The sequence below is a fragment of the Chitinophagales bacterium genome (assembly GCA_020636535.1).
In the GTDB taxonomy this organism is placed as follows: domain Bacteria; phylum Bacteroidota; class Bacteroidia; order Chitinophagales; family JADIYW01; genus JADJSS01.
Genome location: JACJXT010000011.1, coordinates 922,743 through 1,038,085 on the forward strand (window position 1 = coordinate 922,743; position 115,343 = coordinate 1,038,085).

General features: G+C 30.0%; 97 protein-coding genes, 1 other RNA gene, 2 pseudogenes and 1 riboswitch (2 of these 101 cut by a window edge). Of the genes and pseudogenes, 52 read left to right on the forward strand and 48 right to left on the reverse strand.

The window, feature by feature from the left end:
* On the forward strand, window positions 1-1,407 hold the 3' end of the coding sequence (locus tag H6553_04310) for a DUF2723 domain-containing protein (protein ID MCB9033039.1). It extends 1,698 nt beyond the left edge of the window; only the last 1,407 of its 3,105 coding nucleotides appear in the window; its start codon lies off the left edge, out of view; its stop codon occupies window positions 1,405-1,407.
* Between the two features lie 374 nt (window positions 1,408-1,781).
* Here H6553_04310 and rsmG read toward each other — a convergent pair whose 3' ends face one another.
* Window positions 1,782-2,402 (reverse strand): 16S rRNA (guanine(527)-N(7))-methyltransferase RsmG, encoded by a 621-nt coding sequence (rsmG, locus tag H6553_04315; protein MCB9033040.1) that lies wholly within the window; start codon window positions 2,400-2,402, stop codon window positions 1,782-1,784.
* Window positions 2,403-2,754: 352 nt separating this feature from the next.
* On the opposite strand from rsmG, the gene H6553_04320 reads away from it, so the two are divergent.
* The 20 genes from H6553_04320 (at window position 2,755) to H6553_04415 (ending at window position 22,562) form a co-directional block, all read left to right on the forward strand.
* On the forward strand, window positions 2,755-4,017 hold the full coding sequence (locus H6553_04320; GenBank protein ID MCB9033041.1) for a c-type cytochrome: 1,263 nt from the start codon (window positions 2,755-2,757) through the stop codon (window positions 4,015-4,017).
* 32 nt (window positions 4,018-4,049) lie between these two features.
* Entirely contained in the window at window positions 4,050-7,088 is a 3,039-nt protein-coding gene (locus H6553_04325; GenBank protein MCB9033042.1) for a TAT-variant-translocated molybdopterin oxidoreductase, read from the forward strand.
* A 21-nt stretch (window positions 7,089-7,109) separates the two neighbouring features.
* Complete coding sequence (nrfD, locus tag H6553_04330) at window positions 7,110-8,552, forward strand: polysulfide reductase NrfD (GenBank protein ID MCB9033043.1); 1,443 nt, start codon at window positions 7,110-7,112, stop codon at window positions 8,550-8,552.
* Between the two features lie 20 nt (window positions 8,553-8,572).
* Window positions 8,573-9,094, forward strand: a complete 522-nt coding sequence (locus H6553_04335) for a DUF3341 domain-containing protein (protein MCB9033044.1) — start codon at window positions 8,573-8,575, stop codon at window positions 9,092-9,094.
* 6 nt (window positions 9,095-9,100) lie between these two features.
* Window positions 9,101-9,718: a cytochrome c gene (locus tag H6553_04340; protein ID MCB9033045.1), complete on the forward strand. Its 618-nt coding sequence runs from the start codon at window positions 9,101-9,103 to the stop codon at window positions 9,716-9,718.
* Between the two features lie 23 nt (window positions 9,719-9,741).
* Window positions 9,742-11,106 (forward strand): hypothetical protein, encoded by a 1,365-nt coding sequence (locus tag H6553_04345; protein MCB9033046.1) that lies wholly within the window; start codon window positions 9,742-9,744, stop codon window positions 11,104-11,106.
* Window positions 11,107-11,121: 15 nt separating this feature from the next.
* The gene (locus H6553_04350; protein ID MCB9033047.1) at window positions 11,122-12,612 is read left to right on the forward strand and encodes an OmpA family protein; all 1,491 of its coding nucleotides are present in this window, start codon (window positions 11,122-11,124) and stop codon (window positions 12,610-12,612) included.
* Between the two features lie 29 nt (window positions 12,613-12,641).
* Window positions 12,642-14,453, forward strand: coding sequence for a cbb3-type cytochrome c oxidase subunit I (locus H6553_04355; protein ID MCB9033048.1), 1,812 nt, complete (start codon window positions 12,642-12,644; stop codon window positions 14,451-14,453).
* Between the two features lie 24 nt (window positions 14,454-14,477).
* Entirely contained in the window at window positions 14,478-15,377 is a 900-nt protein-coding gene (gene cyoE, locus H6553_04360; GenBank protein MCB9033049.1) for a protoheme IX farnesyltransferase, read from the forward strand.
* A gap of 5 nt (window positions 15,378-15,382) precedes the next feature.
* A complete protein-coding gene (locus H6553_04365) occupies window positions 15,383-16,000 on the forward strand; it encodes a cytochrome oxidase subunit III (protein ID MCB9033050.1) in 618 nt (205 codons plus the stop codon).
* 4 nt (window positions 16,001-16,004) lie between these two features.
* The gene (locus tag H6553_04370) at window positions 16,005-16,748 is read left to right on the forward strand and encodes a cytochrome c oxidase subunit 3 (protein MCB9033051.1); all 744 of its coding nucleotides are present in this window, start codon (window positions 16,005-16,007) and stop codon (window positions 16,746-16,748) included.
* A 33-nt stretch (window positions 16,749-16,781) separates the two neighbouring features.
* Window positions 16,782-17,120 (forward strand): cytochrome C oxidase subunit IV family protein, encoded by a 339-nt coding sequence (locus H6553_04375; GenBank protein ID MCB9033052.1) that lies wholly within the window; start codon window positions 16,782-16,784, stop codon window positions 17,118-17,120.
* Window positions 17,121-17,131: 11 nt separating this feature from the next.
* Window positions 17,132-17,854, forward strand: a complete 723-nt coding sequence (locus tag H6553_04380) for an SCO family protein (GenBank protein MCB9033053.1) — start codon at window positions 17,132-17,134, stop codon at window positions 17,852-17,854.
* A gap of 3 nt (window positions 17,855-17,857) precedes the next feature.
* Window positions 17,858-18,397 carry a DUF420 domain-containing protein gene (locus H6553_04385; GenBank protein ID MCB9033054.1) on the forward strand — a complete coding sequence of 180 codons (540 nt, stop codon included), beginning with the start codon at window positions 17,858-17,860 and terminating at the stop codon, window positions 18,395-18,397.
* A gap of 45 nt (window positions 18,398-18,442) precedes the next feature.
* The gene (locus H6553_04390; GenBank protein MCB9033055.1) at window positions 18,443-18,673 is read left to right on the forward strand and encodes a hypothetical protein; all 231 of its coding nucleotides are present in this window, start codon (window positions 18,443-18,445) and stop codon (window positions 18,671-18,673) included.
* Between the two features lie 19 nt (window positions 18,674-18,692).
* Window positions 18,693-19,922 carry a 3-phosphoshikimate 1-carboxyvinyltransferase gene (locus tag H6553_04395; protein ID MCB9033056.1) on the forward strand — a complete coding sequence of 410 codons (1,230 nt, stop codon included), beginning with the start codon at window positions 18,693-18,695 and terminating at the stop codon, window positions 19,920-19,922.
* Window positions 19,923-20,061: 139 nt separating this feature from the next.
* Complete coding sequence (locus H6553_04400) at window positions 20,062-20,673, forward strand: superoxide dismutase (protein ID MCB9033057.1); 612 nt, start codon at window positions 20,062-20,064, stop codon at window positions 20,671-20,673.
* Window positions 20,674-20,792: 119 nt separating this feature from the next.
* Entirely contained in the window at window positions 20,793-21,020 is a 228-nt protein-coding gene (locus H6553_04405) for a UPF0175 family protein (GenBank protein ID MCB9033058.1), read from the forward strand.
* Window positions 21,013-21,471 carry a DUF3368 domain-containing protein gene (locus H6553_04410; protein ID MCB9033059.1) on the forward strand — a complete coding sequence of 153 codons (459 nt, stop codon included), beginning with the start codon at window positions 21,013-21,015 and terminating at the stop codon, window positions 21,469-21,471. Before H6553_04405 ends, H6553_04410 begins: the two co-directional genes overlap by 8 nt.
* Window positions 21,472-21,506: 35 nt before the next feature.
* Entirely contained in the window at window positions 21,507-22,562 is a 1,056-nt protein-coding gene (locus H6553_04415) for a PA0069 family radical SAM protein (protein ID MCB9033060.1), read from the forward strand.
* Window positions 22,563-22,580: 18 nt separating this feature from the next.
* Here H6553_04415 and H6553_04420 read toward each other — a convergent pair whose 3' ends face one another.
* Both H6553_04420 and H6553_04425 read right to left on the reverse strand, forming a co-directional pair.
* Window positions 22,581-23,519, reverse strand: coding sequence for a hypothetical protein (locus H6553_04420; GenBank protein MCB9033061.1), 939 nt, complete (start codon window positions 23,517-23,519; stop codon window positions 22,581-22,583).
* 156 nt (window positions 23,520-23,675) lie between these two features.
* Complete coding sequence (locus tag H6553_04425) at window positions 23,676-24,869, reverse strand: pyridoxal phosphate-dependent aminotransferase (GenBank protein ID MCB9033062.1); 1,194 nt, start codon at window positions 24,867-24,869, stop codon at window positions 23,676-23,678.
* Window positions 24,870-24,947: 78 nt separating this feature from the next.
* Between H6553_04425 and H6553_04430 the strand changes: the two genes are divergently transcribed.
* The gene (locus H6553_04430; GenBank protein ID MCB9033063.1) at window positions 24,948-25,361 is read left to right on the forward strand and encodes a YjbQ family protein; all 414 of its coding nucleotides are present in this window, start codon (window positions 24,948-24,950) and stop codon (window positions 25,359-25,361) included.
* Here the strand turns inward: H6553_04430 and H6553_04435 are convergent.
* Window positions 25,339-25,962 (reverse strand): C40 family peptidase, encoded by a 624-nt coding sequence (locus tag H6553_04435; protein ID MCB9033064.1) that lies wholly within the window; start codon window positions 25,960-25,962, stop codon window positions 25,339-25,341. The genes H6553_04430 and H6553_04435 overlap by 23 nt on opposite strands.
* A 129-nt stretch (window positions 25,963-26,091) precedes the next feature.
* On the opposite strand from H6553_04435, the gene H6553_04440 reads away from it, so the two are divergent.
* On the forward strand, window positions 26,092-27,021 hold the full coding sequence (locus tag H6553_04440; protein ID MCB9033065.1) for a methyltransferase domain-containing protein: 930 nt from the start codon (window positions 26,092-26,094) through the stop codon (window positions 27,019-27,021).
* Here H6553_04440 and H6553_04445 read toward each other — a convergent pair.
* Window positions 27,018-29,219 carry a T9SS type A sorting domain-containing protein gene (locus H6553_04445; GenBank protein ID MCB9033066.1) on the reverse strand — a complete coding sequence of 734 codons (2,202 nt, stop codon included), beginning with the start codon at window positions 29,217-29,219 and terminating at the stop codon, window positions 27,018-27,020. The genes H6553_04440 and H6553_04445 overlap by 4 nt on opposite strands.
* Window positions 29,220-29,341: 122 nt before the next feature.
* On the opposite strand from H6553_04445, the gene H6553_04450 reads away from it, so the two are divergent.
* Window positions 29,342-31,144: an acyl-CoA dehydrogenase family protein gene (locus tag H6553_04450; GenBank protein MCB9033067.1), complete on the forward strand. Its 1,803-nt coding sequence runs from the start codon at window positions 29,342-29,344 to the stop codon at window positions 31,142-31,144.
* A gap of 360 nt (window positions 31,145-31,504) precedes the next feature.
* Here the strand turns inward: H6553_04450 and H6553_04455 are convergent, their stop codons facing one another.
* Window positions 31,505-32,632 (reverse strand): aminotransferase class III-fold pyridoxal phosphate-dependent enzyme, encoded by a 1,128-nt coding sequence (locus H6553_04455; GenBank protein ID MCB9033068.1) that lies wholly within the window; start codon window positions 32,630-32,632, stop codon window positions 31,505-31,507.
* 227 nt (window positions 32,633-32,859) lie between these two features.
* Between H6553_04455 and H6553_04460 the strand changes: the two genes are divergently transcribed.
* Window positions 32,860-33,990 carry an ATP-binding protein gene (locus tag H6553_04460; GenBank protein ID MCB9033069.1) on the forward strand — a complete coding sequence of 377 codons (1,131 nt, stop codon included), beginning with the start codon at window positions 32,860-32,862 and terminating at the stop codon, window positions 33,988-33,990.
* A gap of 3 nt (window positions 33,991-33,993) precedes the next feature.
* On the opposite strand, the gene H6553_04465 is transcribed toward H6553_04460, so the two are convergent.
* From H6553_04465 to H6553_04480, 4 genes are all read right to left on the reverse strand, one after another.
* Complete coding sequence (locus tag H6553_04465) at window positions 33,994-35,844, reverse strand: ABC-F family ATP-binding cassette domain-containing protein (protein ID MCB9033070.1); 1,851 nt, start codon at window positions 35,842-35,844, stop codon at window positions 33,994-33,996.
* A gap of 15 nt (window positions 35,845-35,859) precedes the next feature.
* Entirely contained in the window at window positions 35,860-37,089 is a 1,230-nt protein-coding gene (locus H6553_04470) for a hypothetical protein (protein ID MCB9033071.1), read from the reverse strand.
* A 296-nt stretch (window positions 37,090-37,385) separates the two neighbouring features.
* The gene (locus H6553_04475; GenBank protein MCB9033072.1) at window positions 37,386-37,832 is read right to left on the reverse strand and encodes an FKBP-type peptidyl-prolyl cis-trans isomerase; all 447 of its coding nucleotides are present in this window, start codon (window positions 37,830-37,832) and stop codon (window positions 37,386-37,388) included.
* Between the two features lie 6 nt (window positions 37,833-37,838).
* Window positions 37,839-39,467 (reverse strand): acyl-CoA carboxylase subunit beta, encoded by a 1,629-nt coding sequence (locus tag H6553_04480; GenBank protein ID MCB9033073.1) that lies wholly within the window; start codon window positions 39,465-39,467, stop codon window positions 37,839-37,841.
* Between the two features lie 101 nt (window positions 39,468-39,568).
* On the opposite strand from H6553_04480, the gene ffs reads away from it, so the two are divergent.
* From ffs to trxB, 6 genes are all read left to right on the forward strand, one after another.
* An RNA gene (gene ffs, locus H6553_04485) (signal recognition particle sRNA small type) lies at window positions 39,569-39,667 on the forward strand.
* Window positions 39,668-39,692: 25 nt separating this feature from the next.
* On the forward strand, window positions 39,693-40,019 hold the full coding sequence (gene yajC / locus H6553_04490) for a preprotein translocase subunit YajC (GenBank protein MCB9033074.1): 327 nt from the start codon (window positions 39,693-39,695) through the stop codon (window positions 40,017-40,019).
* 101 nt (window positions 40,020-40,120) lie between these two features.
* A complete protein-coding gene (locus tag H6553_04495) occupies window positions 40,121-40,408 on the forward strand; it encodes a DUF1778 domain-containing protein (GenBank protein ID MCB9033075.1) in 288 nt (95 codons plus the stop codon).
* A gap of 2 nt (window positions 40,409-40,410) precedes the next feature.
* Window positions 40,411-40,905 (forward strand): GNAT family N-acetyltransferase, encoded by a 495-nt coding sequence (locus H6553_04500; protein ID MCB9033076.1) that lies wholly within the window; start codon window positions 40,411-40,413, stop codon window positions 40,903-40,905.
* 34 nt (window positions 40,906-40,939) lie between these two features.
* Complete coding sequence (locus H6553_04505; protein ID MCB9033077.1) at window positions 40,940-41,527, forward strand: dephospho-CoA kinase; 588 nt, start codon at window positions 40,940-40,942, stop codon at window positions 41,525-41,527.
* A gap of 188 nt (window positions 41,528-41,715) precedes the next feature.
* A complete protein-coding gene (gene trxB / locus H6553_04510) occupies window positions 41,716-42,663 on the forward strand; it encodes a thioredoxin-disulfide reductase (protein MCB9033078.1) in 948 nt (315 codons plus the stop codon).
* A 7-nt stretch (window positions 42,664-42,670) separates the two neighbouring features.
* On the opposite strand, the gene H6553_04515 is transcribed toward trxB, so the two are convergent.
* Window positions 42,671-43,531 carry a DUF4476 domain-containing protein gene (locus tag H6553_04515; protein ID MCB9033079.1) on the reverse strand — a complete coding sequence of 287 codons (861 nt, stop codon included), beginning with the start codon at window positions 43,529-43,531 and terminating at the stop codon, window positions 42,671-42,673.
* 157 nt (window positions 43,532-43,688) lie between these two features.
* Window positions 43,689-43,877, forward strand: a riboswitch (cobalamin riboswitch).
* Between the two features lie 23 nt (window positions 43,878-43,900).
* On the opposite strand from H6553_04515, the gene H6553_04520 reads away from it, so the two are divergent.
* Window positions 43,901-45,835 carry a TonB-dependent receptor gene (locus tag H6553_04520; protein MCB9033080.1) on the forward strand — a complete coding sequence of 645 codons (1,935 nt, stop codon included), beginning with the start codon at window positions 43,901-43,903 and terminating at the stop codon, window positions 45,833-45,835.
* The gene (locus H6553_04525) at window positions 45,822-46,901 is read left to right on the forward strand and encodes a hypothetical protein (GenBank protein ID MCB9033081.1); all 1,080 of its coding nucleotides are present in this window, start codon (window positions 45,822-45,824) and stop codon (window positions 46,899-46,901) included. Before H6553_04520 ends, H6553_04525 begins: the two co-directional genes overlap by 14 nt.
* Before the next feature lie 87 nt (window positions 46,902-46,988).
* Here H6553_04525 and H6553_04530 read toward each other — a convergent pair whose 3' ends face one another.
* Window positions 46,989-47,519 carry a putative metal-dependent hydrolase gene (locus H6553_04530; protein ID MCB9033082.1) on the reverse strand — a complete coding sequence of 177 codons (531 nt, stop codon included), beginning with the start codon at window positions 47,517-47,519 and terminating at the stop codon, window positions 46,989-46,991.
* Window positions 47,520-47,755: 236 nt separating this feature from the next.
* Here H6553_04530 and H6553_04535 point away from each other — a divergent pair, with 236 nt between their 5' ends.
* Window positions 47,756-49,993, forward strand: a complete 2,238-nt coding sequence (locus H6553_04535) for an inorganic phosphate transporter (protein MCB9033083.1) — start codon at window positions 47,756-47,758, stop codon at window positions 49,991-49,993.
* Between the two features lie 468 nt (window positions 49,994-50,461).
* Here H6553_04535 and dcm read toward each other — a convergent pair.
* The 3 genes and pseudogenes from dcm to H6553_04550 form a co-directional block, all read right to left on the reverse strand.
* Window positions 50,462-52,541, reverse strand: a pseudogene (gene dcm, locus H6553_04540) (DNA (cytosine-5-)-methyltransferase).
* Window positions 52,531-52,839: a helix-turn-helix transcriptional regulator gene (locus H6553_04545; protein ID MCB9033084.1), complete on the reverse strand. Its 309-nt coding sequence runs from the start codon at window positions 52,837-52,839 to the stop codon at window positions 52,531-52,533. The pseudogene dcm and the gene H6553_04545 overlap by 11 nt, the downstream one beginning before the upstream one ends.
* A 283-nt stretch (window positions 52,840-53,122) precedes the next feature.
* Window positions 53,123-54,055 (reverse strand): bifunctional riboflavin kinase/FAD synthetase, encoded by a 933-nt coding sequence (locus H6553_04550; protein MCB9033085.1) that lies wholly within the window; start codon window positions 54,053-54,055, stop codon window positions 53,123-53,125.
* A gap of 49 nt (window positions 54,056-54,104) precedes the next feature.
* On the opposite strand from H6553_04550, the gene H6553_04555 reads away from it, so the two are divergent.
* The 4 genes from H6553_04555 to H6553_04570 all read left to right on the forward strand — a co-directional run bounded on the left by H6553_04555 (window position 54,105) and on the right by H6553_04570 (window position 57,798).
* Window positions 54,105-55,388: a bifunctional folylpolyglutamate synthase/dihydrofolate synthase gene (locus H6553_04555; protein ID MCB9033086.1), complete on the forward strand. Its 1,284-nt coding sequence runs from the start codon at window positions 54,105-54,107 to the stop codon at window positions 55,386-55,388.
* 65 nt (window positions 55,389-55,453) lie between these two features.
* Window positions 55,454-55,846, forward strand: coding sequence for an SRPBCC domain-containing protein (locus H6553_04560; GenBank protein ID MCB9033087.1), 393 nt, complete (start codon window positions 55,454-55,456; stop codon window positions 55,844-55,846).
* 316 nt (window positions 55,847-56,162) lie between these two features.
* Window positions 56,163-56,669 (forward strand): YiiX family permuted papain-like enzyme, encoded by a 507-nt coding sequence (locus H6553_04565; protein MCB9033088.1) that lies wholly within the window; start codon window positions 56,163-56,165, stop codon window positions 56,667-56,669.
* A 76-nt stretch (window positions 56,670-56,745) separates the two neighbouring features.
* Window positions 56,746-57,798 carry an IS5 family transposase gene (locus H6553_04570; GenBank protein MCB9033089.1) on the forward strand — a complete coding sequence of 351 codons (1,053 nt, stop codon included), beginning with the start codon at window positions 56,746-56,748 and terminating at the stop codon, window positions 57,796-57,798.
* A gap of 318 nt (window positions 57,799-58,116) precedes the next feature.
* Here H6553_04570 and H6553_04575 read toward each other — a convergent pair whose 3' ends face one another.
* From H6553_04575 to H6553_04590, 4 genes are all read right to left on the reverse strand, one after another.
* On the reverse strand, window positions 58,117-59,406 hold the full coding sequence (locus tag H6553_04575; protein MCB9033090.1) for a hypothetical protein: 1,290 nt from the start codon (window positions 59,404-59,406) through the stop codon (window positions 58,117-58,119).
* A 185-nt stretch (window positions 59,407-59,591) separates the two neighbouring features.
* Window positions 59,592-60,371, reverse strand: coding sequence for a hypothetical protein (locus tag H6553_04580; protein ID MCB9033091.1), 780 nt, complete (start codon window positions 60,369-60,371; stop codon window positions 59,592-59,594).
* A gap of 81 nt (window positions 60,372-60,452) precedes the next feature.
* Window positions 60,453-63,956 carry a DNA polymerase III subunit alpha gene (dnaE, locus tag H6553_04585; protein MCB9033092.1) on the reverse strand — a complete coding sequence of 1,168 codons (3,504 nt, stop codon included), beginning with the start codon at window positions 63,954-63,956 and terminating at the stop codon, window positions 60,453-60,455.
* 330 nt (window positions 63,957-64,286) lie between these two features.
* A complete protein-coding gene (locus tag H6553_04590; GenBank protein MCB9033093.1) occupies window positions 64,287-64,661 on the reverse strand; it encodes a hypothetical protein in 375 nt (124 codons plus the stop codon).
* A 205-nt stretch (window positions 64,662-64,866) separates the two neighbouring features.
* On the opposite strand from H6553_04590, the gene tnpA reads away from it, so the two are divergent.
* Window positions 64,867-65,301 (forward strand): IS200/IS605 family transposase, encoded by a 435-nt coding sequence (tnpA, locus tag H6553_04595; protein ID MCB9033094.1) that lies wholly within the window; start codon window positions 64,867-64,869, stop codon window positions 65,299-65,301.
* 174 nt (window positions 65,302-65,475) lie between these two features.
* Here the strand turns inward: tnpA and H6553_04600 are convergent, their stop codons facing one another.
* The 11 genes from H6553_04600 to H6553_04650 form a co-directional block, all read right to left on the reverse strand.
* The gene (locus tag H6553_04600; protein MCB9033095.1) at window positions 65,476-66,027 is read right to left on the reverse strand and encodes a hypothetical protein; all 552 of its coding nucleotides are present in this window, start codon (window positions 66,025-66,027) and stop codon (window positions 65,476-65,478) included.
* A 12-nt stretch (window positions 66,028-66,039) separates the two neighbouring features.
* Window positions 66,040-66,477, reverse strand: a complete 438-nt coding sequence (locus tag H6553_04605) for a putative toxin-antitoxin system toxin component, PIN family (GenBank protein ID MCB9033096.1) — start codon at window positions 66,475-66,477, stop codon at window positions 66,040-66,042.
* Window positions 66,452-66,691 carry a hypothetical protein gene (locus H6553_04610; GenBank protein ID MCB9033097.1) on the reverse strand — a complete coding sequence of 80 codons (240 nt, stop codon included), beginning with the start codon at window positions 66,689-66,691 and terminating at the stop codon, window positions 66,452-66,454. Before H6553_04610 ends, H6553_04605 begins: the two co-directional genes overlap by 26 nt.
* Window positions 66,692-66,761: 70 nt before the next feature.
* On the reverse strand, window positions 66,762-67,148 hold the full coding sequence (locus H6553_04615; protein ID MCB9033098.1) for a YkgJ family cysteine cluster protein: 387 nt from the start codon (window positions 67,146-67,148) through the stop codon (window positions 66,762-66,764).
* Window positions 67,149-67,262: 114 nt separating this feature from the next.
* The gene (locus H6553_04620) at window positions 67,263-67,610 is read right to left on the reverse strand and encodes a translation initiation factor (protein ID MCB9033099.1); all 348 of its coding nucleotides are present in this window, start codon (window positions 67,608-67,610) and stop codon (window positions 67,263-67,265) included.
* Entirely contained in the window at window positions 67,607-68,509 is a 903-nt protein-coding gene (locus H6553_04625) for an NAD(+)/NADH kinase (GenBank protein MCB9033100.1), read from the reverse strand. The genes H6553_04620 and H6553_04625 overlap by 4 nt, the downstream gene beginning before the upstream one ends.
* A gap of 70 nt (window positions 68,510-68,579) precedes the next feature.
* On the reverse strand, window positions 68,580-68,861 hold the full coding sequence (locus tag H6553_04630) for a type II toxin-antitoxin system RelE/ParE family toxin (protein MCB9033101.1): 282 nt from the start codon (window positions 68,859-68,861) through the stop codon (window positions 68,580-68,582).
* Window positions 68,858-69,109, reverse strand: a complete 252-nt coding sequence (locus tag H6553_04635) for a hypothetical protein (GenBank protein ID MCB9033102.1) — start codon at window positions 69,107-69,109, stop codon at window positions 68,858-68,860. The genes H6553_04630 and H6553_04635 overlap by 4 nt, the downstream gene beginning before the upstream one ends.
* 64 nt (window positions 69,110-69,173) lie before the next feature.
* Window positions 69,174-69,941 carry a hypothetical protein gene (locus H6553_04640; GenBank protein MCB9033103.1) on the reverse strand — a complete coding sequence of 256 codons (768 nt, stop codon included), beginning with the start codon at window positions 69,939-69,941 and terminating at the stop codon, window positions 69,174-69,176.
* A 30-nt stretch (window positions 69,942-69,971) separates the two neighbouring features.
* Complete coding sequence (nadC, locus tag H6553_04645; GenBank protein MCB9033104.1) at window positions 69,972-70,826, reverse strand: carboxylating nicotinate-nucleotide diphosphorylase; 855 nt, start codon at window positions 70,824-70,826, stop codon at window positions 69,972-69,974.
* Window positions 70,827-70,890: 64 nt separating this feature from the next.
* The gene (locus H6553_04650) at window positions 70,891-71,247 is read right to left on the reverse strand and encodes a DUF4783 domain-containing protein (GenBank protein ID MCB9033105.1); all 357 of its coding nucleotides are present in this window, start codon (window positions 71,245-71,247) and stop codon (window positions 70,891-70,893) included.
* A gap of 84 nt (window positions 71,248-71,331) precedes the next feature.
* Here H6553_04650 and H6553_04655 point away from each other — a divergent pair, with 84 nt between their 5' ends.
* From H6553_04655 to H6553_04670, 4 genes are all read left to right on the forward strand, one after another.
* Window positions 71,332-72,861, forward strand: a complete 1,530-nt coding sequence (locus H6553_04655) for a 2,3-bisphosphoglycerate-independent phosphoglycerate mutase (GenBank protein MCB9033106.1) — start codon at window positions 71,332-71,334, stop codon at window positions 72,859-72,861.
* The gene (locus tag H6553_04660; protein MCB9033107.1) at window positions 72,858-73,388 is read left to right on the forward strand and encodes a hypothetical protein; all 531 of its coding nucleotides are present in this window, start codon (window positions 72,858-72,860) and stop codon (window positions 73,386-73,388) included. Before H6553_04655 ends, H6553_04660 begins: the two co-directional genes overlap by 4 nt.
* Before the next feature lie 3 nt (window positions 73,389-73,391).
* Entirely contained in the window at window positions 73,392-74,696 is a 1,305-nt protein-coding gene (gene hisS, locus H6553_04665; GenBank protein ID MCB9033108.1) for a histidine--tRNA ligase, read from the forward strand.
* A gap of 92 nt (window positions 74,697-74,788) precedes the next feature.
* Window positions 74,789-75,742, forward strand: a complete 954-nt coding sequence (locus H6553_04670) for a redoxin domain-containing protein (protein ID MCB9033109.1) — start codon at window positions 74,789-74,791, stop codon at window positions 75,740-75,742.
* Window positions 75,743-75,746: 4 nt separating this feature from the next.
* Here the strand turns inward: H6553_04670 and H6553_04675 are convergent, their stop codons facing one another.
* The 4 genes from H6553_04675 to H6553_04690 are packed head-to-tail and all read right to left on the reverse strand — an operon-like array spanning window position 75,747 to window position 83,249.
* Window positions 75,747-78,773, reverse strand: coding sequence for a gliding motility-associated C-terminal domain-containing protein (locus H6553_04675; GenBank protein MCB9033110.1), 3,027 nt, complete (start codon window positions 78,771-78,773; stop codon window positions 75,747-75,749).
* A gap of 32 nt (window positions 78,774-78,805) precedes the next feature.
* The gene (locus H6553_04680; GenBank protein MCB9033111.1) at window positions 78,806-81,076 is read right to left on the reverse strand and encodes a hypothetical protein; all 2,271 of its coding nucleotides are present in this window, start codon (window positions 81,074-81,076) and stop codon (window positions 78,806-78,808) included.
* Window positions 81,063-82,535: a hypothetical protein gene (locus H6553_04685; GenBank protein MCB9033112.1), complete on the reverse strand. Its 1,473-nt coding sequence runs from the start codon at window positions 82,533-82,535 to the stop codon at window positions 81,063-81,065. The genes H6553_04680 and H6553_04685 overlap by 14 nt, the downstream gene beginning before the upstream one ends.
* A gap of 12 nt (window positions 82,536-82,547) precedes the next feature.
* On the reverse strand, window positions 82,548-83,249 hold the full coding sequence (locus H6553_04690) for a ComF family protein (GenBank protein MCB9033113.1): 702 nt from the start codon (window positions 83,247-83,249) through the stop codon (window positions 82,548-82,550).
* 81 nt (window positions 83,250-83,330) lie between these two features.
* Here H6553_04690 and radA point away from each other — a divergent pair, with 81 nt between their 5' ends.
* The gene (gene radA, locus H6553_04695) at window positions 83,331-84,680 is read left to right on the forward strand and encodes a DNA repair protein RadA (protein ID MCB9033114.1); all 1,350 of its coding nucleotides are present in this window, start codon (window positions 83,331-83,333) and stop codon (window positions 84,678-84,680) included.
* Window positions 84,681-84,774: 94 nt separating this feature from the next.
* Here radA and queA read toward each other — a convergent pair whose 3' ends face one another.
* Complete coding sequence (queA, locus tag H6553_04700; GenBank protein MCB9033115.1) at window positions 84,775-85,821, reverse strand: tRNA preQ1(34) S-adenosylmethionine ribosyltransferase-isomerase QueA; 1,047 nt, start codon at window positions 85,819-85,821, stop codon at window positions 84,775-84,777.
* Window positions 85,822-85,923: 102 nt separating this feature from the next.
* On the opposite strand from queA, the gene H6553_04705 reads away from it, so the two are divergent.
* Window positions 85,924-87,183, forward strand: a complete 1,260-nt coding sequence (locus H6553_04705; GenBank protein ID MCB9033116.1) for an ABC transporter permease — start codon at window positions 85,924-85,926, stop codon at window positions 87,181-87,183.
* A 17-nt stretch (window positions 87,184-87,200) separates the two neighbouring features.
* On the opposite strand, the gene H6553_04710 is transcribed toward H6553_04705, so the two are convergent.
* The 10 genes and pseudogenes from H6553_04710 to rnr form a co-directional block, all read right to left on the reverse strand.
* Window positions 87,201-88,589, reverse strand: coding sequence for a T9SS type A sorting domain-containing protein (locus H6553_04710; GenBank protein MCB9033117.1), 1,389 nt, complete (start codon window positions 88,587-88,589; stop codon window positions 87,201-87,203).
* Between the two features lie 121 nt (window positions 88,590-88,710).
* Window positions 88,711-89,901, reverse strand: coding sequence for an RsmB/NOP family class I SAM-dependent RNA methyltransferase (locus H6553_04715; GenBank protein ID MCB9033118.1), 1,191 nt, complete (start codon window positions 89,899-89,901; stop codon window positions 88,711-88,713).
* A 10-nt stretch (window positions 89,902-89,911) separates the two neighbouring features.
* A complete protein-coding gene (locus tag H6553_04720) occupies window positions 89,912-90,613 on the reverse strand; it encodes a hypothetical protein (protein ID MCB9033119.1) in 702 nt (233 codons plus the stop codon).
* 162 nt (window positions 90,614-90,775) lie between these two features.
* Complete coding sequence (locus H6553_04725; GenBank protein ID MCB9033120.1) at window positions 90,776-92,023, reverse strand: spore maturation protein; 1,248 nt, start codon at window positions 92,021-92,023, stop codon at window positions 90,776-90,778.
* A 16-nt stretch (window positions 92,024-92,039) separates the two neighbouring features.
* Window positions 92,040-93,034: pseudogene (locus H6553_04730) on the reverse strand (DUF1016 domain-containing protein).
* 165 nt (window positions 93,035-93,199) lie between these two features.
* The gene (locus H6553_04735; GenBank protein ID MCB9033121.1) at window positions 93,200-94,309 is read right to left on the reverse strand and encodes an acyltransferase; all 1,110 of its coding nucleotides are present in this window, start codon (window positions 94,307-94,309) and stop codon (window positions 93,200-93,202) included.
* 641 nt (window positions 94,310-94,950) lie between these two features.
* On the reverse strand, window positions 94,951-96,561 hold the full coding sequence (locus H6553_04740; protein ID MCB9033122.1) for an IS1634 family transposase: 1,611 nt from the start codon (window positions 96,559-96,561) through the stop codon (window positions 94,951-94,953).
* Window positions 96,562-97,144: 583 nt separating this feature from the next.
* Entirely contained in the window at window positions 97,145-97,579 is a 435-nt protein-coding gene (locus tag H6553_04745) for a PaaI family thioesterase (protein MCB9033123.1), read from the reverse strand.
* A 3-nt stretch (window positions 97,580-97,582) separates the two neighbouring features.
* Window positions 97,583-98,434 (reverse strand): mechanosensitive ion channel, encoded by an 852-nt coding sequence (locus H6553_04750; GenBank protein MCB9033124.1) that lies wholly within the window; start codon window positions 98,432-98,434, stop codon window positions 97,583-97,585.
* A gap of 383 nt (window positions 98,435-98,817) precedes the next feature.
* Entirely contained in the window at window positions 98,818-100,824 is a 2,007-nt protein-coding gene (gene rnr, locus H6553_04755) for a ribonuclease R (GenBank protein MCB9033125.1), read from the reverse strand.
* An 89-nt stretch (window positions 100,825-100,913) separates the two neighbouring features.
* On the opposite strand from rnr, the gene H6553_04760 reads away from it, so the two are divergent.
* The 7 genes from H6553_04760 to H6553_04790 all read left to right on the forward strand — a co-directional run bounded on the left by H6553_04760 (window position 100,914) and on the right by H6553_04790 (window position 112,180).
* Complete coding sequence (locus H6553_04760) at window positions 100,914-104,420, forward strand: DUF4011 domain-containing protein (GenBank protein ID MCB9033126.1); 3,507 nt, start codon at window positions 100,914-100,916, stop codon at window positions 104,418-104,420.
* Between the two features lie 175 nt (window positions 104,421-104,595).
* Window positions 104,596-106,206 carry a GMC family oxidoreductase gene (locus tag H6553_04765; GenBank protein ID MCB9033127.1) on the forward strand — a complete coding sequence of 537 codons (1,611 nt, stop codon included), beginning with the start codon at window positions 104,596-104,598 and terminating at the stop codon, window positions 106,204-106,206.
* A gap of 185 nt (window positions 106,207-106,391) precedes the next feature.
* Window positions 106,392-107,969, forward strand: coding sequence for a GMC family oxidoreductase (locus H6553_04770; GenBank protein ID MCB9033128.1), 1,578 nt, complete (start codon window positions 106,392-106,394; stop codon window positions 107,967-107,969).
* A gap of 561 nt (window positions 107,970-108,530) precedes the next feature.
* A complete protein-coding gene (gene coaD, locus H6553_04775) occupies window positions 108,531-108,998 on the forward strand; it encodes a pantetheine-phosphate adenylyltransferase (GenBank protein ID MCB9033129.1) in 468 nt (155 codons plus the stop codon).
* A 57-nt stretch (window positions 108,999-109,055) separates the two neighbouring features.
* On the forward strand, window positions 109,056-109,523 hold the full coding sequence (locus tag H6553_04780) for a MarR family transcriptional regulator (protein MCB9033130.1): 468 nt from the start codon (window positions 109,056-109,058) through the stop codon (window positions 109,521-109,523).
* A 300-nt stretch (window positions 109,524-109,823) separates the two neighbouring features.
* Window positions 109,824-111,674: a hypothetical protein gene (locus tag H6553_04785; protein MCB9033131.1), complete on the forward strand. Its 1,851-nt coding sequence runs from the start codon at window positions 109,824-109,826 to the stop codon at window positions 111,672-111,674.
* A gap of 86 nt (window positions 111,675-111,760) precedes the next feature.
* The gene (locus H6553_04790; protein ID MCB9033132.1) at window positions 111,761-112,180 is read left to right on the forward strand and encodes a hypothetical protein; all 420 of its coding nucleotides are present in this window, start codon (window positions 111,761-111,763) and stop codon (window positions 112,178-112,180) included.
* A gap of 180 nt (window positions 112,181-112,360) precedes the next feature.
* On the opposite strand, the gene H6553_04795 is transcribed toward H6553_04790, so the two are convergent.
* The 3 genes from H6553_04795 to argG form a co-directional block, all read right to left on the reverse strand.
* On the reverse strand, window positions 112,361-113,344 hold the full coding sequence (locus H6553_04795) for a transposase (protein MCB9033133.1): 984 nt from the start codon (window positions 113,342-113,344) through the stop codon (window positions 112,361-112,363).
* Between the two features lie 194 nt (window positions 113,345-113,538).
* Window positions 113,539-114,501, reverse strand: a complete 963-nt coding sequence (locus H6553_04800; GenBank protein MCB9033134.1) for an N-acetyl-gamma-glutamyl-phosphate reductase — start codon at window positions 114,499-114,501, stop codon at window positions 113,539-113,541.
* Window positions 114,491-115,343 carry the 3' portion of an argininosuccinate synthase gene (argG, locus tag H6553_04805; GenBank protein ID MCB9033135.1) on the reverse strand. 350 nt of this gene lie beyond the right edge of the window, so only the last 853 of its 1,203 coding nucleotides appear in the window; its start codon lies beyond the right edge, outside the window — the gene reads right to left on this strand; its stop codon occupies window positions 114,491-114,493. Before argG ends, H6553_04800 begins: the two co-directional genes overlap by 11 nt.

The window sequence follows — 115,343 nt, forward strand, 5'->3', positions numbered from 1 at the left end:
ATTGTAGAATTCATTAAAAGCAAGGCAAAAGCATTGGCAGTTCCAGCAGCAGTTGCAGTTTCTGTAGTATGTCTTGGAGTTCCTGTTTTAATGGCAAAACAAGGTTGGAACGACCATAATCGACACGATAGATATATGTCGAGAGATTTTGCATATAACTACTTAGTAAGCTGTCCAAAAAATGCTATTCTCTTTACACAAGGCGATAATGATACTTATCCATTGTGGTATGCTCAAGAAATAGAAGGCATTAGAAAAGATGTTAGAATTGTCAATTTAAGTTTATTAGGTGTTGATTGGTATATCGATTGCTTACAAAGAGCAGCGAATGATGCACCACCAGTACCGTTTGTAAAAACATTTACTTCAGATAAATATAGAGGCAATAATAGAGATATGATTCAAGTAAACGAAAATTCAGGTTTTGCAAAACCAGGAGAGTTTTATGAATTGAGTAATATTATGGATTTTGTTTTGAGTGATGATATGAAATACAAAGCTCAAACTAATAGAGGAGATGCAGTTAACTATTTACCTACTACCAATTTTAGATTAACTATTGATAAAAATGCTGTACTTAAAAACAATGTAGTTCCAGAGCAATACAAAGACCAAATTGCAGATGTAATTGATTGGCAGCTAGGTTCTAACAGAATTATTAAGTACGATTTAGCTGTTTTAGCAATGATTGCAGCTCAAGATTGGAGCAGACCTATTTGTTTTGCCAATACCGTAGAAGACAAATATTACCAAGGATTAAATCAATATATGATTCAAGAAGGTGAAATTATAAGATTTATACCTGTTAAGTTTGAAAATAATACTCAAGGATTTACTACTATGAATTCAGACAAGAGTTATGACTTAGTGATGAATCAATATAAATATGGTGGACTAGACCAACACGAAATGTTTGTTGATGAAAACTCTGCAAGAATTATGAATACATTGAAGAGTGTACATTTTGCTGTAGCAGATGATTTAGTTAGAAACGGAAGACAAGCAGATGCTGCTAAAGTATTAGACAAAGTGAAAAAATCATTTCCGTATAATAATGCACCATACTATTCACCACTCAATAGATTCTTTAATGTGTTAACGGTTCAATGGATAGACTTATATTATAGAGCCAATGATAAAGAAGGTGCTAAAGAAATTAAAGACTTATATATCAAAGATTTAAAAGATTGTTTGAGATTCTATAATTTAGATAATGATTATGCAAGAAGATATGTAGAAGCTGGAGATAAGAAAACAGCAGAAGATTTAGTAAAACGAATGGAATATCTAGCAATACAATATAAAGATGAAGACTTTATGAAACAATTGCATGATAACTTCCCACAAATAGTGCAATCAGCATCAATAGATCCACAAGCAGTAGCACCACAGCAAATTTTTAGATAAGAGATACAAATAACAATAAGAAAAGCCAAAGTCTAATAAACTTTGGCTTTTTTGTTTTTCTAGTATACTTAATATTAATAACCTAAGTTCGGTTTAAAAAATACCAAAAATATTATAAGTATTATATCTATATTTTATTAGTTATATATTTTAGTAGCTTAATAAGTGCGTCGCACTTCAACCTTATTAAAAATGATAGAAAACTTATAAAATACAGCGTAGCTGTATCACCTTGCTGGATGCTACGGCGAGTATTTTTAACGCAGAAGTCAGCGAAAAAATGCAAAAGAATAAAACTGTTTTGAATGCTAATTAGTATAATATAGTAAAAAAAACTAATATCTACAATAGAAAATCTTAGCAATCACTCAATCCTACTCACAATAATAAACCAATTGTTTTGTGCTAAAAAATGCTTCTTTAAAATACTCAGAAATAGGAATTAACTCAACACCATTTTTTAAAGCAGCCAACTCTTCACTCAAATCACCACCTTTTAAAGCAATAATACCATTTGGTTTACTGTTGATTTGTCTTTTCAAAAATTTACCATTGCTCCATGTTACTAACGAAGTCATCGGAGCAACAGCTCTACTCACAACAAAATCAAACTGATGACGATACTCTTCACTTCTGCTTTGAACAGCAATAACATTATCTAAATTAATTTCATTTGCAATAGCTTGCACTACTTTAATTTTTTTTCCGATAGAATCAGTCAAATGAAACTCCACTTCAGGAAATAAAATAGCTAACGGAATTCCAGGAAAGCCACCACCAGTGCCAATGTCTAAAACCTTACTACCATTTTCAAACTGAATGAATTTGGCAATAGCCAAACTATGCAATATATGATTAGTGTATAAATGTTCAATATCTTTCCTCGAAATAACATTTATCTGTTCATTCCAAAACGGATATAATTGCATCAAAGCACTAAACTGTTCTTGTTTGGTTTTACTTAAATATGGAAAATACTGTAATAAAGAGTCCAAAATGTTTTTAGCGATAAAAATAATACCATTTCATTAAAATCATAAATTAACTTTTGATTTCAGTAAAGAAAGAAAAACGCTATATCTGCAACAATAAATTGAAGCTATTGTTTAAAAACAACCATATTTAGCACAATCATTCACAAGTTTCCTAAAAAAGTTAAACATAGTTAAGAAATATGTTAAGCATCTATTAAATTCTGCTTTTTTTAACAAATACTTTTTTTAACAAATATTTGTAAATCAATAGATTGTGTGCTATTTAAAATTATTCTAAATAGTAAATTATCAACATTTATAAATAAACAAAAATGGTTAACTATATTTGCAAGCAAGTAAAACCGATTAAATAATGCGTTTAGGTTATATTCTTAGAAATAGTTTATTTTTATTAACTTTTTTTGTTTTTTCATTTAACAACTCTTTATACTCAGCAGTAGATGTACCTACACCAGAAAGTGCTACAGATGCTAAAGCTGTTGAAGGGATGGACTTGTTCAAAGCAAACTGTGCAGCTTGTCATGCTGTAGATAAAAAAGTTATTGGTCCTGCTCTTAACGGAGTTTGGGACAGATGGGAAAGCGAAGAAAGTCTACATGCGTGGATTAAAAACTCACAAGCTTTCTTAGCAACAGGAGATGCTTATGCTAACAACCTATATAATGAGTATAACAAAAGCGTTATGCAATCATTTCCTACCTTAACAGATGAGCAAATTGCTAATATACTAGTATATGTTAAAGGAAAAGCAAATGGTATAGATCCAGGTGCTCCTGCCGCAGATCCAAATGCAGCTACTACAGCTACTCCAAGTAATGGTGGCAATAGCAAATATGTACTAATAGGTATAGTACTATTATTATTAATTTTAGCATTAGCACTTATCAGTATTACCAATAAGTTAGATAAAGTAGTAAATAAAACAGAAGAAACAGATGTTGCTACTACTAAAAAATCAAGAAATAAAAAAATAGTAAAAGCATTACTAGCAATTGCAGTAATTGCTTTCATTTTAAATATTGCAAATGGTGCTATTCACTTAGGAAGATCTCAAGACTATGCACCAGAACAACCAATCAGATTTTCTCATGCATTACATGTTGGACAGAATCAAATAGAATGTCAATATTGTCACTCTGGCGTAGAAAAAAGCCGTCATGCAAGTATTCCAGGAACGCAAGTTTGTATGAACTGTCACAAATCAGTTCAAGAAGGACCTAAATATGGTAAAGAAGAAATTGCAAAAATATATGACTATGCAGGTTGGAATCCAGATGCAATGAAATTTGAAAGAGCACCTAAAAATATTGAGTGGGTTAAAATCCATAATCTACCAGATCATGTTTACTTCAATCACTCACAACATGTGGTGGCTGGTAAAGTAGAGTGTCAAACTTGTCACGGTAAAGTAGAAGAATACGAAGTGATGAAACAATTTGCACCATTATCAATGGGTTGGTGTATCAACTGTCATAGAGAAACAAATGTTCAATTTGCCGATAATAATTATTATTCTGTATTTGAAAAGTATCACGAAGAAATTAAGAAAGGAGAGCGTGAAGGTGTTACTGTAGAAGATATAGGTGGAACAGAATGTCAAAAATGTCATTACTAAAATATTTTGTAAACGATTTAATCTCAAGATAAATGAATAACAAAAAGTATTGGACAAGCTTAGATGAATTAAATGAAACACCTCAGTTTAAAGAGGAAGCATCTAAAGAGTTCAACTTCGAAATACCTTCTGAAGAAGAACAACAAAAAGAGCCAAACAGAAGAGATTTCTTAAAAGCAATGGGTTTTAGTGTTTCTGCAGCAGCTATTGCTTCTGCTTGTAAAACACCTACACATAAAGCCATTCCTTACACTTTCGATTTAAGAGAAGCTGCTGCTGAAGTAGTGCCTGGTGTTGCTGAGTTTTTTGCTTCTTCTTATTTTGATTCTGGCGAATTCTCTAGTATTTTAGTGAAAACAAGAGAAGGTAGACCTATAAAAATTGAAGCTAATCCAAAATCTTCTTTATCTAAAGGAACTAATGCAAGAGCTCAAGCTACTGTTTTGAGTTTATATGATGTAGCACGATTAAAAAATCCAACAAAAAATAATAAAAAAGTTGCTTGGACAAATTTAGACAAAGAGATTACTACTCAGTTAAGCGAAATAGTTGCTGGTGGAGGAAAAGTAGCTTTAGTTACCAATACCAATTTATCTACAATTACTAATAAAGCAATAGATCAATTCAAAGCTAAATATCCAACTACAGATGTTGTAGTGTATGATCCAATTTCAGCTTCAGCTCAAAGAAAAGCTTCTGGTGGTATCATTCCATCTTACAATTTCGATAAAGCTGATGTTATTGTTGGCTTCAATTGCGATTTCTTAGGTACTTGGATGAATCCAGTAGAAAACTCTGCTAAGTATATTGTTAATAGAGTACCAACTAAAGACAATCCAAAAATGTCGCGTCATCATCAGTTTCAGTCAACTATGACGATTACTGGTGCTAGTGCAGATTATAGATATCCTATCAAACCTTCCGAAGAGAAACAAGCATTGGCTAATTTATATGCTGCTCTTGGTGGAAGTGCTTCAACTAAAAAATTATCACATCCAGATGCAGATAAAGGTATTGCTAAAGTAGCTAAAGATTTAAAAGGAGCTCAAGGCAAAGCATTAGTAGTTTCTGGTACTAATGATGTAGAAGTTCAAGGATTAGTAAATGCAATTAACAGTCAATTAGGTAGTTTTGGTACTACAGTTGATACTGTTAATACTTTAAACTTTAAACAAGGTAACGACGAAAGCTTGGCTCAATTAGTAGCTAACTTAGATGCATATCAAGCAATAGTATTAGTAGGAGCTAATCCAGTTTACGATACACCTTATGCTAATAAATTTAAAGATGCTTTGAAAAAAGCTAAATTGTCAGTTTCAACTTCTACTCGTATTGATGAATCTGCTCAATATTGCCAATTCGTAGCACCTAGTTCTCACTTATTAGAGTCTTGGGATGTTGTAGAACCTAAAAAAGGGTTCTATGGTTTTGTTCAACCTACTATTGTAAATATTTTTGATACTAGACAAGAAGCTGCTTCTTTGTTTGCTTGGGCTGGTCAATCACTTAATATAGACCAATTAGTACAAGATGAAATTGCTGCAGTAAGTGGAAAAAGTTATCAAGAGGCATTACAAGATGGTTTTGCCGATAAAACAACTGCTAGTGGTGGAGCTAGTTTACCAAGTACTACAACAGTTACGGCTTCTAGTCCAAAAGGAATGGAAGTATATTTCTATGAGAAAACAGCTATCGGCGATGGTAAATTAGCCAACAATCCTTTGTTGCAAGAAATGCCAGATCCAATTTCTAAAGCTACTTGGGATAACTATGTAACTATTCCGTATAGCTATGCTCAAGAATTAGGTATAGATGTTATGCCAGCAGATAAACATGTGCCAATTGCAGAAGTTACTGTAGGTAAACAAACATATAAATTACCAGTTGTGGTTCAATTTGGTCAAGCACCAAATACTTTAGGTATTGCTTTAGGTTACGGTAGAGAAAAAGCTGGAGCAGCTGCAGAAGGTATAGGGCAAAATGTTTATCCATCAGTTAAATTTGCTAATGGCGCAAATGCTTATAGCACAGATGGAGCTTCACTTAAAATAGTAGGTAAAAACTATAAATTAGCATTAAATCAAACTTATCATACTTTAATGGAAGATGTTTCTTTACCAGGCAAACCTTTAAGATATAGAGGTATGGTAGTAAAAGAAACTATTTTAAAAGACTATGCTAAGAATGAGACTGCTGGAAATGAAGATAGAGCAAAAATTCAACACCATTTAATGACAATGTATCCAACGCCTCAATTTCCAGGTCATCACTGGGGAATGATTGTTGATATGAATGCTTGTATTGGTTGTGGTGCTTGTGTAGTTTCTTGTAATATAGAAAACAATGTGCCAGTTGTAGGTCAAAGACAAGTGTATCGTTCTCAAGAAATGCATTGGTTACGAATTGATAGATATTACAATGGCAATCCAGACAATCCAGATGTATCTTTCCAACCTATGATGTGTCAGCATTGCGATAACGCACCTTGCGAAAATGTGTGTCCAGTAAATGCTACAAACCATAGTTCTGAAGGTATTAACCAAATGGCTTATAACAGATGTATTGGTACAAGATATTGTGCAAATAACTGTCCTTATAAAGTGCGTCGTTTCAACTGGTTAGATTATCAAGGCAATGACTTATTTGGTAAGGTCAACGATGGTACACCAGGTTGGGGAGGCGTAGAAACGGCTTACATGTTCGAAGACTTAACTAGAATGGTGTTAAATCCAGATGTAGTGGTAAGAACAAGAGGGGTTATTGAAAAATGTAGCTTCTGTACACAAAGAATACAAGAAGGTAAATTAACAGCTAAGAAAGAAAATAGAAAATTAGCAGATCAAGAAATTAAATCTGCTTGTCAATCTGCTTGTCCTACAAATGCAATTATTTTTGGAGATATGAACGATAAAGAAAGTGAAGTATCTAAAATAATGGAAACTGGTAGAAATTACTTCATTTTTGAAGAACAACACTTCTTACCACATGTAGGTTATCAAGTAAAAATTAGAAATAAAGATGAAGAACCAGTAAGAGGTTTTATACATCAAGAAGAAGAATTTAAATCTTAATTGTAGAAATATTAATAGAATATGGCTAGTCATTTTGAATCACCATTAAGAGAACCATTAGTACAGGGTAATAAAACCTATAAGGATATTACTACTGATATTGTTCGTCCTACTACAGGAAAACTACAACCTAAATGGTTATTTTGGACAACCATTTCAGCTATTGTAGCTGCTTTCGGTGTTTTTTGTCTCGTATGGGAAGTAGTTTTTGGTATTGGTACTTGGGGTGCTAATAAAACAATTGGTTGGGCTTGGGATATTACCAACTTCGTTTGGTGGATTGGTATCGGTCACGCTGGTACACTTATCTCTGCTATCTTGTTATTATTCCGTCAAAAATGGAGAACTGGTGTAAACAGAGCTGCTGAGGCAATGACTATCTTTGCCGTGGTTTGTGCGGGTTTATTTCCAGTATTTCACATGGGTAGAGTATGGGACGCTTTCTTTATCTTCCCATATCCAAATACAAGAGGACCACTTTGGGTAAACTTTAACTCACCACTTCTTTGGGATGTGTTCGCAATTTCAACTTACTTTACAGTATCTCTATTATTTTGGTATACTGGTTTAGTACCTGATTTTGCTACCATAAGAGACCGTTCTAAATCTAAAGGAAGATGGAAGTTTTATAACCTATTAAGCTTTGGTTGGATTGGTTCTGCTAAACATTGGGAAAGATGGGAATCACTGTCTTTAATATTAGCAGGTTTATCTACGCCATTAGTGCTTTCAGTACACACTATCGTATCTTTCGACTTTGCTACTTCAGTTATACCAGGTTGGCATACCACAATCTTACCACCATATTTCGTTGCTGGTGCTATTTTCTCTGGTTTTGCTATGGTTCTAACATTAATGCTAGTAGCAAGATATATTCTTAATTTAGAAGACTACATTACTTTAGCACATATTGAGTCAATGAACAAAGTACTATTGCTTACAGGTACTATGGTTGGTATTGCCTATTTAACAGAGTTGTTTACAGCTTGGTATTCTAGTAATCAATACGAACAATTCCAATTTGCTACAAGAGCAGTAGGAGGTACTTATGCCTGGGCTTACTGGACGATGATGTTCTGTAACTTGGTATCGCCTCAAATATTTTGGATAAGAAAATTTAGAAGAAATATATATGTAACATTTGTGATGTCTATATTTGTCAATATAGGTATGTGGTTCGAAAGATTTGTGATTATTGTTATTTCATTACATAGAGACTATTTGCCATCAAGTTTCTCTTACTATAGACCAACTTGGGTTGAAGTAGGTATTTATGTAGGTACAATAGGTATTTTCATGACTTTGTTCCTAATGTTCTGTAGATTCTTCCCAACTATTGCAATTGCAGAGGTAAAATCTATCTTAAAAGTTTCTGGAAATCAATACAGAGCTGGTCAGTTGGCAGAAGTTAAAGACATGGAAGTGTATAAAAATGTAGAAGAAAAAGATTTAGTTTATAATTAAATAATTCATGATTCATTAGTATGAGTGATACAAAAAAATATTTAGTAGGCATTTTTAACGACGACGATGTATTGTTACACGCAGTTAAAAATGTAAGAAAAGCTGGTTTCAAAATCACCGATTGCTTTACACCTTTTCCTGTTCATGGTTTAGAACACGAAATGGGTCTAAAAGGTACTAGCTTACATACAGCAGGTTTTTTCTTTGGACTTACAGGTCTAATAGTTTCTTTAGGTATGATTACTTTCATTAATGCCTTTGATTATCCTACTATTTTTGGTGGTAAACCTTATTGGGGATTATTAGCTTATGTGCCTATTTGTTTTGAGCATACAGTACTTTATGCCGCAGTAGGTATGACTGTAGCATTCTATTACTTATGTAATCTTTATCCAGGAAAACAACCTAAAATTGTAGATGAAAGAACTACCGATGATATGTTTGCTATGACATTTGAAATGGATGGTTCTCAAGATACTGATGCTATTGCTGATTTATTGAAAAAAGAAGGAGCTGTAGAAGTTTATCAAAAAGAAATTTAATATACAATGTTTAAATATATTCAAATATCAATATTAACTATATCGCTTTTATCAATTTCTTGTATTAGAAATAATAAAAAGCCAGGAAGATCATATATGCCAGAGATGGTAGAAAGCGTTGCTTATGATGCTGGTTCACCAAATCCAATTTTTAAAGATGGTAAAACCGATCAATTGCCTCCAAAAGGTAGCGTGGCTCAAGGTAAATATATCTATCCATTACCTAACACAGCAGAAGCTTATGAACAAGCAGCTACTCAAATAACCAATCCATTTTCTTTTACAGAAGATGAAATTAAAGGTACAGGAAAACATCTTTATACAGTTAATTGTGCAATTTGTCATGGAGATAAAGGAGACGGTCAAGGTCATCTTGTTGAAATCAATAAGTTTCCACCACCACCATCTTATACTTCAGAAGCATTGCTAACTAAACCACAAGGTCAAAGATATCATTCACTAATATATGGTAAAGGATTAATGGGTTCTTATGCTACACAATTAGACAATAGAGAAAGATGGTTGGTATTAGAATATGTAAATACATTACAAAAATCTGCAAGTGCATCAACTACTAGTAGTGCCGATGAAACAGTAGCAACTACAGAAGAAGCAAGCAATTAATAAAAGATAAAATAGTAAACTAAATGAATACTTATAAATTTGAATCTGGAACTAAGTCTAAAATATTTACTACACTTATAGTTGGTATTATTATATTGGCACTTGGTTTTGGTATTTCTGCTTTGAAATACAAAAAAGCTTCTAATCCAAAAGTAGAACATGTAGAAGAACATGGTGCAACAGAAGGACATGCTGAAGTAGCAGAAAATAGTCATGCTACTCATGATGAAGCACAAGCTGATACACATCATGCAGATAATGCTCATGGCGAACACGAAGCTGCAACAGTATCAAGTCCATTAAAAATATTTTTAGCAAACTTTTATGCTTTATTTTTATACGGATTTTTTGTTTGTGTTGCTGCAATCTTTTTCTTAGCAGCTACTACAATTGCTTGGGGTGGTTGGCAAATTCAAATTCAAAAAATTCCTTTGGCAATGACTAGGTCAATTTATTTGTTCTTAGGATTAATTCTAGCATTTGCAGCTGTATTTGGTCATGATATTTTTGAATGGATGCACAAATACTTGTATGATAAAGCAGATCCAAGATTCGATGAGATATTATTCTTTAAAAGCGATTATTTAAATCCTACAGTGTTTTGGATAGTGTCTGCTATCGTTGGATTACTTTCTTGCATGTTAGCATACAGATGGTGGAAAAACTTAACTGCTCAAGATGAAGCACCTTCATTAGCTTTATTCTCTGATAGTAGAAAAATATCAGCAATTTCTATTGTATTAATAGCATTTGTTATTTCTACATTTGGTACTTGGACATGGTCAATGTCTGTTCAACCACATTGGTACAGTACAATGTTTCCTTGGTATACTATGGCTAGTGCTGCTACAACAATGTTGTCAATCATCTTATTATTAATTTACTTCTTAAAAAGCAAAGGATTATTACCAGGCGTAAATGCTAACCACACACACGATATTGCTAAATTAATGTTTGCATTATCTGTATTTTGGACTTATGTATGGTTCGACCAATATATGTTAATTTGGTACGGAAATATACCAGAAGAAACTTCTTTCTTTATCTTAAGAAGAAAATTAGATAACTACGGAATCTTATTCCATTTAACATTTGTAATCAACTTTATTTTACCTTTCTTTATTTTGATGAAGCGAGATTCAAAAAGAAAAGAAATGACAACTGTTATCATGGCAATAATACTAATTATTGGTCACTGGATGGATTTTTATTTAATGGTTGGTCCTCCAATGGTACCAAAAGGTGGTTTCGGTTTAATTGGTTTAGGTGGATTGTTAATTATAGGTAGTATATTTACATATATCACACTATGGTCACTATCTAAAGTAAAGGATTTGTCTTCATCAACACATCCATATGTAGAAGAAAGTTATAAGCATCATATTTAAAAAATAGATTAGAACATGTCAAGCTTAATTTTAGGAATATTATCGTTAGTTTTACTATTTGTTGTAGTACTTCAAATTAGTAAAGTATCAGACTTAATAAAGGCACTTAAAAATGATAAAGAGGAAGTTAAAAACCACTCAAAAAGTGCACTTTATTTAGCTATTGTTGGTTTAGTGATGCTTATTTATGCAGTAATTTCTACTGTTACAAGTGCCCACAAATTCCTACCAACACCAGCTACAGAACAAGGTATGTGGGTAAACAACTTAATGAATACCACAATAGTTATAACAGGTATCATGTTTTTTGTAACACAGATATTGTTGTTTTACTTTGTATATAAATATCACTATAGAAAAGATAGAAAAGCATTATACTATCCAGATAATCATAAATTAGAATTAGCTTGGACTGTCGTTCCTGCTATTGTTTTAACAGCTTTAATTGGTTTAGGAATTAGCAAATGGTTGAAAGTATTTTCTGATGCTCCAACAGAAGCAGTAGTTATAGAAGTAACAGGTAAACAATTCTCTTGGATTGCAAGATATCCTGGTCAAGATAGAAAATTAGGGATGCGTGACTTTACGCTTGTTACACTAGACAACGAACTAGGTGTTAACTGGAGTGATAAAGATAGTCATGATGACTTTATTGCAGATGAAATAGTATTACCAGTTAATAAACCAGTTTTAGTAAATATTGGTGCATTAGATGTAATTCACTCTTTTTATATTCCAGAATTTAGAATGATGTTGGATGCAGTTCCTGGTATTCCTACAAAATTATGGTTTACACCAACCATTACTACAGAAGAAATGCGTAAAGAAACCAATAATCCAGAGTTCGACTATTGGGTAGCTTGTAATCAATTGTGTGGTAGTGGACACTACAACATGAAAAAGAAAGTAGTAGTAGTTTCTGAAGAAGAATATAAAAAATGGGTTTCAGAACAAGCTTCTTACTACGAAACTGTAGTTAAACCAGCTTTGGACGCTAAAGCTGCAGAGGCACCAGCTACACAAGAAGTTGCAGCTACAGATAATCATGCTAGTACTTACGATTTAACTTTAGAAAATGGTTTTGGATTAAAAGGTGCTTTAAATGGTGGCGTTGAGCAAAAATTAGTAGAATTTATTAAAAGTGATAAACCAGTATCTAAAGATTTGTGGTTCTCTTTTGATAGATTATTATTTGAATCTGGATCTGATAAATTAGTACCTTCATCACAAGAACAATTAAAAAATATTGCTGAAATTTTAAATGCATATCCAAATGTAGAGATAAAGATAGGTGGATATACTGATAACACAGGAGATGCTAAAGAAAATTTGAATTTGTCTTCTGATAGAGCTAAAAGTGTAATGGCAGAATTGGTGAAATTAGGTGTAGATAAGAAAAGATTAAAAGCAGAAGGATATGGTGAAGAACATCCAGTAGCTTCTAATGATACAGCAGAAGGAAGACAGCAGAATAGAAGAATAGATATAAGAGTAACAAAAAAGTAATTTAATTAATAACTAATAAATTAAGAATCATGGCAAGTACAGAAATACTTGAACAACATACGGTAGATCATCATGACGGTCATGATGCACACCATCATACGGCAACCTTTTTAAATACTTATGTTTTTAGTTTAGATCATAAGACTATTGGTAAGCAGTTCTTAATAACAGGTATGATTTGGGCTTTAATTGGTGGCTTCATGTCTATCTTATTTCGTTTACAATTGGCTTGGCCAGATGCTACTTTTCCAATTTTAGAAAAAATATTCAGTCATTGGTATTCAGATGGAGTATTAAATCCTGAATCGTATTATATGTTAATTACAATGCATGGTACTATTATGGTATTCTTTGTATTAACAGCAAGTTTAAGTGGAACATTTGCAAATATCTTAATTCCATTACAAATTGGAGCAAGAGATATGGCGTCTCCATTAATGAATGCTATGTCGTATTGGTTATTTGTTTTGGCTGGTGTAATTATGTTTGTTTCATTATTTGCACCACAAGGAGCAGCATCTGGTGGTTGGACGATATATCCGCCTTTAAGTGCATTGCCACAAGCTTCGCCAGGTTCTGGTACAGGTATGACGCTTTGGTTAATTGCCATGGCTATATTCATCGCATCTACATTAATGGGTGGTTTAAATTATATTTCTACAGTACTAAATATGCGTACTAAAGGTATGACTATGTTTAAAATGCCATTAACTGTTTGGGCTTTATTCTTTACAGCAATTATAGGTCTATTATCTTTCCCAGTGTTATTGTCTGCTGCGGTATTATTAATTTTTGATAGAAGTTTAGGCACAAGCTTTTATTTAAGTGATATTGTTATTGGAGGAAAAGCATTAGCATACTCTGGAGGTAGTCCTATTTTATTCCAACACTTATTTTGGTTCTTAGGTCACCCAGAAGTATATATCATTATTCTTCCAGCAATGGGTATGGTATCAGAAGTATTAGCAGTACATGCTAGAAAACCAATCTTTGGTTATAAAGCAATGGTATTCTCTATCTTAGGTATTACTATCTTAGGATTTTTAGTTTGGGCTCACCATATGTTTGTAACAGGTATGAATCCATTCTTAGGTTCAGTCTTTACTTTCTTTACCTTATTAATAGCCATTCCATCTGCGGTTAAAGTGTTCAACTGGATTACCACGCTTTGGAAAGGAAATATCAAGATTACACCACCATTAGTATTTGCTGTTGGTTTTGTGTCGATGTTTATTTCTGGTGGTTTAACTGGTATTTGGTTAGGTAACTCCATCTTAGATATTCAGTTACACGATACATACTTTGTAGTAGCACACTTTCATATAGTAATGGGTGTAGCAGCATTCTTTGGTATGTTCGCAGGTGTTTATCATTGGTTTCCAAGAATGTTTGGTAGAATGATGAATGATACCATGGCTTATATCCATTTTGGAATTACTTTCTTAGGTTCTTATTTGATATTTTGGCCAATGCACTTCCTAGGTTTATCAGGTATTCCAAGAAGATATTATCATTTTGATGAGTTTGCTTCTTTTACACAGTATGCAACTATGAATAAAGTAATTACTATTGCTACAATATTTGTTTTCTTAGCTCAGATTATATTCTTAGTAAACTTCTTTTATAGCATATTTAAAGGTAAAAAATCAAGTCAAAATCCTTGGGAAGCAAATACTTTAGAATGGGATTCTCCTATTGAAGGTATACATGGAAACTGGCCAGGAGAGTTGCCAACTGTACACCGTTGGCCATACGATTATAGTAAAGAAGAAGATAGAGATTTCATTCCTCAAACAGAACCACTTTCTGAAAAAGAAAAATCAGAGTCGGTTCATCATTAAAATTAATTGAAACGCAAATAAAAAATGCAATCAACAACTAAGACATATAATCAATCATTTTTAGCAACAGTAAGTTTGTTTTTCAAACATATGGCGGCATTAACTAAAATGCGATTGTCTTTGTTGGTAGTATTTTCTGCAGATATTGCCTATCTATTTGCACTAGATACCTTTAGTTGGCAAAAACTAATATTAATATCTATTGCAGGTTATTTAATTACAGGTGCATCTAATGCTATCAATCAGATTTATGAAAAAGAATCTGATAAACTAATGGACAGAACAAAAAGCAGACCATTACCATCTAATCAAATGAGTGTAATTACTGCTACAATTATAGCAGGAGTATTTGGTGTAGGAGGTATTTCTTTATTAGCAATATATTTCAATATTTTTTCTGGATTATTAGGTGCGTTAGCATTAATATCATATGCATTTATTTATACTCCTTTCAAAAAAATAAGTCCAATTGCTGTTTTTATAGGAGCAATTCCAGGAGCAATGCCATTATTGATTGGTTGGACAGCAGCTACTAATTCAATTGGACTAGGTGGTGTATTGTTATTTACCATTCAGTTCTTTTGGCAAATTCCACACTTTTGGGCAATTGCCTGGGTATTAGATGACGATTATAAAAAAGCTGGTTTTAGCTTATTGCCATCTGCTGAAGGAAGAACAAGAGGTGCAGCACTACAAAATATTCCTTATTTAGTAGGCTTAATTATTGTTAGTTGTTTACCTTACTATTTAGGATTAACTGGTGCAATATCATGTATAGTGCTAGTTTTAATTGGTATGTTCTATTTATGGAAAGGTGTTCAATTAGCAACAGACTTAAGTTTAAAAAGTGCTAAACAATTAATGTTTGCATCATTTATATATTTACCAATTGCTTTTATAGCTTTATTAATAGATAAAATATAATGGAAGTGGCAATAAATAAATATCAAGGAAACCAAAAAGCACAACGATTCACAATGTGGTTGTCGTTGGTATCTATGGCTATGATTTTTGCTGGATTAACGAGTGCTTTCTTAGTAAGAAAAGGTGGTGGTGGCAATTGGTCAGGATTTTCCTTGCCTTCTGTATTTACTTTCTCTACATTTATCATTCTGTTTAGTAGTGCTACACTTCAAGTGGCACATATAGCTAATAAAAAAGACAATAAAGTATTAACTGCAATAGGTTTAATTATTACACTTATTTGTGGCATTATTTTTTGTAAACTACAATATGATGGTTGGATGTTATTGGTAAACGAAGGATATTATCCATCACATAACCCAAATCCTGCACCACAATTTTTATTTGTAATAGTAGTGATGCATGTAGCACATATTGTTGCAGGTTTATTTTTCTTAACCATTGCATCGTCAAGAGCATTATGGTTGTTAAGAAGAAAAGACAGTCAAATTACCATGGAAGAAATTGAGTACAAAGAAAATGGTAATTTAATTATTAGAACAGATTTATTAACCTTGTTTTGGCACTTTTTAGGTGTGCTTTGGGTTTATTTGTATATATTTTTAATATTTAATTTAAAATAATAAGATGTCAGAAGTATTAGAAGTTAAAGAGCATGAAATACACACTGTTGATCCTACACCAGATAACGGAGAAGGTGGCGAAAAGTCGATGATGAACATCAGTTATGGTAAAACCATGATGTGGTATTTCTTATTGTCAGATGCATTTACTTTTTCGGCATTCCTAATAGCATATGCTACAATTAGAGCTAGTCATGCTTGGTGGCCAGATCCAAATTTAGTATTTAACGCAATGCCTTTTTTACATGGTGTAAAAGCACCAATGGGTTTTGTTAGTATCATGACATTTATTTTGATTTTGAGTTCTGTTTTTGTTGTAAGAGCAGTACAAGAAGGTCATAGAATGAACAAAAAAGGTGTCGCTATTTGGATGCTTGGTGGTATTGTTGGTGGATTAATGTTCTTAGGTTGTCAAGCTTGGGAATGGACACACTTAATAGAAGAAGGTTTGAGACCATTCTATAATCCTTTTGGACCAGATGCTAATGGAATTACACATTTAGTACACGAAAAAATGGCAGTATCGCCTGGACCAACTTCTTTTGGTGCATTGTTTTTTGGTATTACTGGTTTTCACGGATTCCATGTTTTTACTGGAGTTTGTTTAAATGTTTACGGATTAGTAGGAACATTAAATGGCACTTTCGAGAGAAGAGGTCATTATGAAATGATAGAAAAATTAGGTTTATATTGGCACTTTGTAGATTTAGTTTGGGTGTTTGTATTCCTAGCATTCTATTTAATGTAAAAAAATATTAATTAATTTAGCAATTAAAAGTATATGTCAGCAGAACACTTAACAGAAGAACAATATAATAGTCAAGTAAAAGCAGTTTGGAAAGCAACAGCTTGGTTAACAGTTATTACAGTAGTTGAAGTAGCAGTAGCACTTGGTCTAGGACATGCAGTTCCTAAAATAGTATTAAATATTTTCTTTGCTATGGCTAGTGTGGCTAAAGCATTTTTTATTATTGGAGAATTTATGCACCTTAAATACGAGAAAAGAGCATTTATTATTTCTCTAGGTGTTCCATTAATCTTTTTAGTTTGGGCAATAATTGCATTTACTGTAGATGGTGCTTATTGGCTAGACTTATATACTAAGTACTTTGGTAAATAATTCATATTATAATGAATGATAGAAAAAATGGTTGTACTGTTGCTCTAGTAATAGGCATCTTAGTACCAATTGTTTTTTTTATAATATTTAATCAAATAAATAACAATAGACAACCATTAACAACAGAACAGTGTTTGCCTATTTATGGTCCAAAGAAAGCTATTGAAAATAACGATAGTAAATTTAGAAAAAAGGCAGATACACTTTACCATCACATTCCATACTTTAAATTGCTAGATCAAAATGGAGATACCATTACTCGTTCTATTATGACTAATAAAGTTACGGTAGTAGATTTTTTCTTCACTACATGTCCATCTATTTGTATCGATATGACTAGTAACTTTGTTAAGCTACAAGAAAAATATTTAAAAGATAATGATGTATTGCTATTGTCATATACGGTAGATCCAGAAACAGATACCGTTGGAAAATTAAAATATTATGCTGCAGAAAAAGGTGTAAACAGTAGAATGTGGCATTTGTTAACAGGAAATAAAAAAGAAATTTATGATATTGCTCGTTTTGGTTATTTCGTTACTGCTCAAAAAGCGTATGAAGGAGAACACGATTTCATCCACACAGAAAAATTTATCTTAATAGATAAAGAAGGAAGAATTAGAGGTTATTATGATGGTACTAGTGATGAAGCTTTGGAAAAACTAGAAAAAGACATTCAAAAATTATTGGTTAGTTACATCATTCCAATGAAGCTAAAAAAGGATAAAAAGTAATATATGTCATTACAAAAAATATCTAATAAAAATATTAATATTGTTATTGCAGTTATTTCTATTGTGGTACCTTTACTAGTAGTTGCTTTGTTAAAGGTAACACCACCAGATGTTAAACTCTCTTTCGATTTACATTTTTTTCCAAAGTTCAATGCCATGCTTAATTCTGGTACTACAATTTGTTTGTTATTAGGAGTTATTTTTATCAAATCTAAAAATATAAAAGCACATAGAGCAAGTATGCTAACAGCCATGTTGTTGTCTGCTATTTTCTTAATTAGTTATGTTTTTTATCATACATTAAAAGCAGAAGATACTAAGTTTGGTGGCGAAGGTTTTATTAGATATATATATTATTTTATATTGATAACACATATTTTACTAGCAGCTATAATAATGCCATTGGTATTAAAAACATTTGCTTTTGCATTAACCAATCAAATAGCAAGTCATAAAAAATGGGCAAAAATTACATTTCCATTGTGGTTTTATGTTGCTATAACTGGTGTTTTAGTGTATGTGTTACTAGCACCATATTATTAATATTGAATTAGTACAAAAAAACTATAAATTGTATAACTTTGATTTATGAAATTAAAGCAATTCATTTCTTTTAGCTTAATATTGATTTTTGTACTCATAACATTTGATGTACAAGCACAATGTCCAATGTGTAAAAAAGCAGCAGAAAGTTCTAATTTAGCAAGAAGCTTTAATACAGGAATTCTATATTTGCTATTAGCACCAGTAGTCATTTTGGGTACAGTATTTACAATTTGGTATAAAAAAAGAAAAGATTTTCTTGCAATAGAAGACTAAAACTTTGGATAACGCTACCATACATATTAAAGCACCAAACCACGCAATAAAAGGAAGTATAACGCTCAATGGTTCCAAAAGTATAGCCAATAGAGCTTTAATTATTCAAGCACTTTGTAAAGATGATTTTGTTATTCAAAATTTGTCTAATGCAGATGATACACTAGTATTACAGCAACTTTTAAATAGCAATGATACTATTTTAGATGCTGGTGCTGGTGGTACTACTTTTAGATTTTTGACAGCTTTTTTAGCATTACAAGAAGGTAGAACAGTGGTACTTACTGGTTCAGAAAGAATGCAACAAAGACCTATAAAAATTCTGGTAGATGCACTAAATAGCTTAGGTGCAGATATTTCGTATACTAACAACACAGGATTTCCGCCTTTAAGAATTACAGGAAAAAAACTAAGTGGTGGAAAAATTATACTACCAGCAGATATTAGTAGTCAATATATATCTGCAATATTAATGATTGCACCATTGCTAGAAAATGGATTGACTATGCAATTGGAAGGAGAAATTGTATCTATTCCTTATATAGAAATGACACTTCGTTTGATGAATTATTTTGGCATTACTACTAATTTTGAAGGCAATACAATAAATGTAGAACAAGGAAATTATATAGCAAAAGATTTTTTTGTAGAAGGAGATTGGAGTGCAGCATCTTATTTTTACGCAATTACAAGTTTAGCAGAAGCAGCAGAAATTACATTGCATGGCTTAACCAATCAACAAATACAAGGCGATAGCATTATTGCAAGAATAGGAGAGCAGTTTAATATAAAAACTACATATAATATAGATAATAGTATAACTATTGTTAAAGGAATAGAAAATAATGTAGATTATTTTGAATATGATTTTATTCGATGTCCAGATTTAGCACAAACAGTAATGGCAATGTGTGCAGGAAATTGTATAGATGCTACATTTAAAGGTTTGCAGACTCTAAAAATCAAAGAAACAGATAGAGTTGCTGCTATGAATACAGAATTATTTGATTTAGGTTTTGCTACAATAGAACAACAAGACACCAACGAGTGGACATTAGAAAACTGTACGCCACAAGTCTATAATCAACACGAAATTAATACTTATGAAGACCACAGAATGGCAATGGCATTAGCACCATTAGCATTAAAAATAGGAACATTAACTATTAAAGAGTCAGGCGTAGTATCAAAATCATATCCTAACTTTTGGAATGATTTAAATATACTTGGATTTGAATATAATAGTTAAACAATAGAAGAAATACTATAAAATCTTAATATGCTTTTCTTGTATGATTTAATGGTTTTTAAGTTTCTTAAACAATAAGTTTTCAATTATTGTTGTATGTTTGTAACACTTTATTGTTTAATCATAAAAAATATATAAAATGGCATTTGAATTACCTCAATTACCGTACGCATACGATGCATTAGAACCAAACATCGATGCAAGAACAATGGAAATTCATTATAGTAAACACCATAATGGATATGTAACCAACTTAAATAATGCAGTTGCTGGAACAGAATGGGAAGGCAAAAGCTTAGCAGAATTAATGCAAAATGTATCTAAAGCTGGTGCTGCTATTAGAAATAATGGTGGTGGACACTTTAATCACTCTTTGTTTTGGACTATACTTTCGCCAAACGGTGGTGGTACGCCAACAGGAAAATTAGCAGAAGCAATAGAGGCACAATTTGGCTCTTTTGATGCGTTTAAAGAAGAATTTGCTAAAGCTGCAGCTACACGATTTGGCTCTGGTTGGGCTTGGCTTTGTGTAAAAGCAGATAAATCGTTGTGTGTTTGTTCTTCACCAAATCAAGACAACCCAACTATGGATATTGCAGAATGTCCAGGAACACCAATTTTAGGTTTAGATGTTTGGGAACATGCTTACTATTTGCATTATCAAAACAGAAGACCAGACTATATTACTGCTTTTTGGAATGTAGTGAACTGGGAACAAGTAGCTAAAAATTACGAAGCAGCGATAGCTTAAAAAATATTTTTCAACAAACTAAACGCTTGGTAATTTTTTATCAAGCGTTTTTTTATATGTAAAATTTTAGATCGGATTTTTATTATTATTTTTTATAAATTTGATAGTACAGAAGAACAATGAAAACAATTCAACTTAACATACCAGATAATATTGATTTAAAAGAATATGATTTTTCTATGATTATTGCAACAAAATTATATAAAGATGCTAAATTATCTGCTGGACAAGCTGCTGAAATGGTTGGACTATCTAAAAAAGCATTTATTGAAATACTTGGAAAATATGATGTTTCTGTATTTAGTACATCTGTTGCCGACCTATATACTGATATAACAAATGCATGAGGTAATTATATCAGATGCAAGCATTCTAATTGTTTTTCATAAGATAGATGAGTTAGATTTACTATTAAAAGTGTATGAGAAATTAATTGTAACACCTGAAGTTGTAGAAGAATTTGGAGAACAATTACCAAACTGGATAACTGTACAATCTGTAAAGGATAGAAAGTACTTTAATTTATTAAAGACACAAGTTGATGCTGGTGAAGCGAGTGCTATTGCTTTAGCAACAGAATTTGATGAAGTGTTATTATTGTTAGACGATTTAAAAGCACGCAAATTAGCAATTCAATTAAATCTAAAAATAACAGGAACTTTAGGTATTATTCACAAGGCAAAACAAATGAAAATTATTGATGAGGTTAAACCAATAATTAATAAACTACTTCAAACAAATTTTAGAATTTCAAATAATATTATAGAAGAGATATTGAAAATAAACGATGAACTCTAATTTTTTATCAAGCGTTTTTTTATTTTTAGTATAGAATGTCCAACCAATACATCAAAGGTAGAGGAGCTCAAATTAACCAAACACATAGGTTTGCTAAAAACACCTATGAATACGATACTATTGATAATGATGAAAAGGAAGACAAAAAAATTAAAACCAAATTCATAGAAGTATTTCCAAAAACAATTGTCAACGAAGTAAAAAGTAAAGATGTTCCACTAGAATACTCTATGAATCCATATGCAGGTTGCGAACATGGTTGCAGTTATTGTTACGCAAGAAACACGCATCCATTTTGGGGTTACAATGCAGGCATTGATTTTGAAAGTATCATACTTGTTAAGAAAAATGCAGCTCAATTATTAGAACAAAAACTCAATAGTAAATCATGGCGAGCAACTTCCATCATGCTATCTGGAAATACCGATTGCTATCAACCTATAGAAAGAAAATTAGGCATTACTAGACAAATGCTTGAAGTACTTTTAAAGTATAAAAATCCAGTAGGTATCATCACCAAAAATGAATTGATATTACGAGACATTGACTTGTTAAGTGAGTTAGCACAACTCAGTTTAGTACATACTGTAATTAGCATTACCACTACTGATGAAGTTTTAAGACGAAAACTAGAACCAAGAACTTCTACATATAAAAACAGATTGTATGCAGTAGAGCAGTTGGCAAAAAATAATATTCCAGTAATGGTCAATATTGCACCAATTATTCCAGGATTAAACGATGTAGATATATTAAAAATAGCCAAAGATGTTGCCAATGCAGGAGCATTAAACATTAACCATAATATTTTAAGATTGCCAGAAGAAGTAGAGCCAGTATTTTACGATTGGCTACAAAAAAACTGTCCAGATAGAGTAGATAAAGTTTGGAACAAAGTAAAAGCAGTTCATGGTGGACAAATTGCCGATACTAAATCTGGTAGAAGAATGCGTGGCGAAGGTATTTTTGCAGATTCTATAAAACAACAAATGTTAATTGCTAAGAAACAATATTTTACTAATAGAACAATTCCTAAACTAAGAACCGATTTATTCTTAAACGATTTCAACAGACAACAGTCTTTGTTTTAAATCAAATTCTAGTTAGTATCATAAATCTTTTATACCAATAGCATAAGTATATTGATGTTTACAAACTATGGCTCCAATTTTATTAGCAAGGTTTGCAATTTCTTGAAGCGAAAATTGATTGAGAATAGCTAGTGTTGTTATGGCTAAAACAGCATCGCCAGCACTACAAACATCTGCATTGGCAACTTGATTATTTTGTGGTGTAATTATGCCTTCTCCATTATGAAAAATATAGTTTCCATAACTTCCGAGTGTAAGCAATAAATACTCAAATTGTAATTCTTGTTGAAGTTGTTTTGCTTTTTCGTTTAGATAATTGAAATCGTATTGTATTTGTTCGCCTATAAAATATTCAAATTCTTTTTGATTGGGTTTGAACAGTGTAGTGTTGGTATAACAATGCCAATTATTCAGTTTTGGATCTACAAAAATAGGTATGCTTTTTTGCTGAGCAATTTCTAGTATATGTTGTATCGTATTTGGTTGTAGTACACCTTTATTATAATCTTGTAAAATTATAGCATCTAAATTATTATTTGAAATAAAAGTATATATATTATTATTTGTTTTAGATGTAATATTTTCTGTTAGTATTTTTTGTTCGTCATCAATTCTACAAACAGCTTGTTGTTGATTGAAAATTCTAGTTTTTGTAGTGGTCGTAATACCATTATCTTGAATAAGATATTGTGTATTACAATCTAATAGTTGTTGTAATAATTGCGTAGCATGATTGTCGTTTCCAAGTGCAGCAATTAAACTTACATTACAATTTAATCCAACTAAATTATTTACAACATTGGCAGCTCCACCAGCAAATTGTAATTGTTGTTGTATATGAAAAATAGGAGTATCTGTATATTCTTTTGATTGTTCTACAAAATCACAAATTAAAAATTGGTCGAGCATAATATCTCCAATAACCAATATGTTTTTTGATGATAGTTGATTAATCAAAATAAAAATATATAACTATTAACTTAATTGTCACTTACTTTTGTCTTGATGTAAAAGTAACAAAAAATCAAGACTCAAAATCTGCCTGTTCTGTAAAAAATGAGATTGCTACATTTTTTCGTGCCTCGAAAATTTGCAATGACGCTTTTAATTATACTACACCAATTTAGCTAGTGCTTCTTTGATTCTAGTAAAAGCAGTAGTTAATTGTTCTTCGCTAGCAGCATAAGAAAATCGAACACATTCTGGTGTGCCAAATCCATTACCACTAACTGCTGCAACATGTGCTACATCTAATAAAAATAAAGCTAAATCGTCTGCATCTTTAATCACTTCGCCATTGTATGATTTTCCAAAATAAGCACTCATATCAGGAAAAACATAAAAAGCACCAGCAGGAACATTGCATTTTACATTCGGAATTTCTTTTAGCATATTTAATACTAAATCTCTTCTTTTTTCAAAAGCAACTTTCATTACTTGCGTAGGATTTTGGTCGCCTAATAAAGCTTCTATAGTTGCTCTTTGTGCTAAAGAGTTAGTGCCAGAAGTTGTTTGTCCTTGCAATTTATCACAAGCTTTAGCAATAAATGTTGGTGCAGCAATATAGCCAATTCTCCAACCAGGCATTGCATAACCTTTTGCCATTCCGTTCACTATAACAGTTCTATCTTTCATAGACGGAATTTGTGCTATACTTGCATGTGCTCCATTATAATTAATGTATTCATATATTTCATCAGAAATAATATATACATTAGGATATTTTTCTAATACTTTAGCAAATGCCTCTAGTTCTTCTAGTGTATAAACAGAACCAGTTGGATTTGATGGTGATGAATACACTAAGAATTTTGTCTTTGGTGTTATTGCAGCTTCTAGTTGAGCTGCAGTCATTTTAAAATCACTGTCAACAGTAGTTTCAATATACACTGGTGTAGCATTACACATTTTTACTTGTTCTGGATAAGTTACCCAATATGGTGTAGGAATAACTACTTCGTCACCTTCATCTAAAAATGCAGTAAAAATATTAGCTAAAGATTGTTTTGCTCCTGTAGATACTACAATATTAGCAGGCGTATACTCTAAATTATTGTCTCTTTTTAACTTAGCACAAATAGCTTCTCTCAAATCTAAATATCCAGCAATAGGAGAGTAGCCATCCCAATTATCGTCTAGTGCTTTTTTGGCTGCATCTTTAATGTGTTTTGGTGCAGGAAAATCTGGTTGTCCTAAACTTAAGCTGATAACATCAATGCCTTTTGCTTTTAACTGTCTACTTAATTCTGACATTTTAATTGTAGCAGATTCTGAAATTCTATCTAATGTTTTTGAGTTAGCTAACATATACTATCTTTATACAACAAAATTATTAATTGTATTGTAAAATGGTTTACAATCCATGTTATGTTATAATAAAGTGCAATGATTATTCAAAAAGAAATTATATTACCAAGATATGCTAGAGGTTTTCATTTGATTACACATCATATTATAAATGCTTTAGACGATTTGCCTGAAGTTGGTTTGCTACATGTTTTTATTAAACATACTTCTGCTGGACTGACAATTAATGAAAATGCAGACAGTGATGTTTTACACGATATGAATGCTTGGATGGATAAATATGTGAAAGAAAATGAAGCATTTTATAAACACACTATTGAAGGAAGTGATGATATGCCAGCACATATTAAAAGTAGTTTGGTTGGAAGTTTTTTAATGATACCAATTAGCAATCATCAGTTAAACCTAGGCACTTGGCAAGGTATTTATTTAGGTGAATTTAGAAATAATGGAGGCAATAGAAAATTGGTTATTTCTGTTTATACAAATTAATAGTTTCAATTACATCTGTATCTTTGGTATTTTTCTGTTGAAATTGAGCTGGTTTTGGATTTGCTGGTTCTTTAACATTGGTAATTCTTCCAGCTTTCACATATCTAGCTGCCCAATATTTATCGTTTAAAGAACTAATAGTAACTCCTTGTGATGAAGAAGCATGTGTAAACTTTCCATTTTGAAGATATAAACCAACATGCGAAACACCACTACCTCTTGTGTTGAAGAAAACTAAGTCGCCTTCTTGTAAATCTTCTTTCGCAACAAAATCTGTAATATTGGCTAATTGAGAGGAAGTATAATATGCTTCTTGTTCTGACTGAATTTTAAAAACATAGTGAGAGCAATCTATACCATATTCCGTTTTTCCACCATAACGATAAGGTGTGTTCAGCCATTTAAAAACATCAACATACATATCATAGTTGTCAATAGCAGCAATATCAATGCCTGCATTTTGAAAGAAATTAATAAAAGAAGCACCATCTATATTGTACTTTGTACATATTGAAGTGACATATTCAAATATAGTTTCAGACTTAGCGTTGTTATTTAATAAAAATACACATATAAATAGAGATAATGCTGTTTTTTTCATCGCTTGCAAGATAAGACTAAAATTGTAAACTTGCAAAGAAAATATAACTAATTTTTGTTATTTGTTTTTTTTGATTTGAGTATATTGACTTTAAATATAAAATTTTACTTTTGATGAAGATTTACGATTATGAAAAAATGGATGCTTAAAGCTGCTGCACAAAAGTTTATTTCTTTACTTCCTTTTACACAGCAAACCAATCAGCTACTACAAAAATATGTTACTAAAAGAACTAGTATTACAGATGTTTTTTTTACTGACAAATTAATTCATGTTCAAAAACACTTACAATATTTTTTTAAATACAGTAATTTAAAGAATGAGTTTACTACACTAGAGTTAGGTACAGGAAGATATCCAATAATTCCAATATGCATGTATTTGTCTGGTGCCAATAAAATTTATTCTGTTGATATTAATGATATGACATCGGCAGATAAAATTAAGCAAACTATTATACGCATTAATAAAAGTTATGAAGATGGAGTTTTACAACAATATATTACTGTTGATAAAAGCAGACTTACCAAATTAAATGATTTATTAGTAATAGATAACGAACAACAGTTTAATGATGCATTTCATTCACTTGGGTTTTTGTTTTTGTTAGAAGATATTAATAAAAGTAAAATAGAAATGCATAGTATAGATTTATTGCATTCTAATAATACCTTTGAACATATTGCTCCAAATGATTTAAAGCATATGATGACTACATTTAAATTGTTATTAAAACCTAGTGGATTGATGAGTCATTTTATAGATATGACAGACCATTTCTCGCATTTTGATAAGTCAATTTCGGTATTTAATTATTTGAAGTACTCACCAAAAAAATGGCAGCTAATTGATAATAATATTTTACCTCAAAACCGTTTGCGAATTACTGATTTTAGAAATCTATTTGAACAAAATAATTTTGAAGTCTTAATAGAAGAAAACAACAATGGACCAATTGCCGAGCTACAAGCAATGCATATTGACACTGCTTTTAAACATTATACAGAAAAAGATTTATTAGTCTGTCATTCTTATATGGTCGTTCGTCAAAAAAATTAGTGCTGAATAATAAATTTTTCAATAACATAGTTTTGCTGACTATCTTCTGCCTTTAAAAAATAAGTGCCTTGCTTATAGTCATGTATATCTATAGTAAAGTTAGATTGATTATTATAAAACTGATGAATTACTTTGCCATTAATATCTACTATTTGAAATTTATGTTTGGTAGCAGACTGATTTTCTAATTGCACCGTAATATTATTTTTAGATAAGTTTGGATAGAGTTTTAATTTAAGTGATTTTTTATTAGTTGTTATTTTTGATGGAATACTTTTATTTAGTGCTAAAGTAATTTTTCCAATACTAAAATTAGGAATTGTATAAGTGCTTTCTTGTGATAATGATTGATTATTAATAATATATGACTTATCTAGTGTGTTAGAATTGAGTTCATAGCATGCAGTATTATTGCTTTGCCAACTGTTTGCATTTAAAACATATTCATTTACTACTGTTCCTGTAAAAATAGAATCGTTATTAGTAAACGAAATAGCATTAAAATCTATTAATATAGTGTCGTTAGTTGGATTAGCGAAATGTAGTATAATACTGTCTTTTGTTTCGTTGATAAATCCATCTATATTAATATATTTATTGTTTGTATTTAGAAGCGTTTTCCAGTCGTAATCTAATCTTTTTACTTGATGGTTGAGTGTAGTATTCCATAGTTCAAAAATGTCAGCACCTAAAAACTTTTTATAACTATGTCCATTTCCTCTAGAGGCACTTTGTACCAAAGCAAAAATATAAGAAGAACTTGCTAGGTTATGAATGATCCAAGTATCTATATTAAATAAGTTTTGCTCTTGAATTTCTATTGCATTTAAAAACATTTGTTGTATAAAATAACTATGCATAAAAGTATTATTCATATAAGTATTGCCATTTAAATTCCATTCCGTAACCCAAATTCGTTTGTTGCCAATATCATCAACTAGTTGAGTCATTTGGTAGTTAAATAAGTCTTCAGCAGACTTCTTTAAAAAATCTAAGGAGTAATTATACAATTCATCAAGTGAAACAATCGTTAAGGCAGTATCATAAGTTCCACAAGGAATATATCTACCAGTGTAGTAATGAGGAATCATCGCATCAAAAGTATTGTCGTTTGCTAAAAATCTATTCCATAAATGTGCTTCTCTTTCTGCTCTTCCATAATTATCTCTTATTTGATATGAACTATCAGTACTTACATATAAATAAGCATAATGCGTAGATGCAGGAACGCCAGTCGGAATTTGATAATTGGTTCTTATAAAATCGGCATACATCGAAGTAATAATCCAATGCTTATAAATACCTTCCAAATAATCTCTCATTCGTAAATTTTCAAAACCATTTACTTCAATAGTGTCTGGAATATTATTACAATCAAAACCAAGTAAAGATAAATCATCATCATATAATAAATACTCTGCTTGTGTCTCATTGCCTAATTCAATTCCTTTTATTTTGATATTATTCTGTACTAAGAAATTAATAGAAGCAATATTTTCTAAAAAATAATATCTAAAAGCACTATCATTAGCTAAATAATTTTTGATGTTATTGGTAAAAGTATTTCTTTTTACAGTACTTAAAGTATTAACATAATAATCTAAATCAGTTGGACTAAAATTTACAACTGGTTTATTAATAGTTGCACTGTCAAATAAACTATTAAACATTGCATTGATAAATGGATTGGCTACCATGAGTTGTTTATGAAAAATATGTTTTTGAATATTTAGATGATAATAAACACCTTTCGTTTCTGTTTCATTTTGTTGCATATAATGCATAAACTCTGCAAAATAATACATTAGATTTTTATCAAAAAATTGATCAAAAGGTAGCTGTGCATATACATAACCTCCTTTGGGTTTACACTCAAAATCCATGGTATCTATACCATGTCCATTACCAAGAAAATGATAATAATTGCCTATAGTACCACCAGGAAATCTATAATCTTGAATCTGCAATCCTTTCATTAAATTTAAAAAGTCGACAGTAAAATGCATAGAGTCGACTAATACTAAATTACTATCCACTTTAAATTCTAGCTGGTCATTAATTATAGCTTCAGATGCAGCAGCAAATGTTTTTTGCAAAACAACATTACTATTAGTTAGGTTAAGGTCAATATCATTAGCACTAGTTTGCAATAGCAAAATGAAGAATATTAGAATAAAAGAAATTTGTTTATAGTTCATGAGTTCAAATATAAAATAAACATTTTGAATTAGTTAATCTATTCTTAACTTTTTAAAAACAAAAAATTCAATGCATGCATTGCTTTTTTACTTAAATTAGTACAAAATTAAAATCAAATATTATGGCAAAGCATAAATCAAACTTAGTAGGTGGTTCTTTCTTAGTAAAAGACGAAAATCCTAAAAATGTTTTTATAGCAGAAGAACTTTCTGAAGAACAAAAAATGATACTAGAAATGGTAAAAGATTTCTGTATTCAAGAAGTTCATGGCATGGGAATTGAAAAAGCTGCTCTTTTAGATGCATCTAAAGATATGGATACCATTAAAGGCATTTTTGATAAAGCAGCAGAGTTAGGTTTATGTGGTGTGTCTATTGGAGAAGAATACGGTGGAATGGGATTAGACTTTAATACTGGTTTGGTTTTTACTGAAGCTATTGCTCTTGGATTTTCTTTTGCTACAACAATTGGAGCTCAAACTTCTATTGGTTCTTTGCCAATTGTATGGTATGGTGATGAAGAACAAAAACAAAAATATTTACCTAAAATTGCTAGTGGCGAGTATGCTTGTTCTTATTGTTTAACTGAGCCAACTGCTGGTTCTGATGCAAATAGTGGTAAAACTAATGCTGTTTTAAACGAAGCAGGTACACACTATATTTTAAACGGACAAAAAATGTGGATTACCAATGGTGGTTTTGCTGATATTTTTATTGTATTTGCTAAAATTGATGACGACAAAAAACTATCTGCGTTTATAGTAGAGAAAGATTTTGGTGGTATTGAAATTGGTAAAGAAGAAAAGAAAATGGGTATCAAAGCATCTTCTACAGTGCAAGTATTTTTTAACAATGTTCCAATTCCAAAAGAAAACTTACTAGGAGAGAGAGCTAAAGGATTTAACATGGCATTGAATATTTTAAATAGTGGTAGAATTAAAATTGCTGCTGGTGCTGTTGGTGGAATGAAATTTGGGTTGAAAACAGCAGTAGAATATGCTACACAAAGAGTACAGTTCGATAAACCAATTTCAGATTTTGGTGCTATGAAACAAAAAATTGGTAAAATTGCTTCAGATACTTTTGTACTAGAATCTGCTGTGTATAGAACTGGTGCTAATGTAGATGCTAAACACGATGAGTTATTAGCAGAAGGTGCTACTGCCAACGATGCTAAAATAAATGCAATGCGTGAGTATGCTATTGAGTGTGCTATTTTAAAAGTACAAGGTTCAGAAATGATGTGTACTGCAGCCGATGAAGCTATTCAAATTTTTGGAGGAATGGGTTACTCAATGGAAACTGGTGTTGAGATGGCTTATAGAGATGCAAGAATTACTAAAATTTATGAAGGTACGAACGAAATCAATAGAATGTTATCATTAGCAGAGTTTTACAAAAGAGGTTTCCAAACTAAAGAAATTAATATGAACGATGCAATGAAAACTATTCCAGTTGGTATTGCACAAAATTTCAATCCATTTAACAATGGCTATTTGGCAAGAGAAGAAGAAATTGTAAATAATTTTAAAACATTATTTATGGTAATTACAGGTGCAGCTGGTAGAAAACTAAAAACGAAATTAGTAGACGAACAAGAAATTGTAATGAACTTAGCAGATATCTTAGCAGTAGCTTATTTGTCTGAATCTGGTTTGTTGAGATTGAAGAAGTTAAAAGCAGAAAAAATTGAACCAGATACTTTAGCTACTAAAGAAAAAATGGTACAATTGTATATTTATGATGCAATGGACAAAGCAAGAGTGGCAGCCAATAATGCAATAGATAGTTATGCTAGTGGTGTAGAAAAATTTGCGATGAAGAGATTAGTAAATGGTTTACTAAGTGCTTATGATATCAATCCTAAAGATGTAAGAAGAGCCATTGCAGATGCAGCCATAGAAAAAGTAGATTATCCAGTATAACAAATAGAAAATAACTTTACTTAAGCGGTAAGAGAGAAGAGTCGTAGTTGCACCCAGCTACGGCTCTTTGTTTTTTATAAGATTATTAAAATCATGATTTTTTCCCAGCAGAGTCTCTGGGCGTAGGCAAAAAAGCGTAGCAGGACTCTGCGTAACAAAAGAGACGCTGAGAAAATATTTAAACTTATCGCAGCGTCCTCTACGAGTGACACTGATGGGAAGAGAATAAAGGAGTAAAAATATATTATATTAAATTAATTAATTTTTAAGACAGATTCCTAACCTATTTGTGGTAGATAGGTAAATTTCTTTGTTGTGCTATAAAATCTTCAAGAATGACGCTCATAATGAGCAACAGATTCATGATAATAATTTTGTTAGTGAAAGATATAATGTATCTAAATGTTCTTTTTGTATAGATAAACTTGGTAATAATCTTAATACGGTTGGATTAGAGGCGTTTCCTGTAAATATTTTTTCTTCATATAATAATCTGTTTCTTAAATCTTTTATAGGAAAATTAAACTCTAAACCAATCATTAAACCTTTACCACGAATTTGAACTAAGTTCGGCAAATCTTTAAATTTATTTCTGATGTATATTTCTAAATCTGCTGCGTGTTCAATTAAATTATCTTGTTCTAAAACTTCTAATACTGCCAAGCTCGCAGCACAAGCCAAAGGAGCACCACCAAAAGTAGTACCTAACATACCGTACTGTGCTTTAATTTTTGGCGAAATTAAAATACCTGCAACTGGAAATCCATTGCCCATACCTTTTGCCATAGCAATAATATCAGCTTGTACATTAGCTAATTGATGTGCAAAGAATTTTCCGCTTCTACCAAAACCACATTGAATTTCATCTGCAATAAAAATAGCATTATGTGCATTACAAAGTTGTTGTATTTTTTGTAGGAAACTATTGCTTGGCATTTCAATTCCATTAACACCTTGAATAGGTTCTATAATAACTGCACATATATCATTATGCATAAACTCATTTTCTAGAGCTGTTTCATCATTAAAAGGCAAGTGTACTACAAAACTATCGTCGTTTATTGGTGCTTTAATTTTTGGATTGTCGGTAACTGCAACAGCTGCTGAAGTTCTGCCATGAAAAGCACCTTTAAAAGCAATGACTTTTTTCTTTCCTGTATAAAACGAAGCTAGTTTTAAAGCATTTTCATTGGCTTCTGCACCACTGTTGCATAAAAATAATTCGTACGAAGGATAATTGGACTGTGTAGTAATACGATGAGCCAATTCTTCCTGAATAGTCATATATATAGAATTAGAATAATAAGGCAATTGATGCAACTGTTGTTCTATCCTTTTTACAAAATGTGGATGTGCATGACCGATAGATATTACCGCATGACCGCCGTAAAAATCTAAATATTCGTTGTCTTGATTGTCATAGACAAAAACGCCCATTCCTTTTTCTAAATGAATATTGAACAAAGGATATACTTGAAAGAGATTCATAAATCAAAAATAAGGAATTGAAATAATAGTATTGAAATTTTATATTAAGTGAATGCTATATTTTATAAATAAAATAATATTATTCACAAGGGAAATGGAAATCTCATAGCAACTATTAATTGTAGGAATAAGCTATTAAATTATTTAATTATTAGAATATTTAGCCGTTTAATCGTCTGAAAATTATAATATTTGGCTGTTTTAAATCTTTATATTATATTTGAAGTATGAGAATAGAGCGAATTTTAAAATCTACCATAATTGAATTGTTTAATTCTCGAAAAGCAATTGTATTAATTGGAGCAAGACAGACAGGGAAATCTACACTTGTAAAAGAAATTATAAAAGAAAAAGGGAATTACTTGTTTTTAGATGGAGATGATTTTTTTGTACAACAACAATTAGAACAAGCAAATACAGAATATCTTCGGCGATTAATTGATAAGCATAAAATTGTTTTTATTGATGAGGCACAACGCATAAAAAATATAGGTATTACTGCTAAAATAATAACAGATCAATTTTCTAAAGTACAACTTATTTTAAGTGGTTCTTCGGCATTAGATTTAAATAATGAAATTAACGAACCACTTACGGGTAGAAAATGGGAATTAAATTTATTTACTATTTCATTAGAAGAGTTAGAACAAACAATTGGCTTCTTAAAAATGGAGCAGCAATTAGAAGATAGAATTATTTATGGTATGTATCCTGATATTTTTAATTATCCAGGAAAAGAGAAAATGGTGTTGGATAATCTTATTAACAGTTATCTTTATAAAGATGTATTAGCATTAGGTGGTATTAAAAAACCAGATATTTTACAAAAATTAACTCAAGCATTAGCATTGCAAATTGGAAATGAAGTTTCTTATAATGAGTTAGCACAGTTATTAGGAATTAATAAAGAAACCGTAAGTAATTATATTGAATTATTAGAAAAAGCTTATGTTGTTTTTAGAGTAAATCCATTTAGTAGAAATATTCGTAATGAAATTAAAACAAATAGAAAAATTTATTTCTATGATACTGGTTTGAGAAATGCTTTAATTGCAAATTATAATCCATTAAATTTAAGAATGGATAAAGGCGTTTTATGGGAGAATTTTTTAATATGTGAACGAATTAAATATTTTAAATATAATAATTTATATACAAATACTTATTTTTGGCGTACAACTCAACAACAAGAAATTGATTGGATTGAAGAGAAAGATGGTATTATAACTGCCTATGAGTTTAAATGGCAAAGCAAACAAAAAATAAAGATTCCAGAAAAATTTATAAAGAAGTATAACGCCAAATCTAAAGTAATAGACCGTTCAAATTATTATGAATTTACAAATTCAAAAAATTAAACTTTATGCCAACTCACTTAGTTCTAGCCAACGCCATTCTTTGGTTTCTAGGTCTTCTACTACAGTTTGTAGTTGTACTGATATGGCTTGTATCTCTTCGTGATTGGTAATACCACTACTCAATTTATTGCTAAGATTTTCTTTTTCTGTTTGTAGTATTGGTATCTCTTTTTCTAATTGTTCTAACTCTATTTTTTCTTTATAGGAAAGTTTTTGTTTGGGTTTGTCTTTTGGTTTATCAACTTTGGTAGCTTGTTCTTTTTCTACTTGCTTCTCTTGTTTTAATTCTTGTTTTTTCTGATATTTATAATCTTTATAATTGCCTATAAAATTTTCAATTTTACCATTGCCTTCAAAAACAAAGAGCCAATCGGTAAGTTTGTCTAAGAAATATCTATCGTGCGAAACAATAATTAAACAACCTTTAAATTCTAATAAAAAATCTTCTAATACATTTAAAGTTAAAATATCTAAATCGTTGGTTGGTTCATCTAAAATTAAGAAATTAGGATTTGTCATTAATACAGTTAATAAATACAATCTGCGTTTTTCTCCACCACTTAGTGTAGATACAAATTGATATTGTTGTTCTGGACTAAACAAAAATTTTTCTAGTAGTTGAGAAGCGGTAATGTTTCCATTTTTTGTAGGAATAAAATCGGCAATATCTCTTACTACTTCAATAATTCTTTTGTCAGCTTTTAGTTGAATGCCATCTTGATTGTAGTATCCAAAAACAATAGTATCGCCTACAACTATTTTACCACTATCTATTTTTTCTTGCTCTGTAATAATTTTTAAAAAGGTAGATTTTCCACAGCCATTATTACCAACTATACCAATTCGTTCTCCTTTCTGAAATTTGTAATTAAAATCTTTTAATATTATTTTATTTTGATATGATTTATTAATATTATATAATTCTAAAATTTTTCCACCAATTCTATTCATTTGAATTTGTAAATCAACAGCATCATCTTTATTAATTTTTTTTGAGGCATCGGTAACATTTTCAAAATTATCTACTCTCGATTTTGATTTTGTAGTTCTTGCTTTAGGTTGTTTACGCATCCAATCGAGTTCTTTTTTATACAACTGAAATGCTTTGCGTTGGTTTATTTGTTGATTTTCTTCTCGAATAGCTTTATTTTCTAAATATTTAGAATAGTTACCTTTATGTTTATATAATATTCCATTATCAATTTCTAAAATATCTGTACAAATATTTTCTAAAAAATATCTGTCGTGTGTAATCATTAACAGCGTTTTGTTTTCTGTATTTAGGTAATTTTCTAACCATTCAATCATATCAATATCTAAATGGTTTGTTGGCTCATCTAATATTAAAAAATCTGGCTCTTGCAACAATAAAATTGCTAGTGCTAATCGTTTAATTTGACCACCAGAAAGCATACTAATTTTTGCTTGTAAATCATGAATTAAAAACTTAGACAAAATTTGTTGAATTTGTTGCTCGTAATCCCAAGCATTAATTTCGTCCATTGCTTTCATTGCATTTTCTAAATTTCCATTGCCTTTTAAAGCCAATTCGTACTGCAAGCAAGTTTCCATTTTTGGATGTTTGCTTTGCAAAATAGTATCGTAAACTGTTTGATTTGGATTATAATTTGGTTCTTGTGTTAAAAATCCAACACGAATATCTTTATGAAACAAATAAGTTCCAGATTCTGCTGGTTCTAAACCTTGAATAATTTTGATGATAGAAGATTTTCCTGTACCATTTTTAGCAATCAGTGCAATTTTTTGTCCTTTATTGATGTCAAAGCTAATATCTTTAAAAAGCAACTTTTCGCCATAGTATTTGGTAAGATTTTCTACATTTAGATAATTCATAGTGTACAAAAATAACTATTGATAGAGAATAAAGTATTTAGTTTCGTTTATTTTTTTGTAGTGATTTTTAATATAATCTAATATTAAATATTCTTGTTTATTGTATGTATAAAAACCTTTTGATAATTGTGCTGTTTGATATTTTGCAATAGCAAAGGTATATTGAGTTGTAGCATTTTTTAAAGAAAAAATTATTTTATTTAATATAGTTTGATTAGGAATTTCTGTTTTATTTGACCAATCGGTACGAATAGGAGATAAGTGCGATTGAAAGATTTGACAAGCAGTAAAATCTGGTAGTGCAATTAGATGGTGATATGATTTTTTGAGTTGATGGAGTTCTTGAAGTACATCGTAAGTATTTTTATTGGTATAAATTCCGTTAGCACCTTGTACAATTCCGTTGAGTTTATACTGTAGTTTTGATTTAGGTAAATCTCTATAAATGATATTACTTCTTGTATAAGTAAATGCAGTAATACTTACAAATAAAAGTATAAATAAGTATTGTATTTTTATTTTATTGTTGATAATGATTAAACTATACACTAATAAAGTTCCACCAAATAATGCAATACTATTGTAACCAACAGAAATAGAGACAGTCCAAGATATAGATATAAAAACAATACTTAATATGCGATTCTTTTTGTTGAAGATAATGTCGCCAACAATAAATCCGAATAAATAAAATAAAGCTTGACTATGGTATTTTTCGGTAATTAACAAGAGTGTTGCTACTCCAAAAATAAATATTGTAAGTATATAATTTATAGTATTGTTTTTTAGTTTGAAGAAGATGATATACAGTACAAATCCAAAATATAAATAAGGAGATAAAATATATTTTAGAATTCCGTATTGTAGTAAATCGTGTTGTGTAGAAATTTGTACTACAAAATCTTGTAATGCATGATGATACATTAGGAACAATAAATAACTTAATAATGGCAATATGTTTAGAAAAATGAGTTTGGTTTTTCTATAGTATACAATCCACGATAAAAAGATAAGTACTACAAAACCTTGTTTGCAAATAGCAGAAAAACCTATGCATAAAGCACCAAAAATCCAAAGCCATTTTTTATTGCTCGATAAACAATAAAATCCAATGGTAGCAAAAAACAATCCATCTATAGTATGAAAAATAAGAATTGGATAATAGTGTACATTAAAAATAGATACTATAATTACAAATAAATAAAAATTAAAATCTTTATTTTGATTTAAGTATTGATATATCAATAAAACAGAAAAGTATGCAATGAATATAATCTCAATCCAAAAAATAAATCTTGATATAAGTATAGTATGATCTGATTTTAAAAGTAGTATTGGTAAATGTAAGAATGAGTAGCCAATAGGTCTTAAGCTTGTAAAATCTAGATGTGGAATTTGATGATGCAGTATTCTGTTTCCTAAAGAAAATACTAGTCCATCATCTGTTGGATTAAAACCATAAGGCGAAAATAAGAAATGGCAAATGAAACTTATGCTTAAAATAAATATTATATCGTAAAAACAATATTTTATTTTAGTATTTATAATACATCAATTAAATCTACTTCAAAAATAAGTACACTATTTGCAGGAATACTACCAATACTTTGATTACCATAAGCTAACGCTGATGGAACAAACAATTGAATTTTGCCACCTTCACCAATATATTGTAAACCTTCTTGCCATCCTGCAATAACTCTACTTAGAGGAAAACTTTTATTGTCACCACTATCAAACACTTTTCCATCTAAAAAATAACCTTTATAATTTACTGTAACTTGATTGCTAATTGTAGGATAAGTACTATTGCCTGTTCTTAGAATTTTGTAGTATAAACCAGTACTTGAAATTTGTACAGAATCTATATTATTGGTACTAATATATTCTTCAATTTTTTGTTGATCAATTTCTGCTTGCGATTCTTTTTTACAAGCATTGGATATTAATATTGTACTTAATATTAAAAATAATAATTTTAATTTCATATTTGTTTAAGTTTGAATGATTCCTACATTAAAATTTTCAACTGGAGCATTGTTTGCCATTTCAATTCCTTTAGAAATCCAATTTCTGGTTTCTAGTGGATCAATCACAGCATCGACCCATAATCTTGCAGCAGCATAATATGGTGTAGTAGTACTATCGTATTTCTCCGTAATTTTTTTCAGTAAAGCATTTTTTTCTTCTTCTGAAACTTGTTCGCCTTTGGCTTCTTTACTTGCTACTTGAATTTGTAGTAATGTATTGGCTGCTTGACTTCCACCCATTACTGCCATTTTAGCACTTGGCCAAGCAACAATTAATCTTGGATCATATGCTTTACCACACATAGCATAGTTACCAGCACCATAACTATTACCTACAACAATTGTAAATTTTGGAACAGTAGAATTAGACACAGCACTTACCATTTTAGCACCATCTTTAATAATACCATTGTTTTCACTTCTGCTACCTACCATAAATCCAGTTACATCTTGCAAAAACACTAAAGGAATTTTCTTTTGATTGCAATTCATAATGAATCGTGCTGCTTTATCCGCACTATCAGAATAAATAACACCACCAAACTGCATTTCTCCTTTTTTGCTTTTAACCACTGCTCTTTGATTGGCAACAATACCAACACTCCAACCATCTATTCTCGCATAGCAACAAACAATGGTTTGTCCATAGTTATCTTTATATTCTACAATTTCAGAATTATCTACCATGCGTTTAATGATTTCTCGAGTGTCGTAAGGTTTGGCAGTAGCAAAGGAGTAAATGCCATAAATGTCTTTTTCGTTGAGTTTTGGTTTTTTAGCTTTTACTCTATCAAAACCAGCTTTATCAAAATGACCGTATTTGTCTATTAAATTTTTAATAGTGTCTAAACACTCCTTATCATCTTTCATTTTATAATCGCAAACACCACTTAAAGCTGTCTGATTTTCAGCACCACCCAATGTTTCAGCATCTACAGTTTCGCCAATGGCTGATTTTACTAAATATGGTCCTGCTAAGAAAATACTACCAGTACCATCAACAATTAAACTTTCATCACTCATAATAGGTAAGTACGCACCACCTGCTACACAACTTCCCATAATGGCTGAAATTTGAGGAATTCCCATTGCCGACATCTTGGCATTGTTTCTAAAAATACGACCAAAGTTTTCTTTATCTGGAAAAATTTCATCTTGCATTGGCAAGAAAACACCAGCACTATCTACTAAGTAAATAACGGGCAATCTATTTTCCATAGCAATTTCCTGAGCTCTTAAATTCTTTTTTCCTGCAATAGGAAACCATGCACCAGCTTTAACCGTAGCATCATTAGCAACAATCATACACTGTCTGCCTTTTATATAACCAATGCCACACACTACACCACCACTCGGACATCCACCTTGTTCTTTATACATATCATCGCCAACCAAAGCACCAATTTCTAAAAAATCAGTTTTGGCATCAATTAAATAAGCAATTCGTTCTCTAGCAGTTAGTTTACGCTTACTATGTTCTTTAGCAATTCTTTTTTCGCCACCACCTAAATAAACTTTATTGAGCTTTAGTTTAAGTTCATCAACAGCCAAACGCATTTTGTCTTCGTTTGCATTAAAATCTAAATCTGTCATTTGGTAAAGATAAAATACTTCCTAATAAAAATAGCGTAGCTTGTAATCTAAATTTAATACAAGCACTTTATAAATCAGAATTAATTTATTAATTTTGTGCTGGGCAAGTCTTATACGACCAGCTCCTGATGAATCCCCCAGGGTCGGAAGGCAGCAAGGGTAGTTGGTTGTAGCGGTGCGATGTAAGTAACTTGCCTTTTTTTATTCTTTTAAAATCTATTTCAGATGATAAACTTAGTTATCTTACAAGCAGCAAAAGGTGGAAATGCAGGCATGATAAATCTTTTAATGATTGGTTTGATGTTTGTAGTGTTTTATTTTTTCTTGATAAGACCACAGTCTAAAAAAGCTAAAGAACAAGACAATTTCATTGCAAATTTAAAAGTTGGCGATAAAGTTATTACTATAGCAGGCATTCATGGTAAAATTGTTTCTATAAATGAAGAAGACAAAACATTTACTATACAAGTAGATGGTCCTACAAGACTAAAAATAGAACAATCTGCTATTTCATTAGAAATGAGCAAGAAAGTTGCGAATAGTAACGCATAATAGCATAGCTAGCATCGTTTAAAATTTTGTACGGATTTTTTTCGTACAAATTATTATAATGTACGGATTTTTTGTGTACATTTGTAATAATACTTTTAATTATGAGTACGGTGATTAAACAACAAGCTCGGTTTGATGCAAGACTTTCTAAGGAACAAAAACAGTTTTTTGAAAGAGCTGCTTATTTAGGTGGTTATAGAAGTTTAACAGATTTTGTAATTCTAACTGTTCAAGAAAAAGCAAAGGCAATTGTTCAAGAAAAAGAACAAATATTAGCATCAGAAAAAGATAGTATGGTTTTTTATAATGCAATTACAAAACCCAAAAAGCCATCTAAATCATTAAAAAATGCTTTGGCAGATTATAATGCTTTTGAGAAAAACTCATAAAAATGATAGAACTTTTAGATAAAAAGCACAATCGCAATGCATTTGATTGTGGAAAAGAATTACTAAATAATTATCTAAAAACACAAGCAGGACAAGATATTAAAAGAAAGCTGTCAGTTTGTTTTGTACTAGCTGAAAATAAAACAAATAATATTCAAGGATATTATACACTTTCTAATAATAGCATAGCTTTAAGTAATTTTTCAGAACAAATTCAAAAAAAACTTCCAAAATCATATAAAGCAATTCCAACAACTTTACTTGGAAGGTTAGCCATTGATAAAAAATATCAAGGTAAAGGCATTGGAAAAATACTATTAATTGATGCATTGAAAAGAAGTTATACTGTTTCAAAAGAAATAGGAACTTTTGCTGTTGTTGTTGATCCTATAGATAACGAAGCCGAGCTATTTTATGAAAAATATGATTTTATTAAATTACCTGATAGTGGGAAAATGTTTATAGCAATAAAAACATTACAATCATTATTTGATTAAATAATATATTTATTAATATAAATAATAACAAGCTATGCTAAAAATTGGAATTACTGGTGGAATTGGTAGTGGTAAAACAACAGTATGTCAGATATTTAAAACATTACAGATTCCTATTTTTTTTGCAGACGATGAAGCAAAAAATATAGTGCATCACAATCAACATGTACAAGAACAAATTATAGCATTGCTAGGCGAAGAAGCATTTATTGATGGTATCTATAATAAACCATTTGTTGCATCAAAAGTGTTTAATGATAAATATTTACTACAGCAACTCAATGCCATTATTCATCCAGCAGTTTTTCAAGCTACGGTAGATTTTTTCAATCAACATAAAAAAGAAGCTTATGTATTATACGAAGCTGCCATAATGCTAGAAAGTGGATCATACAGAATGTTAGATAAAATTATTGTAGTAACAGCACCAGAAAATATTAGAATTCAACGAGTGATGCAACGAGATGGTATTAATGAAGACATGATTAAAGCAAGAATTGCCAATCAAATGCCAGAAGCTGAAAAATTAAAATACGCTGATTTTGTTATTAATAATGATGGAAAACAATCGCTTATAGAACAAGTGTTGGCAACTCACCATGCAATATTAAAACTGACTTAGGTATTTATTCTGAACTTGCTTGTCTTTATCTGTCGGCAGACATGATACCGAACAGGTAGATTTCAGAATAAGTTGTGTTAAAGAGGTATTTCTATTGAAGATTCTGACATAAATTCAGAATGAATGTAGATGTACTTTACAATCATATTGGAATAAATGAAAATTTGTAATTATTTTAGCAAACGATTATGGAAAATACAACGATAGAAAAAATAGACTGTGTAATTATTGGTGCTGGTCCTGCTGGCTATACTGCCGCAATTTATGCTGCAAGAGCGAATTTAAAACCTGTATTATTTACTGGTTTAGAACCTGGTGGTCAGTTAATGACGACTACCGATGTTGAAAATTATCCAGGATATCCTGATGCTGTAACTGGACCTTTAATGATGCAAGATTTTCAAAAGCAAGCAGAACGAGTTGGTACCACAGTTAGATTTGGTGTAGTAACTAAAGTCGATTTTTCTAATCCACCAATACATAAATTATGGATTGATGAAGAAAAAGAAATTCATGCTAAAACAGTAATTATTGCAACTGGAGCAAAAGCAAAATGGTTAGGTTTAGAATCGGAAGCTAGGTTAAATAGTAGAGGTGTTTCTGCTTGTGCAGTATGTGATGGATTTTTTTATAAAGATAAAGTAGTAGCTATTGTTGGTGCTGGAGATACTGCATGTGAAGAAGCATTGTATCTTTCAAAATTATGTCCAACTGTACACATGATTGTTAGACGAGATGAAATGCGTGCCTCTAAAATTATGCAAGAAAGAGTATTGAAAACACCTAATATTAAAATGTATTGGAATACAGAAACCGAAGAAGTTTTAGGTGATGACAAAGTAACTGGTGTTCGTATTAGAAACAATCAAACAAATGAAGTTAGCGAAATTGCAGTAGATGGTTTTTTTGTAGCCATTGGTCATAAACCAAACTCAGATTTTGTAAGAGATTTCTTAGAAACAGATGAAGCAGGTTATATTCAAACTATAGCAGGTTCAACCAAAACTAATATAGCTGGAATTTTTGCTGCTGGTGATGTACAAGATAAAATTTACAGACAAGCAGTAACTTCTGCAGGAAGTGGTTGTATGGCTGCCTTAGATGCCGAAAAATATTTAGCAGAGCTGGAAGATTAGTATCTGATTACTTACTGTTAATAAATTCTGTCAATTCTTTTTTAGAACTGTTGAATGAAAAAGCATTCACTACTTGAAAATAGTTTTGTTTATCAACAGTTTTATCGTAACACAGTTTGGCAAATTCTACGCGTTTGCTATCGAACGAGAAAGTATTAATTAGCTTGATGACTTGATTGGTATTAATATTTGCATTTTTTAAAGCAGTTTTACCAATATCATATCGCTCACTATCAAACGATGTGTTTTTTAAGGTTTGCTCTAGCTGATTAAAGGTATTATCTGGCATTATGTTGTAAAATGGATAGTTGTTATTATTGCCATATGGTGGTTGGTTAGGATAATTGTTAGGATGATTAGGATAATTATTTGGATAGTTAGGATATTGTTGGTGATAAGGACATGGAGTAGGACAGTAGCTATTACAAACATGTTGTGGTTGATTGTTCATTGCATACGGACAAGGTGTTGGACAATAATTATTACATACATGACTTGGCATATTGTTGTTGTTATAGACTACATCTAAATACCAATCTTGTACTTGCAAAGGCAATTCTTTTATTACATTCAGCTGATTATTGTTATTAAGTACGCCAACAACTCTAGTATTGTTTTTTATATAAATATTCTTTTTATAAACTACTTGAGTACTGTTATAGTATCCTCTTTTTTCAATACGCAATTGATGATAACCAGTGTTAATATCAAAGAATCTAAACTCATTTTTATTTGATTTGATAAAATCATTATCTAAATAAACAATATAATCACCACCTTTATTTATTTTTAAAAAGAACTCAGACTGAGCCATACTCACTACACTCATAGTAAGTAATAAAGTAAATAATGTAAAAATTTTTCTCATAGCAATAAATTTGAATAGGTTAATCCAAATCTTGTGCCAAAAATAGATTTTATAAAAACAGATTGGTCTTGAAGATAACTAGAGATGAAATAGTTTACCTTATTTATAAGTAAACATAATACATACTAGATTTTAATTTGCTAACAAAATTTTCCTTATCTTCGCACTGTTCTTAGGTTCTTGAAAAAGATTAATAGGGAATGTCGTGAAAGTCGACAACAGTTCCCGCTGCTGTAAACAATAAAAAAGTTTTTGCTACAAACCACTGTTCTATTCATTGAATGTAGAATGGGAAGGTGCAAAAGTATTGTAAGTCAGAAGACCTGCCTAATTACATAATAATTTTTATATGTCGGGATAACATATATTATGAATAGAGTAATTAATTTTATATTATTTGTCTTTTTATTGAAGATAGCATCTGCACAGAGCAGCAATAGTGATACAATGCCAATTATTATTGATGAAGTAATTATTCAAGCAGAAAGCAAGTATAATTATTTTCCATCGTACAATAGCTTTGAGCTTAGTAAGACAATTGCACAACAACAATCGCTTACCAATATTGGAACGGCATTACAAAATTATACACCAGCCAATATTCAGTTTTATGGATTGAGCAATGCTTCAATTTCTGTTCGTGGTGCCAACGATGACCATACTGTTGTACTGTGGAATGGCGTTCCAATTAATTCGTTGAGTTTAGGATCAATGGATATTTCCTTGATTAGCAATACAGCTTCCAACAGTGTACAATTAATAACCAATGCAGGTTCTAATAATTTTACAGCAGGAAGTTTTGGTGGTGTTCTATTGCTAGATAATCAATTTAAGGATACCATTACTGCTACTACCATTATTGCTTCGTTAGGAAGTTTTAATCATTATAAAGTACAAGCTAGTCAAATAATTGCTAAACGAAAATATATACACAATATAAATGCTTTTTATGAGCAAGCACAAAATAACTTTCCTTATGTTAATAGATATGCTTACAATCAACCAACAGACACTGTTAAACATAATCAATTGCAACAGTATGGTTTAGTTCAGGATATGCAAATTAAATTTCATCAAAAACATACAATGTTGTTAGGAACATGGATTCAAAATAAATATAAACAGATTCCTAATACCATGGCTGTTATAAAACCGAGTCAAAAGTACCAGCAAGATTTTACGGTTAAAAACTATATTCAGTTTAAAGGAGATATCAATACGCAACTAAAATATCAACTAATTACCGCACATTTATACGATTATCAATTATATGAAGATAAAGATTTAAAAATAGATACTTCTTTCAATTTACAAGCCAACTATAAAACTAACAGATGGTATAATAATGTATTGTTTAATTATCAATTAAATAATCAAACAAACTTTGATGTAGGATTTCAATTCAACTATCTACATACTAATATTGATGCTTATGAAACCAAACGAAAAAGAATGAATAGTAGTTTGTTCTTGGCATGGAATTATCATTTTAGTAAATTAAAAATTCAAGCATCAGTTAGACAAGAAATTCAAAAAGGAAAATATATTTTGCCATTATGGAGTGTTAGTATCAATTATTTCTCTAAAAATTATATGATTGGAATTTCTTATGCAGACAAATATCATGCACCAGATTTTAATGATTTATATTGGGCTGTTGGTGGAAATGAAAACCTTAAAGCAGAACGAGGTTTTACTTTAGAATTATTTCAACAGTTGCAAAAAGAATGGACACATCAGTTGCTACAAATAAAAAATAGTATATACTACAATCGAATTAATAATAATATTATTTGGTTGCCATACAATACTACAATTTGGACACCTATGAATATTCAACAAACACATTACTACGGAAATGAATTTTCTGTGTTGCTACAAAATAAATTTAGTGCATCAAAAATAAATATTTGGTTAAATTATAATTTTAATCAATCTATAATATTAAAGAATGAAATATCGCCTGAGTACAATAAAAACTATATTCCATACAAACCAATGCATACATTAAAATCAGATATCAACTATCAAACTAAAAATTTTACTATTGGCTGGAATGTACTTTTTAATAGCCAAAGATTTACTACAACTTCTAACGATGATTTTTTAGCACTACCAAAATATACCTTACACAACTTGTATTTACAGTACGAATATAATTTTAAACAAAGTGCATTAGCATTTCAAATCAATGTGAATAACATCACTAATAAAGATTACGAATCAGTGAGAAATTATGCACAACCAAAACGAAATTTAAATATATCTATAACTTATAAAATAAATAAAAATGAAGAAAAGTAGCGTTTTAATTTTGTTGATAGTACTATTACTTTCAGCTTGTCAAAAAGAAAAGAACACCAATTATTCTGATAGTTACAAAACAGAAGGCACAGCCATTGTAGTCAACGAAGGTGCATTTCTTCAAGGCAATGCATCTATTAGTTTTATTGATAGAGAAGGTAATGTAATCGACAATATTTTTAGTAGAGCAAATAATGGTTTGGCTTTAGGCGATGTTGCTCAGTCGTACACTGTTTGTGGAAACTACGGACTTATCATCGTTAATAATTCGCAAAAAGTAGTGTTAGTAAATGCAGCTACTTTTAAATTAGAAACTATTTTTGATGTAGGATTTGATTATCCAAGATATGCATGGTATGATGGAAATAGATATGTGTATATTGCTAATGGAAATGCAGTAGGCAATGTTCAAATTTTAGATTTAACAACTAAAACCATTACAAAATCAATAGCAGTAGGAAAAGGACCAGAGCAGTTCTTAAAAGTAAACAATCAACTTTGGGTAATTAATACTGGTGGATATGCAGCAGATTCTACCATTTCTGTTATTGATTTGAATACACAAACTGAAGTAGACAGATTTAGTGTTGGCTCAAATCCAACGGCAATTGCAGAAGATGGAAATGGAAATATTTGGGTCTTGTGCAAAGGATATATTCAATACGATCCAATAACTTACGAACCAAACAGACAAACAAAAGCTACTTTAGTTAAGATAAATCCTACTACAAAAAGTGTTGTTAACTCATTTACATTGATAGAAGAAGACAACGACATTAGTGCAGTTGCTTATTTAGCAGTTAGTAAAAATAAAAGTCAATTATATTATAAATTAGATAATGATTTGTATCAGTTGTCTACTAATGCGACTTTACTAAATGCTAGTGTGTTGGTAAACGAATTAGGTATTTACGGTATGAGTGTTCATCCAAATACAGGCGATGTATGGTTAGCTGTAGCGACTTCATTTGCTGGAAATGGAAAAATAAAAGTCTATACAGAAAGTGGCGAATTAAAAACAAGCTATACGGTAGGTATAGGACCAAATACTATTGTCTTTAATTAATAGAACAATTTTTAATAAATATTTGTGTTGCTTTTTAAGTTTTAGAATTATTTACATATAACTAAATGTACTCAATAAGTTTATAACTTAATTGTAAACAGGTTGAGTAATAGCTAGTTGAATATGTGCTAGATGTTGTTTGCCATGCCATGCATAACTGCCAATATTTTCTTTAATACTAAATGTTTTTTTATGTTCTGGATGATAAAAAGATTTATCTAAGTCATTCATAGAAAGTGATTGTAGAAAGGTAGTCCATCTTTCGTGTAATCCTTTTATAATTAACACAGAAGCATTAATATTATAGTTATTCGCATCAGTCAAAACAGACCAATCATTTTCATCATACGGATTGATTGTAGGTGTATTTTGAGTTATTGCTAATTTCATTCTAATATAACTGTGCATATGACTATCTGCTAAATGATGAACAATCTGTTTAATCGACCATCCATTTACTCGATAAGAAGCAGCTAATAAATTTTGGTCAATATCATTTAAAGTATTTGCTAGTTGTGTAGGAAAAATAGCAATGTCATTTATCCATTCTTGAATATGTTTTTCAGTAACACTTACTGGCATTATAAACTTTCCTATTGGATATTTTAGTTCTTCCATAGACTTAATTTTTATTTCAATATACAAAAATAGTACTTACTAGCAAGTTTATTGTTTAATATACTATGGCAGAAATTTTCTCAGTTAAACTACCAAATTCTCAAGAATGACGCTAAATGCACAACCAGTAGTAATAATAACCAACAACCAATAAGACTATAAAATGGCTAATTTCTTCACTTTATTTACACATTTATTTTAAATTTGATATGAATTTATGTACCTAAATTTGTAACATGGAATTATACTTAATACTCGTTATAGTATTGGTAGTACTTGCCGTAGCTGCATTAGTAGCAGGAGTAAGTAACGATGCTGTAAACTTTTTAAATTCTGCCTTAGGAAGTAAGGTAGCAAAAGTTCAAACTATTTTCATAATTGCTATTGCTGGTGTCATTGTTGGCTCTGTATTTTCTAGCGGAATTATGGAAGTAGCTAGAAAAGGAATTTTTCATCCAGAATTTTTTACTTTTCATAGCATTATAATTGTCTTTCTAGGAGTAATGCTTACCAATGTTATTCTATTAGATATTTTTAATTCCTTAGGATTGCCAACATCAACAACAGTATCTATAGTATTCGAATTACTAGGAGCAGCATTTATGGCAGCACTACTAATTACCATTCAAAACAACGATCCAATAAACAGTGTCAGTCAGTACATCAATATGGAAAGTGCTAAGAAAATTGTTGTAGGTATAGTAATGTCTGTAGTAATTGCATTTGTATCAGGTACAGCAGTACAATATGTCACACGATTTATTTTTTCGTTTGATTATGAAAAAAATCTAAAAAAATATGGTGCTATATTTTCTGGTCTAGGCATTACAGCAATTGTTTATTTTTTATTGATAAAAGGACTAAAAGGAACCACCATTATCAGCAAAGAAAACATGGCTTGGATTGTAGACAATACCAATATGATATTAATTGTAATGGCAGTACTATTTTCAGTCGTACTACAATTATTATTACAGTTTGCTAAAATCAATCCATTAAAAATAGTAGTATTACTAGGAACATTCTCATTAGCAATGGCTTTTGCAGGAAACGATTTAGTAAACTTTATAGGCGTACCAATTGCAGGTTTACAAGCATTTCAAGATTGGAAAGCATCTGGAGTATCAGCACATGAATATAAAATGGCATTTTTAGCTTCAAAAGATGTTGTAGTACCATTGTATATGCTGTTAATTTCTGGTGTAGTAATGGGATTAACCATTTGGTTTAGTGCCAAAGCTAAAAAAGTTACAGAAACCGAAATTAGCTTAGGTAGTCAGAACGAAGGAGAAGAGTTATTTAAATCAAATGTTATTTCCAGAAGTATAGTACAATCAGCATTTATTATTGGCGGAATTTTTGAAGTAATATTACCTAATAGCATTGCAGAGAAATACAACAAAAGCTTCGAAGAAAATAAACTAAGAAAAGCAGTAGAACAAAACGATGGTGCAGCATTCGATTTAGTCAGAGCATCTATCAATCTAGTAATGGCAAGTATTATTATTGCTTGGGCAACTTCTAAAAAATTACCACTTTCTACAACATATGTTTCATTTATTGTAGCCATGGGAACATCATTAGCAGATAGAGCTTGGGGAAGAGAAAGTGCAGTATATAGAGTAGCTGGCGTACTAAGTGTTATTGGCGGATGGTTTTTAACAGCAGTCATAGCATTTTCTATAGCAGCTTTATTTGTGCTAGTAATGTTTAAAGTAGGCAATGTCGGAATACTAATTTTAGTGGGTGTTACTATAATGTATATGGTATTGTCGCATATGAGATTTTCTAAAGAAGAAAAGAAAGTACAGTCGGTAAAAACACTTAACTTATACGACGAAAAAGACTCAACAACTATCATTGCCAATAAAAAACTAATGTTACAAGGAGTAAACGATATTGTAACAGCATATAACGGATGCTTAAAAGCACTACCAAAAGAAGACAAAAAGACATTACAAAAATCAGACGATTTAATAGAAAGTCTAATGTTATATAGCAATAAGTTTAGAACCAAAAGTATTAAGCAAATTAAAAAACTTAAAACCGACGATAAAAGTGCAGGCGAGTTATTATTACACAGTTCCGATTTATTGCAAGATATTACACAGTCTACCAAATATTTAACGCAAGAATGTTTGTACTATGTAAAAGACTTACACAAAACACCAGACGCCAAGTTTATTCAAATAATAACCGAGTTGAATAAAAAAATGCAAGTATATTTTAAAGCGTTGGTTCAAACCATAGAGCAAAATAAATTTGAGCAAATTGCAGAAGTAACACAACAAAGAAACGAAATAAGAACATTTATCAATTCAGAGTTAGACAAGCAAGTACAGCACATACAAATAGAAGGTTTAAGCACCAAGCAAGCCATTTTACAAACCACTATACTAATGCAAAGTAGAGATATTCTAGCAGTATCATTAAGAATATTAAAAATGTATAAAAACTTTAGTATTCAAAAGTAATAACCAATAACCACTGCCTAATGATCACGGTTCAATGACTATTCTTTTGGCATAACCTACACTGCGTTACGGTCGGGCTATCGCTATAAGTCCTCGCTTGTTTACAACTTCGCTGTGGGCTTTCCGCTCTATCCCTTATGCTTTTGGTAACTGCTACAAAAAATGCCTGCGTTTATTGTAAAATTAAACCAAAATTAAACTAATATTATTTAATTCAAATTGAAGTATTTCATACTTCTAGTTCTAAATAGTAAGTGCGTAGTACTTCAACTTTTTAGCACTAGCTTTAAAGTAGTAGAGTGTGGCGTAGCTACGCAACCTTAAAAACAAACAAAATGAAAACCTATTTTTCCTAATGCATAATTTGAGAAAATATATAAGATAAAATAGAAAAGTTGTAATATAAATACATGTAAATAATATATTTTATATACTTATATAATAATTACTGCTGTAATACCAGTTTTTCTATTTAAGGTGTTTGTCTATTAAATCATTCCACTTTTCTTTGTGTATTTTCTTAATTTCTGTATCTTTTTCAATTAGATTGTTGTAATTATTTATGAACTCATCTAATGAAGTAATTAAACGCAGATAGTATTTGATTGTCGGCAAAAGTCCATTTATAATAATTTGGCAACCGTGTTCTAATTTTAATTTGTCAATTAAGTCTGTGATTTCTAATTTATCGGTTTCTTTGATGCCAATATATGATAAAATATAATATCTTTCTGGGTTGTAACGAGCAATTTTTTCAATTGCAATTCTTACCATTGTTACATCAATTGCTTTGTCTAATTTTATTTCAATTGCTTCAAACAACTTTTTCTTTTTGAAAATTTCAATGTCGCCTGCCGATTTTGAAGTTCTGTCTGATGCAGTATGACTACCCATTTCAGCCAAAGTACATTCCTTGTATCTTCCAATTTCTTTGATTAGACTTTTATAGATTGCGAAAAATGCCAAAACTGGAAGTTTTGCTCCTCCGTGAGTTGCATATTTAGTTCTAAAATGTTCATCTAATGCTATTATTATATTTTCAATTGTAAGCTTTTCAAGATTTTCTAACGGCAAGATTGCTACAATTGCGTCATTTTTTGATGCTGTTGCTTCGGCTAATAAAAGGCGAAGTACATTTGTAGCAGATGTTGGATTTTTCTCAACAAAGTCAAGAATATTTAAAAATGCTTCTTTGACTACTTTGTTACTAATTTTACCATTATAATCTAAATTGTAAGGATATGGCTGTTCCAAAGAACGAGTTAGCCAACCACTTTCAGCCATTGAGGGCAAACCAAGTTCTTTTAATGTTGGTGTGATATGTACAAAGTCAATTGACCGACCCGAAAAACCATCTTTCATACTCGTTTGGTGTTTCCTAATATCTTGTTTTGGGTCTATAATTTTATGAGTAAGTAATGTTACTAAAACAGTGAAAACTCCTTTTTGAGTATTAATCTTTTCTCCAATTGATTTAATAAAACCTATTGTTTCTTTGTTTACATCTTTTATGTTTTTAAGCGAATAAGAGAGTTTGTAAATCTCCAACAACTTGTCTTTGTGGTTCATCAATTAATAATTTTTGTTCGTTTATACTTTCGGCAATGGCTCTGATTACTGGAATAGCAACAGAATTTCCAATTTGTTTATATTGTTCTCCAACATTTGAATGTTTTATAAAATTGGGATGAAAGCCCATTATTTTATAACATTCATTTATTGTTAGTTTTCTAACTGCATCTAATTCTGGAATGTAAATAAAAAATCTACCTGCTGTTTCCTGTGATGGAATTGTTGGATGAGTTCCGTCAATTGAATAAATTCTATTAGGTTGTCTGTGAACTCTTGAAAGATGTTCAGTATTTTTCCTAATACCATTTTTCCAAGTGTTTTTGTTTCTATATCCTACAAATAACAAACCACTTTCTTGTTTTTTGGGTGATTCAATTAATGTATATTCTGATTTCTCAATAAATTCAAAATTGCCTTCTTTGTCTAAAAAATCTCTTAAAATAACTTTCTTTTTCTTTTTGAGTTTTTCAAAATCGAAGTAGTGTTTTCTTGTTGCAATTATAAAAATTCGTTCTCTATTTTGAGGTAGTCCAAAATCTTTTGCGTTCAAAATTTTGTGTGTTACATTGTACCCTAAATCCATTAAGGATTTTAAGATTACAGTAAAAGTTCTTCCTTTGTCGTGATGAATTAAATGTTTTACATTTTCTAAAACAACAACACTTGGCTGTTTTTTGTCAATTATTTGGCAAATGTCAAAAAATAAAGTACCTCTTGTATCTTCAAAACCCATTTTTTTTCCCGAAATGCTGAAAGGTTGACAAGGAAAACCACCCAATAAAATGTCAAAATCTGGAATTTCTGTTGGGTTAATTTTAGTTATGTCGCCAAAAGGTTTGTCTCCAAAGTTTGCTTCGTAAACTTCTTGACAAGGTTTATTTATTTCAGATGTGAAAATACATTTAAATCCTGCATCTTCAAAACCCTTTCTGAAACCGCCAATTCCTGCGAATAAGTCTATAAAATTATACTGCATTTTGATTTGCTTTTTGATATTTAATTTTTTCTTCTGCAACGATTAATATATCATTAGCGTAATCAATGTCTTTCAGTTCATAGATTATTTTATCTGAATACCATTCAATTAATAAATCTTGCTTAGGTAAATTGTAAAAGTCAGAGAGTTTAATAAGTTGCTCCTTTGTCGGTTTACGTTCTCCTTTTTCAAATTTGCTAATCAAAGATTGGTCGATGTCAAGTTCTGAAGCAACTTTTCGTAAGATGAGTTTTTTCTCTTCTCGTGCCAATTTTAATATTTTGCTTAAATTACTCATTTGGACAAAATTATTTTAGACTAATGATGTCCAAAATTACAACTTTATTTTTTCTTTGAGTTAAAAACTTCATATTTTCCATCGGTTATTTTTCTGTGCGGTCTTTCTTCGTATTGTACCTAACTACTATATATCACCACATCAACTTACTATAATATCTTTCTGTAGTAACATAGTTTTTACTATAACAAGTTAAGCAATTATTTTTAAATTACAAATATTTTATAGGAATTCTTAAGTGTAGTAAAGAAATGTATCACAAAGTTGTCTTAGTAATCAAAAACTATTCTATCAACAAACCATTAATAATGCGTACATCGTTTTCAATGGCTGTTTGTAGTAAATCCCAATTTTCAAATTTTATTTGCGGACGCAAGTATGTCACAAATTCAAAACTTAAATTTTTATCATATAAGTTGGCATCAAAATCTATAATAAAGACTTCTATAGTCAATTCGCTATTATCAAAAACAGTTGGTCGGTAACCAATACTTAAAGCACCTTTGTAGCGTTGGTCATCAATATCAACCCAAACAGCGTAAACACCAGAAGCTGGAATTAATTTATGTGGATTGCTTACTTCTATATTAGCAGTAGGAAATCCAAGAATTCTACCAATTTTATCACCATGAATGACTTTGCCTTTTATAGTAAATGGATGAGACAACCACTCATTTGCAGTAGCAATATCACCTTGTAGCAAAGCATCTCTTACTTTGGTAGAACTCACTTTAATTTCATCTACGGTTTGTGCCCAAAGTTCTTCAACTGTATAATGATAAGTAGGTGCAAATTGTGCTAGCGTTTTAATATTGCCTTTTCTGTCTTTTCCAAAATGATGATCGTAACCAACACAAATGTATTTTGGATGAAATTTTTCTATTAGTATATGTTTAATGTAATCTACAGCATCTGTATTGGCTAATTCATTTGAGAATGGAATAATCACTAAATTATCTAAACCAAATTGTTCTAGCAGTTCAATTTTTTCATCAATAGTAGAAATAAGTTTGAGTTTATTGTCATTCGGATTTAAAACCAATCTTGGATGTGGATCAAAAGTCAACAAAATACTTTCACCATCAATGTCATGAGCAATTTCATTAATTCGCTTTATTATTTGCTGATGACCAAAATGCACACCATCATAAGTGCCAATAGTTAGCACTGCATTTTTAAATTGTGGTAAATCATCTAATCCGTAAAAAACTCGCATCGTTTGCAAAATTAAAAATTTCTATCTTTCCGAAAGCAAAAAATTAAGTATGACTTATAACGAATGCATTAGTTTTTTATATGAACAATTGCCAATGTTTTCAAAGCAAGGCAAATCGGCTTTCAAAAAAGATTTAAGCAATATTGTAGCATTGTGCAATTTTTTAAATGAACCACAAGAGCAATTTAAAAGTATACATATTGCTGGAACTAATGGAAAAGGTTCGGTTGCTCATGGCTTGGCTAGTATTTTTCAAGCAAACGGACAAAAAGTAGGTTTGTATACTTCGCCACATCTTAAAGATTTTAGAGAACGCATTAAAATAAATGGCAACTATTGTTCTGAAGATTTTGTGATAGATTTTGTAGCAAAGATAAAACCATTGCTTAGTGAAATTCAACCTTCTTATTTTGAGATTACAGTAGCTATGGCATTCGATTGTTTTGCTCAAGAACAAGTAGACATTGCTATTATTGAAACTGGTTTAGGTGGACGATTAGATTCTACCAATATTATTCTACCACAACTGTCTGTTATTACTAATATTACATTAGAACATCAAGATATGCTTGGCGATACCATTGATGCTATTGCTAGAGAAAAAGCTGGAATTATTAAACCAAATATTCCTGTTGTTATTGGACGAAAAGACGAAATTAGTAGCTTTGAATTTATAAAAAAAGCAAAAAAAGAACATGCACCAATTTATTTTAGTGATGATGTCTGTACTATCAATAGTTTTCAATTAAATGATGAATATTTAAATATAAATTTTAATATTAATGATGCTAATGTTGCTTATCAAAGCGATTTAAGAGCAATTTATCAAATTGAAAATTTAAAAACAATCATCGCTTTAATAAATATATATAATAAATATTATAAAAATATTATTAATGAAACTGCGGTAGAAAATGGCATTGCCAATATCATTAGTAGTACTCAATTTTATGGAAGATGGCAAACACTGCAACAAAATCCTACTATAATAATAGATGTAGCTCATAACGAAGATGGTATTGCAAAAGCTGTCCAACAATTAAATTATGAAAATTATAATAAATTGCACATTATTTATGGTGTTGTAAAAGATAAAGATATTAGTAAGATTCTATTACGATTACCAAAAAATGCCAACTACTATATTACCGAACCTAATACCGAAAGAAAGTTGTCAGCAACACTCTTGTATGAAAAAATGAAAACAGATTTTAATACAATTAATTACTACGAAAATTGCCAAGCTGCTTTGCAAGACGCCTTAAAAAATGCTAGTAAAAATGATTTAATTTTAATTATTGGAAGCTTTTTTTTGGTATCAGAATTTTTATAAAATAAAAAAATGTAAAATAAATTTGGATAGAAGTATTTTTTGTTTATTATTGTGCTTCACTTGATATGTCAAAAAGAATACCATTTACAGTAGAACGAACATTTAGGTCATCACCTAAAATTCTATATAGTTTTTTAACAACACCATCTGGTTTAGTACAGTGGTTTGCAGATTATGTAGACTTAGATCCAAACGGAGAAATATTTACTTTTGAGTGGAACGGAGAGGAGCAAAGAGCTCAAATTTTAAACTACGATGATGATGAATTTGTAAAAATGCAATGGGAAGATGAAGATGATCCGAGAGTATATTTTGAATTTAGCATTAGAGTAACAGACATAACAAAAGAAACGATTCTTACAGTAACCGATTTTGCAGAAAAAGGTGATATTGAAGACGCCAAAGAATTATGGATGAGTCAACTAGAAGACTTAGCCAAAGCACTAGGAAACGGATAGTTTTTTGTAGCAAGATTTTTTTGTGAGATTATTAGATTAATAGACCCAAGAATTTTAGACTTTTTTATTTCATCATACTGAGTGAAGTTTACGAAGCAAAATATCTCAATTGTTGCTAAACTCGTTTCAGCATCTACAATAGAAAACAAACCAAAACATCTCCAACACTTGCTGAACTTGTTTCAGCATCTATTATAAGAAACAAACAAACTCATTAACACTTCTTATATAAATTATTACAGATTAATATATAAATAGCAGTATATTTAATGAACTGCTTATGTTAAAACGACTATTAATAATATTATCTCTGCTTATGCTTATTTATGTTACTTATAATATTTACAGCAAGTATCAAGCAAAAAATATAAAAAAAGATACGCCACAATTAATGGCGTATTTATTAAGTGATAAAGTACAAAACGGTGATATTATCTTTCAAACATCAAAATCTAGCCAAAGCAAAGCCATTCAATTGGCTACAAAATCTAAGTACAGCCACATGGGAATTATTTATAAAATAAATGGACAACTATTCGTTTATGAAGCGATACAACCTGTTCAATTAACTTTGTTAAAAGATTGGATTGCTCGTGGCGAAAATGGAAACTTTGTAATAAAACGATTAAAAAATGCAGACAAAATTTTAACAGCATCAACATTAAATAAAATGAAACAATTAGGAGAGCAGTACAAAGGCAAAAACTATGATTTATACTTTGAATGGTCTGATGATAAAATATATTGCTCTGAATTAGTTTGGAAAATATATAAAGAAGGTGCTAATATTGAGATTGGACAATTAGAACATTTATCAGATTAAGACCGTTGCAAGGCAGTGATAAAAAATAATATAGAATAATGCTAGTAGTTATACTATAATTTAGTATATTAGAGTTATGAAAATAAATAAGCCACTCACATTAGCAGACAGTATATGCGATACACGCGTAAAGAAAGTTAAACAAGTTTTCTTTACACAAATTAACCAGTTAATAGATTGGCAACAAATTAGTACAGTAATAGATAAGTATTACACCAAAGGCACAAGTGCAACAGGCAAGCCAAGTTATGATGGATTGTTATTATTCAAAATCTGTTTACTACAAACATGGTACGGACTAAGTGATTACGAAGTAGAAGACAGAATAAATGACAGCCTCTCCTTTAGTTCTTTCTTAGAATTAACCATAGACCAAACCTCACCAGACCATAGTACCATAAGCAGATTTAGAACAGCAATGACAGGAGCAGGAGCATATGATGAATTATTAAAAAGCATAAACAAACAATTAGAACAACATCAAATACTAGTAAAGACAGGAGCTATAGTAGATGCCAGTATAGTAGAAACACCATTAAAACCCAAAGGAAAAAGTAATTATGAGCTTGAAGCACAACAACAACAACAAGAGCAATCACAAGAAGTACCAACAAAGACGGTAGAAAAAAAATACAGTACAAGTGTAGACATAGAAGCAGCATGGATAAAGAGAGGCAAACAACTAAAATATGGCTATAAGAAACACTATGTAACAGACAACGAAGGATTAGTATTAGGCGTATTAACCACCAAAGCAAGTGTAAATGAAATTAGTAATCTAGAAACGGTATTAAAAACAGCAGACTTACCAAAAGACATAGCAGTAAAAGCAGACAAAGGTTATCAATCAGAGAAGAATAATGAATTGTTAAAGACATTAGGATTAAAAAATAACATATTAAAAAAAGCAACTAAAAATAAAGCATTAACACAAGCCCAAACAGATTATAACAAACTAATAAGCAAAACCAGATATAAAATAGAACGCACTTTTGGCAGTATAAAAAGATGGTTTAACGGCGGTATAGCAAGATACAGAGGCATAGCCAAGATGCACACACAAAACATAATGGAAGCCATAGCATATAATTTATACAGAAGTCCAGGGATACTTATGTCCAAAGCATAAAAAAGCGAAGAAAAGTAAAAAAAAAGAGTACTAAACAAACAAAAATCAATCAAAAAAGATAAAAAATAACAAAATAAGCCAATAAAACAAACAAATTAAAATATAATAAATATAAACTAATGAATATAATAAATAAAAAACAAAAATTTCACCTTTTGCAACGGTCTCAGATTTTGACTTAAATAACAAAGTAGTTCAACAAAAAATGAAAGAACGATTTGGTAATAATATACCTATGAATGAAAAAGTTATTTCGCCAAGCCAAATGTTTAATTCTTCAAAACTGAAAACAGTGTTTAGGTCTAATTGAGTTTTTTACTACAATAATGGTACATCTATAAATAATTTTACATTGCCATCGTTGTCTTTAGAGCGTTCTTTCATGGCATTTAATTTTGCTACATCATTGCAAATAATCAAAAATAAATATTCATCACTTAAAATACTTTTCTTGGTTTTATAATATGGGTCACCTTTGTAAGTATTTAATGTAGTTACTTTGCAATTATAATTTTTATTATAATGAGATGCTATGCCTTTTAATAATGTTTTTGCTGTTGTAGCATTACCAACAACCATAATTGGATAAAGAATATTATCGGTTAGTTTTAAGTTAGCTAATGCTTTAAATAAACCTTGTGGATTTTCTAACTGCAATGCAAAGAAATCGCCCCAATTTATTGCTAAACAAGCAGCATCTATGTTACCATCATTATCAGGAATCATATATACTTTAGATGATTTTGAGTAAGTGAATAACTGATTTAAAGTATCTAAGAAATCTGCTTCTGATTTAATATGATAAAAGACATAATGTTCTTTTTGTGCTTTGAGTTTTTGGTAAAATGCTTTTAGTTTTTCTATGTCATTAGAAATATCAATACATTGTTTAAATGCTTTTTTACTTCCAAAAAATTTATTGATATGTGTATTATTTGAAAAAGCCCATTTTTCGTAATGTTTTTCGTAGAGTTTAGTATTTAATTCTAGTGCTTCATTTATTGCTTGATTTTCTTTTCCCATAGCACCATAAGTAAAAGCAATATTTTCTTCAACACCAACAATACTATGCATAATACTAAACATCAAAGTAAATATCTTTTTTCGTCTATATATTTTTTTATTATTTTCAATTCGCTCACTTACACGCAACATATTGTAGTAGTATGCATCATAGCGTTGATGGTCTAAAAATACATCTATTAAGTTTACATGTATATATCCAACTACATTATATTCTAGTTTGCCATGTTCATTTTTTTGTTGTGGATGTAAAACAATAACTACTAATGCATCTTTATTTATAGACATTACAGAGTTAGGAAAATTATGAAAATATGCTTGGAAACAAAAGTTGCCTTGTCCTTTTTCGTTGATGTGTTTCTCAGGAACAGCGATAATATCTTTACATTGATAAAAGAAGTAGGCAGTATCTGCAACATAACCTAGCGTATCTAAAATCTGTCCCATTTCTGGTAAATAAGCAATTTTAGTAACAATAATTTCTAAGTTATCTTCAAATATATCAAACGATTCAATATTAACAGTATTGTATGAAAAAGAACCATCTATATTTTTGTCCACTCTTTTATAATTTCTCTGTTGCATAAATTGTAATTATGCTCCAATATAGATTTGTAAGAAGCATATAAACAACTACTTATTAATTAGATAATATACTAATGGCAAAAATACCAAGATGTAATTACTTGTTAGTTGTTAGTAAAACTCTTTAAGAGATGTTAATTATAGAAATTACTGTTGACTTAATGACTAGTAACGAATGACTATTCTTACCTAATACAATTTTTCTTAATGTAATCTTCGGCTTCTTTGTTGCCTAAATCGTTGGCTTTTAAAAAGTCTGTACAAGCGTCTCCAGCTTGATTGAGTTTTAAGTAAGCCAATCCTCTATAAAAATATGCTAAATCACTGTCTTGTGTTTTTACAATAGCTGCCGACAAATCATTAATGGCATCTTGCATATAATTTATTTTATAATATAAAATTCCTCTACTAATGTATGCTTTTACTTCAAATGGTTGAATAGCAATTGCTAAAGCATAATCTTGTATGGCACTTTCGTAATTTTTTAAGGCAGTTTTAGCTTCGGCTCTTCCTATAACTGCTAAATAATTATTAGGTTGTAGTGCAATTACTTTAGAATAATCTAAAACAGCACCTACAAAATCGTTGTTATTTTGCTTACAGTAAGCTAAACAATATAGTGCTTTCCAATTGTTTGGTGCTAAAATAGCGGCTTTCTGTGCTGCAAAAACAGCTTCTTTTTTATTTAAAGCTCTAAGATTTATCCATGCATTTAACATCCAGTAATCTGCATTTTCATTGTCCATTTTTACTGCTTTGTCAATCAATGCTAATGCAGGAATGATATCATTATTTAAGAAATAATTATTGGCTTCTTTATAATATAAATCAGCACTTCTGTCGTCTAAAATTTTTATAGGAGCAATAAATTCATAATTCGGTTGATAGTCAATTGTGTCAACAATTGTTTGAGCAGAAGTAGTCATCAACTTAAAAAGAAATAATATAAGTATGCTGTGTTTCATTTAATTTTCAAAGATAATCTTTTTTGTATTTATGTTGAAGTGAAATATAGCCAATGGAAATAATTGATTGGCTACAAAAAATCACTGCATAAATTCTACTTTGTAGTAAATGTCGTTGATGGTTTGTAATTCATCAAAGAGTTCTTTTTTAAAGCTAACGGTATACTTTTTACTTTTTAATATTAAATTATCGCCACTATTATTAGCAATATAAATACTCACTGGTTTTTTACCTTGATGTTCTGTGAAAATGTCTTTTAGATTCTCTATTAAATTTGGAATTATATTTTTATAATGTATTAGTATAGATAATGCTTTGCCTTTCTTTTCCATTACATCATGCATAAACATAATATTTCTTATTACTAAGTCTGGATTTTCTTGGTCTTTGAATCGCAATTGATAAGCAGCATTGATTAATAACTGATAACCATTTTCTAAGAAAGCTAAGTACTTAGTATAGTCATCGCCAAATAATCTAATTTCTATGCTACTGTCAAAATCTTCTAATTTAACACTTGCCCAAGGTCGGTCTTTCTTATCTTTTCGTATAGCAACCGAAGTAACTAAAGCTGCAAATCTAAATTCTCTGTCTACAAATTCTTTTGAATTTAATTCGTTTATTTTTTGAATAGTGGCATTAGTACACGATTTTAATTCTACTTGATAATCATCTAATGGATGACCTGATAAATAAATGCCTATTACTTCTTTTTCGTTTTGCAGTTTCTCAAAATTAGACCATGGTGATTCGTGTGGAATTTCTGGTGGTGGAATGTATTGGTCGATGTCTTCGCCAAATAAAGAAAAAGCATTTTGCTCTTTAGAGTCTTTGTAACTGTTGCCAAATTTTATTGCTTTTTCAATAAATCCAATACCATCACTATAAGTATGAAAATATTGAGCTCGGTGTGCATTGCCAAAACTATCGAAAGCACCAGCTTGTGCCATCATTTCCATACTTTTTTTATTAACAGCTCGTAGGTTTACTCGCTTAGTAAAATCAAAAATATCTACGAAAGCACCATTTTCATCTCGTTCTTTTACAATTTCTTCTACTGCTGCTTCGCCAACACCTTTTATAGCAGACAACGCAAAACGCACATCGCCTTCTTTGTTTACTGCAAAGTTAACATCACTTTCGTTGATGTCTGGTCCAAGTGTGTTAATACCCATTCGCTTACATTCGTTCATAAACAAATACACTTGTTTTATATCGCTCATATTGTGTGATAATACTGCAGCCATGTACGACGCTGGATAATGTGCTTTTAAATAAGCCGTTTGATAAGCTACTAAAGCATAACAAGTAGAATGCGATTTATTAAATGCATAAGAAGCAAAAGCTTCCCAGTCTTTCCAAACTTTTTCTGCAACTTTTTGTGGATGATTATTTTTACTACAACCTTCTAAGAAAAGTGGTTTTAGTTCATCTAGTTTTTCCTTGATTTTTTTACCCATGGCTTTTCGCAACTCATCGGCTTTACCTTTTGTAAAACCAGCCAATTTTTGCGACAATAACATTACTTGCTCTTGATAAACTGTAATACCATAAGTGTCTTGTAGAAATTCTTCCATATCTGGTAAATCGTAAGCAATTTCTTCTTTACCATGTTTTCTTTTAATAAAGTTGGGAATGTACTCCATTGGTCCAGGACGATACAAGGCATTCATAGCAATTAAATCTTCAAAGCTATCTGGTTTTAAGTCTTTGAGATGTTTTTGCATACCAGCACTCTCAAACTGAAAAATGCCAATTGTTTCTCCATTCTGAAATAATTGATAGGTCTTTTCGTCATCTAATGGTAGTGTATCTAAATCAATTTCAATCTTATGGTATTTTTTGATATTGGCTAAAGCATCTTTTAAAATAGTAAGCGTTCTTAAACCTAAGAAATCCATTTTAAGCATGCCTGCATTTTCTACTACACTTCCATCGAACTGTGTAACCAATAAATCACTGTCTTTTGCAGTACAAACTGGTACGAAATTGGTAATATCATCTGGAGCAATAATAACACCAGCAGCATGAATACCTTTATTTCTAACAGTACCTTCTAACTGCTCTGCCATGCGTAGCATTCGTCCTCTTAAATCTTCATTATTTTCTTTGATGGTTTTTAACTCTGCAACTTCTTTAAAAGCAGTTTCTAAACTCACTTTAACACCATCTGGAACAAGTTTGGCTAATTTGTCGGTTTCGCTTAATGGTACTTTAAGTACTCGACCAACATCTCTAATAGAAGAACGAGCAGCCATAGTACTATATGTAACAATTTGTGCTACTTGATTTTTCCCATATTTATCAATTACATAATCGATTACTTTTTGTCGTCCCGCATCATCAAAATCTATATCCATATCTGGCATAGAAATTCTGTCTGGATTTAAAAATCTTTCGAATAGTAAATTATATTTTATTGGGTCGACATTAGTAATGCCAATAGCATAAGCAACCGCAGAACCAGCAGCAGAACCTCTTCCTGGACCAATGAAAACGCCTAATTTTTTTCCTGCATTAATAAAATCTTGTACGATAAGAAAATATCCAGGAAAGCCCATTCCTTTAATCGTTTGTAGTTCAAAATCTAAGCGTTCTATAATATCTAATGGTAAGATTTCGCCCCATCTTTTTCTAGCACCTTCAAAAGTTAAATATTTTAAATATTCGTTTTGGTCGTTATTAAAATTTTCTGGAACTTTAAAAGCTGGTAGTAAAATCTCTCGTTTTAAGTCTAAGCTTTGTACTTTTTCAACAATGTCTAAGGTGTTTTCAATAGCAAAAGGAACATCTTTAAACAATTCTTTCATTTGGTTTTGTGTTTTGAAGAAGAAATTGTCGTTAGGAAATTTAAAGCGATTTTCGTCAGTAATGTCTTTTCCTGTTTGCATACACAATAAAATATCGTGAGCTTCTGAATCTTGTTGATCTACATAGTGTGAATCGTTGGTTGCAATAACTTTTACGCTGTGTTTTTGAGCAAACTTTAATAGTACTTGGTTAATGGCTTCTTGACTCCAACCTGTATTATCTAAATTTTCAATATGGTGTCGTTGTAACTCAATGTAATAATCTTCACCAAAAATATCGAGCCACTCTAGAAATACTTTTTCAGCTTCTGCTTCGCCTTTGTGCATAATGGTTTGTGGTACTTCTGCACCTACGCAACAAGTGGTCGCAATAATTCCTTCTGCATATTGTTTAATGATGCTTTTGTCTACTCTAGGGAAATCTTGATACAATCCGTCGATAAAACCAGTAGACACAATTTTCATTAGGTTTTGATATCCTTTTGCATTTTTTGCTAGTAAGAGTTGATGGTATCTTTTGTCTTTATTTTCTCTAGTAAATTTTTTGTTGAAACGGTCTTCTACAACATAGACTTCACAACCTAAAATAGGTTTGATATTGTGTTTTTTACAAGCGGAAAAGAAGTTGAAAGCACCAAACATATTGCCATGGTCTGTAATTGCAGCAGCCACCATGCCATCATTTTTTGCTTTAGCAATCATTTTATTGATGTCGGCAGCTCCATCGAGTAATGAAAATTGAGTATGAGAATGTAGATGGACAAAATCGCACATAAAAATAAATTGAAAAAATGATGTTATGAAGTTGGTGAAAAAAAAGAGGAAGCAAAAATGAAATACATTAAATTTTGTTGTTGTGGAAAAAAAATACCAAACTAGTGTTAGTTTGGTATTGAAAAAAGGTTGATGATTGAGAAAATTAAATTTTCATAGTTTTATGTGTTTTGTTAGTACAAGGATAGTATATAGTATTGAAAACTAAAAATTAAATGAGTGAACGGACGAAATAATGAGTGAACGGGAAATTTTTGGTAGAATTTTGAGTTTTTTTGGAATTACTAGAAAAAATCTTTCTTTGAGTACCTTTGAGTGAAGTGAGATTTTTTATGTTTTTAATAATTCTTCATTATTCTTTTTAATTACCTCTATTAATTTTCTCTGAATAATAACTTTATTATTTTTAAAGTATTGATTTAACCAATTTACAGCATCGACATCTGGTATTCCTCCATATGGTTTTGCTTTTTCATGTAGAATATAGCCATCTACAAATTTAATTACAGTTTCACAGTCAATTTCATTGCCAAATGACCAAACAAGCATTAGTAATGGTTGATATAACAGTTCTTCTGTAAGTTGTGGTTTATGTACTACAATTGTTGCTACAATTACAAATTCTAGTTCGGCAGCAGAAATAGTATTGGTTTGTATTCTGTTTGAAAACTTATAATATGATTCTTTTACTTCTTCATCGGTCAATTCTATACCTTTACTAAAACTATTGAATATTGATTTGAGATAATTAAAGTTATGATTAGAAACTATATATTTAAATCTTTTGCGATTATGATTTTTAGTCCTATTGTTTTTCCAATTGGTTGTTTTTTATTGGTCTCAAAAATAGTTAAAACTATGCACTTTAGTGCATTTCGCTTTAGCTTCTAAAAATGTTTACTTTTGTAGTATGGAATACCAAAGGGTCAATGGTCATAGCATATCACGGCTTACAGTACATATTGTTTGGGCTACAAAATATAGATATGCAGTATTGGAAGGAGATATAAAAGTAAGGTGTAGAAGTCTTTTGATGCAAATATGTGAAGCAGAAGATATTGTAATATTGAAAGGAGTAGTATCCAAAGATCATATTCATATGCATATAGAATATCGTCCATCACAATCAATAAGTAGCATGGTAAAATTATTGAAAGGACGCAGTTCACGAAAATTACAGATAGAGTTTCCAGAGTTAAAGAAGAGATATTGGGGTCGTCATTTTTGGGCAATAGGTTATGGTTGCTGGAGTACAGGTAATATAACAGATGAAATGGTAAATGAATATTTAGAACATCATAGGAATCCAAATACGAACTCAAATGATAATTTTATAATTGAATAGAGAAGTACTGTCCGAAATAGGACTTTCAGTCCGTAACAAAACTATGGACTTTTAGTCCATAGTGGTTTATTTTAATATTTTTCAATATATTATTAATCATTATGATAGCAAGATAAGTAAATATTTTAAATTAAAAATATTTTATAAGAAAGATATACTATAAATCAACTTAAACTATTGCACTACAATCGAACTCTTAGGATTATTTACATTATACGACACTACTATTTTTTGCCCAATACTGTAATTTATAGTATCAGTAATTAATACTTCGTTTGTTCTAGTATATTTTATATTGTCGATAAAATATTCATAATCAATTAAACTTGTAGTATTTGATTTTGTAGCAACTATATTGGTTATTGTTGCTTCTGATGAGTCTACTTTAATAGTATCATTAATCTTCATATTATAGAAGTGAGCGATAAATTTTTCAGGTGCTTCTTTATTATATACAATTTCAATTTGTTCATTTTCTTGATATTGCTTGCTTGGAGCACTTGTTCGGTTTAAATATTTTTTATCATCAATAAAATATTCTATAGAAACAAAATTGCCATTATCATTTTTAAAACCACAATATAAAATAGTAGCGTAAGTTGTAGCACTATTCTCTATTATCTTCTTTTCCTTATTTTTCTGATTGTTTTTAGCAAAAAATATTAAAGCAAAGAAAAACAATGCCATTACTCCGATTACTATTATAATATTGCTTGCTTTTTTCATTGTGTTTTGGTTTTAATCAATTTCATTTTTAATCCACTCTTCATAAAACTGTTTTGGTGTATATATTTTTATACCTCTAAATTCTGTAATGATAAAGTCATTTGTATTGCCTGTAACTATATAATTAGCATTTGCTTCTACTGCTAATTCAATAAACTTGTTATCGTCTTTATCTGGTAGAATATCAATTTCTTCTTTTGGTGAGAACCAGATGGCTTTTAGTTTTATTGCTTCAATTAGTTCATTTGCTTTTTTGTTGAAATCTTTATATTTTTTAAATCGTTCTCTATTTGCAACTTCATAATATTCTAATAGTACTGTCTCTGATAAACAAATTTGTATTTCATTAGTGAGTACTAATTCATCAAAAATTCTTCTTGGATATCCAAGTTGTCCAATTATCGAAGAAATAAAAACATTGGTATCAATTACTATTAGATTGCTTTTCAAGTCTGTGCGTTTTTATTTCTGCTATAATATCATCCATTGTCATTTCTGACAATTCTGTTTCAGCTGCTAATTGGTTAACTTCATCAAATAAACGGCGTGTCTTTATTAAATTATCAAAATAATCAACAGAGGAAACAAAATCCATAGATTTTAACATTTCTATCAATATTGATGCTTTACCATTTTCATTTATTTTTACTAATAGTGTTTCCATAGCAATCAATTTTTCTTCTAATTTAGTTTAAATATATCATTTTTTAGTGGAAAAAACTTATAGCGTCGCATCACTCCAACAAATCATCAGATAATTGGTCTAATACATCGGAAACTGCTAAGCAAGTTCCTGCATTTAAAATATAAGTATCAAATATTTTTTTGCAATTGGTATAATTGGTAAATGGATATTCTGCACATGCTTTCGGTCTGATACTATAAATACTACATGTATTATCTTTGTTTAAAAACATGCATGGTACGATATTCAAAACTAAGTCGCCATCTTCGTCTTTAGTAATGTATTTTTGCTTAAATTCTTTTTCTGTAATCTGAAGATGTTTCGCTAAGCGTTTAATATCTTCTGGTTCAATTAATGGTGGAATAGTTTTGCAGCAATTAGCACATTTTAAGCAATCTATTTTTTCAAAAGCATAATCGTGAGCAGCGTGCATCATTTCATCTGCTTCATATTTTTTTAGTTTCTTAAACTTTTTTTCAAGCTGTTTATAGGTATCTTGTAAATCTTCAGACTTTTGATCTAATTGTTTGATGGCTTTTTTGTAGTTCATCTATTTCAGTTTAGTTTTATAAGCTGCTTGTTCTAAAATGGTTTTGATTTTGTCTTTCAAATCGCCTTGAATAATAATTTGTCCATCTTTTACTGCACCACCAACACCACATTTTGTTTTTAAGAATTTTGCTAAGTCATTTAAGTCATCTGTAGTGCCAATAAAGTTGTCTACAATAGTTACGACCTTGCCTTTTCGCTGTTTATTATCTTTATAGATATATAATAATTGCTTGTTATTTTCTAAAGTTTCTTCTTCAATATCGTTTTCGTATTCATAATTAAAATCTGGATTAGTTGAATATACGGTGCCTAATCTTTCTTTCCAGTTTTTGTCGTTTTTGCTCATAACTTAAAATCTTTACTTACTATAAATTTAAGTGCTTCTTTTTGAATGCTTACTTCTATATAATTTGTGCTACCTTTATAATCGCCGTCCATTTGTAAATTTTCAATCGTGTTGCATTTTATACTTGCTTTTTTGCAAGCATGTCTTTCTAATATATCTAGCGAAGCAATATCTCCAAAAAATGCTTCTTGAATCATAGAAGGTACTCGCATTCTATTGAAATCTTTAACTATACAAATTTCAAATATTCCATCATTTAATATACTTTCATGCGAAAATTCTACATCATAACCTAGCTGACCTGTTGATGTCATTAAAACAGTAAATGCTTTAGTTTCTATTACGCTATCATCATCTAAAGTAATAGTGTAAGTTGGTAAATCGTAGGTAAAAGCCGTAGTTAAAACACTTGTTACATAAGCACCAACACCACGAATTTTTAATTGATTAAATCGTTGTATAACTTTACCATCATAACCTAATCCAGCAGTCATAAAAAATGGTTGATGATTGACCAAGCAAGCATCTATTTTAAATACTTTTCCTGTATTGATTAATTCAATAGCATGAGCAATGTTAATTGGAATTTGTAGTTTTCTGGCATTGGCATTTCCAGAACCAGTAGGAATACTAGCTAGTTTAATAGGTGAGTTCATAATGACTTGTCCTACTTCGTTTTGAGTGCCATCGCCACCAACAACAGCAATAATATCTACTTTATCAATTAAAGATTGTTGTGCTAGTTTTATAGCATGACCAGCAAATTTGGTAACATGAATGTCGTAGTCGAATTTGTTTAAGTCTAAATACTTTTTGACCATTCTTTCATTGAATCTCGCACCAAAAAATCCACCAGACTTTGGATTGACTAAGAATCTTACTTTTTGTTTCTTTGCCATATTAGCCAACAAATATATGTATTATTTTTCTAATAGCTTATTGCTTAGGAAAGCAACTATTTAGTGTTAATTAAAAAGCATGATTTGATTTATTATGTAGGAATGCAATTAAATATATAGAGTTGTTTTCTAATGCATAAATTAAGGAAATATGCTTATTGATAATAATTTTCCTGTAATTTAGAATTTTAGATAATTTTCCAATTTGATTATGATGTTGAATTCTACAGACTACTTGTTCTACATTTTGTTCAAATTTATCAATTTGTTTATTAGTCCAATGTTCAAATAAGTAATCTATAATTGATAGATAATTGTCTAAAGCAGTTTGCGTCCATATGACCGTAGTCATTGTAATTTTTGTTTATGTTGTAATATTATGTTTTTAGCTTCTACATCAGAATATGTATTATTACTATTAATATCATTTTTTCCTTTTTCTATTAAATGTATCTCTTCTGTTGACAGTGCTTCACTCCAATCGGAATCATCTTGTTTAAAAGAAAGAAAATCTATATAAGCTATAATATCTTTAGCTAAATTATTAGGAATATATTTTAATTTATCATTTATTTTATTCATAGTAGCTGTATCCATCATATATAATTTTAGGCATGAAAAATATTCCAGTATACTATTCAAATATAATCTTTTTTGTTGAAAATTATTTTATTCCTTTCTTTTCTATAATAGATACCAAATCTATAAAATAGTAAGATAAAACTTCTTTATTCTTTGTTTTATAATTGGCTACTTTCTTTTTTTGACTTTCACAGTCTGGTTTAAAGTTACCTATTATTAAATATTGTTCTCCTCCTTTTGCTGTATATTCTTTTTCGCATTTTACCCAATTTACTTTGTCTTCTATAAAATAGTCTACTACATCTACAGAGCCAGTTAAACTATCGATTGGTATGTAATTTAGTATAAGTTCTGGGTGATAATAACGATGATTGGTGAAACCAAAGCTAATTGGATATACTGCATATACTGATGTATCTGCTAGATTAAAGTATGCACTTAAAATATATTTTTTTTCTTTTTTTAATGGTTCTTTTAACTGTACTGCTAAATATTCTCTATAATCCTTTGGAGAATGCTTCATATTACTTTTATAGGCAAGAAAACCAACATAACCGTCCTCATCAAGACAATCTTGATAACCTAATTTATGACTATATGGAATTGTTCTTGATAAACCATATTTATTTCTGCATTTAAGAAAATAATCAGTCGATGCTGTATTAGGAATATACCAATCATTAATAAATTCAAAAGTTTCATCATCGGTATAACAATTTTCTACTTGGTTAAAACTTCCGTTTGGAACTAGGTTTAAAGAATCATCTTTAGCTAATAATATTTGTATACTGATAACAAAGTAAGCACTTATTAATACTGACAACTTAATATTCTGGTGTAATACTTCCATTTGAATATATTATATATTTTAAAGTGACACCTATTTCAAAATAGTTGCTTTTAAGCTTAAATCTAAACTTTTAACACTATGTGTCAACGCTCCAACAGAAATATAATCTACACCAGCTTCGGCATAAGGTCGTATGTTAGTTAAAGTAATACCACCACTTGCTTCTGTTTCATATTCGTGATTGATTAAATCTACAGCAGTTTTAACATCTTCTGGCAAAAAATTATCTAACATAATGCGTTTTATACCACCACATGCTAACACTTCTTTTACATTATCTAAAGTTCTGGTTTCAACTTCAATATCTAAGTTTAAATTATTTTCTTTTAAATAAGCTTGTGTTTTATGAATAGCTTTAGTAATGCCACCACAAAAATCAATGTGATTGTCTTTCAACATAATCATATCAAACAAACCAAATCTGTGATTAACACCACCACCAATAGCTACTGCATATTTTTCTAGTGGTCGTAAGTTTGGTGTTGTTTTTCTAGTATCTAAAATTTTGGTATTAGTACCTTTAACTGCATCTACATATTGTTTGGTATTGGTAGCAATACCACTCATGCGTTGCATACAGTTGAGTACCAATCGTTCTGCTGTTAAAATAGAAATAGCACTACCTTCTATAAAAAAAGCAATGTCGCCATATTGTATAGTACTGCCTTCTTCTATTAAAATATCTAAAGCAAGATTTTTATCTACTGCATTAAAAATTGCTATAGCAACAGGTAAACCACAAAGAATGCCATTGTCTTTCACTAAGAGTTTGGCTTTTCCAATAGCATTTTTATCTATCGCAGCTAAAGAAGAATGGTCGCCATCTCTTACATCTTCTGCTAATGCTTGTTGTATAAATGAATTTAGGTAAGCAACATCAATCATATCTCAATAATTAAAGCTGTAATGATAAGGAAAATATCAGATAAAGAGAATTGCTTTTGTTAAATTAGGTCTTCTCAAACCTTATTTCTTGTAAAATGATTTTATTATCAATTTGTTTGATGTTAATAAAAACACGATAATTGGATTGTTTCGTTTTTAAGTTTCCCATAATAAACAAACCTTTAGCATTTTGTACTTTTTTAACAATGGTCAATTCTTTATCGCTCAATTCATTAAAAAATTTCGATAAAATAATTTCGCCTTGCTCTTTACTGTAATTATTCGCTTCGCCATTAATGCTAATATCTATTCTATTATCAAAATACTTAGAAAGCTCAGCAGTATTACCTTTATTAATAGCCAATATAATGCCATTGTACTCTGATTGAGCATGGATTTGCCCAAACCATAATACTAACATAAATAGCCATATGTGCTTTAATAAATTCATTATTGATTAACTTCGCATTATCTGCTACATATTTTGTGCCAAAATACTAAAAAGATGTTAACGGACAAGCAAAAAAAAACAATGTTGATAATTATGGACGGTTGGGGAATAAACAATAATGTTTCTCAAAGTGCCATTGCTAAAGCAAAAACGCCTTTTGTTGATAGTTTATATCAGCAATATTCTAATACGCGTTTGTTAACACATGGAGAGTATGTTGGATTACCTAATCATCAAATGGGAAATTCTGAAGTTGGACACATGAACATTGGTGCAGGAAGAATTATCTATCAAGAGTTGCTAAAAATTAACAGAGCAGTTGCCGATGGTAGTTTTGAAAATCAGAAAGTACTACAAGAAACCATAGCGTACTGCAAGCAAAATGATAAAGCATTGCATTTAATGGGTTTGGTCTCAGATGGTGGTGTACATTCACATATCAATCACTTGTTAGCTTTGTGCGATATTCTTTTAAAACACAATCTAACTAAAGTATATATTCATTGTTTTTTAGATGGAAGAGATACTGCTCCTACAAATGGAATAAAGTATTTAAAAATACTATTGAATCATATAAAAAATACATCTATTAAAGTTGCAAGTCTTTGTGGTAGATATTATGCTATGGACAGAGATAAAAGATGGGAACGCATACAAAAAGCATATAATTTATTGGTGAAAGGCGAAGGCGATGTTTTTGAAAATCCTATTGATGCTATACAATCTTCTTACGATAATGGTGTAACAGATGAATTTATTTTGCCAAAAGTGATGGTAGAAAATCAACAGCCAATTGCTACTATAAAAAATGACGATGCTGTAATTTGTTTTAATTTTAGAACTGACAGATGTAGAGAAATTACTGAAGTTTTAACGCAACAAGATTTTCCAACATATAATATGAAAGCATTGGAATTGTATTATACAACGATGACTGTTTACGATGATGCTTTTGTGAAAGTGAATAGCATTTATGGAAAAGAAAACATTAGCAACACAATGGGTGAAGTGTTGAGTAAAAACAACAAAACACAATTGCGCATTGCAGAAACAGAAAAGTATCCACATGTTTCGTTTTTTTATTCTGGTGGAAGAGAAGATCAATTTGATGGTGAAGAACGCATTATGATTAACTCACCTAAAGTAGCAACTTACGATTTACAACCTGAAATGAGTGCTTTTCAAGTGAAAGATGCAGTGATTCAATATATTGAAGAAAAACAACCAGATTGTATTATTTTAAATTTTGCAAATACAGATATGGTTGGACATACTGGCGTTTTTGATGCAGCAGTAAAAGCAGCTGAAACGGTTGATACTTGTGTAGAGCAAGTGGTGAAAAAAGCATTAGCATACAACTACTGTATTTTTGTAACAGCAGATCATGGTAATGCAGATATTATGGTAAATAATGATGGAAGCATCAATACAGCACATACTAAAAATGTAGTGCCATTATTTATGATTGACAACAACTTGAAACCAACTTTGCAACCAGGAATTTTAGCAGATATTGCACCAACCATGCTAAAAGTTATGCAAATTGATATTCCTAACGAAATGGCTGGAACTGTTTTATTTTGAAAAGATACATATATATATTAGTAGTGGTATTTTTATTGATGTCGTGTAATCAGTCAAAAATAAAATCAAATAACAAAGCTTTGTTTGACTTGAATGCATTAATACAACAAGACATAGACAGCTTACAACAAAACAATTGTGGTTGTATAAAAACCATTGTAGCAGTAGATAATAAAGAACAAATTACTCAAGATACTATTAACTGGAATAAAGAAATGCAATTGTTATTGTCTTGTGATATCAATAAACCAAAATGGATAGAATATTTTAAAGTCGATTCTTTAGATAGTAAAGTAATATATACTACTGAAAATAATAAAATTCCAATTAAGAGAATGACAGTACATTATAGTAATAATGAAGTAGTGGAAGTTGAAATTAAAAAGCAACAGCAATCTATATTACTTAAGAATATTACCTATATTAATTATTATCCTAAAAAAGGATTTGAAATAAAACAAGAACAATACTTGCCATTAAATAAACCATTTATTTTTATGGTAGAAGAAAATTATAAATGCAATTAACATATGATAAAGCCAAGAGTATTTAAAGGTGCAAGAGATTTTTTACCAGAGCAAATGTTACATAGAGAGCAAATTCTTTCTGTAATGCGAACTGTGTTTAAACAATTTGGTTTTGCTCCAATAGAAACTCCAGCTATAGAATACCTAAATGTTTTGAGTGGAAAATATGGCGAAGATGCTGATAGACTTATCTACAAACTCAACTATAAAACAGATACTAAAGACGAAGCTGCGTTGCACTACGATTTAACAGTACCTTTTTCAAGAGTTATTGCTATGCATCCACATCTAACGATGCCTTTTAAACGCTATCAAATTCAACCAGTTTGGCGAGCAGACAGACCACAACCACATCAAGGCAGATTTAGAGAATTTTATCAATGTGATGTGGACTGTGTTGGTAGCACTTCTATGATTATAGATGCAGAGTTAATTGCCATTACATATCAAGTATTAACAATTTTAGGTTTTGATGATTTTCTAATCAAGATAAATAATAGAAAAATATTAAATGGATTAACTACATATTTGAATTTAACTACTGAATTTACACCAATCATTGCTCGTTCAATAGATAAATTAGATAAAACACATTGGAATGATGTAGCAAAAGAATTAGCAGACAATCAAGTTCCAAATGAAGCCATTGCACAATTAGAAAAACTAGTTCAAGAAAAGGTAACACTACAAACTTTAAGCGAGTTATTACAAGATGTTGAAATAGCACAAGAAGGTATTGCAGAATTAAATGAAATTTTTAATTATCTTAAAATATTAAATGTAAATGAAAATAATTTTATATTTGATATTAGTTTAGCAAGAGGTTTAGATTATTACACAGGTCCAATTTTTGAAACCAAGTTGCCCAAACATCCACACATTGGTTCGCTTACTGGTGGAGGAAGATACGATACTTTAATTAGTATGTTTACAGGAAATGATGTTCCAGCTGTTGGTACTACGCTTGGTTTAGACAGAATTTTTACTGCAATGCAACAACTAAATTTGCTGGCAGATATTAATACAGCTACACAAGTTTTGGTTGCAAATTTTAGTAAGGAAACATTAACTCATACATTAGCATTAGTAACTCAATTAAGAGCAGCAGGAATTAATACAGAGTTATATCCAGAAACAGATAAGTTGAAAAAACAATTTTCGTACTGCGACAAAAAGAAAATTCCGTTTATGTGTGTACTTGGTGAAGATGAAATAAAAAATAATACTGTTGTGCTGAAAAATATGAAACAAGGTACTCAAGAACAATTAGCATTTGATGATTTATTGCTTCAATTAAAAAATCTTTAGCTTTAGCAAAGAAGACCAATTTTTTATAAGAAAAAATTACGAATTAAAACAATAGCTGAACATTATTCGTTATAGGTTGTTTATCATACTGCATGAATGCATCAATAAAAATAGATAAAGATAAGTCGGTTAAGGTATTACTATATATAGCTGCTTTATATCATATTTTTTGGGGACTTAGTGTAATTTGTTTTCCGCATTTTTGGTTTTATTGGACAAGTATAGACATGATAAATTATACTTGTATTTGGCAATTTATTGGTATTGTAGAAATTGTTTTTGGCTTAGGTTTTTTTATTTCATCTTTTAATATATATAAACATTGGATTATAGTTTTCTTGAGTGCTTTAATTAAAACAGTAGCACTCATTGGTTTTTTCTTATTTTATTTTAATAATGAAAAAATGAGCATATTTAATTTTATGCTTATACATTTCATTATTTGGCTTATTCCATTATATTATATATTATATAGAATTTATAATTTCAATTATTTACTCGATGAACATTTAATTCAAATACATCAAGCAGATAGAGCAAGTACTATGCAAATGTACTATACCAATAAAGGTGATAGCTTAGCTGATTTAAATGAACAACAACCTGTTTTGTTGATTTTCTTACGACATTTAGGATGCTCTTTTTGCAAGGAAACCTTAACTGTAGTTGCTAAAAAGAGTGAAATATTTAAAGAAAAAAATATTAATGTAGTTTTAGTTAATATGTCGGATGGAGCCATATGCGAACAAGTATTTCAACAACACGAATTAGATGATATTACTTATATTATAGATAAAGAATCGATGTTGTATAAAACATTTCAACTAAGACGAGGAAAATTTTTACAATTGTTTGGTTGGAAAGTATGGAAAAGAGCAATAGGTTTAAAATTCAAAAAAAATATCAACGCAGGTTTTGTTGATGATAGTGATATTTATCAAATGCCAGGAATATTTCTAGTTTATAAGAATGAAATATTACATGAATATCAATATAAAAGTGCAGCAGACAAAGCACCAATCGAAGACTTTTTAAAAAGTGTATAAGCTGTTATTTTGTTAGTGCAACACTTCCAGTTTTTGTCGTAATTGTACCATTAGTACAACTTATTTGTAGTATATAAGTGTATGTATCTACTTCGCTCATTTGATTTTTATAAAAGCCAGTCCAACAATTTTCAATATGATTCGATTCAAAAACTAGCTCACTCCATCTATTAAATATTTTCAAATTATACGAAACTAAATCTTCTGCTGTTGGCGAAATCAATTTGAAACAATCATTAATGCCATCATTATTTGGTGTAAATGCATTTGGAATAGCAATATATTCACCATCGCAAATATTAATTACTTCAACCAAAATACTGCTTTCTCCTTTACAGTTATTATTGTCAGTTACTGTTACAATATAGTTTGTTGTAGTACTAACTATTGCAGTAGTGCTAGCTTTGTTCGGATAAGTGATACTGTCTGGTGGAAACCAATTATATCTAATTATATTTGTTGCATCTGTGAGTACATCTAAGTGAATTACAGTTTCTGGTTTCACTTTTGTTCTATCACTTAAAGCTTCAACTATTGGGTTTTCTAAAACGGTTAAATCAATTGTATCTTCTACATAACAATCACTACCATAATTTATTGTAAATGGAATAGCTTGTGTAATATCACCTACAACTTTTACAATACTAGAATTATTATACACTGAATTTTGGAAATATAAAATATAATCTGAATTGGTATTTGTTTGAATTTGCAAGTTAATAGTTGTGTCTTCACCGTGACAAATTACTACACTTGGTGTTTGATAATTTGCTTCATTAACAGCCATTGGTATAGTATTACTCGTAGCTGTCTGACTAGTAACACAATTTAAACTACTAGTCATTTTTACACTTATTTTATCATTGTTATTTAAAGTAGTAGTACTAAAAATACTATCGTTATTTCCTATAGATTGATTATTTACAAGCCATTCAAAACTCGGATTATTACCACCAAAAGTATAATGAGCATTAAAAGTGGCTTCTTTATTTTTGCAAATATTATTAGAAACTGAAATTATATTTACTGTTGGTGTAACTGGTGTATCAATGTTAACCGTAATAGTATTACTAATTCCAGTTCTTGTAGCATAACAACCAGTGCTGTTATCTTTAATAATTACTTTTACTAAATCATTATTATTAAAATTAGAATAAGTAAATGTATTACTATTGTTGCCTATACTATTATTGTTGAGATACCATTGATAAGATATATTGCTTCCTACATTACTTGGTGTAGCAGTAAATGAAATAGTACTTCCTTTACATACATTATTTTGATTAGCAGATATTGCAACAGATGGCAATAAATTTGGATTAATAATTGCAGTTATATCACTAGTGTCTTTAGTCTTAGTTAAACATACATCAGTAGTATTAGTGAGTACTACTTTAATATTATCGTTGTTATTTAATGAATCTGATATAAATGTATTACTACTATTGTTTAGTAATTGATTATTTAAATACCATTGATATATTGGATTGCTTCCGCCATTTGTTGGCGTAGCTGTAAATATAATTTGTGTACCATCGCAAACATTGTTTTGGTTTGCAGTTAAATTTATATTTGGAGTTTTTGTAGGAGTGATAGTAACTTTAATAATATTACTAGTAACAGCATTGCTAGAAACGCAACTTCCTGTATTACTCATTACTACTTTAATTTTATCATTATTGTTTAATGTAGAAGCACTAAATGTATTACTATTAGTACCTGTAGCTACATTATTTACATACCATTGAAATGTTGGATTACTTCCGCCATTTATTGGCGTAGCAGTGAATGTAATATTTTCTCTAGAGCAAGCGGTATCTTTACTAGCACTTATAGTTATAGATGGCATAGTTGGACTACCAGCTGTAATTATTATAGTATCTTTTGTAGTACAGCCATTGGCAGTAACTGTTACAATATATGTACCACTGCTATTAACAGAAATTGTTGGCGTATTAGCACCAGTATTCCACACATAATTTGTAGCATTTGGTGTGGTAGCATCTAGTATTAGATTGTTGTTAGAACAAATAGTAGTATCATTTCCTAGAAAAATTTTTGGCTTGTTATAACTAAAGCCGATACTAGCGACATCAGAAATATTACCACAGTTGTCAGAAACATTACCTACTAAATTAAACAGATAGTTTTCGTTTATAGGAAGTGCTGTAGTTGCAGTAATTTCAAATTCATCGAAATAAGTAGCACCATTAGTACAACCACTTACAATTGTACCAGTATAATTTCCGTTTGTACCTTGAATAATAAAATCGCTATTGGTAAAGCTACTACAATCTATATTTTCAGAAAAAGTGAGTTTTAGTTTCCCATTACAATCTATAGCTATAGATTTAATTGTTGGTTTAACATTATCATACATACTAGCCGTTGATGCACTAAAATCTAAGCTATAACCACTAGTAGAGCCAGTATAGTTATTTATAACTAAAGCTAGTGTTTGACCAGCGGTTACTGGAATTGAGCTATTAAATGGTGGACCATATTGATCTGTATTTGAGCTTAAATTAGGATTAGTAGTAGTCCCTGTAGCACCAGAAGTTGCTGAATAATTACAACTAATTTCTAAAGCTGGATTTGTTTTAATAGCAGAACAAGGATGATTGGTGATATCAAAAACAGCCCAGTCATAGTCATCTGAAGGTCGAACTGGAGATATAACAAAGTTTAAATTTCCACTTTGTGTTACAGTAATTACATACCACACAGAGTTTTTTTCACCATCTTTTAAACAAGAAGCATTACCATTAATTTCATTACCACCAGTACCTATTCCTGTTTGGTGTGGATATGGTCCAGATTGTGAAATACATACTGGTTGTGCATTACTACAATTTTGTTGTGGACTAGGTAAAAAATTTAGAACAGAAATAGTTTTTTTATTATTATTTTTTACATATTTATAATAAACAAAATTATTTATATTAGAATAATCAAATCTATATTCTTTTTGTGCATATCCTAAAATAAATACAAAAATTAGGAAAAATAAATTGATACATTTTTTTGTCATTTCTTAAGCAGTAACTTACTAAGATATAAAATTTATTCCAACAAAAGTCCTTTTAGCTTCATCGCATTGTATTGATTGTCTTCATTATTAAAAGCTTCCTGAATATTTTTCTTCTCTTGATTGGTTAAATGAAAAGTCATAGATGCTTTTTTGTTGGCAGCACTTGGTTTATAAGTAAAATCTAAAACGGTAATGTCTTGCTCAATCATATTATCTAGCGTAGCTAAAACTTGGTCAGAGTTATAATTTTGTAGTACCATCATATTAGAAAAAATACTACCTAATGGCGAAGTCAGTTCGTCCATATAACTCGATTTCGTGTCTTTTTTCAAGGACTTTAATTTGTCATCTACTTTAACTACTACAAATATAACTCCAGAAGTATTTTCATCTACCCAATCACTAAAAGCACTTAAAAATCGTGAAGAGACCAACCAACCAAAATTATCTCTAATACCAGCATCTAGTGCTTTGGTACTAGGATTAGTTGGTAAGTATACGCTTGGCAAAATGTATGGATAAGTTGCATTCATTCGCAATGCACTTACAAAATTAACGCTGTCTGCACCAACACTACTAAAGTAATTTCTAAAATCGTAGCAGTCTGGAGAAATATAATCATCTGTATTTTGATTGGTTAACAAATATGGCTTTACCATAAAACTAATGTTGTGTGGCGACATTAACGCTAGTCTTTGGTCGTTAGCAATAGTAGAAGCCAAAATCATCATAGGAATTTCTGCTTTTTGTTCTGCTTCTTTATAATCGCTTATTGATTTGTTGAGTAAGAAATTGGTGTTTTCATTAAAACATAAATCAAACATATATGCTCTATCTTTATTATATTTTTCTCCATTGTATTCAAATTTTCTCCATGGATAAAAAACATCATTCATTGCAATAGAAGAGGCAATACCATTTAATATATCTTTTCCTATATTATTTAAATAATTTTCATTTAAAACATTAATGCTATCGTTGTGTAAGCTTAAATTATTGAGTTCTCTATAGTATGCAGCACCGAGCATTCCACCAGAAGCACCACTAATTAAAGAAGTATGTTTGAAAAATTGTTGTTTGGTCAATTTATCTAACTCTTGTAATACAAGGAAAGTCCAATAGGATGCTTTTAAACCACCACCAGCACAATTTAATAAAATGAGTTTTGGTTTATGGTTGGCTCTGTTTTTTCTTTTCCATCGATTAAGAATTTTCGTAGTATATAAAATATCTTTATTAATAGATGCTCTAGAAATACTTTGATCTAACTCTTCGTTACCATAATTTAATGGTGTTTCATATTTTAATCCAGCTAGTTTATGATTATATACTACTAAATTATATTTAGAAAGAAAATTTAATAATGCTATAAGTATAATTACGGCAACAAAGCTCCAACCTCTAAACCAAAAAGTAATAAAAGTCATAAATACCATAAAAACAGTTGCCAACATCATAAAAGAAGCACCAGCTGGAATTCTAAAAATTGGATTTTCTATTAAACTTCCTAGTACAATTAATATGGCAATACTTACTAGAATAATTACAAATGCATTTCTATGGTGTAGCAACATTACTCTTTGTACTAAGTTTTTGTCGTAGAAAGATTGTCTTTGTAAACGATTAATTTTCCAAGGATAATGCCAATAAGAAGACACGCTCCATTGGTCGCTCTGCTCAAATTCTGTATCTAAACTTAGCTTTTCTAGCTTTATATTTTTAAGTAGTAAGTTGTTTTTAGATTTCTCAGATAGCTTTTCTAAAAAGGTTTCAATATCATCATTAATATAAATAAAATATATAGTATAAACTATTATCATTACTAAATTACCTAAACACAAACCAGCTATATTTAAGAGCAAAATTTTTAGGTCATTTATTTCTTGTTGATGATAGAATTTAATGAGCATTACTAAATAAGTTATAGTAAATGCAATTGGAATAATAATATTATTGAAGCAAAATCGTACAAATGGTTTAGAAACAGATGCTAGAAATTCAAATCTGTAAGAATTTAATATATAAAAGCAAACATTCCAAGCCATAATAAAACCACCCATGCCTAATCCGATAATGAAGAAGCTTAGAAAGCCAACTTCGCCTAAATATTCTGGATCGAGTAAAAGTAGTTGAGCACCGTATTTTTCCATAAAAGTTCCAGAAACAACTGAGAAAAATAGTACCCAAATAATTGTAAAAAATAAATATTTTTTTATATGCAATAATAGCAACTGTATTGGAAAAGAGTATCCAAGTAATTGGTAAAGTTTTTTTATTTGTTGTACGATTTTAGTTTTTTTCATAGCAACCTACATCTGGAATTGTTGTTCGTGATTGTCCACTCAAATCGGTTAATGGATAAGGAATTAAATTGCTTCCTGCATCAATACAAGGAGAGTTGTCCTTTAACCTAAAATCGAATTTAGTAATGTTTTCAAACTCTGGATTATTATTAAAGCAGTTTTGGAATGTAGGTAATGATAATAAATTTTCATTAGTATTTTTTATACAACAATTAATAAAATTATGATATAATAAATGTGTATTATTGTTGTCATCGTCTAAAACAATTTCTTCTTCTAGTGTGCCATATAAAATTGAATTAGCAATATATATATTGGTAGAATCTGCTTGTAATGGTGCTTGGTTTTCATCGTAAACAAAATAATTACTGGCGTAAAACAGTGGTGTTTGGCTATGACTGATATAAGCATTTCCACCTGCGTAAAAAGTACAATTGGTAAAAGCATAGTTTCCACCATAATATAAACCTAGTACATTTTGTGCTGCACCATGCACTAATAAGTTTTCGCCATTGATGATAGCATTAAATCCAAAGATTCCATAGAATAAATTATTATATATTTTAGAATTACTTATGTTTACAATTGGTGCGTTATTGATATTTACATTTTGTAGTGCAATTAAATTTTGTTCAGCATTATCTGTAGTAGAAATATTACCTGCATTTATACCATAGCTAGAGTTTCGTAGGTTTAAATTGTTGATATTTCCTGTGCTATTTCTCAAGAAGAAAACACCAAGCCATTGTCCAGGATATTTGTCGTAAGCAGTACCACTTATGTCATTATCTAATCGGTAACCTCTAAATGTAACAGCTTCAGAGGTATCATTTCCACCATTAATTGTTAAGTTGCCATTGACAAGCAGTGCTGCACTTCCACCAAAATAAACCGTACAATTTTGATTGATATTTAATGAAGCTCCAGCATCAATATATAAATAATTCAATATAACAAAAGGCAAGTCGTTATTCCAAGTGGTATTATTGTAAATCGTATCACCATCAAAAAAATGAGCATTTTGTCCATATGCTTCTAATATCACTTGCTGTTGTTTGTTATTGCTAAAAAATTGAATAGAATCGTATAATACAAAAGGTAAATTATTTGTATTTGGATCAATAGTTACTTCAACAAAGACATAAATACTATCGTTTGCAGGAATTTCTATATTACTAAATGAAGTACCAGCATCTCCATCAACATTAATTCTATAACTACTATTGGTGCCACCAGCCAGTTTTATTTCATCAATGATTACAGGATTTTTATCGGTGTTTCTAATCGTGAAAAATTTTGTAGTAGAACCAAGCGTCGTAAAAATAGTATCAAACTTAAGCGTATCGGTAGAAAACGAAATAATGTCTGTACTAAATTTATCTTTTTTACAAGACGACGACATTATTATCATTCCTACAAAAAGAAAAACGAAAATACTATATTTTGTTACATGTTTCATATATTATCTTGATTACATTGCGTAGCAAATCGTTGCAATACTGAGTTCACAATTTAAGTTATTTTTTAAAGTTACACTACATGCTTCTAAAGTTGCACCTGTAGTTAAAACATCATCTACTAGTAAAAAATGATTGCCAGCAATTTTTGTTTTGGAATTAATTTGAAAAACTTCAGCCACATTGTCCCATCGCTCCATTCTATTTTTCTTAGTCTGACTTGAATTATATTCTTTTCTTATTAAATAATGATTTATAATTTTTGTATTCAATACTTTGTTAATGCCTTGTGCAATATATTCTGATTGATTATAACCTCTTTGATGTTGCTTTTTTGGATGCAATGGAACAGGAATTATAGCATCTATTTTTTTTTGTTTATGTAGCGTCATTAATCTTTCTCCAAGTAGTTGTCCAATATAAACGGCTAATTCCTTTTGATTATTATATTTTATTTGATGCATGATATTTTGAACACCTTCATGCTTAGAAAAGAATAATAAACTCGTAGCAAAATTTAAGTCTACTCTACCTTCAAAAACTTGTTCTACTGGATTTCCTCTAAACGATTCAAAATTAGTGAGTGGTAAATTTAAAGAACAATGCAAACAAATATATGTTTCTTCTTTAATCAATGCATTATTACAACTCGGACAAATTCTAGGAAAGAAAAGTCGATAAGCATCGGAAAAAATAATATTAGAAAACAAAGACATATTGAGCAATAAATATACTTAATTGAATGGATATTGTACGATTTTCTTTTGCTTTTTAAATTTTAAAATTAATTTTAAGCAATGAGTAAAGTTAAATCGGTTTTTGTTTGTCAGGTTTGTGGTAGTGTGGCTTCTAAATGGAGTGGCAAGTGTAGTAATTGCGGCGAATGGAATAGTTTGGTAGAAGAAATTGTAGAGAAACCAAATAAAAATCAACATCCAGCATTATCTAGTAAAACGCTAAAGTCGTATACGCTTGATGAAGTTCCTGAGCAAGATAATTATAGAATTATTACTACAGACAATGAACTAAACAGAGTGTTAGGTGGTGGTATTGTGCCAGGTTCTTTAGTACTTTTAGGTGGAGAACCTGGCATTGGAAAATCGACTTTATTGCTACAAATGGCATTACAAGCAAAAGGTTTAAGTGTGTTGTATGTTTCTGGCGAAGAAAGTGAACGACAAATTAAAATGCGTGCAGATAGAATTAGTTTTAATAATGAAAAATTATATTTGTTTACTAATACTATTGTAGAAAATATCATTCACCAAATAACACAATTAAAAGTAAATATGGTGGTGATAGATTCTATACAAACACTACAAACACAATTGATAGATGCTGCACCTGGAAGTATTTCGCAAATAAGAGAAACAACACATATTTTACAACAATATGCTAAACAATATAATATACCTATTTTTATTATAGGTCATATTACCAAAGAAGGAATCATTGCTGGACCAAAACTATTGGAACATATGGTAGATACTGTGTTGCAGTTTGAAGGTGATAGAAATTATAATTATAGAATTATTAGAACGATTAAAAATAGATTTGGTTCTACTGCAGAATTGGGTATCTACGAAATGCAAAGTAGTGGTTTGCGACCAGTGAGCAATCCTTCAGAATTATTAATTACAGAAAGAGACGAGAAGGTGAGTGGTATTGCTATTGCTGCAACAATTGAAGGCATGCGTGCTTTATTGGTAGAAGTACAAGCTTTGGTTTCGCCAGCAGTTTATGGAACACCACAACGCAGTAGTACTGGCTACGATTTAAGACGACTCAATATGTTATTAGCAGTTTTAGATAAACGATGTGGTTTTAAATTTGGCACTAAAGATGTGTTTTTAAATATAGCTGGTGGTTTGCGTATAGAAGATCCTGCAACCGATTTGGCTGTTGTTGCAGCGTTGTTGTCTTCTTACAATGATATTGCAATAGATAATTTAGTTTGTTTTAGTGGTGAAGTTGGATTGAGTGGTGAAATTAGAGCAGTGAACAAAGTAGATATTAGAATTGCAGAAGCAGAAAAATTAGGTTATCATACAATATATATATCAAAGTACAATAAAAAGTTAGATAAAGTAAAAAGTAATGTACAGTTACTTAAAAATGTAATAGAATTTTATAAGTTGCTGGTATAATTCCTACAACAAAAAAACTCAGTGCATTAAAAAATACACTGAGTTAATTATTTTGATTTGAAGAATGGTTGGTTAGACATCAACCACTGATATATTAGATAATCAACATGGCATCACCATAAGAATAGAAGTTATACTTTTTCTTAATGGCTTCTTTGTATGCTTCTTGTATTAATTCGTAACCAGCAAAAGCAGATACCATAATTACCAAACTAGATTTTGGTGTATGAAAGTTAGTAATCATACAATCTGCAATGGTAAAATCGTATGGTGGATGAATAAATAAATTTGTCCAACCTTCCATTGGTTTTAATAATTTTTCGGCAGAAACAGCAGTTTCCATAGCACGCATACTTGTAGTACCAACGGCACAAATTCTTTTTCCGCTTTGTTTTGCTTTGTTTACAGTATCTACACAGTTTTGTGCAATTTTAAAATATTCTGCATCCATTTTGTGTTTAGATAAATCTTCTACTTCTATAGAACGAAAAGTACCTAATCCAACATGTAGTGTTAATTCACCAAACTCAATACCTTTAATTTCTAAGCGTTTCATCAACTCTCTACTAAAATGCAAACCAGCAGTTGGAGCTGCAACAGCACCTTCTTCTTTAGCATAAATTGTTTGATAAAATTCTTTGTCTAGATCTTCGGCATCTCTTTTAATATACTTTGGTAATGGTGTATTACCTAGAATATTCAATCGCTCTCTAAATTCTTCGTCAGTACCATCAAACAAGAAACGAATTGTTCTACCTCTAGAAGTTGTATTGTCAACTACTTCGGCAACTAAAACATCATCGCCAAAATACAATTTGTTACCAACTCTAATTTTTCTAGCAGGATCTACCAATACATCCCATAGTTTTAAATCGTGGTTGAGTTCTCGTAGTAAGAAAACTTCAATTTTGGCACCAGTCTTTTCTTTATTTCCATACATTCTTGCAGGAAATACTTTCGTGTTGTTTAATACCATCACATCGCCTTCATCAAAATAGTCTAACACATCTTTAAAAATTTTGTGTTCTATTTTTCCAGAATCTTTGTGTACTACCATTAGTTTACACTCATCTCTGTTCTTGTTCGGATACAGAGCAATGCTTTTTTCAGCTAAATCAAAATCAAATTGAGATAATTTCATAATTAATTATTTTACGGAATAATTTTAAAGGTGCAAAAGTAATAATTTATACTTTTATAATTAACTAAACCAAAAAAATAATTAATTGTTTACCTTTGAGCCGTGCAACAAGTAATTCGTTTATTTTCGGAGTCATTAAAACTAACATTGCAACAACTTTGGGCAAATAAACTGCGTACTTTTCTGTCATTATTTGGTATTAGCATTGGTATTTTTAGTATTATTTCTATTCTTACAGCAGTAGATGCACTTAAAAATAATATCAACGACTCTATTAATAGTTTAGGTGATAATATTTTGTTTGTAAATAAATGGGCTTGGACTTTTGATGGACCAAATGATTATCCTTGGTGGAAATATTTTGAACGACCCAATGTAAAGTATAACGACTTTATTTATACTAAGAATAAAAGTACACTTGGTGAGTACTTTGCTTTTGAAAAAAGTAGTAACTCGCAGCCAGAATTGGCGTATAAAGACAATAAAACGCATAGTGGCGATGTTGTAGGCGTATCGGCAGATTATGCTAAAGTATTTCAGTTTAATTTAAGTAGTGGACGATTTTTATCTGCGATGGAAGTGAATAACGGAATTGCTGTTTGTGTAATTGGAGAAGAAGTGGCTGAAAAATTGTTTGATAATGTGCCAAATCCTGTAAACTACGAATTAAAAATTGCTGGAAAACCTGTAAAAATAATTGGTATTATTGAGAAAAAAGGAGAGGACTTACTTGGTTTTAATTTTGATAAGTCGGTTTTAGTACCTTTAAGTTATTATAATAGATATATATCTGGTGATGATGATAATGCCAATACTACACTTGAAGTTAGAAGTAAAGAAGGTGTTTCCTTAGATGAATTAAGAAATGAATTGATTGGTATTATGCGAGCGTCTAGAAAGCTAAGACCAAAACAAGATGATGATTTCTCTATTAACGAGATGAGTGTACTTGCTAATGGTTTTAATGATTTATATTATTACTTAGGAATTATTGGTGGAATTATTGGTGGTTTTGCTACACTTGTTGGTGGTTTTGGAATTGCCAATATTATGTTTGTTACTGTTTCTGAAAGAAAACCATTAATTGGTATTAAAAAAGCATTAGGTGCAAAAAACAGAGATATTTTATTAGAGTTCTTGTTTGAAGCTATCTTTTTATGTGTACTAGGTGGTTTAATTGGTTTAGGAATGGTAGCTATAGGAACACATTTTGCAACAGAAGCTTCTGGAATGGATTTTGCTTTAAATGCTAAAAATGTAAATATTACTTTTATAATTTCATTTGCACTAGGTATTTTATCTGGAATAATACCAGCAATGATGGCAGCAAAACTAGATCCTGTTGAAGCTATTAGAAGTTAGCTATTAGTCATTGGTCATTAGTTGATGAGTAGTTTTTCTGTTTTGTTTTGTCCATCTACTTGATATTGTAAAAAATATAATCCTTTTTGGTACTGACTTAAGTTAATGGTCTTGCTATCTTGATTTAATTGAACTAAATCTTTTACATTGCCAACAGCATCTAATAAATAAACATCAACAATTTTGTTGGCAGTATTATTGGTATGTAGTGTGATGAAATCTTTAGTTGGATTTGGATAAAATTGCACATTTGTAATCGTGTTTTGTTGTCCTCCTTTTAAAAGTATAATTTCAGAATATTCAGAAGTATTGTCTAAATAATTTGTTTTTAATCTATAATAATTAATATTATTAATATTGAAATCGTAGAAGTTATAAGTTAAAGGTTCACTAGAAAAACCACTAGCATTAACCGTTCCTATACTATAAAAATTAATTCCATCTATCGATTTTTCTATTTCGTAGTAACTGGTATTTGCTTCAGATAAAGTTTGCCATTCAATTTTTGCATTATTATCAATAGCATCTACCTTAAAATAACTTAAGTCTATAGGCAAAACTAAGTTCACAATTTCGTCTGCTATAGAATATTTTAAATCTCTACCACTTATAGTAGATGCATATGGAATTACTGATGTAATTTGATTATGACATCGAATAGAAAAACAAAACTCTACTTCTATTTCCCAAGCTGGCGGCAATCCACATTTTTCATCTACATCAAAGAACATTCCAGTATATCCTAAAGGAATACAGCCCATGCTACTATCTTGAGAAGATAAGACTTGAGCCGATTCTAATTGAAAACAAAAAGCATTAAAACTCAAATTGGCTACTGGCTGAATAAAAATCAAATCGGTTGAATCGAGTTTTGAAAAACCAAATTTAGCATTAAAACATATCTGTTGATTGGCTGTATCGAATGAAGAAAGTGTATTGGTATAGATAAATCCACCAGAGCTAGCACTAATTTCTCTTTTATTTTTGATGATTGGTGTAGTATCTAAGAAAAAGAAATGACTACCAATGTCTGAAACCATAAACACAATTTGAGTTTGATTGACACCACAAGGATAAGTACAAAACCAAAATAAAGTATCTTTTGCTCCAGTAGCAAGACTGTCTTTTACATTTAGTATAGGTAACTGACCGCCAGCCAAACCATATCCAATAGTAGTAAAGTGAGAAAGTGTAACGGTTAAGTTATGATAGGTACTATCTCCAATATTTTCTACTACAATGCCAACATAGGCAGCTCTTGGTCCTATGTTTAAATAACACTGATTATGATCATAGTGAAAATATTCTCCTGAAATGAGTTCTAGGTTTATATCTTCATCAACGCTTGAATAAGCAATACCGCTACTTAACAGTAGTATAACTATGAGTAAATAATTTCTGAACATTAGTAGTTTTTATGTGCCTACAATGTAAAATATTTGTTAATAAAAGTCAAATTATATTAGCACTTTTTTTAATATTACCGATTTTTGGTTAGTTAGTCAATAGCTATTTGTTACTATGTTACTAGTCATTGGTTATTAATGCCATATAAAAAGCATCGCCGTTGTATTGATTAGGTAAAATACTTTTTGATTTTATTAGCTTAAACTGTTGATGTTGTTGTAAGAAGTGTTGCACTTGCATTTCGTTTTCTGAAGGTAAAATACTACAAGTAGCATAAATGATTTTTCCGTTTTCACTTAATAATTGTGCTGCTTGGTCTAGTAGCAAAGCTTGGTCTTCTATGCAATTGTTTATTTCTTCTAAACTTAATTTATATTTTAAATCGGCAACTCTTCTAAAAGTTCCAGTACCACTACAAGGTGCATCAATTAAAATAACATCATATGGTTTGTGTTTGATTATTTCATCAAATAAAATAGTTTGTACATTTCGAGCATTGGCCTGTTTAATTCTTTGTTGAAGTACCTCTAGTCTTTTATCATCAATATCGCTAGCAAAAATTTTACCTTTGTTTTTAAGCAATGCAGCTAGTTGTAGCGTTTTTCCACCTTTTCCTGCACACATATCTAAAATTGTTTCACTACGATTGACTTTATAGTAGTCTACTATTTTTTGTGAACCTATATCTTGAAATTCAAACAAACCGTTGTTGAAATATTTTGTATTTTTTAAATTGTTCTTACTAGTAATTTCTATACAATAATTTATATATTTACTAATAGTATGTTCTATATTTAAATTGGTTAATAGTTGAGATAATTCTGCTGTTGTAATTTTTATAGTATTGCTTCGTATGTAAGTTGTAGGTAATTGATTGAGTTGTTCTCCAATATTATACCAAGCATCGTTAAGTTCATTGAGGCAAATTTCGTGTAACCAATCTGGATAAGATTGTTCTATTTGCCAAGCTAAATGCGTATTTATAGTATGTAATTCATCAAAAGAAAAGTCAAAGAAATCTTCATTAAGAATGTTGTAGTGCTGTTTTAAATAGAGTGCAATTACTTTATTCCAATTAATTAAAACAGCATCGTCTTCGTTTTCGTAACCTAATGTATAGCTATATCTTCGCCAATATCTAACAATATCATATACTGTTTGAGCAATAAAAGCTCGGTCTTTAGCACCTAGTTTTTTATTGCTGATAAATTTTGGAATAGTTTTATCGGCTAATGCTTCATCAATAAAAATAGCTTGTAAGCAACTGATACATGCTTTAATATTACTTGAATATATTTTAATCGATTTCAAAAGGAAAGTATCAATTATTTTTTTTCTTATTCTTAATTTTATTGATTAGTCCTTTTTGCTCAGAAGTTTCGCTAGCATTGTTGTCTTCGTTGTTGTTTTCTCTATTGTAGACATCAACTGCTGGAATAACTTTGCTTTCTCCTTTAATTAGATTGACCATAACACCATTTTGATATTCTTCTTGTCGCTCTATATTGCCATTAGGTAAGTAGTAAGTCCAAATACCAGTTTTAATATTACACAGACCTCTTTCTTTCATGTTTTCCCAATTACCAGTGGTATTTTGTAGATATGCACCACTTACTTTTTTCTTGCCATCATCGTAAAACGATTCATAAAATCCACACAAACAAGTATGATACTGAAAAGAAGAAGATATTAAGTTATCATCAATATCATAAGTATTTAATAGACAAGGTTCGCAAGCATCAATAGCTCGCCAGAATTGTTTTAATTCTGTATATCTTTTATATGAAATTTGTTTATCATTTGCTCTGTAAGAAATTCCAAATGGTGTGTTGACTTCACTTAAATAAACATTATAAGTTCTTAATGTATCGGTTTTTAGAATGCCACTGCTAGTACTATTGTAAGTATAGTTATTTTGCATTGGTTGGACTTTAGTAATGTCTATCGTCTGAATTTCATCATTTTGTGCAAAAACAACTATAGTACTTAAAAGTAGTACCATTGAAAGAAAAATATTTTTCATACTATAAAAATTGAGTTTTGCTTTGGTTTAAACAAATCAATTCTTTAAACAATTGTTGATGAGTTGTAAGTGTATGATTTTTACTTTATTTTATTTAATATAAAAAAGAATTAATTGTGTGTTTATTGTTGGTATGTATTGGTTTGTATAAAAGATAATCACTTATCCAAAAAAGAGATAACCAACTAAAATAGCTCCAATTAGTCCTACGAAATCTGCAATTAAACCACAAGTAACAGCATATCTTGTTTCTTTGATGTTGACACTGCCAAAGTAAACTGCCAATACATAAAAAGTAGTTTCGGTAGAACCTTGAATAATAGATGCCAGCTTTCCTTGAAAACTATCTACACCATAAGTTTGCATTACATCTACCATTAAACCTCTTGCACCACTTCCACTTACTGTTTTCATTAATCCAATAGGTAGTGTTGGTACAAATCTATCATCTAAGCCAATAGCATTTACAGCGTAAGCAATGCCATCTACTATAAAATCTAAACAACCAGAAGCTCTAAATACTGCAATAGCTACCAAAATAGCGATAAGATATGGTATAATGGTTACAGAAGTTTTAAAACCATCTTTAGCACCTTCTACAAAACAATCGTATACATTTATTTTATTAATAAATCCAATAAATATAAATAGTATAATGATGCTAATAATAATAACACTTCCAATTAAACTAATCATGGTGCTCATTTCGTCTGCTGGAAACTGCTTCAACCAAAAGAATAAAGCAGCCATTAGTCCAGAAAAACCAAGTAAAAATAATAATATAGCTGGTTGTAATATTTTTATTTTTTGAAACCATGCTACGGCTAACATTCCAGAAACGAATGAAATAAAAGTGCCTATAAGTGTTGGAAGAAAAATATCGGCAGCATTAAAACCAACTAAACCTTGTTCTATTGCCATGGTTTGTCGAATAGCAATAACCGATGTTGGAATTAGTGTAATACCAGCAGTATTCAATACTAAAAACATAATCATAGCATTACTTGCTACTGCTTTATCTTTGTTGATACTTTGTAAATCTTGCATGGCTTTTAAACCTAATGGTGTAGCAGCATTGTCTAAACCTAGCATATTGGCAGAAAAATTCATGATGATACTACCATTTGCATCGTTGTCTTTTGGTATATCTGGAAAGAGTTTACTAAAAAACGGATTTACTAATTTGGCGAATACTTTAATTACGCCACCTTTTTCGCCAACACGCATCATGCCTAACCAAAATGCCATGATGCCTGTTAAACCTAATGCAATTTCAAAACCAAGTTTAGCACTATCGAACATTTGTGTCAATATAGTTGAAAAGATTTCGGTATCACCAAAAAGCATTTTGATGAATGCTACTACAAATCCTACTAGAAAAAATGCTATCCAAATATAGTTTAATATCATATGTATATTATTTGGTTTATTGACTGTTGTTTTGTTCTGCTAATCTATAAAATTCCTCTAGTTTATTTTCTAATAAATTTTTGTCAAATAATTCGGTTTGGTATTTAGCAACTAAAGTAGGCGATAAACTTCTATTTATGGAGTATTGTACAATTTTTTGGTCTTTACTTTTGCATAGAATAATACCAACACTTGGCTTTTCATGTTCTTTCTTTATGTCATTATCTAGTGCTTCGAGGTAGAATTCCACTTTTCCGAGATATTTAGGTTTATAGTCCGTAATTTTTAAATCTATAGCTACCAAACATTGTAAATCTCTGTGGTAGAATAGTAAATCAATAAAAAAATCCTTATTACCTACTTGTATTCTATATTCTTCACCTATAAAACTAAAGTCTTTTCCAAACTCAAGAATGAATTGTTTAAAGTTTTGGATTATTCCTTTACGCAAGTCTTTTTCTGAATGATTATTTGGTAAAGCAAGAAAGTCAAGTATATAATGTTCTTTAAAAATATTTTCAGTACTTGGGTGTATTGCTCTCAACGCTGGTGAGAGATTTGTATTAGTTGTTAAAACTCTTTCAAAAAGTCCACTATCAATTTGTCGTTCAAGTTCTCTTTTTGTTAGGTTGTCTTTGATTGATATTCTTAAATAAAATTCTTTTTCTTCATTAGATGTAGTTTTTGAAATAATGACTAAGTTATTACTCCAAGTAATTTCTCTCACCAATGGTGAGAGTTTTTCATTACTAGCATAAGTTTCATAAAACTGTTTCATTGCCAAAGATTTTGAGCAGAAAATCCACTAGTATTTGGTTCCGTTTCTTTTAAATATTCAGCAAGATTAGCAACTACACTTTTACCCCATTTTGAAGTTTTAACTTTTTGATGAATATATTTACCAATATTCCAATACAATTTAATAAGTTCTTTATTTAATGCTTTAAAAGATTGCTTTCTAGCTACTATGATTAAATTTCTAATTTCTTGAAAATGTACAGAAATATCCATATGTCAAAGATAGATAATTTGCTATGCAGAGATATACCTAAGCAACAAAAAATTAAAAAATGAATTTGTAATATAAATTGTTTCTATTTTGTATAGAAGTTTTTTATTTGTCAATTAATATTTACTTGGTTGTGTAGTAGTTACTGTTATTAATAAGTAGTTTATTTATCCTGAACTTTTTATGGTTGAATATTTGTCTTTCATATCCAAAAATCGTTTTTCAAAGTAATGGTACGAAATATAAGACAATATTATTGTTGTGGCAAAAACTGAAAAATAAACTAATATATAATTTAGTGCTACTGATTTGTATGAAATGACAATAATTTTTGACAAAAAAAATATAATTAAAGGATGTATTACATAAATTCCGTAAGAAATTTTTCCTATAAAATCAAAGAATGAAATATTCAGATTTACAATTCTATTACTTTTTTCAATTTGTCCAATAATTAAAAATACTGTTATCACTGATATTATTTCATTGTCTAAGAATGATACTAGATGAAATTTATTAATTGTAACCAAGAGAATGATTATCCAAGATATAAATTGAGTAAATAAATTGTTTGTTAGTTTTAGAAACAAAGTATTTTTTTCATAATACAAGATTGCTCCAATTGCTCCAATTAACATGCAGTGAAATCTTGTTACATGAATAATTTTATAAAATAAAGTTGATTCTCCATTTAATGTTTTAATTTCAATTACTCTTACTATTGTTTTTAAAGCTATTAAACCTATACAAATAATAGTCGTAATTTTCAAGATTGATTTTGATTTTTTAACAACCCAAGGCCAGAAAGAATAAAATTGTTCTTCGACACCTAATGACCAATAGTGTCCTAAAAAAGGAAGCATTCCACCAAAAATAAAAGGAATATTGGCTAAAAGAAATATATAATAAAAAATATATGTTTTGTCGTAAGGAATATCAAAGATGTATGTTGTAATTAATGTCAAGCCAAAATACAAATAATAAAGTGGCCAAATTCTTAGTATTCTTCTTATGTAGAAATTTTTAATATTAATTCCTCCTGATTCTTTTTCTTTTAAAAGTAAGTAGGTGATTAGAAAACCGCTTAAAGCAAAAAATATAGAAACACCAAAACCTGCTAGTAATGTAGCTTTAGGATTTCCGTCTGCATATTTTCCGAAAATAAACCGATTTAGCCCGAACTCATTTAACCCTGCTGTAGTATGGGAAAAAACAACTGCAAGTGCAGCTATTGCTCTTAGTCCATTTAATCCGCTAAAATGTACTCTATCTTTCATATTGAAACTTTTTACACTACCGCTAATATAATGACGGATTGTGAAGTTACGGAAAGCAAACGAAGTTTACAAGTAGCCTAATATTGTCAATATGCTTAGTTTATGAAGATCTTTGAGGTATCTTAAGTTGATGTATTCCTTCACCGCATACTCTGTAATATGCAAATATGAGAATTACAGAGCTATTCAATATTAAGCTACATATCTCTTGATATGAGCAACAACTACTGAGTCTAACTATTTTATATTTTTTGTTGTAAACCCTTTTTTATTTTTTCCGTTTAATGATTCTTTATCGGATTTATAATCAACCGTCAATAAATAATCTTTACAAAAGTTTTATATTTTCTATTGCCAAATCAAATCCAATATTTGGATTATCCTAATCATATAGTACAGTCTCAATTCGTTCTCCAATTTTTGACTCTGAATCTCATGTGAAATATTCAGAAGTAAGTAATAAGAACGCAACTATATATAATATGTTCATGTGTTAGTAAATTATTCTATATAAATATATGATATTATATTTATATTTTTTCAATGTGTTGATGTTTTTTTCTCAAGTTTGACACGATATTGAGTTAATTAATTGATTATCAACAATAGTGTTATTGGATTGGCTCACTACAAATTGGATTTTATAGTGTTAGTTTGTCTTTTGGAATGATGGGTTGTAATGGCATTAAACCTATTGCTCTTTGAAGTGCAATTTCGTTTTCTGTTGGTCTTGAACGTACATAGATTTGCTCTTTATTGTGTTGTAACAAGCTTACTTGCATTTTATTTAGCGTAGTTCTTAGCGTATTCTCTGTGAGTTTTAGTCCGCTTTTATTGGTTCTTTGTAGTGTGTAGTTTAATAGTGTATAAGCGATATAGCATAAACAAATATGTCCTTTAATTCGTTTGTCTGTCCAATGAAACATGGGTCTTATTTCTAAGTGTGCTTTAAAGGTTCTAAAGGTGTGTTCTATTTTATAAAGTTGTTTGTATTGTTCTAATACTTGTGTTGCTGTAAGGGTTTTGTTGTTGGTGCTAATAGCCAAAATGCCATCGTACTTTGCATCGTTTATTAGTTTTTGTTCATTCAGTTCATAGCTGCCTTTTGGGTTTTGTTGTATATAAAACCTACTTGCTTTTTTGGTAATTAGAGCTGTATTTTTTAATAGTATTTTAGCTGTAGCTTCTTTGTCTTCTCTATCTTGTTTGTCTTTTTTTGCTCGTTTTTGGCTGTGTGTTACGATGATTGTTTTACCATCGTGTTCTACGGTTTTATATGTAATTACAATGGCTTCGCCAGTTGTATCATGGTATATCCATTGTTTGGTAAAAGAAGCTAAATCGGTAAGCTCGGTTTGTAATGTTTTAGGTAAACTTTTGATGCGTTCGCCAAGTATAAATTCGTAGCCATTGTTTTTGGTAATTTCGATGTTATGTTTCGATAACATACCTCTATCTGCTACCATAATTATTTTTTCTATTTGATATTGTTTTTTTAAATCGATTAATGCTTTTTCAAAAGTATGTCCTTCGTAGGTATTGCCTTCAAAAATTTGATAACCAATCGGATTTTTATCAGTATCTATGAGCATACAAAACAAGATTTGTGTGTTTCCTATTTTGCCATCTTTACTAAATCCTTTTTGCCTAAGTTTGCCTTGTTGTTCTACTTCACTTTCAAAATACAAAGTGGTTACATCATAAAATACAACATCCAATTTTTGATTAAATAAATCTCTGCCTGTTTGGAAAATTTGTTGTTGAATGAGCGATTGATTGTCGGCTAATTTATCTAAAGTTCGATACAAGTGATGTAGCGAAACAGTAGGCAAATTAAGATATTCCGACTGATGTAGATAATTTTGATGTTTACTACACGGATCTTGTAATCGCTCTAAAAGCATCAACAAAACAGCATCCGAAAAATTAAATTGTAGTTTGTTTTTTGAGGCTATTCTGCGAAACACATCTTGCAAACCATAATGCTGTAATACTTTTTGGTAGAGGTATTGATAGCCATAATTGTATCTGCCTAATTCTAACAAATCGCCAGTTAGCAATGCCTTTACTTCGCCACCACCTAACTCAAATAATTGGATACCGATGGCTCGCAATTGGGCTGGTTTATAATCTTCTACTTTGCCAAGTGTGTGTAATATTTTGTGCTTTGATTTGCCCTCATCATTTCGATAGCTTTCTAAGATACGCAAATACGTGCCTGATGATTTTTTCTCTATCCGCAAAAATGACATACTGCAAAAATAGAGCGGATAAACTAATTATAAAAGCAACCAAAAAAAAATCGGCTCACTACAAATTTGAAAAAATAAAAACAAAACTCAATAAAATAAGGCGTTCTCAGTCATATTTTATGAAAAGGTGTCAAACTCGAGTGAGTCTAACTATTTTATATTTTTTGTTGTAAACCCTTTTTTATTTTTTCCGTTTAATGATTCTTTATCGGATTTATAATCAACCGTCAATAAATAATCTTTACAAAAGTTTTATATTTTCTATTGCCAAATCAAATCCAATATTTGGATTATCCTAATCATATAGTACAGTCTCAATTCGTTCTCCAATTTTTGACTCTGAATCTCATGTGAAATATTCAGAAGTAAGTAATAAGAACGCAACTATATATAATATGTTCATGTGTTAGTAAATTATTCTATATAAATATATGATATTATATTTATATTTTTTCAATGTGTTGATGTTTTTTTGATAGGAATTATTTCGCTACACTGCGTTTTCTTCAATATGACAATCTATTAATAGATGACTTCGTCGTACCTCTTCGTTATGACGACTCTTACTGTCTTGATATGACGACTAGACTTTATTGGGCATTCGTACTAAGTTACTGGTACCTTTGGCTATGACTTTGTTGTTTAATAGTAGTTTGGCTTTGGTATTGGCAACTGTTTTTCCGTTTTTAACAACTTCGCCAATACCTATAATGATATCATTTTCTCTAGCTGCTGATAAAAAATCTACATTTAAGTTGATAGTTGCAAAAGGATTTTCGTTGTTCATCGTAAATAAAGCAGCACCCATTAATTCGTCTAACATTGTTGACATAATGCCACCATGTAAAATGCCATTTGGATTGAGTAGATTTTTGGTTATGGTAAACTGAATGGTTAAATGACCTTCTTCTACTGCTAAGACTTCGCCATTCAATAGTTTTATAATTGGATATTTGTCTTGCCAAATGGTATTGCCTATTACGCTCTTAAATAATTGTACTCTTGGATTATTAGACATGATTTATTGATTCTTTGCATCGTAGTTTTTAATATAAATATCTCTTTGTGGAAATGGAAAAGTGATATTATGCGTTTTGAATTTTCGCCAGATTAAAAAACGCAATTCGCCTTTAATTTGTTCGATAGAAAAAATGTTATAAGTCCAAAAGTGTACTTCAAACACAATAGAGCTGTCTGCAAAATCGGCAACTCTTACAAAGTTTTTGTACTTCTCTTGGTTTTTTAAAATTCCTGAAACTTCAACCAAACAATCTTCTAGTACTTTTTTAGCTTTTTCTAAATCAGTTTCGTAAGCAACACCAACCGAAACTTTAAATCGAGATGCTTTTAAATCGTGACTCCAATTAATTACATTATCTGAAGTTAGTTTATGGTTAGGTACTATGATGTTAATACCATCAATAGTAATTAATTTTGAAGTTCTTAGTCCAATGCTTTGTACTTTTCCTATAATATCGTTCACTTCCATAATATCGTCTACTTTAATACTTCTGTCGAAAAGTAGTACAATGCCAGAAACGAAATCTTGAAAAACTTGTTGTAAACCTAAACCCAAACCTACTAATAAGGCAGTAGAACCTGCTAGTAAAATGGTAATGTTGATACCTAGAGATTGTAGTGAAAAAATGATAGCTAAAATCCAAAAGAAATACTTAATTAAACTAGCTATACTTTTTTTAGAACCAAAATCTAATTTATTTTGTTTAACTCTTTGTCCAAGTATCCAATAGATTAATCGATATAAACCATAAAAAAAAGCAATGATAATGGAAATAGCTATCAATCTTGAAACTGTTAAGTCGTAATTCTTAATTGAAATCAAAGAATAATCTAAAAACTTATCTATTCTCATAAATTATATTTTTAATTTAATACCAAATTGATTTATAAAGCAGACTTGTTTTTCGAACTTGTTTCGGAATCTGTTTTTAGAAGATTCTGAAATAAATTCAGAATGAGTTATATATAATGTTGGTCTATTTTCAATATCACATTTGTTATAAAACAAAATAAAGCAAAAAATCGTTATTCTAAACTTTAGAAGGCAATCTTTTTATAATTTTTACAATAGATTAATAGATGCATTGTTTATTCATCGCAGCGTTTCTTTCAGAAGACGATGCTTGGAAGTAAAGCTCGTCATTCCAAAAAATTTCGTAGTACTACGAATAAATTTATTTGGAATCTTGTTGCTAAATAGATTCCAAATCAAGTTTGGAATGACGCACAGTTGTATCATTCAGATAAAATAAAATCTATGGTTTTTCTTTCCATATCTACTTTATCTAAAATCACCGAAATGGCATCACCTAAATTATACGATTTATCTCCTTTCTTATTCACCATTCTCATATATTTTTCGTCGTAGCTATAATAATCGTCAGTTAGATTTTCAGTTCGTAGTAAACCTTCGCAATTGTATGCTGGTAGTTCTACATAAATTCCCCAACTTTTTACACCAGAAATAACTCCATTAAATTGTTCTCCAATTCTATCCAACATGTATTCTGCCATTTTATATTTAACTGAAGCTCTTTCAGCTTCGGTAGCTGCTTTTTCTCTTTCGCTACTGTGTTTACATTGGTAATCGACTTCAGATATAGGTGGTAATTTTTTATTGTTTAATAATTTATATAATAGACGATGCACCATTACATCTGGATAACGACGAATTGGTGATGTAAAGTGTGTATAAAAATCAAATCCTAAACCAAAATGACCAATATTTTTTGTGCTATAAATTGCTTTTGCCATGCTTCTAATAGCTAGAGATTCCAACAAATTTTGTTCTGGTTTTCCTTGAATTTCGTTCAGCAATTTATTCAATGCATTTTTAATTTGCTTAGGATTATCTAAACTTAATTTATAACCTAATTTTTTAGCAAACAATGCAAAATCGTTGAGTTTATCCATGTCTGGTTTGTCATGAACTCTATATACCATTGGCACCTTTCCATTTTCATTGCGTTCAAATCCCATAAATCTTGCAACATATTTATTAGCTAATAACATATATTCTTCAATCAACATATGAGCTTCTTTTCGTTCTTTTACAAAAACGCCAATAGGTTTTCCGTTTTCATCTAATTTAAACTTAGTTTCTGGTTGGTCGAAATTAATCGCACCATCTTTAAACCGTTGACTTCTAATAATCTTTGCAATGTTATTGAGTGTAGTAATCTCTTGATTAAAATCGCCTGTATTGGTTTCAATAACTTCTTGAGCTTCTTCGTACGAAAATCTTCTATTAGAATGAATGATAGTTTTTCCATACCAAGCATCTAGAACTTTGCCATTGGTTTGTAGTTTAAACACAGCAGCAAAACACAATTTATCTTCATTTGGTCGCAAAGAACAAATAATATTAGACAAGCGTTCTGGAAACATCGGTGCCACTCTATCTACCAAATACACAGAAGTAGCTCTTTTAAATGCTTCTTTATCTAAATTACTGCCTTCTTTTACATAGTGTTCAACATCTGCAATGTGTACACCAACTTCTACTGTGTTTTCGTCAATAACTCTAAATGAAATAGCATCATCAAAATCTTTGGCATCAACTGGATCTATGGTAAATGTAGTGATATTTCTAAAATCTTTTCGTTGAGCAATTTCGGTTTCGTTTATATCAATATTAAGTGCATCGACTTCATCGTGAACTGGTTTTGGAAAGCTGGTAAAAAATCCATTTTCAATTAAAATAGACTTCATTTCTACATCGTTGTTTCCTGCATTGCCAATGATTTCAATAATTTTTGCTGTTGGATTTTTGTCTTTTGCTCTCCATTCTGTAAACTCAACAACAACTTTGTCTTCGTGATTGACAGTTATATCTTTCGATTTAAAGTTAGGTACAAAAAAGTGCGTTTTTATCGCTGGATTATCTGGAACAATAAAAATTAAGTCGTTTTGTTTATCAACTACGCCAATAAATTGTGTTCTGTTTCTTTTAATCACATTAGTTACAATAGCTTCTTTTCTGTTTGATTTCGGATTATTCAATCGCATAATGGCAACTGTATCACCATCAAAAGCTTTGCCTGTATTTTTTTGTTTGATGAAAAAATCTTTTGCAACACCATCTACTACTACAAAAGCATCACCACTTCTAACTATTTCTATGGTACCTTGTAGTTCATTACCAACTACAAATACTTCATGATTTTTCTTAGATTTCGACTTTGATTGGTCTCTTTTTTTATTGTTTTGTTTATCAACGCTTCGTTTATTCTTTCGCTTCATAATAGCTCAAAGATAGTTAATAAAAATCCATTTTACATTAAGTTTATGATTGTAAAAGCTTTATGTTTATTTTTGAGTTTTTAATGATTATGCTAAATACAACTTTTCTCGATAAATTATTGCTTAAACTTAAAAGTGGCGATGCTCGTTCTATTCATTTGAACGCTTTACCAGGAAACTATGCTAGGTTAGATATTTATGATTTGGTGAATATTGAACAAAGTCTGCATTTAAAGTTTTTAGAGTTATTGCTTACACAAAGAAATTTTAAATTTGAAATTACTGTTGATAATAAAGCTTTATCGAACAAAAGTGAAGATGAAAAAAATATCATCAAGAAATTAATTAAGAAATTAAATTATATATATTATCAAGAGCAAGATGAATTAGCAGAACATGGTTATCATTCGTTTGGATTTGGTTATCCATTATTGCTAAAAAGAGATAGTCAGAAACCAGATAAAATTATAAAAGCTCCTTTATTTATTTGGTATTTACAAATTGAACGCTCTAATAGTAAACAAAATACTTGGATTATTTCTCGTGATGAAAATCATCCTTTAATTTTTAATGAGCCATTAAAATCGTACTTAGAAAGTAATGAGCAAATTAAAGTTGCAGACACTACAGATTTTGTAGAAGAAGAAATGATTAGCGAAACACAGTTGCTACAATTTTGCGAAAATTTGTTGTTGCAACTCAACACTAAGAATGAGTTAAGCAAAGATATTGCTACGATTTTACCTTGTACCAACAAAGAAGCGATTGAAATTTTATCGAAAGAACATCCTTGGATTCGTTTTTCTGGTGTGTTTGGTTTATACAAAACTCAAAAGCAAAGTATTATTGCAGATGTAGAACAACTAATTCAAAAAATAAATAATAATGATTTACCTATAAATGATACACTACACTATGAAGATGCAGAATCGTTAACGCCAATTGTTTTAGATCCATCGCAAGAAAATATCATCAATCAACTAAAAGAACACAACGAAATTATTATTCAAGGACCACCAGGAACTGGAAAATCGCAAACGCTTACTGCAATTATTACCAATGCATTGTACAATCAAAAGAAAGTTTTGGTAGTCTGCGAAAAGAAAACAGCACTAGAAGTATTGTACAATAATTTACAAGCCATTGGTTTAGAACAATTAGCAGTAATGATTGAAGATGTTTATACTGACAGAAAAAATATTGTACAAATTGTTAGAGATAAGATTGAAAATGAATTAGAAATTACAAAATACAGACAAAACGAATTTGAAGATACAAAATATAATTTTATTATACAGAAAGAAGAAATCAATCATAGAATAAATATTGTAAACGAAACTTATTTTGGTGATGATACTATGATAGAATTATTGAGTTTGTACTACGATTTAATAGCACAAGAACAAACAAAATCTACCGTTTATCAATTGCTAAAAAATGTAGCGAAACAAAATTTTGATTTCAACTACGAGGAATACAAAACCATACTAAGAGAAATTGACAGTATAAAAGAACTTAGCAATACAGTTACAAATTCAGAGCAATGGAATACAATTTTAAATAACAAACAAATTACACAATACGACAGTAATACTATTATAAATAGCATTCAAAAATGCAATTATAATTTGAATACTATAAAAAATAATATTAATCAATACAAGAATAATAGTGCATTTACAGTTCAAAAAGGATTTAAAAAATGGTTGAATCAATTCTTGTCTTTATTTTCAGCAGAAAAGAAAAATGCCATTCAAGCAAAAAATAAAACTATTGAAGCATTTGAAGAAATCAATCAAACAATCAATCAATATAAAATATTTAATTACACTATAAGTAATACTATTGAAGATAATATTTTAGCAATCAACAATGATGCAACAACACTTTCAGAACAATGCCAATGGATGCTAAACAATCAGGAACAATTAGATACTTATTTACAATGGCAAACGGTTTTATCAAAAAATAAATATCATGCTTTGTACGAAGCCATGCATCAATTAAACATCAACGATTGGACAAACACTTTTAAAGCGTGGTATTATCATCAAGTGTTGCAAAATTTTATATTAGATAATAAATTAGATGATAAAAGTACCGACATCATTCATCAATTGCAACAAAATGATGAAACACTTAAAAAACGATTAGCTAAAAAAATATTAGCTACTTGGCAAGAGTTACAACAACAATTAATTGCTACGAAAGACCTTGCTCAATTAAAATATTTATACAATCAAAGAAAAAACAAGCAGTACAACAGCAAAAATTCACTACGAAAAATTGTACACGATGATGTCGATTTCTTCACCACAATATTTCCAGTAGTACTAGTCAATCCAAGTGTAGCTGCATCAATAATTCCTTTAGAATATAATTTATTCGATTTTATTATATTAGATGAAGCATCTCAATTAAAAGTAGAAGAAACTTATGCTACACTATTGCGTGGAAAAACTAAAATTATTTCTGGCGACAAACATCAAATGCCACCAAGTTCTTATTTTGGTAATGCTGTTGTTATTTATGAAGAAGAAAACGACGATGAAAACGAAAGCTTTTTAGCAGATAGTCAGTCTTTATTAGAATATGCAGAAGATACAGGCTATCAAAGTCATACTTTAGATTTTCACTATCGTTCACAACACCATCATTTGATTGAATTTTCCAATACAGCGTTCTATCAGTCTAAATTAATTCCATTGCCACCAAAAAAAGACTATCAAGCAATAACATTTCATGCAATCAACGGTGTGTATCAAAATGGAATTAACGAAGCTGAAGCTAAAGCTATTGTTACTACTATATTTGATTTAGCCAATACAACTACTACACCAAGTATTGGAATTGCTACATTTAATATACATCAAAGAAACTTAATTTTAGATTTAATCTATGAAACTGCTACACAAGATGAAGCTAATGCTAAAAAACTAGAATTATTATTAGCCAACGGACTCTTTGTAAAAAACTTAGAAAATATACAAGGTGATGAAAGAGACATCTTATTAATTTCTACTACATTTGGTTTAACTGAAGAAGGCAAATTCCGTCAAAATTTTGGACCACTTACACAAGAAAAAGGATATAAACTACTCAATGTAATTATTACAAGAGCAAAAAAAACCATTCAAATATTTAGTTCTATTCCAGAACAATTTATTGCTAATTATCCAACAGCTATTCAAGAAAAAGGAAATACAGGCAAAGGTATTTTTTATGCTTATTTGGCTTTTGTAAAAGCAATTAGTCAACAAAACGAAGCACAAAAACAATTGGTTTTAAATACGATTGCTCAAGAAAGAGAAAGTAAGAATAATGTAATAAATAATAATTATTCTAACTATATAGATATAATAATCAAAACTAATAATACGAATAACTTCACTCAAAATTATCAATTAGGTGGATATACTTTGCCTTTGGTGAATAACTCAGAAAATAGTTTAACAGAGTATAGTTTTGAAAATTCATTTTTATATAAACATCAATTAAGTTATAGGTATAAGTTACATCTACAAAAAATACTACAGAACTATAATATTAATACTAATTATATTTGGTTTTACGACTTATGGCAACAAATTAATTAATTCATTTATCAACTTAGGTTAATTTTCAAATTAGTTAATTGTTTAATTAATAAATTTCAAATGGCTTATCTTAAGTAAATTAATCATTGAAATATTTGTTAAAAAGCTTATTTGTATTGTAAATCATTTTCTTTATCACTATATTTGGTTAGTTGTTAATCATTAACCTTTTATCATGAAAAAAAATAGTTTGGGTAGAAGAAAATTTTTGGGTCTTTCAGCAATTGCAACAGCTACAGCAATGGGTGGTACAACATTTACACTAAGTAGTTGTTCTAAAGAAGACGATTTAAAAGCCAATCCATACGAAACCGAAGCATTAGTTATTGGTTCTGGTTTTGGTGGTTCGGTTGCTGCGTTGCGTTTAGGCGAAGCTGGTATCAAAACTACTATGTTAGAAATGGGTAAGTTCTACGATTCAACAGTTTCTAACAAAGCATTTTCTCCTGCTTTTTTTCCAGATACTAGAGCCACTTGGTTAAAAACAGGTACATTCGAAATGCCTTTAGGTCCAGATTTTCCTTTGAGTGGCAATAAATTTGTAGGCGTTTTAGACAGAAATAAAGCTTCTGCTAATGGCGATATGGATATTTATAGAGGTACTTGTTTAGGTGGAGGTTCTGTGGTTTATGGTGGTATGTTGCCAAAGCCAAGAGTAGAGCTTTGGTCTAAACATTTTCCAGATATAGAATATAGTGAGATGGAAGCGAAATGGTATCCAAAAGTGCATAGCATGATTGATATTTCTACTGTTCCAGAAAATATTTTAAATTCAGAATTTTATCAATACTCGAGAGTTGGTTTGGAGCATTGCGAAAATGCTGGTATGGAAAAAGTAATGTTGCCTTGTGGTTTTGATTTTGGCATTGTAAATGAAGAATTGTCTGGTCAAATTTCTAAATCTGTACTGAATAGTGAAATGATTTTTGGTGTGAATAGTGGTTGTAAAAATAGTTTAGATAAAAACTATATTCCAGCTGCAATTGGTACTGGAAATGTTACAGTAGAAACATTGCATCGTGTAGAAAGCGTTAGAAAACTGAGTGATAAATATGCAGTAGAAGTAGCTCAGATTGATGAAAGTGGCAATGCCATTAAATATAAAACTTATACTTGTAAATATTTATTTGTTAATGCAGGTGTAGTAGGTACAATGAATATTTTACTTAAAGCTAAATATGATGGTGGTTTGGCTAACTTAAATGAACATGTTGGACAAGCTTGGGGAAATAATGGCAATACGATGGCAATGCGTAGTAACTTAAACGACGATACTGGTGGCAAACAAGGTGCAATTCCTGTTTCTGGTTATGGCGATTTAAATAATCCAATTGCTCCATTGCTAGCAGAACAAGCACCATTTCCATTAGGTTTAGAGCTAAAATCTTTGTTGATGTTAGCTATTGTTGATAATCCTGAAAGAGGTTATTGGCAATACAATCCACAGAAACAAAAAGCTGAGTTAATTTGGAATAAAGAACAACACCAATTGAGTATTGATGCGATGAAAAACTTTGTAGCAAGATTAAATGCTGCTAATGGTGGAGAAATCAATACACTATTGGTTAAGAACAATGGATATACTTCTAACTTTACTTATCATCCATTAGGTGGTGCAGTTAGAAACCTAGCATCTGATGCTTATGGCAGACTTCATGGCTACGACAATTTATATTGTATTGATGGTAGTATGATGCCTGGATTTTCTTGTTGTGCTAATCCAGCATTAACTATAGCAGCACTAGCAGAACGAAGCATGGAAAAAATAATAGCAGAAGATTTTTAGATTAGTCATTTGTAGTTTGAGTCATCTGTCATTAGCAGAACATTGCAGTATAAAATAATATATTCTAAAAAATAGCGTAGCTATTTAACCTAATTAGAAAAAGAAAAATAGTAAATAATACTGCGTAGCAGTATAACCTTTTGTTGCTATAATAGAATCATTTTACAATAAAAAATCTCAATACAATGTCTAAGCTAAGTCGTAGAAAGTTTTTAGGATACACAGCACTTACCACTGCTGCACTTGCAGAAATGACGACCATTAGTTTAAGTGGTTGTACCAAAGAAAACTATCAACAAGAAGCACATTATAAAGCAATTGTTATTGGTTCTGGTTTTGGTGGAAGCGTTGCTGCACTACGATTAACAGAAAAAGGAATTCCTACACTTTTGCTAGAAATGGGAAAATTCTACGATACTACTACTAGCAACAATACTTTTTCTCCTACATTACCACCAGACAATCGCTCTACTTGGTTAGAAAATAATACCGAATTGCCATTTGGATTGAATTTGCCTATTGGCAATAAATTCGTAGGTGTATTAGATAAAGTTACTTATCCTAACATGGCTATTTATAGAAATATATGCTTAGGTGGTGGCTCTATTTCTAATGGTGGTGTATTACTCGCTCCAAATGAATATTATTTTAATCGATATATTTCTACAGAAATTAATTATCAAGAGTTAGCTGCTAAATATATTCCACTAGCCAAACAAATGTTTAGTGCCAATGTAATGCCTGATGATTTATTTAATTCATCGTACTACCAATTTGCACAAGTAGCAAAAAAACACGCTTTAAAATCTGGATTTGATATTAGTCATGCACATTCATTCTACAATTTTGATATATGGCGACAAGAAATGAATGGCACAATTCAAAAATCGGCATTAAAAGGAGAGTTGTTGTATGGTAATAATAATGGTATTAAAAATTCACTCGATAAAAACTATTTATCACTAGCATTAGCAACTTCACAACTTACTATAAAAACACTTAGAAAAGTGTATGATATTAATTATAAAGATGAATTATATATTATTACGGTTCAGCAAATAGATGAACAAGGCACTGTTGTACAACACGAACAATATACTTCAGAATATTTGTTTATTTGTGCAGGAAGTGTAGGAAGTTCTGAACTATTGCTTCAAGCAAAACACAAAAATCGTTTGCCTAACCTAAACGATGAAGTTGGCAGAAATTGGGGTTCTAATGGTAATACATTTGCCATTAGAGGAAAACTGAACGAAGCAACAGGCAATATGCACAGCTCACCACCAACATTATCTGTTTACGATTTTAATAATCCATATACACCATTGGCAGCTATGCAAGATATATTTCCAATAGGCATCGATTTAAAATCTTTGTTGATGGTAGGACAACCTTTTGTAGAGAGTCGTGGACATTTTGAAGTGATTAATAACCAAGTGCAATTAAACTGGAGTAGCAATGCAATGGAACAAGGCAAATTGGCAATGGAGCATTTTATTAACAAACTTAACACAGATAATGGTGGCGAAATAGATACCAATTTTATAAAAGAAGGTGTTTCTACTAATTTTACTTATCATCCATTAGGTGGTGTGGTGCTAGGAAAAGCATCCGATTGGTATGGCCGATTAAACGGTTATAAAAAACTATATGCAATAGACGGAAGTATGTTACCAGGCAATAGTGCTATGGTTAATCCAACACTGCTCATTACAGCACTAGCAGAACGAAACATGGAAAAAATATTAGCAGAAGATTTTTAGATTAGTCATTTGTAGTTTAAGTCATCTCTCATTAGCAGACATTGTCCGTCCCTGTCTGTCCCTAAATAGAGTTGACCGTTTTGGTTAAAAAAATATTGTTTTTTGTTTGATAAAATGTGAGACTTCTGTCTACCACAGGTAAACTTCGCTAATGCTCAGAGTGAACCCTCTTGGGTAATCGTCTATACTGAGTGAGGTACGAGCGAAGTATCTCTGTGATACAAATGAGAGACTCCTCGCTACACTCTGTTTCGCTCAGAGTGACGGCTGGTTTAAAAGAACGCTTTATAGTATAAAACAGTCATGAATACCAATACTATTGTGTGTGGTTTCCTGTGTTTTATATTATTTGATAACAAATACAATGTAGAAAATATTAAAATATATTATATTGATATTTGCTTTAATTATAAATATTTTTCATTTAGTTATTAATAGAATAAATATTTTTGTGTTAGGAAGTAGGTTTTTATATTAGGTATTAAAAAATAAAGTTTGTTAATCTTAAGCATTTTGAGAGTAAAATCTTTTACATCTTAAATATTTACTATAAATTTAAACATGAAAAAAATTGCAGTATTTCCTGGTTCATATGATCCAATTACGCTTGGTCATGTTGATGTTGTAAAAAGAGCATTACCTTTATTTGATGAAATTATAATTGCTATTGGAATTAATACTAGAAAAACCTATTTATTTTCACTAGAACAAAGAATGGACTGGATTAAAAAAACTTTTGAAGATGAACCTAAAGTAAGTGTAGAATCGTACACAGGACTTACCGTAAATTATTGTAAGAATAAAGGTGCTGATTACATTATCAGAGGTATTCGTTCGTCGGCAGATTTTGAATATGAAAAGACCATAGCACAACTCAATCAAATGATGGAAAGTAATATAGAAACACTATTAATTTTATCATCGCCAGAGTTGTCTGCTATTTCATCAACCATAGTTAGAGAAATTATAATTGGCAAAGGTGATACTAGTAAATTTCTTCCTAAAACAATTATTATTCCACAAGTGTAGTAAAATTATTTGCTGTTAAAAAAGCAATGCATGCATTATATTATTTATATTTGATGCATGGACTTGTTTAAAGAAGCAGCAGATAAAATGGTGATTTACCAGTTGCGAACAGCTTGGCTTAATATTGCTAAGTTGTACAATGACATTACGGCTCAGTATGATGGTACTATTTCTATGGCATTTGTGCTGTTGGCAATTTATGAAGACGAAGGAACACCAGTAACTAAAATTGCACCACGAATTGGAATGGAACCTAATAGTTTGTCGAGAGTTTTAAAAGCTTTGGAAGAAAAGAAAATTATTAAGCGAAAAAAAGACAAAACCGACTCTAGAATTGTTAAAATAAAACTGACGGAAAAAGGCATTAAACTTAGAAAGTTTGCATTGAAATCGGTATTTAATTTAGAGAAAATAATACATGCTAAGATTGATGAAAAAGATTTAGAAAGCTTTTTTAAAGTAATGTGTACCATTCCTGTTGCACTAGAAGAATTTATAGCATTACAAGAGCAACAAGGTAAGTGATATGATTAGTTAACTAGTGATTAAAAACTAATAAAGCTTGTAGCTCGTATTTTGTTTGGTCTTTAGATAAGTATAAATATTTTATATATTTATTATAATAAACTACCATTTTATAAAGCTAAACAAGCTTATGCTAATTAAATTTATTAGTAGGAGCTACAAGCTCACGCCAGCTGGGAAATAAAACTTAAATTATTGTTTTATTTTTCAACAAAATGATTTATATTTGATTTAGTTTTATAATACATACTTATAGTTACAAAACATAAAAACATATTTAACCATTAAACAAAAAACATAATGACATTAGAAAAAATACTTGAAAACTTAAATTCATTTGAAAAAAATTCATTTCTGAAAATTATTGATAATATTGTTACTGATAGACCTAAAAATTCACAAGTAATAGATAAAATATTATCTGACTCTAGTAGTGATATTAAAAATATGGATAATATTAATATTACAAAAGTATTTAACCTTGTAGAAGAAGAGTTTACAGCGTATGTAAAGAAAGAATTTCTAGTAACTACATCTCAATTAGATATTTTAATAGATATTATTTCTAAAGATGGTAATTGTATAATGAAGCAAGATTGGTTTTCAAGATTATATGAAAACGAATTATTAAAACTTGATAAAAAGCTAAAAGCATTTCAACTAGTTATAGACTCAGATAAATCTGAAGTAAATACAAATAGACAAAGAGATTATAAAGTCTATCAATCTTGTTTAAAAACTGCTTATTTAAATGATGATTCTAATAATCTCGACAGAAAAATTACTACTGATGAACAAAGTATATTGCATACATTATCAAGTCAATTAGGACTCTCTCAAGAAGAAGTAAAATTAATTAACTATCTTATTATTCCAGTTCAAAAACAAAATATAGATACTGTAATAAATGAATTAAAATCTATAGGAATTATATTTTATTCTAAAAAAACTAATACCATATATATTGCTGATGAAGTAGTTAGAATACTCAGAAAAGTTAGAGGAAAAGAAGTTGCTGACAAATTTCTAAGACGAGTATTAAGACTTATAAGAGAACCACAAATTAATTTAATTTGTAAACAACATAATATAGATTGGAAATTAAATATAGAAGAAAAGATAAAAGAAATATTAAATGAAGGAATTTCTTTATCTAGTATTCTAATTAACGACATATATAAAGATGATACAAAAGTTACAGATAAGAAAAAATTTATTAATGAACTATGTGATAAAGGTTTAAAAATATCACCACAACTAAAAGGTTCTTTAATTGAAGAAAAAATAGCTAGCTTAATTAAGTATTTCGAAGACATTGAACGAGATGAAAAAGTAGGAATTTCTATTGAAGGTTATGAAAAACTGCTAGTAGAATTAGGTGAAACATTACCTACATTAAATCAACAGCTAAAAGATAAGTTTGAGCTTCAAGATGAAAATGTATTGAATAGCAATTACCTGTTAGATTATAATATTAAACCTCGTGATGTTCTTGAAATTATATCAGAGAAAGAATTAGAACATTTCTGTAAAATTAAAGCAATAAAAACTAGAGGAGACTTAATATTAAATATTTTAGATATTTATAAAGATGCTGAGAACTTATATTTAGAAAATTATGAAAATATTGGTTTTAGAAATTTATCTGCACTAAAAGAAAACGGTATAATAATTAAAGAAGCTAGCTTAGGCGTAAAATTTGAAGAGTTAACAAAAAAGATATTTCATAGTCTTGGATTTAATGTTGATGAAGAACTTAGAAAAAAATTAAATACCAATAAAGACCAAATTGACATATTGCTTAATCTTGGAAATAATGACCTAATTTTAATAGAATGCAAAACCATAAAAGAAAGTGGTTATAATAAATTTAGTTCTGTTTCTAGACAACTTAAAGCTTACACCAATCTAGCTACAAAAAATAATTATAATATTATAAAATCATTGCTTATTGCACCTAATTTTTCCGACGACTTCATAAAAGATTGTGGTTTAGAATATGAATTAAATTTGTCGCTTATAACAGCTACAGCTTTGATAAAAATTTTAGAAGGATTTAAAAACTCTAAACTAAAACAGTTTCCACACAACTTATTAATGCGTGATGTACTTATTCAAGAAGATAGAGTGATTAAAGCTATTGATAAATAATTTACTTATCACAAAGATTAAGTTTCTGTTTGTGAGGATATAGACTGATAGAGAAAATCCAAGAATCTTATTATATTTATACGATAATGAAAAATATAGTTTTAATACTCCTAATCTTAATATATGGTATTTCTATTTCAAAAACAATAGTTTTTGATAGATGCCAAGGCAACAAACAAGATTTATTTTATGCTCACTTTGCACTTGAATTTATTACTATGAATAAGCCCAATTCTTTAAAATCTTTAGCTTCAAAAAACTTCAAAATAGATAGTTTATCTTTAGCAAATGAATGCTTATATACTAAAACTAACTTTCCGTATACACCATTTAGTAATCCATCTTGTTTTTATCTAGATAATAATTCTAATCAATGGTACGAGAGAACATATTTTGAAATAAACTCAGAAGGAATCGTAAAATATCTCTTTCAAATACAAATTTATCTAATTAAAGAAAATGACTTACCAAAAATACTAGATATTCAATTTCGGGTAATGTACTGAAAAATAGTTGGTGCATTTGACAAAAATAATGTTTAGCTTTCTCCAGTTAATCTGAAGAGGATAAAAGCACTGGTGGAGACCAACTTTTTAGCAATAGGATTAATGTATATACAAAAAATGGGTTGATAGATAACTATCAACCTTTTTCATTTTTTGGTATACTTGATGGCTAAAAAAACTCTATTTTTCATTAGATAAATACACATACCATTTGATGAAATTTATTCTATTTTTTAAAGTCAAACCTCTGTGCAAATCAAGATGATTTTTTAGATGGCTAAAATAACCTTCAATTCCATTTGTTGTTCTTGGTATTTTTGGATTTTCTAAATAGTGAAACATATTAGGCAATGCTCTTTTTATTGAGAAGTAGGATCTTCTTAGTAGTTTATGAGTATACCAATACCTTCTAGTTTCTAAGTTAATAGTCTTTTCATTAAGATAGTCTTTGTGTCTTTCATACCATAGCTTTAACTCTCTTGTCCACCATATTTTATCATTCTGTGTTTCTATTTTGAGTAATAGCAAAATATGTTTTCTAAGTTCTTGTCCTGCTATGTGTTTAGGGTATTTAGTAAGCCATAGTAAGCACATTCGTTGAATATGTACCAAGCATCTTTGTATAACTATATTACTGTCAGTATGTTTAATTGCTTTTAATATACTTTTAGCACCATCTGAGGTAATACTTTCTAATTTAATGCCTAAGTGTATTAAATTACTTAAATCTTCCTTAATCTCTTCAAAATGCTCTCCATCTGAAAAACGGATAAGTTGTGTATAGCCATCAAGATTATCTTGATAAGCTATTAAACAGAACTGTGCAAAATAAGTACCGTCCACTCTAAGATTAACTTGTTCTCTTTTTATGATTTTAACCGTGGGCGAACGCTCTAAAATTTTATAAAAGGTTCTTTGTAAGGTGTCTTTTGAATAACCACTATCTCTACATAATGTGTTGTAGGTTTGTCTTTCTATTATCCATTTCTTGAACCATATGAATCGGTTCTTTATTTTTTGTTCTGGTCTATTCCTTGTGAATAATATGCCACAGTTTTTACACTTAAATCTTTGCTTGTTTTGTTGTTTGCCCCAGCATATTACATCTAAACTACTACAGCTCCAACATCGCTTTTTTTTGCCATTTTTTAACAAAGAAAATATTTTATGAAATACATTTCATAAAATATCTAGTTTAACCTTTATTTATAGTACTCTTGATACAATACACCAACTATTTTTCAGTATTATGCCCAATTTCGTCATAATGATAATATTATAGCAAGACCAAAAGAAGTTAAAGAAATGACAAAAAAAGTAGACAGTAATAATCCACCGCCACCACCACCTATATTTCACTAAAACCCAATACCTTTCAACTCCAAACCAAGTGTTTCTTTAAAACCGAAAATAAGATTCATGTTTTGTAGGGCTTGTCCGCTTGCTCCTTTTAGTAAATTGTCGGTACAAGAAATGATCATCAATTTATTGCCTTGTTTTTCTAAGTACAACAAACAGTTATTGGTATTCACTACTTGTTTTAAGTGTATGTTCTTATCGCTTACAAATACAAAAGCTTCGTCTTTATAATAGTTTTTATACATCGCTTGTGCTTCGGCTATCGAACCATCAAACGAAGTATATATTGTAGCAATAATGCCTCTTGCAAAATTGCCTCTGTATGGTATAAAATTTATGTCGTAGTTAAAATTATTTTGTAGCTGTACTATGCTTTCGGTTATTTCTGCTAAGTGTTGATGTGTAAATGCTTTATATACACTCATATTGTTGTTTCGCCACGAAAAATGACTGGTAGTACTTAAAGATGTTCCTGCTCCTGTACTTCCTGTTATAGCAGAAATATGTATATCATTTTTCAACAATTGATTTTTTGCTAATGGCAATAGTGCTAATTGTATGGTAGTAGCAAAACATCCTGGATTGGCAATTAAACTACTTTGCTTAATTTCAGCTTTGTTTAATTCTGGTAAACCGTAAACAAAATTTTGAGCATTGGCTTTCAATCGGAAATCGTTGCTTAAATCAATAATTTTTATATTATTAAAAGAATGTTCTTGTAAAAATAATTTGGTTTCGCCGTGTGGTAAACATAGAAATACAATATCTATATTTTTATCAATTATATTTATAAACTTCAAATCACAATTCAATAAATCGTCGTGAATTTCATTAATATTTTTACCAGCTTGACTTCTACTATAACAAAAAGCAATCTCTACATTTGGATGATGAATGAGTAAACGAATTAACTCACCACCAGTATAACCAGCTGCTCCAATAATACCTGCTTTAATTTTCATTTTGTTCTTTTACCTTATTCCATATCATAATTTGATTGGAAAATATTTTTGCAAAACCTTTTACATCTTCGCCACTCCACGCCTTGTTCATTTCGCCATAAGCTCCAAAACTGCTGTTCATTAAATCGTACTTTGATTCGATACCAATTAAGTTAAATCGATATGGCAACAGTTCTACAATTACTTTTCCTGTAACTTGTTGTTGTGTACTGCTTAGAAACTGTTCTAAGTTACGCATTAATGGTTCGTAAAACAAACCTTCGTGTAAATTGCTACCATATACATTGGCTAATTGGTCTTTCCAAAATAGTTGTTGCTTGGTTAGCGTATGTTTTTCTAATAAATGATGTGCTTTAATAATGATTAAAGGAGCAGCGGCTTCAAAACCTACTCTACCTTTAATACCAATTATGGTATCGCCAACATGAATATCTCTTCCAATAGCATATTTAGAAGCTATATTATTTAATTTTGAAATTAAATCGGTAGGATGATTGAACTTTTCATCGTTTAATGCAACTGGTTCACCTTGTTCAAAATTGATTGTAATGGTAGTTGAATCTTGTTCTTGTAGTTGAGTTGGATAAGCACTTTCTGGTAGTGTTTGGTTGGAAGTCAATGTTTCTTTTCCACCAACAGAAGTTCCCCAAATACCTTGATTGATAGAATACTGAGCTTTCGCAGCATCTATATCTACACCATGATTTTTTAAATAGTCGATTTCTGCTTCTCTACTCAAACGATTATCTCTAATAGGTGTAATAATTTCAGCACTTGGATGAATGATGTTGAATACCATATCAAAACGCACTTGGTCGTTGCCTGCACCTGTACTTCCATGA

Bases quoted from the DNA above. Each gene is read 5' to 3' on its own strand.
- H6553_04320 (MCB9033041.1), top strand. From the start codon at position 2,755: ATGCGTTTAGGTTATATTCTTAGAAATAGTTTATTTTTATTAACTTTT.
- H6553_04325 (MCB9033042.1), top strand. From the start codon at position 4,050: ATGAATAACAAAAAGTATTGGACAAGCTTAGATGAATTAAATGAAACA.
- nrfD (MCB9033043.1), top strand. From the start codon at position 7,110: ATGGCTAGTCATTTTGAATCACCATTAAGAGAACCATTAGTACAGGGT.
- H6553_04335 (MCB9033044.1), top strand. From the start codon at position 8,573: ATGAGTGATACAAAAAAATATTTAGTAGGCATTTTTAACGACGACGAT.
- H6553_04340 (MCB9033045.1), top strand. From the start codon at position 9,101: ATGTTTAAATATATTCAAATATCAATATTAACTATATCGCTTTTATCA.
- H6553_04345 (MCB9033046.1), top strand. From the start codon at position 9,742: ATGAATACTTATAAATTTGAATCTGGAACTAAGTCTAAAATATTTACT.
- H6553_04350 (MCB9033047.1), top strand. From the start codon at position 11,122: ATGTCAAGCTTAATTTTAGGAATATTATCGTTAGTTTTACTATTTGTT.
- H6553_04355 (MCB9033048.1), top strand. From the start codon at position 12,642: ATGGCAAGTACAGAAATACTTGAACAACATACGGTAGATCATCATGAC.
- cyoE (MCB9033049.1), top strand. From the start codon at position 14,478: ATGCAATCAACAACTAAGACATATAATCAATCATTTTTAGCAACAGTA.
- H6553_04370 (MCB9033051.1), top strand. From the start codon at position 16,005: ATGTCAGAAGTATTAGAAGTTAAAGAGCATGAAATACACACTGTTGAT.
- H6553_04375 (MCB9033052.1), top strand. From the start codon at position 16,782: ATGTCAGCAGAACACTTAACAGAAGAACAATATAATAGTCAAGTAAAA.
- H6553_04380 (MCB9033053.1), top strand. From the start codon at position 17,132: ATGAATGATAGAAAAAATGGTTGTACTGTTGCTCTAGTAATAGGCATC.
- H6553_04385 (MCB9033054.1), top strand. From the start codon at position 17,858: ATGTCATTACAAAAAATATCTAATAAAAATATTAATATTGTTATTGCA.
- H6553_04390 (MCB9033055.1), top strand. From the start codon at position 18,443: ATGAAATTAAAGCAATTCATTTCTTTTAGCTTAATATTGATTTTTGTA.
- H6553_04400 (MCB9033057.1), top strand. From the start codon at position 20,062: ATGGCATTTGAATTACCTCAATTACCGTACGCATACGATGCATTAGAA.
- H6553_04405 (MCB9033058.1), top strand. From the start codon at position 20,793: ATGAAAACAATTCAACTTAACATACCAGATAATATTGATTTAAAAGAA.
- H6553_04410 (MCB9033059.1), top strand. From the start codon at position 21,013: ATGCATGAGGTAATTATATCAGATGCAAGCATTCTAATTGTTTTTCAT.
- H6553_04415 (MCB9033060.1), top strand. From the start codon at position 21,507: ATGTCCAACCAATACATCAAAGGTAGAGGAGCTCAAATTAACCAAACA.
- H6553_04425 (MCB9033062.1), bottom strand. From the start codon at position 24,869: ATGTTAGCTAACTCAAAAACATTAGATAGAATTTCAGAATCTGCTACA.
- H6553_04430 (MCB9033063.1), top strand. From the start codon at position 24,948: ATGATTATTCAAAAAGAAATTATATTACCAAGATATGCTAGAGGTTTT.
- H6553_04435 (MCB9033064.1), bottom strand. From the start codon at position 25,962: ATGAAAAAAACAGCATTATCTCTATTTATATGTGTATTTTTATTAAAT.
- H6553_04440 (MCB9033065.1), top strand. From the start codon at position 26,092: ATGAAAAAATGGATGCTTAAAGCTGCTGCACAAAAGTTTATTTCTTTA.
- H6553_04445 (MCB9033066.1), bottom strand. From the start codon at position 29,219: ATGAACTATAAACAAATTTCTTTTATTCTAATATTCTTCATTTTGCTA.
- H6553_04450 (MCB9033067.1), top strand. From the start codon at position 29,342: ATGGCAAAGCATAAATCAAACTTAGTAGGTGGTTCTTTCTTAGTAAAA.
- H6553_04455 (MCB9033068.1), bottom strand. From the start codon at position 32,632: ATGAATCTCTTTCAAGTATATCCTTTGTTCAATATTCATTTAGAAAAA.
- H6553_04460 (MCB9033069.1), top strand. From the start codon at position 32,860: ATGAGAATAGAGCGAATTTTAAAATCTACCATAATTGAATTGTTTAAT.
- H6553_04465 (MCB9033070.1), bottom strand. From the start codon at position 35,844: ATGAATTATCTAAATGTAGAAAATCTTACCAAATACTATGGCGAAAAG.
- H6553_04475 (MCB9033072.1), bottom strand. From the start codon at position 37,832: ATGAAATTAAAATTATTATTTTTAATATTAAGTACAATATTAATATCC.
- H6553_04480 (MCB9033073.1), bottom strand. From the start codon at position 39,467: ATGACAGATTTAGATTTTAATGCAAACGAAGACAAAATGCGTTTGGCT.
- yajC (MCB9033074.1), top strand. From the start codon at position 39,693: ATGATAAACTTAGTTATCTTACAAGCAGCAAAAGGTGGAAATGCAGGC.
- H6553_04495 (MCB9033075.1), top strand. From the start codon at position 40,121: ATGAGTACGGTGATTAAACAACAAGCTCGGTTTGATGCAAGACTTTCT.
- H6553_04500 (MCB9033076.1), top strand. From the start codon at position 40,411: ATGATAGAACTTTTAGATAAAAAGCACAATCGCAATGCATTTGATTGT.
- H6553_04505 (MCB9033077.1), top strand. From the start codon at position 40,940: ATGCTAAAAATTGGAATTACTGGTGGAATTGGTAGTGGTAAAACAACA.
- trxB (MCB9033078.1), top strand. From the start codon at position 41,716: ATGGAAAATACAACGATAGAAAAAATAGACTGTGTAATTATTGGTGCT.
- H6553_04515 (MCB9033079.1), bottom strand. From the start codon at position 43,531: ATGAGAAAAATTTTTACATTATTTACTTTATTACTTACTATGAGTGTA.
- H6553_04520 (MCB9033080.1), top strand. From the start codon at position 43,901: ATGAATAGAGTAATTAATTTTATATTATTTGTCTTTTTATTGAAGATA.
- H6553_04525 (MCB9033081.1), top strand. From the start codon at position 45,822: ATGAAGAAAAGTAGCGTTTTAATTTTGTTGATAGTACTATTACTTTCA.
- H6553_04530 (MCB9033082.1), bottom strand. From the start codon at position 47,519: ATGGAAGAACTAAAATATCCAATAGGAAAGTTTATAATGCCAGTAAGT.
- H6553_04535 (MCB9033083.1), top strand. From the start codon at position 47,756: ATGGAATTATACTTAATACTCGTTATAGTATTGGTAGTACTTGCCGTA.
- H6553_04545 (MCB9033084.1), bottom strand. From the start codon at position 52,839: ATGAGTAATTTAAGCAAAATATTAAAATTGGCACGAGAAGAGAAAAAA.
- H6553_04550 (MCB9033085.1), bottom strand. From the start codon at position 54,055: ATGCGAGTTTTTTACGGATTAGATGATTTACCACAATTTAAAAATGCA.
- H6553_04555 (MCB9033086.1), top strand. From the start codon at position 54,105: ATGACTTATAACGAATGCATTAGTTTTTTATATGAACAATTGCCAATG.
- H6553_04560 (MCB9033087.1), top strand. From the start codon at position 55,454: ATGTCAAAAAGAATACCATTTACAGTAGAACGAACATTTAGGTCATCA.
- H6553_04565 (MCB9033088.1), top strand. From the start codon at position 56,163: ATGCTTATTTATGTTACTTATAATATTTACAGCAAGTATCAAGCAAAA.
- H6553_04570 (MCB9033089.1), top strand. From the start codon at position 56,746: ATGAAAATAAATAAGCCACTCACATTAGCAGACAGTATATGCGATACA.
- H6553_04575 (MCB9033090.1), bottom strand. From the start codon at position 59,406: ATGCAACAGAGAAATTATAAAAGAGTGGACAAAAATATAGATGGTTCT.
- H6553_04580 (MCB9033091.1), bottom strand. From the start codon at position 60,371: ATGAAACACAGCATACTTATATTATTTCTTTTTAAGTTGATGACTACT.
- dnaE (MCB9033092.1), bottom strand. From the start codon at position 63,956: ATGTGCGATTTTGTCCATCTACATTCTCATACTCAATTTTCATTACTC.
- tnpA (MCB9033094.1), top strand. From the start codon at position 64,867: ATGGAATACCAAAGGGTCAATGGTCATAGCATATCACGGCTTACAGTA.
- H6553_04600 (MCB9033095.1), bottom strand. From the start codon at position 66,027: ATGAAAAAAGCAAGCAATATTATAATAGTAATCGGAGTAATGGCATTG.
- H6553_04610 (MCB9033097.1), bottom strand. From the start codon at position 66,691: ATGGAAACACTATTAGTAAAAATAAATGAAAATGGTAAAGCATCAATA.
- H6553_04615 (MCB9033098.1), bottom strand. From the start codon at position 67,148: ATGATGCACGCTGCTCACGATTATGCTTTTGAAAAAATAGATTGCTTA.
- H6553_04620 (MCB9033099.1), bottom strand. From the start codon at position 67,610: ATGAGCAAAAACGACAAAAACTGGAAAGAAAGATTAGGCACCGTATAT.
- H6553_04625 (MCB9033100.1), bottom strand. From the start codon at position 68,509: ATGGCAAAGAAACAAAAAGTAAGATTCTTAGTCAATCCAAAGTCTGGT.
- H6553_04630 (MCB9033101.1), bottom strand. From the start codon at position 68,861: ATGACTACGGTCATATGGACGCAAACTGCTTTAGACAATTATCTATCA.
- H6553_04635 (MCB9033102.1), bottom strand. From the start codon at position 69,109: ATGATGGATACAGCTACTATGAATAAAATAAATGATAAATTAAAATAT.
- H6553_04640 (MCB9033103.1), bottom strand. From the start codon at position 69,941: ATGGAAGTATTACACCAGAATATTAAGTTGTCAGTATTAATAAGTGCT.
- nadC (MCB9033104.1), bottom strand. From the start codon at position 70,826: ATGATTGATGTTGCTTACCTAAATTCATTTATACAACAAGCATTAGCA.
- H6553_04650 (MCB9033105.1), bottom strand. From the start codon at position 71,247: ATGTTAGTATTATGGTTTGGGCAAATCCATGCTCAATCAGAGTACAAT.
- H6553_04655 (MCB9033106.1), top strand. From the start codon at position 71,332: ATGTTAACGGACAAGCAAAAAAAAACAATGTTGATAATTATGGACGGT.
- hisS (MCB9033108.1), top strand. From the start codon at position 73,392: ATGATAAAGCCAAGAGTATTTAAAGGTGCAAGAGATTTTTTACCAGAG.
- H6553_04670 (MCB9033109.1), top strand. From the start codon at position 74,789: ATGAATGCATCAATAAAAATAGATAAAGATAAGTCGGTTAAGGTATTA.
- H6553_04675 (MCB9033110.1), bottom strand. From the start codon at position 78,773: ATGACAAAAAAATGTATCAATTTATTTTTCCTAATTTTTGTATTTATT.
- H6553_04680 (MCB9033111.1), bottom strand. From the start codon at position 81,076: ATGAAAAAAACTAAAATCGTACAACAAATAAAAAAACTTTACCAATTA.
- H6553_04685 (MCB9033112.1), bottom strand. From the start codon at position 82,535: ATGAAACATGTAACAAAATATAGTATTTTCGTTTTTCTTTTTGTAGGA.
- H6553_04690 (MCB9033113.1), bottom strand. From the start codon at position 83,249: ATGTCTTTGTTTTCTAATATTATTTTTTCCGATGCTTATCGACTTTTC.
- radA (MCB9033114.1), top strand. From the start codon at position 83,331: ATGAGTAAAGTTAAATCGGTTTTTGTTTGTCAGGTTTGTGGTAGTGTG.
- queA (MCB9033115.1), bottom strand. From the start codon at position 85,821: ATGAAATTATCTCAATTTGATTTTGATTTAGCTGAAAAAAGCATTGCT.
- H6553_04710 (MCB9033117.1), bottom strand. From the start codon at position 88,589: ATGTTCAGAAATTATTTACTCATAGTTATACTACTGTTAAGTAGCGGT.
- H6553_04720 (MCB9033119.1), bottom strand. From the start codon at position 90,613: ATGAAAAATATTTTTCTTTCAATGGTACTACTTTTAAGTACTATAGTT.
- H6553_04725 (MCB9033120.1), bottom strand. From the start codon at position 92,023: ATGATATTAAACTATATTTGGATAGCATTTTTTCTAGTAGGATTTGTA.
- H6553_04735 (MCB9033121.1), bottom strand. From the start codon at position 94,309: ATGAAAGATAGAGTACATTTTAGCGGATTAAATGGACTAAGAGCAATA.
- H6553_04740 (MCB9033122.1), bottom strand. From the start codon at position 96,561: ATGTCATTTTTGCGGATAGAGAAAAAATCATCAGGCACGTATTTGCGT.
- H6553_04745 (MCB9033123.1), bottom strand. From the start codon at position 97,579: ATGTCTAATAATCCAAGAGTACAATTATTTAAGAGCGTAATAGGCAAT.
- H6553_04750 (MCB9033124.1), bottom strand. From the start codon at position 98,434: ATGAGAATAGATAAGTTTTTAGATTATTCTTTGATTTCAATTAAGAAT.
- rnr (MCB9033125.1), bottom strand. From the start codon at position 100,824: ATGAAGCGAAAGAATAAACGAAGCGTTGATAAACAAAACAATAAAAAA.
- H6553_04760 (MCB9033126.1), top strand. From the start codon at position 100,914: ATGCTAAATACAACTTTTCTCGATAAATTATTGCTTAAACTTAAAAGT.
- H6553_04765 (MCB9033127.1), top strand. From the start codon at position 104,596: ATGAAAAAAAATAGTTTGGGTAGAAGAAAATTTTTGGGTCTTTCAGCA.
- H6553_04770 (MCB9033128.1), top strand. From the start codon at position 106,392: ATGTCTAAGCTAAGTCGTAGAAAGTTTTTAGGATACACAGCACTTACC.
- coaD (MCB9033129.1), top strand. From the start codon at position 108,531: ATGAAAAAAATTGCAGTATTTCCTGGTTCATATGATCCAATTACGCTT.
- H6553_04780 (MCB9033130.1), top strand. From the start codon at position 109,056: ATGGACTTGTTTAAAGAAGCAGCAGATAAAATGGTGATTTACCAGTTG.
- H6553_04785 (MCB9033131.1), top strand. From the start codon at position 109,824: ATGACATTAGAAAAAATACTTGAAAACTTAAATTCATTTGAAAAAAAT.
- H6553_04790 (MCB9033132.1), top strand. From the start codon at position 111,761: ATGAAAAATATAGTTTTAATACTCCTAATCTTAATATATGGTATTTCT.
- H6553_04800 (MCB9033134.1), bottom strand. From the start codon at position 114,501: ATGAAAATTAAAGCAGGTATTATTGGAGCAGCTGGTTATACTGGTGGT.